This window comes from Streptomyces sp. NPDC012637 (assembly GCF_042954805.1).
In the GTDB taxonomy this organism is placed as follows: domain Bacteria; phylum Actinomycetota; class Actinomycetes; order Streptomycetales; family Streptomycetaceae; genus Streptomyces.
In genome coordinates, this window is the sequence record NZ_JBIBDS010000001.1 from 395,769 (window position 1) to 511,111 (window position 115,343).

91 protein-coding genes and 1 riboswitch (2 of these 92 cut by a window edge) are annotated in these 115,343 nt (G+C 72.9%); of the genes, 46 read left to right on the plus strand and 45 right to left on the minus strand.

The genetic code is table 11. From position 1 onward, the window contains the following. On the minus strand, positions 1-163 hold the beginning of the coding sequence (locus ACFY8W_RS01790) for a SpvB/TcaC N-terminal domain-containing protein (protein WP_391098901.1). The gene continues 8,492 nt to the left of window position 1, outside the view; the window shows 163 of its 8,655 coding nt (coding positions 1-163); its start codon is at positions 161-163; its stop codon lies off the left edge, out of view. 567 nt (positions 164-730) lie between these two features. Here ACFY8W_RS01790 and ACFY8W_RS01795 point away from each other — a divergent pair. Then, on the plus strand, positions 731-1,873 hold the full coding sequence (locus ACFY8W_RS01795; RefSeq protein ID WP_391098904.1) for a mechanosensitive ion channel domain-containing protein: 1,143 nt from the start codon (positions 731-733) through the stop codon (positions 1,871-1,873). A gap of 38 nt (positions 1,874-1,911) precedes the next feature. On the opposite strand, the gene ACFY8W_RS01800 is transcribed toward ACFY8W_RS01795, so the two are convergent. Next, positions 1,912-3,432, minus strand: coding sequence for a catalase (locus tag ACFY8W_RS01800; RefSeq protein WP_391098907.1), 1,521 nt, complete (start codon positions 3,430-3,432; stop codon positions 1,912-1,914). A 280-nt stretch (positions 3,433-3,712) separates the two neighbouring features. Then, positions 3,713-4,081: a PRC-barrel domain-containing protein gene (locus ACFY8W_RS01805; RefSeq protein ID WP_391098910.1), complete on the minus strand. Its 369-nt coding sequence runs from the start codon at positions 4,079-4,081 to the stop codon at positions 3,713-3,715. Positions 4,082-4,491: 410 nt separating this feature from the next. Between ACFY8W_RS01805 and ACFY8W_RS01810 the strand changes: the two genes are divergently transcribed. Both ACFY8W_RS01810 and ACFY8W_RS01815 read left to right on the plus strand, forming a co-directional pair. Further along, on the plus strand, positions 4,492-4,917 hold the full coding sequence (locus ACFY8W_RS01810; RefSeq protein WP_391098913.1) for a VOC family protein: 426 nt from the start codon (positions 4,492-4,494) through the stop codon (positions 4,915-4,917). Positions 4,918-5,082: 165 nt separating this feature from the next. Beyond that, positions 5,083-5,502, plus strand: a complete 420-nt coding sequence (locus tag ACFY8W_RS01815; RefSeq protein ID WP_391098915.1) for a TOBE domain-containing protein — start codon at positions 5,083-5,085, stop codon at positions 5,500-5,502. Between the two features lie 187 nt (positions 5,503-5,689). Here ACFY8W_RS01815 and ACFY8W_RS01820 read toward each other — a convergent pair whose 3' ends face one another. From ACFY8W_RS01820 to ACFY8W_RS01845, 6 genes are all read right to left on the minus strand, one after another. Beyond that, a complete protein-coding gene (locus ACFY8W_RS01820; protein ID WP_391098917.1) occupies positions 5,690-6,358 on the minus strand; it encodes a pyridoxal 5'-phosphate synthase in 669 nt (222 codons plus the stop codon). A 40-nt stretch (positions 6,359-6,398) separates the two neighbouring features. Further along, positions 6,399-8,342 carry an ABC transporter permease gene (locus tag ACFY8W_RS01825; protein WP_391098918.1) on the minus strand — a complete coding sequence of 648 codons (1,944 nt, stop codon included), beginning with the start codon at positions 8,340-8,342 and terminating at the stop codon, positions 6,399-6,401. 91 nt (positions 8,343-8,433) lie between these two features. Then, positions 8,434-9,246: a molybdate ABC transporter substrate-binding protein gene (gene modA / locus ACFY8W_RS01830; RefSeq protein WP_391098919.1), complete on the minus strand. Its 813-nt coding sequence runs from the start codon at positions 9,244-9,246 to the stop codon at positions 8,434-8,436. Positions 9,247-9,337: 91 nt separating this feature from the next. Next, positions 9,338-9,727, minus strand: coding sequence for a TOBE domain-containing protein (locus tag ACFY8W_RS01835; RefSeq protein ID WP_391098920.1), 390 nt, complete (start codon positions 9,725-9,727; stop codon positions 9,338-9,340). 296 nt (positions 9,728-10,023) lie between these two features. Continuing rightward, complete coding sequence (gene speB / locus ACFY8W_RS01840) at positions 10,024-10,977, minus strand: agmatinase (protein ID WP_391098922.1); 954 nt, start codon at positions 10,975-10,977, stop codon at positions 10,024-10,026. A 234-nt stretch (positions 10,978-11,211) separates the two neighbouring features. Next, positions 11,212-11,628 (minus strand): MarR family transcriptional regulator, encoded by a 417-nt coding sequence (locus tag ACFY8W_RS01845; RefSeq protein WP_391098924.1) that lies wholly within the window; start codon positions 11,626-11,628, stop codon positions 11,212-11,214. Between the two features lie 167 nt (positions 11,629-11,795). On the opposite strand from ACFY8W_RS01845, the gene ACFY8W_RS01850 reads away from it, so the two are divergent. Together ACFY8W_RS01850 and ACFY8W_RS01855 are read left to right on the plus strand one after the other, a co-directional pair. Next, a complete protein-coding gene (locus ACFY8W_RS01850) occupies positions 11,796-13,304 on the plus strand; it encodes an MFS transporter (RefSeq protein ID WP_391098925.1) in 1,509 nt (502 codons plus the stop codon). Positions 13,305-13,418: 114 nt separating this feature from the next. Further along, positions 13,419-14,516, plus strand: a complete 1,098-nt coding sequence (locus tag ACFY8W_RS01855) for a hypothetical protein (protein ID WP_391098927.1) — start codon at positions 13,419-13,421, stop codon at positions 14,514-14,516. Between the two features lie 152 nt (positions 14,517-14,668). Here ACFY8W_RS01855 and ACFY8W_RS01860 read toward each other — a convergent pair whose 3' ends face one another. After that, positions 14,669-15,121, minus strand: coding sequence for a YbhB/YbcL family Raf kinase inhibitor-like protein (locus ACFY8W_RS01860; protein ID WP_391098930.1), 453 nt, complete (start codon positions 15,119-15,121; stop codon positions 14,669-14,671). Between the two features lie 206 nt (positions 15,122-15,327). Between ACFY8W_RS01860 and ACFY8W_RS01865 the strand changes: the two genes are divergently transcribed. Next, the gene (locus tag ACFY8W_RS01865) at positions 15,328-15,735 is read left to right on the plus strand and encodes an FKBP-type peptidyl-prolyl cis-trans isomerase (RefSeq protein WP_391098933.1); all 408 of its coding nucleotides are present in this window, start codon (positions 15,328-15,330) and stop codon (positions 15,733-15,735) included. Positions 15,736-15,753: 18 nt separating this feature from the next. On the opposite strand, the gene ACFY8W_RS01870 is transcribed toward ACFY8W_RS01865, so the two are convergent. After that, the gene (locus ACFY8W_RS01870) at positions 15,754-16,461 is read right to left on the minus strand and encodes a response regulator (RefSeq protein WP_391098935.1); all 708 of its coding nucleotides are present in this window, start codon (positions 16,459-16,461) and stop codon (positions 15,754-15,756) included. Further along, positions 16,458-17,756 (minus strand): histidine kinase, encoded by a 1,299-nt coding sequence (locus ACFY8W_RS01875; RefSeq protein WP_391098938.1) that lies wholly within the window; start codon positions 17,754-17,756, stop codon positions 16,458-16,460. The genes ACFY8W_RS01870 and ACFY8W_RS01875 overlap by 4 nt, the downstream gene beginning before the upstream one ends. 200 nt (positions 17,757-17,956) lie before the next feature. Here ACFY8W_RS01875 and ACFY8W_RS01880 point away from each other — a divergent pair, with 200 nt between their 5' ends. Next, positions 17,957-18,685 (plus strand): ATP-binding cassette domain-containing protein, encoded by a 729-nt coding sequence (locus tag ACFY8W_RS01880; RefSeq protein WP_391098941.1) that lies wholly within the window; start codon positions 17,957-17,959, stop codon positions 18,683-18,685. Next, positions 18,682-21,030 (plus strand): FtsX-like permease family protein, encoded by a 2,349-nt coding sequence (locus tag ACFY8W_RS01885; protein WP_391098944.1) that lies wholly within the window; start codon positions 18,682-18,684, stop codon positions 21,028-21,030. The genes ACFY8W_RS01880 and ACFY8W_RS01885 overlap by 4 nt, the downstream gene beginning before the upstream one ends. Before the next feature lie 90 nt (positions 21,031-21,120). On the opposite strand, the gene ACFY8W_RS01890 is transcribed toward ACFY8W_RS01885, so the two are convergent. After that, on the minus strand, positions 21,121-22,608 hold the full coding sequence (locus tag ACFY8W_RS01890) for a long-chain-fatty-acid--CoA ligase (protein WP_391098947.1): 1,488 nt from the start codon (positions 22,606-22,608) through the stop codon (positions 21,121-21,123). 159 nt (positions 22,609-22,767) lie between these two features. Between ACFY8W_RS01890 and ACFY8W_RS01895 the strand changes: the two genes are divergently transcribed. From ACFY8W_RS01895 to ACFY8W_RS01910, 4 genes are all read left to right on the plus strand, one after another. Next, positions 22,768-23,952, plus strand: a complete 1,185-nt coding sequence (locus ACFY8W_RS01895) for a helix-turn-helix domain-containing protein (protein ID WP_391101660.1) — start codon at positions 22,768-22,770, stop codon at positions 23,950-23,952. A gap of 161 nt (positions 23,953-24,113) precedes the next feature. Then, a complete protein-coding gene (locus ACFY8W_RS01900) occupies positions 24,114-24,725 on the plus strand; it encodes a WHG domain-containing protein (protein ID WP_391098949.1) in 612 nt (203 codons plus the stop codon). A gap of 156 nt (positions 24,726-24,881) precedes the next feature. After that, on the plus strand, positions 24,882-25,433 hold the full coding sequence (locus tag ACFY8W_RS01905; RefSeq protein ID WP_391098952.1) for a hypothetical protein: 552 nt from the start codon (positions 24,882-24,884) through the stop codon (positions 25,431-25,433). 58 nt (positions 25,434-25,491) lie between these two features. Beyond that, on the plus strand, positions 25,492-26,490 hold the full coding sequence (locus tag ACFY8W_RS01910; RefSeq protein WP_391098954.1) for a pyridoxal-phosphate dependent enzyme: 999 nt from the start codon (positions 25,492-25,494) through the stop codon (positions 26,488-26,490). Between the two features lie 40 nt (positions 26,491-26,530). On the opposite strand, the gene ACFY8W_RS01915 is transcribed toward ACFY8W_RS01910, so the two are convergent. Further along, positions 26,531-28,159, minus strand: a complete 1,629-nt coding sequence (locus ACFY8W_RS01915) for an FAD-linked oxidase C-terminal domain-containing protein (RefSeq protein ID WP_391098957.1) — start codon at positions 28,157-28,159, stop codon at positions 26,531-26,533. Between the two features lie 68 nt (positions 28,160-28,227). On the opposite strand from ACFY8W_RS01915, the gene ACFY8W_RS01920 reads away from it, so the two are divergent. Together ACFY8W_RS01920 and ACFY8W_RS01925 are read left to right on the plus strand one after the other, a co-directional pair. Continuing rightward, on the plus strand, positions 28,228-28,866 hold the full coding sequence (locus tag ACFY8W_RS01920) for a TetR family transcriptional regulator (protein ID WP_391098959.1): 639 nt from the start codon (positions 28,228-28,230) through the stop codon (positions 28,864-28,866). A gap of 235 nt (positions 28,867-29,101) precedes the next feature. Beyond that, positions 29,102-30,853, plus strand: coding sequence for a beta-galactosidase (locus tag ACFY8W_RS01925; protein ID WP_391098962.1), 1,752 nt, complete (start codon positions 29,102-29,104; stop codon positions 30,851-30,853). Between the two features lie 88 nt (positions 30,854-30,941). Here ACFY8W_RS01925 and ACFY8W_RS01930 read toward each other — a convergent pair whose 3' ends face one another. Continuing rightward, positions 30,942-33,377: an RICIN domain-containing protein gene (locus ACFY8W_RS01930; RefSeq protein WP_391098964.1), complete on the minus strand. Its 2,436-nt coding sequence runs from the start codon at positions 33,375-33,377 to the stop codon at positions 30,942-30,944. 445 nt (positions 33,378-33,822) lie between these two features. On the opposite strand from ACFY8W_RS01930, the gene ACFY8W_RS01935 reads away from it, so the two are divergent. Continuing rightward, complete coding sequence (locus ACFY8W_RS01935; protein WP_391101663.1) at positions 33,823-34,818, plus strand: substrate-binding domain-containing protein; 996 nt, start codon at positions 33,823-33,825, stop codon at positions 34,816-34,818. Between the two features lie 345 nt (positions 34,819-35,163). Here the strand turns inward: ACFY8W_RS01935 and ACFY8W_RS01940 are convergent, their stop codons facing one another. Continuing rightward, a complete protein-coding gene (locus tag ACFY8W_RS01940; RefSeq protein ID WP_391098967.1) occupies positions 35,164-36,162 on the minus strand; it encodes a substrate-binding domain-containing protein in 999 nt (332 codons plus the stop codon). 275 nt (positions 36,163-36,437) lie between these two features. Between ACFY8W_RS01940 and ACFY8W_RS01945 the strand changes: the two genes are divergently transcribed. From ACFY8W_RS01945 to ACFY8W_RS01970, 6 genes are all read left to right on the plus strand, one after another. Beyond that, positions 36,438-37,364: an ABC transporter permease subunit gene (locus ACFY8W_RS01945; RefSeq protein ID WP_391098970.1), complete on the plus strand. Its 927-nt coding sequence runs from the start codon at positions 36,438-36,440 to the stop codon at positions 37,362-37,364. A gap of 3 nt (positions 37,365-37,367) precedes the next feature. Beyond that, on the plus strand, positions 37,368-38,315 hold the full coding sequence (locus ACFY8W_RS01950) for an ABC transporter permease subunit (RefSeq protein WP_391098972.1): 948 nt from the start codon (positions 37,368-37,370) through the stop codon (positions 38,313-38,315). A gap of 85 nt (positions 38,316-38,400) precedes the next feature. Then, positions 38,401-39,741, plus strand: coding sequence for an extracellular solute-binding protein (locus tag ACFY8W_RS01955; protein WP_391098975.1), 1,341 nt, complete (start codon positions 38,401-38,403; stop codon positions 39,739-39,741). Between the two features lie 113 nt (positions 39,742-39,854). After that, positions 39,855-40,244: a VOC family protein gene (locus tag ACFY8W_RS01960; protein ID WP_391098977.1), complete on the plus strand. Its 390-nt coding sequence runs from the start codon at positions 39,855-39,857 to the stop codon at positions 40,242-40,244. A 433-nt stretch (positions 40,245-40,677) separates the two neighbouring features. Continuing rightward, entirely contained in the window at positions 40,678-42,726 is a 2,049-nt protein-coding gene (locus tag ACFY8W_RS01965) for a SpoIIE family protein phosphatase (protein ID WP_391098980.1), read from the plus strand. 274 nt (positions 42,727-43,000) lie between these two features. Beyond that, complete coding sequence (locus tag ACFY8W_RS01970) at positions 43,001-44,509, plus strand: DUF4246 family protein (RefSeq protein ID WP_391098982.1); 1,509 nt, start codon at positions 43,001-43,003, stop codon at positions 44,507-44,509. Between the two features lie 138 nt (positions 44,510-44,647). Here the strand turns inward: ACFY8W_RS01970 and ACFY8W_RS01975 are convergent, their stop codons facing one another. The 5 genes from ACFY8W_RS01975 to ACFY8W_RS01995 form a co-directional block, all read right to left on the minus strand. Next, on the minus strand, positions 44,648-45,304 hold the full coding sequence (locus ACFY8W_RS01975; protein ID WP_391098985.1) for a hypothetical protein: 657 nt from the start codon (positions 45,302-45,304) through the stop codon (positions 44,648-44,650). A gap of 21 nt (positions 45,305-45,325) precedes the next feature. Continuing rightward, a complete protein-coding gene (locus tag ACFY8W_RS01980) occupies positions 45,326-45,979 on the minus strand; it encodes a hypothetical protein (RefSeq protein ID WP_391098987.1) in 654 nt (217 codons plus the stop codon). Positions 45,980-45,981: 2 nt separating this feature from the next. Further along, positions 45,982-46,293 carry a hypothetical protein gene (locus ACFY8W_RS01985; protein WP_391098989.1) on the minus strand — a complete coding sequence of 104 codons (312 nt, stop codon included), beginning with the start codon at positions 46,291-46,293 and terminating at the stop codon, positions 45,982-45,984. A gap of 204 nt (positions 46,294-46,497) precedes the next feature. Further along, entirely contained in the window at positions 46,498-48,396 is a 1,899-nt protein-coding gene (locus ACFY8W_RS01990) for an FHA domain-containing protein (RefSeq protein ID WP_391098991.1), read from the minus strand. 334 nt (positions 48,397-48,730) lie between these two features. Next, a complete protein-coding gene (locus ACFY8W_RS01995) occupies positions 48,731-50,506 on the minus strand; it encodes an FAD-dependent oxidoreductase (protein ID WP_391098994.1) in 1,776 nt (591 codons plus the stop codon). A gap of 312 nt (positions 50,507-50,818) precedes the next feature. Between ACFY8W_RS01995 and ACFY8W_RS02000 the strand changes: the two genes are divergently transcribed. The 4 genes from ACFY8W_RS02000 (at position 50,819) to ACFY8W_RS02015 (ending at position 55,626) form a co-directional block, all read left to right on the plus strand. Then, positions 50,819-51,214: a hypothetical protein gene (locus ACFY8W_RS02000; RefSeq protein ID WP_391098995.1), complete on the plus strand. Its 396-nt coding sequence runs from the start codon at positions 50,819-50,821 to the stop codon at positions 51,212-51,214. 52 nt (positions 51,215-51,266) lie between these two features. Continuing rightward, positions 51,267-52,001, plus strand: coding sequence for a DUF6333 family protein (locus tag ACFY8W_RS02005; protein WP_391098997.1), 735 nt, complete (start codon positions 51,267-51,269; stop codon positions 51,999-52,001). 177 nt (positions 52,002-52,178) lie between these two features. After that, positions 52,179-54,518 (plus strand): LPXTG cell wall anchor domain-containing protein, encoded by a 2,340-nt coding sequence (locus ACFY8W_RS02010; RefSeq protein ID WP_391098999.1) that lies wholly within the window; start codon positions 52,179-52,181, stop codon positions 54,516-54,518. Between the two features lie 274 nt (positions 54,519-54,792). Continuing rightward, positions 54,793-55,626 (plus strand): DUF4436 family protein, encoded by an 834-nt coding sequence (locus ACFY8W_RS02015; RefSeq protein ID WP_391099002.1) that lies wholly within the window; start codon positions 54,793-54,795, stop codon positions 55,624-55,626. A gap of 100 nt (positions 55,627-55,726) precedes the next feature. On the opposite strand, the gene ACFY8W_RS02020 is transcribed toward ACFY8W_RS02015, so the two are convergent. Both ACFY8W_RS02020 and ACFY8W_RS02025 read right to left on the minus strand, forming a co-directional pair. Beyond that, positions 55,727-57,409, minus strand: a complete 1,683-nt coding sequence (locus ACFY8W_RS02020) for an alpha/beta fold hydrolase (protein ID WP_391099004.1) — start codon at positions 57,407-57,409, stop codon at positions 55,727-55,729. After that, positions 57,406-58,662, minus strand: coding sequence for an alpha/beta fold hydrolase (locus tag ACFY8W_RS02025; protein WP_391101665.1), 1,257 nt, complete (start codon positions 58,660-58,662; stop codon positions 57,406-57,408). Before ACFY8W_RS02025 ends, ACFY8W_RS02020 begins: the two co-directional genes overlap by 4 nt. A gap of 1,095 nt (positions 58,663-59,757) precedes the next feature. On the opposite strand from ACFY8W_RS02025, the gene ACFY8W_RS02030 reads away from it, so the two are divergent. Together ACFY8W_RS02030 and ACFY8W_RS02035 are read left to right on the plus strand one after the other, a co-directional pair. Further along, complete coding sequence (locus ACFY8W_RS02030; protein ID WP_391099006.1) at positions 59,758-61,038, plus strand: extracellular solute-binding protein; 1,281 nt, start codon at positions 59,758-59,760, stop codon at positions 61,036-61,038. A gap of 101 nt (positions 61,039-61,139) precedes the next feature. Next, the gene (locus ACFY8W_RS02035; RefSeq protein WP_391099008.1) at positions 61,140-63,629 is read left to right on the plus strand and encodes a glycoside hydrolase family 9 protein; all 2,490 of its coding nucleotides are present in this window, start codon (positions 61,140-61,142) and stop codon (positions 63,627-63,629) included. 141 nt (positions 63,630-63,770) lie between these two features. Here ACFY8W_RS02035 and ACFY8W_RS02040 read toward each other — a convergent pair whose 3' ends face one another. Together ACFY8W_RS02040 and ACFY8W_RS02045 are read right to left on the minus strand one after the other, a co-directional pair. Then, a complete protein-coding gene (locus ACFY8W_RS02040; RefSeq protein WP_391099010.1) occupies positions 63,771-64,265 on the minus strand; it encodes a universal stress protein in 495 nt (164 codons plus the stop codon). Positions 64,266-64,268: 3 nt separating this feature from the next. Further along, complete coding sequence (locus tag ACFY8W_RS02045) at positions 64,269-65,528, minus strand: SLC13 family permease (RefSeq protein ID WP_391101668.1); 1,260 nt, start codon at positions 65,526-65,528, stop codon at positions 64,269-64,271. 198 nt (positions 65,529-65,726) lie between these two features. Between ACFY8W_RS02045 and ACFY8W_RS02050 the strand changes: the two genes are divergently transcribed. Then, positions 65,727-67,082, plus strand: coding sequence for a cytochrome P450 (locus ACFY8W_RS02050; RefSeq protein ID WP_391099013.1), 1,356 nt, complete (start codon positions 65,727-65,729; stop codon positions 67,080-67,082). Positions 67,083-67,102: 20 nt separating this feature from the next. Here the strand turns inward: ACFY8W_RS02050 and ACFY8W_RS02055 are convergent, their stop codons facing one another. The 4 genes from ACFY8W_RS02055 to ACFY8W_RS02070 all read right to left on the minus strand — a co-directional run bounded on the left by ACFY8W_RS02055 (position 67,103) and on the right by ACFY8W_RS02070 (position 71,184). After that, positions 67,103-68,113, minus strand: a complete 1,011-nt coding sequence (locus tag ACFY8W_RS02055; RefSeq protein ID WP_391101670.1) for a polyprenyl synthetase family protein — start codon at positions 68,111-68,113, stop codon at positions 67,103-67,105. A 149-nt stretch (positions 68,114-68,262) separates the two neighbouring features. After that, on the minus strand, positions 68,263-69,414 hold the full coding sequence (locus ACFY8W_RS02060) for a tetratricopeptide repeat protein (protein ID WP_391099015.1): 1,152 nt from the start codon (positions 69,412-69,414) through the stop codon (positions 68,263-68,265). Between the two features lie 261 nt (positions 69,415-69,675). Continuing rightward, complete coding sequence (locus tag ACFY8W_RS02065) at positions 69,676-70,746, minus strand: substrate-binding domain-containing protein (protein ID WP_391099018.1); 1,071 nt, start codon at positions 70,744-70,746, stop codon at positions 69,676-69,678. A 108-nt stretch (positions 70,747-70,854) separates the two neighbouring features. Continuing rightward, on the minus strand, positions 70,855-71,184 hold the full coding sequence (locus ACFY8W_RS02070; protein ID WP_391099020.1) for an L-rhamnose mutarotase: 330 nt from the start codon (positions 71,182-71,184) through the stop codon (positions 70,855-70,857). A 149-nt stretch (positions 71,185-71,333) separates the two neighbouring features. On the opposite strand from ACFY8W_RS02070, the gene rhaI reads away from it, so the two are divergent. The 9 genes from rhaI to ACFY8W_RS02115 all read left to right on the plus strand — a co-directional run bounded on the left by rhaI (position 71,334) and on the right by ACFY8W_RS02115 (position 81,979). After that, the gene (rhaI, locus tag ACFY8W_RS02075; protein ID WP_391099023.1) at positions 71,334-72,500 is read left to right on the plus strand and encodes an L-rhamnose isomerase; all 1,167 of its coding nucleotides are present in this window, start codon (positions 71,334-71,336) and stop codon (positions 72,498-72,500) included. 55 nt (positions 72,501-72,555) lie between these two features. Then, the gene (locus tag ACFY8W_RS02080) at positions 72,556-74,601 is read left to right on the plus strand and encodes a bifunctional aldolase/short-chain dehydrogenase (RefSeq protein ID WP_391099026.1); all 2,046 of its coding nucleotides are present in this window, start codon (positions 72,556-72,558) and stop codon (positions 74,599-74,601) included. Beyond that, positions 74,598-76,100: an FGGY-family carbohydrate kinase gene (locus ACFY8W_RS02085; RefSeq protein WP_391099029.1), complete on the plus strand. Its 1,503-nt coding sequence runs from the start codon at positions 74,598-74,600 to the stop codon at positions 76,098-76,100. Before ACFY8W_RS02080 ends, ACFY8W_RS02085 begins: the two co-directional genes overlap by 4 nt. Next, the gene (locus tag ACFY8W_RS02090; RefSeq protein WP_391099032.1) at positions 76,100-76,831 is read left to right on the plus strand and encodes a heterodisulfide reductase-related iron-sulfur binding cluster; all 732 of its coding nucleotides are present in this window, start codon (positions 76,100-76,102) and stop codon (positions 76,829-76,831) included. The genes ACFY8W_RS02085 and ACFY8W_RS02090 overlap by 1 nt, the downstream gene beginning before the upstream one ends. After that, on the plus strand, positions 76,828-78,246 hold the full coding sequence (locus ACFY8W_RS02095) for an LUD domain-containing protein (protein ID WP_391099035.1): 1,419 nt from the start codon (positions 76,828-76,830) through the stop codon (positions 78,244-78,246). Before ACFY8W_RS02090 ends, ACFY8W_RS02095 begins: the two co-directional genes overlap by 4 nt. Further along, positions 78,243-79,070 (plus strand): LUD domain-containing protein, encoded by an 828-nt coding sequence (locus tag ACFY8W_RS02100; protein ID WP_391099037.1) that lies wholly within the window; start codon positions 78,243-78,245, stop codon positions 79,068-79,070. Before ACFY8W_RS02095 ends, ACFY8W_RS02100 begins: the two co-directional genes overlap by 4 nt. Beyond that, on the plus strand, positions 79,067-80,245 hold the full coding sequence (locus tag ACFY8W_RS02105) for a Gfo/Idh/MocA family oxidoreductase (RefSeq protein WP_391099039.1): 1,179 nt from the start codon (positions 79,067-79,069) through the stop codon (positions 80,243-80,245). Before ACFY8W_RS02100 ends, ACFY8W_RS02105 begins: the two co-directional genes overlap by 4 nt. Continuing rightward, positions 80,242-81,135 carry a DUF6807 family protein gene (locus ACFY8W_RS02110; RefSeq protein WP_391099041.1) on the plus strand — a complete coding sequence of 298 codons (894 nt, stop codon included), beginning with the start codon at positions 80,242-80,244 and terminating at the stop codon, positions 81,133-81,135. Before ACFY8W_RS02105 ends, ACFY8W_RS02110 begins: the two co-directional genes overlap by 4 nt. 112 nt (positions 81,136-81,247) lie before the next feature. Next, positions 81,248-81,979: a GDSL-type esterase/lipase family protein gene (locus ACFY8W_RS02115; protein ID WP_391099043.1), complete on the plus strand. Its 732-nt coding sequence runs from the start codon at positions 81,248-81,250 to the stop codon at positions 81,977-81,979. A gap of 21 nt (positions 81,980-82,000) precedes the next feature. On the opposite strand, the gene ACFY8W_RS02120 is transcribed toward ACFY8W_RS02115, so the two are convergent. Continuing rightward, entirely contained in the window at positions 82,001-83,680 is a 1,680-nt protein-coding gene (locus ACFY8W_RS02120) for a rhamnogalacturonan lyase B N-terminal domain-containing protein (protein WP_391099045.1), read from the minus strand. A 260-nt stretch (positions 83,681-83,940) separates the two neighbouring features. On the opposite strand from ACFY8W_RS02120, the gene ACFY8W_RS02125 reads away from it, so the two are divergent. After that, entirely contained in the window at positions 83,941-86,835 is a 2,895-nt protein-coding gene (locus ACFY8W_RS02125) for a glycoside hydrolase family 2 TIM barrel-domain containing protein (protein ID WP_391099047.1), read from the plus strand. Positions 86,836-86,980: 145 nt separating this feature from the next. On the opposite strand, the gene ACFY8W_RS02130 is transcribed toward ACFY8W_RS02125, so the two are convergent. From ACFY8W_RS02130 to ACFY8W_RS02165, 8 genes are all read right to left on the minus strand, one after another. Continuing rightward, a complete protein-coding gene (locus ACFY8W_RS02130; RefSeq protein WP_391099049.1) occupies positions 86,981-88,033 on the minus strand; it encodes a GDSL-type esterase/lipase family protein in 1,053 nt (350 codons plus the stop codon). 32 nt (positions 88,034-88,065) lie between these two features. After that, positions 88,066-90,807, minus strand: a complete 2,742-nt coding sequence (locus ACFY8W_RS02135; protein ID WP_391099052.1) for a Tat pathway signal sequence domain protein — start codon at positions 90,805-90,807, stop codon at positions 88,066-88,068. A gap of 187 nt (positions 90,808-90,994) precedes the next feature. After that, a complete protein-coding gene (locus ACFY8W_RS02140) occupies positions 90,995-91,612 on the minus strand; it encodes a hypothetical protein (RefSeq protein ID WP_391099054.1) in 618 nt (205 codons plus the stop codon). After that, on the minus strand, positions 91,609-92,445 hold the full coding sequence (locus tag ACFY8W_RS02145) for an ABC transporter permease subunit (protein ID WP_391099056.1): 837 nt from the start codon (positions 92,443-92,445) through the stop codon (positions 91,609-91,611). Before ACFY8W_RS02145 ends, ACFY8W_RS02140 begins: the two co-directional genes overlap by 4 nt. After that, positions 92,442-93,452 carry an ABC transporter permease subunit gene (locus tag ACFY8W_RS02150; protein WP_391099059.1) on the minus strand — a complete coding sequence of 337 codons (1,011 nt, stop codon included), beginning with the start codon at positions 93,450-93,452 and terminating at the stop codon, positions 92,442-92,444. The genes ACFY8W_RS02145 and ACFY8W_RS02150 overlap by 4 nt, the downstream gene beginning before the upstream one ends. Continuing rightward, a complete protein-coding gene (locus tag ACFY8W_RS02155; RefSeq protein WP_391101672.1) occupies positions 93,452-94,678 on the minus strand; it encodes an extracellular solute-binding protein in 1,227 nt (408 codons plus the stop codon). Before ACFY8W_RS02155 ends, ACFY8W_RS02150 begins: the two co-directional genes overlap by 1 nt. Before the next feature lie 354 nt (positions 94,679-95,032). Further along, entirely contained in the window at positions 95,033-96,637 is a 1,605-nt protein-coding gene (locus ACFY8W_RS02160; protein ID WP_391099061.1) for an alpha-L-arabinofuranosidase C-terminal domain-containing protein, read from the minus strand. 193 nt (positions 96,638-96,830) lie between these two features. Further along, positions 96,831-98,210 carry a rhodanese-like domain-containing protein gene (locus ACFY8W_RS02165; protein ID WP_391099064.1) on the minus strand — a complete coding sequence of 460 codons (1,380 nt, stop codon included), beginning with the start codon at positions 98,208-98,210 and terminating at the stop codon, positions 96,831-96,833. 469 nt (positions 98,211-98,679) lie between these two features. Here ACFY8W_RS02165 and ACFY8W_RS02170 point away from each other — a divergent pair, with 469 nt between their 5' ends. Beyond that, positions 98,680-99,690, plus strand: coding sequence for a DUF5937 family protein (locus tag ACFY8W_RS02170; RefSeq protein ID WP_391099066.1), 1,011 nt, complete (start codon positions 98,680-98,682; stop codon positions 99,688-99,690). A gap of 100 nt (positions 99,691-99,790) precedes the next feature. On the opposite strand, the gene ACFY8W_RS02175 is transcribed toward ACFY8W_RS02170, so the two are convergent. Then, positions 99,791-100,744, minus strand: a complete 954-nt coding sequence (locus ACFY8W_RS02175; protein ID WP_391099068.1) for an FG-GAP-like repeat-containing protein — start codon at positions 100,742-100,744, stop codon at positions 99,791-99,793. A gap of 179 nt (positions 100,745-100,923) precedes the next feature. Next, on the minus strand, positions 100,924-102,039 hold the full coding sequence (locus ACFY8W_RS02180) for an ABC transporter substrate-binding protein (protein ID WP_391099071.1): 1,116 nt from the start codon (positions 102,037-102,039) through the stop codon (positions 100,924-100,926). A gap of 257 nt (positions 102,040-102,296) precedes the next feature. Between ACFY8W_RS02180 and ACFY8W_RS02185 the strand changes: the two genes are divergently transcribed. From ACFY8W_RS02185 to ACFY8W_RS02200, 4 genes are all read left to right on the plus strand, one after another. Beyond that, entirely contained in the window at positions 102,297-103,973 is a 1,677-nt protein-coding gene (locus tag ACFY8W_RS02185; protein ID WP_391099073.1) for an FAD-dependent oxidoreductase, read from the plus strand. After that, positions 103,970-105,505, plus strand: a complete 1,536-nt coding sequence (locus ACFY8W_RS02190) for an ATP-binding protein (RefSeq protein WP_391099076.1) — start codon at positions 103,970-103,972, stop codon at positions 105,503-105,505. Before ACFY8W_RS02185 ends, ACFY8W_RS02190 begins: the two co-directional genes overlap by 4 nt. 23 nt (positions 105,506-105,528) lie before the next feature. Continuing rightward, entirely contained in the window at positions 105,529-105,882 is a 354-nt protein-coding gene (locus tag ACFY8W_RS02195) for a UBP-type zinc finger domain-containing protein (RefSeq protein ID WP_391099078.1), read from the plus strand. A gap of 242 nt (positions 105,883-106,124) precedes the next feature. Beyond that, positions 106,125-106,772, plus strand: coding sequence for a carbonic anhydrase (locus tag ACFY8W_RS02200; protein WP_391099080.1), 648 nt, complete (start codon positions 106,125-106,127; stop codon positions 106,770-106,772). Positions 106,773-107,264: 492 nt separating this feature from the next. Here ACFY8W_RS02200 and ACFY8W_RS02205 read toward each other — a convergent pair whose 3' ends face one another. After that, the gene (locus tag ACFY8W_RS02205) at positions 107,265-108,188 is read right to left on the minus strand and encodes a zinc-binding dehydrogenase (RefSeq protein ID WP_391099082.1); all 924 of its coding nucleotides are present in this window, start codon (positions 108,186-108,188) and stop codon (positions 107,265-107,267) included. 127 nt (positions 108,189-108,315) lie between these two features. Here ACFY8W_RS02205 and ACFY8W_RS02210 point away from each other — a divergent pair, with 127 nt between their 5' ends. The 3 genes from ACFY8W_RS02210 to ACFY8W_RS02220 all read left to right on the plus strand — a co-directional run bounded on the left by ACFY8W_RS02210 (position 108,316) and on the right by ACFY8W_RS02220 (position 111,128). Beyond that, positions 108,316-109,446 (plus strand): helix-turn-helix domain-containing protein, encoded by a 1,131-nt coding sequence (locus ACFY8W_RS02210; RefSeq protein WP_391099084.1) that lies wholly within the window; start codon positions 108,316-108,318, stop codon positions 109,444-109,446. Between the two features lie 80 nt (positions 109,447-109,526). Continuing rightward, positions 109,527-110,513: a glutathione S-transferase C-terminal domain-containing protein gene (locus ACFY8W_RS02215; protein ID WP_391099086.1), complete on the plus strand. Its 987-nt coding sequence runs from the start codon at positions 109,527-109,529 to the stop codon at positions 110,511-110,513. 207 nt (positions 110,514-110,720) lie between these two features. Further along, a complete protein-coding gene (locus ACFY8W_RS02220; RefSeq protein WP_391099089.1) occupies positions 110,721-111,128 on the plus strand; it encodes a hypothetical protein in 408 nt (135 codons plus the stop codon). A gap of 85 nt (positions 111,129-111,213) precedes the next feature. On the opposite strand, the gene ACFY8W_RS02225 is transcribed toward ACFY8W_RS02220, so the two are convergent. The 4 genes from ACFY8W_RS02225 to ACFY8W_RS02240 all read right to left on the minus strand — a co-directional run. Then, entirely contained in the window at positions 111,214-112,014 is an 801-nt protein-coding gene (locus ACFY8W_RS02225) for a polysaccharide deacetylase family protein (RefSeq protein WP_391099091.1), read from the minus strand. 153 nt (positions 112,015-112,167) lie between these two features. Further along, a complete protein-coding gene (locus ACFY8W_RS02230) occupies positions 112,168-113,046 on the minus strand; it encodes a transglycosylase SLT domain-containing protein (RefSeq protein ID WP_391099093.1) in 879 nt (292 codons plus the stop codon). Between the two features lie 4 nt (positions 113,047-113,050). Continuing rightward, a riboswitch (cyclic di-AMP (ydaO/yuaA leader) is annotated at positions 113,051-113,206 on the minus strand. Between the two features lie 346 nt (positions 113,207-113,552). After that, a complete protein-coding gene (locus ACFY8W_RS02235) occupies positions 113,553-114,464 on the minus strand; it encodes an alpha/beta fold hydrolase (protein ID WP_391099095.1) in 912 nt (303 codons plus the stop codon). 326 nt (positions 114,465-114,790) lie between these two features. After that, positions 114,791-115,343, minus strand: the 3' portion of a protein-coding gene (locus ACFY8W_RS02240; protein ID WP_391099097.1) for a response regulator. The gene runs 167 nt beyond the window's last position; only the last 553 of its 720 coding nucleotides appear in the window; its start codon lies beyond the right edge, outside the window; it ends in the stop codon at positions 114,791-114,793.

Consider the following 115,343-nt stretch of genomic DNA (forward strand, 5'->3'; position numbering starts at 1 on the left):
CCCACGTCGTCGACGGCCGCGCGGCCGCGTTCTTGGTTCCGGCTTCCTTGCCCGGTACACAGCCCCCGAGCGCCGGCACGACGGCTGCCGACGGCACCGTGCGCGGCGAGTCGGTCAGCCCGCTGGCCGAGACCAGTGACACCGGCAGCGCCAGGGCCAGCAACAGCGCCGGCCCCCGGCTCCGGGCCCATGGGACCCGCCGAAGTCTGTACGCCCAGCGATCTCTCCGTACCCCACCGGTCATTCGGTCTCGCCCCCGACCCTTCACACGGCAAACGGCTTGCACCGCAACGGCCCACAAAGCAGCCACATCTTCCTCGCGACGCCGCACACGGCACAGCCACAAATGAGCCAGCATGTAAAGGAGTTGTGTGCGTCGGTGATTCACTCGTTCGCGTGGTTTGCGGGATCTCCAGGAGGGGAGCCGCTCGAGGGTGGAGTGATGCACCTGGCATGCACCTCGGTTCGGCGACTCGGGGCCCGCTCGCCGGCTGTCCGGAACGATCCGGTCTGCCCCGGGCCTACGCGTGCCCGTGCGCCTTCCGGACGGTCTCCTCGCGAAGCCTCGCGCGATCCGAGGTCACGACCCGGCCGTTCGGGCGGCTGCTGCCTGAGGACGCATCGGGAGATTCGGTCACGGGCCGGGTGTCGCAGGCACGGGATGTTTGACGTGCTCGCCGAGGGTGAGGCGTACGGGACGAAACCGTCCGACTCATCGACTGGGGAGCACATGGAGAGCCTTGTTCGGCTGGCGATCTGCGTCGGCGGCTCGGCGCTCGCGGCGTTCGTCGTCTGCCGCGCGGCGGACCTGCTGGCGCGGTTCGCCGACGCGCGGCACCCGGAGACCCCGCTGTGGGGCCTGCTGCGCCGCTGCCGCACGCCGCTGTACGTCGTCGTGCTGGCCGCACTGCTCAGATGGACCTACTCGGTGGCGGCGCCCGGACAGGAGCCGCTGGAAGAGCACGCGGAGGCGGTGAGCCACGTCCTGCTGCTGTGCCTGATCGGCGGCGGTGCCTGGCTGACGGTACGGACGGTCGCGGCCGTCGTCGAGTCCTCGTACGCGCGGTACGCCGGACGGTCACGCGACGCCGCTCGGCTCCGCCGCGTCCGTACCCAGGTCACGCTGATCATGCGCGTGGTGTCCGTCGCCGTCGGGGTGCTCGCCGCTGCCGCGGCCCTCGTCACCTTTCCCTCCTTCCGTACCCTCGGCACGTCGTTGCTCGCGTCGGCCGGCATCATCGGCATCGTGGCCGGCGTGGCGGCGCAGTCGACGCTGAGCAACCTCTTCGCCGGCTTCCAGATCGCGTTCGGCGACATGGTCCGCATCGGTGACACGGTCGTCGTGGACGGCGAATGGGGCGTCGTGGAGGAGGTGACCCTCACCTTCCTCACGGTCCGGACGTGGGACGAGCGACGCGTCACGCTGCCCGTCTCGTACTTCACCTCGCGGCCGTTCGAGAACTGGTCGCGCGGCGGCGCGGAGATGACGGGGTCGGTGTTCGTCCACTGCGACCACACGACACCGGTCGCGCTCGTACGGGCGCACCTGCGGGAGTTCCTCGCCACCTGCGACACATGGGACGGGCGGGGCTGGGACCTCGCCGTCACCGACACCTCGCCGACCGGCATCACCGTGCGGGCGATCGTGACCGCCAAGGACGCCGACGACCTGTGGACGACCCGTTGCGCGGTACGGGAGGAACTCGTCGGCTGGCTCGCGCGGGAGCACCCGGGTGCCCTTCCCAAGGTCGTCACCGCTCCCGCGGCCGACGCCTTCGACGAGCCGTGGGACCACGCCGGAGCGCCGCGCCCGCGACGCCCCCGGCGGCCTGCCCGGAACACCCCCCGGCCGCCGGAAACGCCTCCGGACTGAGGCGTTTTCCCCCCGCCGGCCGGGGGTCGGGGGTTCCGTCAGGCCTTCTGCTGCAGGGAACGGCGCGCGGGGTTCCCCTGTTCGGACGCCTTGGGATCCTTCTCGTCGGCCTTGGCCCGCACGCCCTCGGCGATGCGCTCGCCGACGGCCTTGTCGATGTTCTTCCAGTAGGCGAAGGCACGCTCCAGGACCGGTTCGGTGACGCCGTTCAGGAGGTGGCCCACGACGTTGTCGACGAGGCGGTCACGGGCCGCGTCGTCCAGGACCTCGCGCACGAGGGTGCCGGGCTGCCCCCAGTCGTCGTCCTCGGGATGCGAGACGTAGGCCGCCCGGGTGATCTCACCGTCCGCCGCCCAGCTGGGCGGCGTCCCGTAGCGGGCGGTGTCGGCGGCCGGGCCGCCCTTGGAGTTGGGGGCGTAGACCGGGTCGGTGGTCTTCCGGTAGGCCATCGCCCCGTCCTTCGAGTACGTGTGGACGTCGACGACGGGCGCGTTCACGGGGAGCTGCTGGTAGTTGGCTCCGATGCGGTGGCGGTGGGCGTCCGCGTACGAGAACAGGCGGGCCAGCAGCATCCGGTCGGGGCTCGGCCCGATGCCGGGAACGAGGTTGTTCGGCTGGAAGGCGGCCTGCTCGATCTCGGCGTGGTTGTCGGTGGGGTTGCGGTCGAGGGTCATGCGGCCGACCGGGATGAGCGGGTAGTCGCCGTGCGGCCACACCTTGGTGAGGTCGAAGGGGTTGAACCGGTAGCCGGCGGCCTGCTCGTACGGCATGACCTGCACGTACAGCGTCCAGCTCGGGAAGTCGCCGTCGCGGATGTGCTCGAAGAGGTCGCGCGTGTGGTAGTCCGTGTCGACGGCCGCCATCTGGTCGGCCTCGTGCTGGGTGAAGAACTCGATGCCCTGGTCGGTCTTGAAGTGGTACTTCACCCAGAACCGCTCACCGGAGGCGTTGATCCACATGTAGGTGTGGGACGTGTATCCGTTCATGTGGCGCCAGGAACGCGGGATGCCGCGGTCCCCCATCAGCCAGGTGACCTGATGGGCGGACTCCGGAGAGAGGGTCCAGAAGTCCCACTGCATGTCGTGGTCCCGCAGGTTGTTGTCCGCGCGCCGCTTCTGGGACCTGATGAAGTGCTGGAACTTCATGGGGTCCTTCACGAAGAACACCGGCGTGTTGTTGCCGACCATGTCGTAGTTGCCGTCGCTGGTGTAGAACTTCACCGCGAAACCGCGCGGGTCGCGCCAGGTGTCCGGGCTGCCCCGCTCGCCGGCGACGGTGGAGAAGCGCACGACCAGCTCGGTGCGGGTGCCCGGCTGGAACAGTGCCGCCTTGGTGTAGCCGCTGACGTCATGGGTGACCTCGAAGCGGCCGAACGCGCCGCTGCCCTTGGCATGCGGCTGCCGCTCGGGGATCCGTTCGCGGTTGAACTGCGCCATCTGCTCGATCAGGTAGGCGTCCTGCATCAGGACCGGGCCGCCCGGGCCGACGGTGAGCGAGTGTTCGTCGCTCTCCACCGGGGCACCGGAGTCGGTCGTGGTGGCGGGTCGGCTTTCGGTCATCGGTCGTGCTGCCTTTCCTCGGGCTGGACGGTGGTGCGGCCCTCGACCGGACGTGGCCTCGTACGACCGGCACGCAGCCTGTCCCAGCCTGGGCCCCCTCGGCCGAAGCCACCACCGGAGGCGGAACCGGACGCAGACGCGCGGAAGCCCGTGCCTCGATGTCCGGCGAGACCTTCCGGCGGCCGGACCGGGCACGAGGGGTGCCGGGGCGTGAGGAGGGCCGACGGAAAAGCGGGGAGGGCCCGGACTCGTCGAGTCCGGGCCCTCCCCGCATCGGCACTCAGATCATCGGACCGCCGAAGGGGCCGCCCAGTCCGTAGTAGGCACCCAGTTCGTGGCGGTAGGCGGGGTCGCCGAGGTGCTTCTCGCGGTGGAACTCGGGGGCGTCCTTGATCTGCTCCTTGGTGCGGTCGACGAAGACCTTCCGGTCGTCCACGTCGATCCGCACCACGGTGGCGGCCGGAAGGAGGACCTCCTTGCCGAAGATCCAGATCCCGGTGTCCACGACCAGATAGGCATCCCCGACCTCGTCGGAGTGCTTGTCCACCTTCCCGATGCGTCCGTCGATCGCCTCGACCTCATAGCCGGTCAGTTCGGTACCGGCCAGGTGACCCGCGGTCGACTTGTAGCTCCACACGTGCTCACTCACGCGAAAACAACTCCTCCGGTAGGCGAGGGCGGCCGGCGGATCGCCGCGGCCCTCCTTCTCCGTGTGTCTTTCGCGGCGGGGCGCGTTCCCCGCCTGGGCACCGCCTGCCCCGAGTCGAGCGAGCCAATCCCCGGCGTCCGGCGACCCGTGGGCCACGCACCGACGAGTCGGCGCGGAGGCCCAGCCGCCCCCGCGCCGCTGCTGGCCGCTCCGGCCCCGGCGGCGCCGGGCTCGGGCGCGGCGGCTCCGGGCTTGGTCGCGACAGCTCCCGGCTTGGCGTCGACGGCTTCGGGCTCGGGCGCGGCGGCTCCGGGCTTGGCGTCGGCGGCGCCGGGCTCGGTCGCGGCGGCGCCGGGCTCGGTGGCGGCGGAGCCGGGCTTGGCCGCCGAACCGCGGGGCAGACGGAACGCATGACTGTTCCCAAGACCAGCGTGCTGGTGCTCGACTCCACCGATCCGGATCCCCTGGCACGGTTCTACGCGACCCTGCTGGGCGCCACCATCGAGCCCGCGGGAGGCGACCACGACCTCCTGCTCGTCCGCGGCCCTTCCGGTGTGGTGCTCGGGATCCGTCGCGACCTCGGCCACGCGCCGCCGAGCTGGCCCCGCCCCGAGGACTCCCAGCAGGCACACCTCCAGATCCTCGTGGCCCCGAACGCCCTCGACGAGGCCGAGCGCGAGGCGGTCTCGCTCGGTGCCCGGCCGGTCGCGGCCGAGCGCGACGGGACCCGGACCGACCGCCGCACGGACCTTCGCCGCTACATGGACCCGGCCGGCCACTCCTTCGTCCTGACCACGATGCCCCCTGCCCAGGACACCGGCCTCCCCCGCACGTGACGACGCCCTCCTGGCCGGCGGCTCCGAGGCGGCGAGAGCGACCCCCTCCGTTCCGGGGCCGGCGCGTGAGTCGAGGCGCGCGCAGTCGCCTTCTGCCGGTAGCGTCGGAAGGGACGCAGGTCACACGGGTGACCCTGCTCTTTCCGACTTCGTGAGGCGCGTCCCATGACCCTGTCCATTCGCAACCAGCTCCCCGGCACGGTCACGGCCGTCACCGCCGGCGAGGCCATGGCCTCGGTGAAGGTGCGTCTGGCCGGCGGTCAGGACATCACCGCCGCGATCACCGTGGACGCCGTCAGGGACCTGGGCCTGGCGGAGGGCTCCGCCGTCAGGGCGCTGGTGAAGTCCACCGAAGTCGCCCTCGCCACAGGGCCGGTGGAGGGCCTGTCCATCCGCAACCGGCTCGCGGGCTCCGTCACCGAGGTCGCGACCGGTGCCGCCATGGGCTCGGTCAAGGTGTCCGTCGAGGGCGGCGAGCTGACGGCCGCGATCACGAAGGACGCCGTCGAGGACCTCGGCCTCGCCGAGGGCACGCCCGTCGTCGCCCTCATCAAGTCGACCGAGATCTCCCTCGCCTCCGCCTGAGCGTCCCCACGGGCGACCGACGGCCGTGTCGTCCGTCGCGGACGCGGCCCTCGTCGGCGTACGGGACGGGTACGCACCGCCGGCCCGCACGGGGGCCGGCCGCCGCCGAGCGACCGGTCCGCACCGGACCGACGGAAGTCCGGCACCCCTGCTGCTGCCCCGGACGTGAGGCCGCGGTCGCCGGGGCTCAGGACCAGAGCCGGCGCCGCTGCCATCCCGTGGTGTCCCGCTCGTAGCGCAGCCGGACGTGGACGCGGGTCGCGGCGGCCTGCCAGAACTCGATCACGTCCGGGACGACCGTGTAGAGCGTCCAGTCGGGATCGACGAGCCCCGGATCGGCCTTGACCCTCGCCAGGCTCGCTTCGAGGACACGTTCGCGTTCGTCCGGATCGGTGAGGTAGCGGCTCTGCCGGGCGAGCAGGGCCTCGGCACGGGCCGTCTCGCCGCGGGCGAGGAAGTCGGCCGCGCAACGGTCGGCGGGCTCCGGGCGGACCGCTCCCCGGACGCGGACCTGGCGGCCGAACTCCGGCCAGTAGAAGGTGAGCGCGGCACGCGGCGTTCCGGCGATCTGCATGCCCTTGGGGCTGGCGGCGTGCGCCGCGAACTGGAAGCCCGACGGGTCCGCGTTCTTGAGGATGAGGACGCGCGCGTCGGGGTCGCCGGACTCGTCGACGGTCGACAGGGTCATGGCGTGGGGGTCGGGGAGCCCGGCCTCGACGGCGGCGGTCAGCCACGCGAGGAACAGTTCGGAGGGCTCGGCGGGCGCCAGATCCGGCGCGAACTCGGGCAGGGGCCGGGCGAAGACCTCGATGCCGCGCAGCCAGTCGCGCACGGTGGACGTGTTCTTCTCCGTCATGGCGTTCTCACACTCTCCCCAAAGAGGGGTGTCGGGGCGGTCAGAGGTGCACGATCGTCGTCTCGGTCGCCTTCACGCTCGTCCAGACGGACACCCCGTCGGCGAGGCCGAGTTCGGCCGCGGCCTGCGGGGTGATCTCGGCGACGAGGTCGGGGGCCCGGTCGGGGGCGACCAGGACGCGGAGGCGGCTGCCGCTGGTGGTGATCTCCCGCACGGTGCCGTGCCAGACGTTGCGGGGGCTGCCTGCGGGTTTCTCCCGGTGCAGGGACACCGCCTCGGGGGCGACGATCGCGAGGGCCGGGGTGCCGGGCGGCGGCGGTTCGGCGGCGACGAGCGTGCCGCCTCCGTCGAGGGCGAGGCCTTCGGGGGTGGCGGTGCCGGGCCAGGCGTTGCGGCCGAGCATCCGGGCCACCCAGGGCGAGCGCGGGTGCCTGGTGACCTCGGCTGGCGTGTCGTCCTGGAGGGCGCGCCCGTCCTGGAGGACGAGGACCCGGTCGGCGAGCGAGACCGCTTCCACCGGGTCGTGGGTGACGATGAGGCAGACGCCGCCGAATCCGGCCAGGTGGGTGCGGAGGGTGTGGCGCACGTGGGCGCGGGTGGTCTGGTCGAGCGCGGCGAGCGGTTCGTCGAGGACCAGGAGCCGGGGCCGGGCGGCGAGCGCCCGGGCCAGCGCCACGCGCTGGGCCTGCCCGCCGGAGAGCTGCCCGGGACGGCGGTGGGCCAGGTGTCCGACGCCGAGGCGGTCGAGCCACGCCTTGGCCTCGCGCCGGGCCTCGGCGCGGCCGACGCCCTGGGCCCGGAGCCCGTACGCGGTGTTGGCGAGGGCCGTCAGATGGGGGAAGAGGGCGCCGTCCTGCGGGACCCAGGCGACGCGGCGGCGGTGCGGCGGCAGCGCGGTGACGTCGCTCTCGCCGAGGCGCAGTTCGGCGTGGGCGCGGGGGGTGAGTGCGAGGAGGGCGCGCAGGAGGGTGGTCTTTCCGGCGCCGTTGGGGCCGACGACGGCGATGGTGGTGCCGGGATCGGCGTCGAGGGTGAGCCGGGTGAAGCCGGTGACCTGGGCGTGCAGGGACCAGCGGTCGGCGGACGGGGCGGGTGGGGTGACATCGGCCGGCGGCTCCGCCGCAACCGGCTCCTCCGCCGGGGCGGTGTGCCGCTTCCGGTCGACCGGAGTGCCGGTCCAGCGACCGCGCAGGGCGACGAGCACGCCCATGGCGATGGCGAGCAGCAGGAGGGAGACGGAGGTGGCGGCCTCGGGTTCGTCCTGGAGCAGCAGGTAGACCTGGAGCGGCAGGGTCTGGGTGGTGCCGGGCAGGTTCCCCGCGAAGGTGATCGTGGCGCCGAACTCACCCAGGGCCCGCGCCCAGGTCAGTGCCGCCCCGGCGACGACGCCGGGCGCCACCATCGGCAGCGTGACGGTGAAGAACACCCGTACCGGCGAGGCGCCGAGCGAGGCCGCGGTCTCCTCGTAGCGCGGCCGGAGCCCGCCGAGCGCGCCCTCCAGACTGATGACGAGGAAGGGCATCGCGACGAACGTGGCCGCGAGGACGGCGCCGGAGGTGTGGAACGGCAGCGTGATGCCGAAGGTGTGCTCCAGCCAGGGGCCGAGCAGTCCGCGGCGGCCGAACGCGAGGAGCAGCGCGACACCGCCGACGGTCGGCGGCAGGACCATGGGCAGCAGCACCAGCGACCGGACGAACGCCTTGCCGGGGAAGGAGACCCGCGCCAGCAGCCAGGCCAGCGGGACGCCGAGCAGCAGCGACAGTCCGAGCGACCAGAAGGAGACCAGGAGCGACAGCTTCAGCGCCTCGACGGTCCCGGGCGAGCTCAGGTGGTCCATGAGCTCGCCCCACTCGGTCCGTACGAGGATGCCGATCAGGGGAAGCGCCAGGAAGGCCACGGCCGCCAGCGCGGGCACGGCCAGCGCGAGGGGCGGACGGAAGGTGCCGGAGCGGCTTGCGAAGACGCGTGCGCCTGCTCGTTTCATCGATGGTCCCGAGTGCGTGAGGGCATGAGGCGGAGGGGCTGTCCGGTCTTCGGTGCGGACAGCCCCTCACGAGGTGGACGGTCCCGGTCGGTTACGGCTTCTGGAAGCCGGCGTCCTGGAGGATCTTCTGGCCCTCGGCCGAGGACAGCCAGGCGACGAACGCGGCTGCGGCCTCGGCGTTCTCGGAGTCCTTGAGCGTGGCGGCCGGGTACGTGGCGATCGCGTTCTGGTCGTCGGGGATCTCGACGGCGTCGACCTTGTCCTTCGCGCTCTCGGCGTCGGTCTTGTAGACGAGGCCGGCGTCGGCCTCGCCCAGCTCGACCTTGCTGAGCACGGCACGCACGTTCGGCTCCTGCGAGACCGGCTTCACCGTGAGCTTCTGCTTGTCGAGGACCTGCTTGCTGTACTTGCCGGCGGGCACCTCGGGCGCGGCGAGGACGACCTTGAGCTTGGTGTCGGCCAGGTCCTTCAGTTCGTCGACCCTGAAGGGGTTGCCCTCGCCGGTGGCGATGACGAGCCGGTTCCTCGCGATGATCGCGGGAGTGCCGGTGTCGGCCTTCACCTTGTCCATGCTCTTGGTGTCGGCGGTCACCAGGACGTCGGCGGGCGAGCCCTGGGACACCTGGGCGACGAGCTCCTGCGAGCCGGCGAACGAGAAGGTGATCTTCGTGCCCGGGTGGGACTTCTCGTACGCGGCACCGGCGGTCTTGAACACGTCGGTCAGCGAGGCGGCGGCGAGCACCGTCAGGTCCGCCCGGGGCACGGCGCTCGCGGAACCGGAGGCCGGGGAACCGCCGGTGTCCTTCCTGCCGTCGTCGTCCGACGAGCAGGCCGCGAGCGGAACGAGCAGGGCGGCGGTGAGCACGGCGGCAGCGGTGCGACGTCTGGTGAGGGTGCGGGGCATGGGCGTCGGAACTCCTCGACGGGGAACGGAAGGTGCATGGTGCGGCCGGCCGCACCGACGGCCGAGGTGGTTCGTCACTGCGTGAGGGGTGTCAGGTGCGGTCGATGTGCACGCTGGTCGACTTCACGCGGGCGGTGGCCTGCATGCCGACTTCCAGTCCCAGCTCCTCCACGGCCTCCCGGGTGAGGAGGGAGACCAGCCGGTGCGGCCCGGCCTGGATGGTGACCTGGGCCGCGACGTCGCCGAGCTTGATCGCCGTGACGATCCCGGGGAACGCGTTCCGCGCCGACGTGTACGACGCGTCTTCGTCATCGCCCTGCGCGATCTCCACGGAGAACGCCGCGAGCGACTTCCCGTCGATCACGCGCCGCCCGCTCTCGTCGCGGTGGGTGGCGACCCGGCCCGCGTCCGCCCAGCGCCGTGCCGTGTCGGGGCTGACGCCCAGGAGACGCGCGGCCTGCCCGATGGTGTAGGACTGCATATGCGACACCGTAGGCCGCGTTCGATCTCATCTGCAACAAAGTCGTGGGACTCTCCATCGCGGATGAGAGGCGGCCCGTAGGAACCCACGATGAGCACCGCCCGACGGTCACGGCGAGCACCTCGGCCTGTCCCTGTTCCCGTCCCTTACGGAGGCCGGCGACGGTGAGCGTGACGGGGTGGGCCACGCCTCCCGAGAGGGTCTGTCCCGCCTCGACGACCGCGTGGACCTGCGCGCCGCGCTCCTCTGCCGCCGACGCGGGGCCGGACGGGGCGCAGCCTTCCCGGCCTTGCCGCCTACCGGTTCCCGCTGAGCGAGATGAGGGAGACGAGTTCCCACGCGGTGTGGGCGGCGGCGAGTCCGGTGATGCCGGCGTGGTCGTAGGCGGGGGCGACCTCCACGACGTCGCAGCCGACGATGTCCAGACCCCGCAGGCCGCGGAGCGTCCGGAAGAGCTCACGGGTCGTCAGCCCGGCGACCTCGGGAGTGCCGGTGGCCGGGGCGTGCGCCGGGTCGAGGACGTCGATGTCGACGGAGACGTAGACCGGGCGCGTGCCCAGCCTGCGCCGGATCTGCGCGACGATGTCGCCGACCTTCCGGTCCTCGAAGGCCTCGCTGTCGATGATCTCGAACCCGGCTGCCCGGTCGTCGTCCAGTTCGCTCGGATCGTAGATGCCGCCGCGCGTTCCGACGTGCTGGCAGTGGTCGAGGTCGATGACGCCTTCCTCGGCCGCGCGCCTGAAGGGCGACCCGTGCCACACGTCGGCACCGTGACAGGTGTCCCAGGTGTCCAGGTGGGCGTCGAAGTGCAGGACCGCCAGCGGGCCGTGGGCCGCGGCCGCCGCCCGCATGAGCGGCAGCGCGACGGTGTGGTCACCGCCGAGGGCGACGACGCGGGTGCCCTGTTCCACCAGACGCCGGGCCGCGCCTTCGATCGCCGCGACCGCACGCGGGATGTCGTACGGGCCGACCGGGACGTCGCCGGCGTCGACGACCTGCTGCGAGCCGAACGGAAAGACGTCGAGGAACTGGTGGTACGGGTGCAGCTGCCGCGAGTTCTCCCGTATGTGCGCAGGGCCGAACCGGGCTCCGGGCCGGAAGCTGGTCCCGCTGTCGAAGGGTATGCCGAGGACGGCTACGTCGGCGTGGGTGACCTCTTCGATCCGCGGGAGCAGAGCGAAGGTCGCTATGCCGCCGTAGCGAGGCATCTCGGGCTCGTTGCGCTGGCCGATCGGTGTGGCGTCTCCCATGCGGGTCGCACTCCTTTCACAGCGGGGCGGGCTCTCATCCGGCGATGCACACACGGGCCGCGGCCGGCGGAAGACCGCCGGAGCCGAGTCGGGTGACCCCGGCGACAGGGGCGGCTCACGCGTGCGGGAACAGCGTGGCCCACGGACATCGGCGGGGGAAGCCGGCCCGTCCGGTGCCGGGGGGCCGCATGGGGTGACACGCCCGGCACCGCCACGGGACCGCGCCCACGCGCATCAGCGCGGGAAGACGACCGTCAGCAGGCGGAAGAGTTCGGCGCGCTCGTCGTCGGAGAGCTTGTCCAGGCCGGTCTGCGTCTGCTCCATCCGCTCGCGGATCGTGTCGATCGCCTCCTGCCCCGTCTCCGTGAGGGCGACGTTCTTCACGCGGCGGTCGGTGGCGCTGACCTCGCGGTGGACCAGGTCGCGCTTCTCGAGCCGGTCGATGATCCCGGTCATGTTCGACGCGTCACAGGCGAGGGTGCCCGCCAGCGAGCGCATCGAGGCCGGCGCGCGTCGCAGCACCGTGAGGGTCTTCGCCTGGCTGGAGGTGAGCCCCATGTCGGTGGCGGCAGCCGTGAAGTCGGCGTAGTGCGTGCTGACCGAATGCGCGAGCAGCTCCATGAGCTGCGCCTTGGTCGGGATGGGTGCCATGCGTCAAGAGTACCCCAAAGCTTGAGTGCCTCAACCTTTGACATCTACCGACATCGCATTGTTTGATGCTCTCAAGCATCGAGCACTTCAATGGTTTACCTCCTCGATCTTCGGTGCTTTCGCCCTTCGGGCCACCACACCCCTCCCCCGGAAACCGGAAGAAGACCGTGAAGTCCTCCCTTGCCACCGCGCCGGAGCGCCCCGCCGGCAGCCTCAGCCTCGTCCTGGTGCTGGGCCTCGCCGCCATGGTCGTGTCGATGATGCAGACCCTGGTCATCCCGATCCTCGGCATCATCCAGAACGACCTCGGCGCCACCACGGCCCAGGTCAGCTGGGTCACCACCGCCACGCTGCTCTCGGCCGCGGTCTTCACGCCCCTCCTGGGCCGCCTCGGCGACCAGCACGGCACGAAGCCGACCCTGCTCGGCGTTCTGGTGGTGATGGTCGCCGGATCGGTGCTCGCCGCGACCACGAGTTCGCTGCTGTGGCTCGTCGTGGCCCGCGTGATGCAGGGCGCCGCCACCGCGATCTTCCCGCTCGCCCTCTCCGTGCTGCGCCAGGAGGTCGCCCCCGCGCGGCTGCCCGGCGCCATGGCCCTGGTCAGCGGGACCCTCGGGTTCGGCAGCGGCCTCGCCCTGGTGAGCGCCGGGCTGCTGACCCAGGGCGCCGCCCCCGACTACCACCTGGTCTTCTGGCTGGCCGCCGCACTCGCCGTCGCCGCCCTGATCGCGGTCGCGGTCGTCGTCCCCGCCCCCCGGGCCCGGACGGGCGGGCGCACCGACTGGCTCGGTGCCGCCGGTCTCGCCCTGCTGCTCGTGCTGATCCTGCTGCCCATCTCGCAGGGCCACACCTGGGGCTGGACCTCGGCCCGCACGCTCGCCCTGTTCGCCGGCGCCGCCGTCACGGCGGCCCTGTGGGTCGTCGTCGAACGCAAGGTCCGCAACCCCTTGGTCGACATGAAGATGTTCGTCCACCGGCCGGTGCTGTTCACCAACGTCGCCGGACTGCTCGTCGGATTCGCCATGTTCGCGCAGTTCATCGGCGTCTCCTTCCTGGTCCAGACGCCCGCCGAGATCGCCGGCTACGGCTTCGGCGCCTCCGTCCTGCGCGCCTCCGTCCTCTACCTGCTGCCCTCCGCCCTCGTCTCGCTCGTGGCCGCCCAGTTCGGAGGCGTGCTGGTGCGCCGCATCGGTGCGCGCCTCACCCTCGCCGCGGGTGCCGTCTTCGGCGTCGTCGGGTTCGCCTGGCTGACCTTCGCCCACGACACCACCGCGTCGGTGATCCTGGCCGGCATGGTCGTCGGTGTCGCCGTCAGCTTCGGCTACGCCGCGATGCCCGCCCTGATCGTGGCCGGTGTTCCGCACCACCAGACCGGCATCGCCAATGGCATCAACTCCATCTCCCGCTCCACCGGCAGTGCCATCGGCAGCGCGGTCGTCACCTCGCTGCTCGCCTCCCACACGCTCGACAACCTGCCCGCCGGGGTTCCCGCACTGCCCGCCGAGAGCCAGTACACCCTGAGCTTCGCCCTGGCCGGCATGGCGTTCGTCCTGGTCATCGGCGTGGCCATGGTCGGCCTGGCCATCCGCCGCGGGTCGCCCTCCCCGGCCACCTCGAAGCCCGCCCCGTCGACCGACGGCGAACCGTCGCCCGCCCGCACGGCCGCCACGGTCTGACCGCACCACCTGCGCGGCGTACCCGGCCGGTCCGCGCCGTCGGGCTCCGTCGCCCTCCGGGGCGTGCATCATCGAAGGTGGGGGGACCATCGGCACCATCGACGAGGAGTGGCGATGAGGCTGTCGTTCCTTGAGCCCCTGTACGCGGAGCCCGGCCCGTACGTCTCCGTGTACCTGGACACCTCCCGGAACACGGAGCATCCCGAGCGGGCGATCGCGCTGCGCTGGCGGCGGCTGCGCGAGAGCCTGTCCCGTCAGGGCGCGGACCGGGGGCTGCTGACCGTACTGGAGGAAGCGGTCGGCAGCGACACCGAGGTGCCCGGCGTCCACGGGCAGACCCTCTTCGCCGCTCACGGCACGCTCGTCCTGAACGGGGAGCTGCCCTGGCCGCCCGAGCACGACTCGGCGCGTTACAGCACCCTGCCGGAAGCGATGCCCCTCGTCACCCAGCACGTTCCGGAGATCCCGTACATGGCCGTCGTCGTCCACTACGGCGGCCTGCCCACCGCCGAAACCCACGGCTGGGTGACGCTGGAGGCGGAGACCGGCACCTGGCCCGCGTCCACGGTCACGCCGGGTGAGCGGCTGCACCGCAGGGTCCCGGTGGCGACCTGGCACCGCACCGCCCTCGGCCTCGGCCACCGGCTGGACGAGCGGGCGCGGCGCGCGCATGCCGACGCCGTCGTGGTCGGCGGCGACGAGTGGGCGTGCAACGTGCTGGTCCGCCGCCTGCCGCACGCCCTTCGGGACAAGGTCGTGCGGGTGGGCGGCCCGACTCCCACCGACACCGGACGTGCCCTGCTGGAGCCCCAGCTCGACGGTGTCTTCCGCGGCCGCATGGCCGTGCACGACCGGGAGCTCGTGAACGTCTTCATCGGCCGGCGTGCCCTGGCCGGACCCGTGGCGGAGGGGCTGGCCGCCACGGTGGCGGCCCTCCAGCGCGGGCAGGTGGCGGCACTGCTGCTGAACCGCCCGCCCGAGTCCTCGCTCCGGCTCTGGGTGGGCTCGCGGCCCACCCAGCTCGCCCTCAGCGAGGCGGAGCTGACGTCCTTCGGCGTGCCGGCCCCGCGGGAGGAGCGCGCGGACGAGGCCCTCGTCAGGGCCCTCGTCGGCACTGGTGCGGAACTGGTCGTCGTACCGGAGGGCGAGCTGATGCTGGAGGAGGGCGTGGGCGCTCTGCTGCGCTACGCCGACGCCGGGACCGCGTCCTGACGCCAGGTCGCTGCGCCGGCCCTTCCTTCCCTTCCCTCTCTTCTTTTCCCTCCCCTGCTCCCCCGGCCCCGCATCCCTTCCCTGCCTCTCCGGCCCTGTCCTGCCCGACGTGCCGACGGCGGACGGAGACGCCGTCGCCGGCCGTGACGCGCTCAGCGCTGATAGGTGCCGACCAGGGTGCCCGAGGCCAGCTCCCTGCCTTCCAGGGCGCGGTGCACCTCCTCGACGCCCGGGCGTTCGCGCAGCGGCAGCGGCTCGGACAGGGCGTACAGGCGGAAGAAGTAGCGGTGCTCCCCGTGCCCCGGAGGGGGCATCGGCCCTCCCCAGCCGACGCGCCCGAATCCGTTGGGCCACTCCCGTCCGCCCTGGGGCGTCCGGCCCTCCCCGACCCCCCTGCTCGCCGGGTCGATGCCGGTCACCAGCCAGTGCAGGAAGGTCGTCCCCGGCGCGTCCGGGTCCTCGCACAGGAGGACCAGCTCCGTGGCCTCGCGGGGCACCCCGGACCAGGCCAGGGGCGGCGAGGTGTCCTCGCCTTCCCCGCTGTGGCGGCGGGGGATCGCCGTTCCGTCGTGGAACGCGGTGCTGCTGAGTTCGATTCCGCTCATGCGCGCCGCCATACCCGCGGGCGACGGCGCCGGCACCGGTCCGGGCCCCGAACCCCTCGTACGGCCGAGCCGAGCCGGCCCGGCCCGCCCCGGGGAGCGTGCTGCGCGGATCGGCGTGCTCGATAGCGTGGTCGTCTGCTGCATGGAGGGTCCATGCGTCCGGGCGGCCCGTGCGAGGGCTCCCGGTGGAGAGTGGCGAGGCTGCAATGAGCGAACGGACGAAGCCCGAGGTCGTCGTGCCGGAGGGGGACGCTCCGACCGAGCTGACCGTCCGGGACCTCGTCGTCGGGGACGGCGCCGAGGCGAAGCCGGGCATGGTGCTGAGGGTTCACTACGTCGGGGTGACCTTCGAGTCCGGCAGGGAGTTCGACGCCTCCTGGGACCGGGGCGAGCCGTTCAAGTTCGCCCTGGGCGGTGGCAGGGTCATCAAGGGCTGGGACCGCGGGGTGAAGGGGATGAGGGTCGGCGGCCGGCGCGAGATCATCGTTCCCCCGCGCCTCGGGTACGGGAAGCAGTCGCCGTCGCCGTTGATCCCGCCGGGTTCGACCCTGGTCTTCGTCGTGGACCTGCTCGACTCGTACTCCGGCACGGCCGGGTGGAGCAACGCACGGTGACGCCGGCGTCCGTGCGGCTCAGGACCGCCCGACGGGCCGTGGTTCGCCCCCCTGTCCCCCGGCCGTGACCAGTCCGGTCTCGTAGGCCGTCACCACGGCCTGGACGCGGTCGCGGAGCCCGAGTTTGGCGAGGATGCGACCGACGTGGGTCTTCACGGTCGTCTCCGACAGGTGGAGACGCCCGGCGAGTTCGGCGTTGCTGAGTCCCCGGGCCAGCAGCCGCAGGACCTCGAGTTCGCGGGCCGTCAGCACGGCCAGGTCCCGATGTGTGCCGGCGGCTTCGGCGGGCGGGGCGGTCCGGGCGTGGCGCTCGACGAGGCGGCGGGTGATGGTGGGGGCGAGGAGCGCGTCGCCGGTGCGGACCAGCCGGACGGCGGCCACGAGGTGCTCGGGGGTGACGTCTTTGAGGAGGAAGCCGCTGGCCCCGGCGGACAGGGCCTCGTAGACCAGTTCGTCGAGGTCGAACGTGGTCAGGATGAGCACGCGCGGCGGGTCCCCCTCGGCATCGGCGAAGATGCGCCGGGTTGCCTCCAGGCCGTCCGTCTCGGGCATGCGGATGTCCATCAGGACCACGTCGGGCCGGGTGCGCCGGACGGCGTCGACCGCCTCGGCGCCGTCGGCCGCCTCGGCGACCACGTCGATGCCGTTGGCCGTGAGGATCATCCGGAAGCCGGCGCGGACGAGCGCCTGATCGTCCGCGATCACGGCGCGCAGAGGGTCGGTCATGCCGGCTCCAGGGGTACGAGTGCGGTGACACGGTAGCCGCCGGTGAGGCGTCGCCCGGTGTGCAGGGTGCCGTCGTAGACCGCGAGCCGCTCCCGCAGCCCGATCAGTCCGCGCCCGTTCCCGGTCGCCGCGGCGGCGGCGGGGCTGCCTCCGGTGTCGGTGACCTCCACGCGCAGGCGGTCGGCACCGTAGTCGACGGTCACGACGGCGCTCGCACCGCTCGCGTGTTTCACGGTGTTCGTCAGCGCTTCCTGTACGACGCGGTAGGCGGCGAGCCCGATGCCGGAGGGCACGTCGCGCGGGGTGCCGGTCGTGGTCAGGGCGACGGGAGTACCGGTCTGCCGCACGCGGGCGACCAGGGCTTCCAGTCGGTCGAGGCCGGGCTGCGGGGTCAGGTCCGCGGTGGCCGGGGCCGCGTCGCCCTCGGCGTTCATGGTGAGCAGGCCCATCGTGTGCCGCAGTTCGGACATCGCCGTCCGGCCGCTCGCCTCGATGGCGAGGAGGGCCTCGCGGGTCTGCTCGGGGGCGACGTCCAGGACCGTGCGTGCGGCACCGGCCTGGATCACCATCATGCTGACGTTGTGGGTCACGACGTCATGCAGTTCACGGGCGATGCGGGCCCGCTCCCGCTCGGCGGCGCGGCGGAGTTCCTCGGCCTGCTCGCGTTCGAGTGCGGCGGCCTGTTCCTGGCTCTCGGCCGTACGCACTTTCCACGTGCGCATCCCGTTCGCCGCCAGCACGAGCGGCACCAGGACCATGAGCGGAACGTACTTGGTGGGGACCGAGGACGAGACCGTCAGCACCTCCAGGCTGGTGATCGAGCCGTTCGCCAGCAGCAACGCCGGAAGGCTCATCAGCGTGGCCGCCCGGTAGGGGCTGTAGGCGGCCGCGGTGTAGGCCGCGATGACGCTGGCGTAAAAGGTGATCCGCTGCGTGTCGTACGGCGTCATCGCGGTCGCCGCCGTCACGGTCCACAGCACGGCCAGGGGATATCTCCGGCGCAGTACCAGGGGCGCCCAGGCAAGGGCCGTCAGGGCGACCACGGTCGCCGCGATCCCCGTCTCCGAACCGAGCGCCTCCGAACCGAGCACGAGCGGGGCGATCCCGTCCCGGGCGCCGCGCACCCGCCCCGGCCCCTGCTCGAGGGCGTAGGGCAGCACGACGGCGAACAGTCCCAGCGCGAGGACCGCGTCGAACACGAGGCTGTGCCGGGTGGGGCGCGGCAGCGGGCCGGTCGGGCGTTTCAGCAGCCCTGTGCCGTCGCGCAGCCGGTCTGCCACTGACGTGCTCTTCATCGCGCCATTGTCACCGACGCCGTCCGCCGGCACACCCGTCTCGGGTGGCACCCGGTGTACGCCTCTCGTCTACGCCCCGAGGAGGACCCGGGGCGGCGTCGTCACGACGGGGGACGGGAAATGGCCCGGCCCGACGACGCGCGCGGACCGGGCGGGCGCCTAACTTCCGACGGGCCAGACGTACGGACCGAAGGAGAGCCATGTCCACCCCGGTGATCGAACTGCGTGATGTGCACCGCAGGTACGACGGTTCGTCCGAGGGCCCGCCGGCCCTGCAGGACGTGTCGCTGACCGTGCGCCCCGGGGAGGCCGTCGCCGTCCTGGGGCCCTCCGGCAGCGGCAAGTCCACTCTTCTCAATCTGATCGCGGGGCTCGACCGGCCCGATGCCGGCACGGTCACGGTGGACGGCGTACGCGTCGACGAGCTGGGCGAGGCGGCCTCGGCGCGCTACCGGCGGTCCAAGGTCGGCATGGTGTTCCAGTTCTTCCACCTGCTGGACGACCTGACGGTCACCGACAACGTCCTCCTTCCCGCGCAACTGGCCGGAACGGCACGCGGCGAGGCCGCTCGGCGCGCGGCGGAGCTGCTCGAGGCACTCGGCATCGACCGGCACGCCCGCGCCTACCCGGGCCGGCTGTCCGGCGGCGAGCGCCAGCGCGTCGCGGTGGCACGGGCGCTGATGAACCGACCGCCGCTCCTCCTCGCCGACGAACCGACCGGTGCCCTGGACACGGCCGCGGGCGAGGACGTCAGCCGTCTGCTCGCCGATCTGAACGCCGACGGCCAGACCATCGTCGTCGTCACCCACGACATCGCCCTGGCCCGGTCCTGCACGAGTCGCACGGTCGAGCTCCTCGACGGGCGGATCGTCGACGACCGCGTCACCGGTGGCATCGGGGGCGGCCTGGCCGCGGAGGGTGTCCGATGAGCGCGCTGAGCCGGGTCGTGCGCTCGGGAACGGGACGCCGCCGTGTGCAGACGTGGGCGGTCGGCCTGGCCGTGATGATGGCGGTGACCTCGTCCGTCCTCGGGGGTTCCCTGCTGGCGGTCTCCGGCGCGCCGTTCGACGACGCCTTCGCACGGCAGCGCGGCGCGCATCTGTCCGTGCACTTCGACGCGGGCACGGCGACGGCCGCCCAGGTGCGGGCGACCGCCGACGGCGACGGGATCACCGCGGCGTCGGGTCCGTTCCCGACCGTCACCGTCACCCCCGGCACCGACGAGGGCGACGAGCTACCGCCGCTGACGCTCGCCGGGCGCTCCGGGCCCGAGGGCGCGGTCGACGAACTCACGTTGCTGGGCGGCCGGTGGGCCGCCCGGCCCGGCGAGATCGTGCTGTCGGTCGACAGCCGGGTCATGCCGATCATGGGCCTGCGCCTCCACGTGCCCGGTTCCCCCGGCGACCAGGAGCTCGAGGTGGTCGGCCTGGCCCGGTCGGTCACCAGCAGTGCCGACGCCTGGGTGGCCCCCGCCCAGATCGACGCGCTCAGGCCGGCCGGAAGCTCCGCGGGGTACGAGATGCTCTACCGTCTCGACCGTGCGGCGACCGCCGGCGAGGTCGCGGCCGGGCGCGACACCGTGACGGCGGCGGTACCTCCGGCGGCGGTCACCGGGACGCGGTCCTGGCTCACCGTCAAGGACACGGCCGACCGGGAGACCGCGCTGTTCGTGCCCTTCCTCGTCGCTTTCGGTGTGCTCGGTCTCGTCATGTCGGTCCTCGTCGTCGGCCACGTGGTCGCCGGCACGGTCGGCTCCGCGGTGCGGCGGATCGGCATCCTCAAGGCCGTCGGCTTCACCCCGGCCCAGGTCGTACGGGCGTACGTGGGCCAGGCGCTGATCCCGGCCGTGACCGGTACGGCGGTGGGCGTCGCGACGGGCCACCTCCTCGCCGTGCCGGTGCTGTCGGAGGCGGCGGACGCGTACGGCACGAGCGGTCTGGCCGTGCCCCTCTGGCTCGACGCCGCGGTGGTCGGCGGTGTCCTGGCCCTCGTGACGCTCACCGCGGCAGCGGCTGCCTGGCGGGGCGGCCGGCTGCGAACCGTCGACGCGCTGGCCGTCGGTCGTGTCCCGTCCCCCGGTCGCGGCCGGCGGGCCGCCCGGCTCGGCGCCCGGCTGCCGCTGCCGCGGCCGGTGAGCCTCGGCCTCGCCTTCCCCTTCGCCCGCCCCGCACGCGCGGCAGCCATGTGCGTGGCCGTGGCGTTCGGCGCGACCGCCGTCACCTTCGCCGTCGGCCTCGGTTCCTCGCTCGGCGAGGTGCTGACCGCGCGGGAACACAACGCCGCGGACGTCACCGTCGGCGTCCCCGCGCCCGACGCCCCGCCCGTTCAGGAGGAGGAGCGGCCGGGCGCGGCGGAGGCCGGCAGGATCGCCGCCGCTATCGGCGCCCAGCCCGGCACGCGTGCGCACTACGCCATCTCCGAGACGCGGGCGACGGTCCCCGGCACGGCCGGGCCGATCGACGTCTTCGCCTTCACCGGCGACGCTTCCTGGGGCGGGTACGAGATGGTCTCGGGCCGCTGGATCGCGAGGCCGGGCGAGGCGGTGGTGCCGACGCCCTTCCTGGCCGCGACCGGAACACGGGTCGGGGACACCGTCAGGCTGAACCACCACGGCGCTTCGGTGACCGTACGGATCGTGGGCGAGGTCTTCGACACCCGCAACGAGGGCAGGCGGATCTTCACGGACCGGGCGACGCTCGGCACCGCGGGGCCGGACCTGCCGGCCGCGTCGCACCACATCGCGGTAAAGCCCGGCACGGACGTGTCGGCGTACGTGGAGAAGCTGAACGCCGAACTGCGGCCGGTGGGCGTGTCCGCCGCGCCCGGCCGGGCGGACGGCGACAGCGACCAGGTGGTCGTGCTGAACTCGCTGACGGCGGTCCTCACACTGATGCTGGTCGCCGTCGCCGCCCTGGGCGTGCTCAATGGCGTCGTCCTGGACACCCGCGAACGGGTCCGTGACCTCGGCATCCACAAGGCCGTGGGCATGGTCCCCCGGCAGACCGTCGTCATGGTCGTCACCTCGGTCGTCGCGACCGGGCTCGTCGGGGGTGCCCTCGGCGTTCCGCTCGGGGTGGCCCTGCACTCCCGGATCACGCCCGCCATGGGCGAAGGAGCCGGCCTGCGCCTTCCCGACGCCGTCCTCGGCGTCTACAGCACACCCGAACTGCTCCTGCTCGGCCTCGGCGGGCTGCTCATCGCCGTCCTCGGCGCCCTCGCGCCCGCCGGCTGGGCCGCCCGGGCCAGAACCGCGACGGCCCTGCGCACCGAGTGACGCCCCTTGCGGCGCCATCCACGCCTCCCGGTGGCAGAGCCGCCCCTCCGGCCCCGGCCCGACGCAGTCACGCCGTCGGCACGGTGGCCGTCACGCCGTCGGCACGGTGATCTCCCGCTTGAGGATCTTGCCGCTGGGGCCCAGCGGGAGCTTGTCCACCAGCCACACCTGACGCGGGTACTTGTAGGCCGCCACCCGGTCCTTGACGTGCTGCCGCAGCTCGTCGGTGGTGGCCTGCGCGGTGGGGCGGAGGACGACCACGGCCGCGACCTCCTCGCCGAGGTCGGCGTGCGGGACGCCCACCACGGCGGCGAGGGCGACGGCCGGGTGCTCATGGAGGACCTCCTCGATCTCGCGCGGGTAGACGTTGTAGCCGCCGCGGATGATCATGTCCTTCTTGCGGTCGACGATGTAGAGGTAGCCGTCCTCGTCCGCCCGGGCGAGGTCGCCGCTGCGGAGCCAGCCGTCGGGAATGGCGGCCGCCGTGTCCTCCGGGCGGTTCCAGTACCCCTTCATCACGTTCGGCCCCCGGACGGCCAGTTCGCCGATCTCGCCGGGGGCCACGTCCTTCCCGTCGCCGTCCAGGAGACGTACCTCCACGTCGCGGATGGGAGTGCCGATCGAGCCGGCCTTGCGCGGCCGGTCGGGGTGGTTGAAGGTGACCACCGGGCTGGTCTCGGACATGCCGAAGCCCTCCAGCACCGGACAGCCGAAGCGCCGCTCGAAGCCGTGCAGGATCTCGACCGGCAGCGAGGCGCCGCCGGAGATGCACATCCGCAGCGTCGACACGTCCGCCTCCGAGGGGTGCTGGAGCAGCGCCGCGTACATGGTCGGTACGCCCTCGAAGAAGGTGGCGCGCTCACGGGCGATGGCGTCGAGGACGGCTCCCGGGTCGAAACGGGGGATCATCACGAGCGAGGCGCCGCTGCGGACGGCCGCGCTCATGGTGCAGATCTGCCCGAAGATGTGGAACAGCGGCAGGCAGCCCACCACCACGTCCTCCGGCGTCATCCCCTGGATCCGGACGCTGTTGACCTCGGTGTTGTGCCGCAGGCCGGCGTGGGAGAGGACGGCGCCCTTGGGGCGGCCGGTCGTGCCGGAGGTGTACAGCAGGACGGCCATGTCCTCGCCGTCGGTGTCGGCGACCTCGCGGAGCGGTTCGTACCCGGCGAGGGTCTCGGCGAACGCGGCGGGTTCGACGGCCGTGTGCGCCACACCCGCGGCGGCGGCCCCCTGGGCGCCCTCGCCCGGCGCCTGGTGCCACTCGAAGAGCCGCACCGCGCCGGAGTCGGTGAGGTGGAACTCCGTCTCCCTGGTCTTCAGGAGCGGGTTCATCGGGACCACGACCGCGCCGGCGCGCAGGATTCCGTAGTACAGGACGACGAACTCGGGCACGTTCGGCAGCATCAGGGCGACCCGGTCGCCCGGTCGCACGCCTTCGGACCGGAGCAGGGCCGCGGCGCGTGCGGAGCGTTCGTCCAGCTCCGCGTACGTGATGACCTGCTCTCCCAGGCGCAGCGCGGGGCGCTCGGGCTGTCGCCCGGCCGTTTCCACGAGGAACCCTGCCAGATTGGCCATGACCCGCCTCCGTTACACGGAACGTCGAATGTTTACATCGCCGACATCTTGCAGCCGTCCGTGGCCGTTACCTATGGGCGGCAGGACAGCGCGTGCGGTCCTGGATTGTTCCTGGGGACAATCCAGTGGCGCTAGGCTGCGGAAATGGACCTCTCGGGTGTGGCGGCAGCGCTCCAGGCCAGACTTCCGGAGCTGGGCGAGCGGATGGCGCTGCGCATCCGCTCGGACGTCGCGGCCTACCAGGACGAGTCGCTGATCCCTCTGGACTCGCTGCGCCGCTCCTGCGCCGCCAACGCGGGCCTCATCCTCGCCCACGTCCGCCACGGGGGCACGCCGGACGCGAGTTCGGCCCGCGAGACCGGGCGGCTCCGCGCCGAACAGGGAGTCCCGCTGGCGGACACGCTGCACGCGTACCGGATCGGCTCGGAACTGCTGTGGTCGGAGATCCTCGCCGAGGCACGCACGCGCCCCGAGGTCACCGACGATCTGCTGGTGTCGCAGTCCACGAAGTTCTGGGCGTTGTCCGGGCTGTACGCCGAGTCCGTGGCGGTGGCCTACCGGGAGACGGCGGCAGAGCTGACCTCGCGGGGGCAGGCACGGCGCTCGGCCCTGGTGGAGGCGCTGTTCACCGGCATCGTCACCGACCGCACGCTGTGGGAGGCCGCCCGCGAACTGGGACTGCCGGAGCACGGCCCGTACGCGGTCGCCGTCGCGGAGGCGGGCTCCCCGGGCGAGGACCCGTTGGCGGGGACCGAGGGGGCGCTGCTTCAGGCGAAGCTGCCTTCCGCCTGGCGGCTCTTGCCGGACCAGCAGCTCGCTCTGATCGCCCTGCCCACCGAGACGGCGGAGCGGGCGTGCCTGCGCGTCCTGCGCGGGACCCGCGCGCGCGTGGGTTTCAGTCCGAGCTTCCGGTCCCTGCGGGACACCCCGCGGGCGCTGCGCTTCGCGCGGCTGGCCCTGGCCGGGCTGGCGGGCACCGGTCCGGGCGTGGCCCGCTTCGACGACGACCCGCTGGCCATGGTCGTGTCGGCGGCTCCGGCCGAGGCCGCCCACCTGGCGGAGGTGGTGCTCCGGCCGGTGCTCGATCTGCCGGCCGCGGAACGGTCCCGCCTGGTCCGGACCCTCGAGCACTGGTTCGCCGCGGCCGGCTCGGCCGCCGCCGCGGCCCAGAGCCTCTTCGTCCACCCCAACACCGTCCGCTACCGCCTGCGGCGCGTCGAGGAACTGACGGGCCGGTCCCTCTCCGATCCGCGGGCGACGGCGGACATCGGGGCGGCGCTCCTGGCCGTCCGGCACCCGGGGGCGGGGGCCGCCCCCGAGGAGCAGGTCGGCCGGTCGCTCTGAAGGGCGCTCACCCCGGGAGCGGCGGCGAGAGGCCCGCCGGCCACCCCGGAACCCGCTCCCGCACCCGTCGCTTACGATGTATGCACCATTCACATAGGGCACGATGCAAGCGCTGCGAACGCGGCACGAGGCAAGCGCTGCGAACGCGAGGGAGTGCGACTGTGTCGCAGACCGGCAGGTACCACCACGGCGACCTGCGGGCCGCCTGCCTGCGCGCCGCACGAGAGCTGCTCGAGGAGGACGGCAGCGCCGGTCTCTCGCTGCGCGCGGTCGCCCGCCGGGCCGGCGTGTCGGCGACGGCCCCGTACCGTCACTACGCGGACCGCGACGCCCTGGTCTCGGCGGTCGCCGCCGAGGGGTACCGCGAGCTCGCCGAGCAGCTGACCGTGGTCCGCCCCGCACCCTCGACCCCCGACGACCTGGCCGCGGTCGCGGTCGTCTACGTGCGGTTCGCGCTCGACCACCCGGCCCTGTTCCGGGCGATGTTCGCCGAGCCCTGCGACCCGACCAGCGAGGAACGGGTCGCCGCGGCCGCCGTCATCACCGAGTACGTGCACGGCATCGTCCGCGACGCCTTCCCGGAGGCGGACGACGCGGGCGCGCTGGCGACCACCGTCTGGGCCCTCGTCCACGGTCTCGCGTTCCTGCACCTGGACGGCAAGCTGGACAGTTCCACCCCCGAGGCGGTCGCACAGCAGGTCGGCGCCTCCGTGCACGCGCTCTTCGGCATGTCCCCCGCGCAGCCCCGGGCGGCGGCACCGACGGACGGGTGACCGTCCGGACCAGCGGCACGCGGGCCGGCCGTCCCGCCCCGGGACCTGCCGACCGCCCCCCTACATCGCGTACTGGCGGCACTCGCCGGTGAAGACGACCGCGAGTTCGGCCTCGAGTGATCGGCGCATGAGCTGGAACCTCCGCTCGACACCGCGGTGTGGCACACCGGCGCCACACCCGGCTACTCCGCCGTGCTCTTCCTCCTGCCGGAGAGCAACCTCGCCCTGGTCCTCCAGCAGAACCTCCACGGCCTCCTCCACGACGGGGCCGTGACGCAGGCCGGATTCGGCGCCGCCCGGATACTCGCCGGCGGCACCGCCCCCACCGACGCGCCCTCCGCGGCGGTCTACCACGCCACCATCTGGGGGCTCACCGTCCTGGCCCTCGGCCTCCTGCTCCAGGCCTTCCACTCCGTCCGGCTGCTGCGCCGCCCCGCGCCGCTCCGGACCACCCCGACCGCCCTGTGGTCCCTGGCCGGCACCCTGCCCGCCGTCCTCCTGACCACGGCCCTCGCCCTCGTCGGCCCCAGGGCCCTGTGGATGTGGACGCCCGACGCGTTCGCCGCCCTCTGCGGGGCGACCGTCGCCGGCGCCGCCGTCACCGCACTCCGGGTCGCCCTCGCGTGCACCCGCGGGCAGCGGAACGCCCCGGACGGAGGCCGCCGGGGCGAGCCCGGCCCGGCAGGCGGGGCCCACCACCGTCCATGACGGCCGGCGTGGTCCGCGACCGGTCCGATCCGCGGCCGGGTGCCCTACCTTCTCCTCCATGTCACCTCCGCTGCTGCACCGGCGCTGCCCCGAACTGGCCGACTCGCTGCCCTTCCTCCGGCTGGGCGGGGCCCCCACGCCGGTGCGGCGGCTGCCGGGACTGGCCGAGCGCGCCGAGCTGTGGGTCAAGGACGAGAGCGGATACGGCGACGGCGGCTGGGGCGGCAACAAGGTCCGCAAGCTGGAGTGGCTGCTGCCGGAGGCCCGTCGGCGCGGCGCCAGGACCATCCTCACGGTCGGCGGCCTCGGCACCAACTGGGGCCTCGCCGCCGCCCGGTACGCGCGCGAGGCGGGGCTCGCGGTGGCCGTCGGCCTGATCGACCACCCGGTCGACGAGCACGTGCGGGCCCAGTTGGACCGGCTCCGCGCCTCCGGCGCGACCCTGCACTTCCTGCACAGCAAGACGAGGCTGGTCCTGGCCGCACCCTGGCTCTTCGTCCGGCACGCCCACGGCCGCACCCTCCCGTACTACCTCCCGGCGGGCGGCTCTTCGCCGCTCGGCACGCTCGGCGCCGTCGAGATCGCCCTGGAGCTGGGCGCCCAGGTCGCGGCCGGGGAGCTACCGGAGCCGACGTGGCTGGTCACCGCCGTGGGCTCCGGCGGTACCGCCGCAGGACTGGCCCTCGGACTGGGGCTCGCCGGGCTGCGCACCCGCGTCCTCGGCATCGTGGTCAACGACACCCTGCGGCTGGACTCCGCCGCCGTCCTCGGACTGGCCCGCCGCTCCACGGCCCTGCTCCGGAGCCGGGGCGCCGATCCGGACCTCACCGGGCCCGCCCCCGACGCGATCCGCACCGAGACGGCCTGGCTGGGGGACGGTTACGCGCGCCCCACCACCGCCGGCGACCGGGCCCTCGCCCGCGCCCGGGCCCGGTCCGGCCTGATCCTGGAGCGCACCTACACCGCCAAGGCGCTCGCGGCCCTCCTCGACCTGGACGCGGCGGGCCGCCTCGACGACGGCCCGGTGGTCTTCCTCCAGACCCACGGACCGCGATGACGCGGCAGCTGACCGAGGAGGGGCGTGGTTGCGCCCGCCGTCAGCCGAGGAGGACTCCCGGGTTGAGGACGTGGTGCGGGTCGAGGGCGTGCTTGGCGGCTCGCAGCGCCAGCGCGAAGGGCTCCGGGCGTTGGCGGTCGTACGCGGGGCGGTGGTCGCGGCCGACCGCGTGGTGATGGGTGACGGTGGCGCGGTGGCGGTGCAGGACGTCGCTCGCGGCGGCCTTGATGTCGTCCCAGACCTGGACCTCGTCGCCGGGGCGGCCGGCCACGGCCACGGTGAAGTAGGGGGCGGCGCCGTCGGGGTACACGTGGGTCAGGCGGCAGTTGACGGTCGCCGGGTGCCCGGTGGCCTTCAGGGCGGCGGCGCCGACCTCGGCGCGTACGGCGTCGATGAGCGCGGGGATCCGGTCCCAGGTGGCGGCGGTCTCGAAGGTGTCGACGACCGCACCCATGCGGGCCAGACCGTCACGTAGGTAGGGCATGCGGAGGAACGCCGAGCGCCATGAGCCGACGGCCGCGTCGGCTCCCGCGCCGCGGTCGGCCGTCGGCGCCTCGCCGCGGTCGGCCGTCGGCGCCTCGCCGCGGCCGCCGTGCGCGCGGGCCAGGTCAAGGGCGGTCTCCAGGCGGGCGTCCACGCGGGTCGTGGCGGATTCGAAGCCCAGGACGAGGACCGTCGAGCCGTCGTGCGAGGCACCGGACAACAGTGCCTCGCCGGGGTCGAGCAGCCGGCAGTTGGCCGGGGCGAGGTCGGACTGGGCGATGGCCCGCACCGCGTCCAGTGCGCGGTGGAAGTCGGCGAAGGCCACGGATGCCGCGGCTTTGTGCCGGGGACGTTCCTGCAGGCGCATCCATGCCTCGGTGATGACGCCGAGCGAGCCTTCGGAGCCGAGGAACAGCCGGTCGGGCGACGGCCCCGCGCCGGACGCCGGGAGCCGCCACGAGGCGCCGGTCCCGGCGGGGGTGACCACGCGCAGGGACTGCACGAAGTCGTCGATGTGCGTGTGGACGGTGGCGTAGTGGCCGCCGGCGCGGGTGGCGAGCCAGCCGCCGAGGGTGGAGAACTCGAAGCTCTGCGGGAAGTGACGCAGGGTCAGCCCGCGCGGCCGAAGCTGCCCTTCCAGTACGGGTCCGAGGGCGCCGGCCTGGATCAGGGCGGAGCGGCCGGTGGTGTCGATCTCCAGAACCCGGTCCATCGCGGTCAGGTCGAGGGACAGCACGGCGCGGTGGGCGTCGCCGCGGTACTCCACTCCGCCGACGACGGAGGAACCGCCGCCGAAGGGGATGACGGCCACGGCGTTCTCGCCCGCCCAGTCGAGCAGGTCGGCCACGTCCTGGTCGCCGCCCGGCCGGGCGACCAGGTCGGGGATGCGGCCGGGCCGGCCCCGCAGCGCGCGGATGACGTCGCGGTAGGCCTTTCCCATGGCGTGGGCGGCACGCTCTTCGGGATCGGCCGTGACCAGGTGCGCCAGGGAGGCCGGAGGCGTCGCGGCCGGGCCGCCGATGGAGAGGTCGGCGACCCGGGGCAGCGGCAGCGGACGGGCCAGGGTGCCCGGCAGGAGCGCGCCCAGCGCCACGCACTCGGCGTCGTCGGGGTGGGCGTCGGCGTATCCCCAGCCCCACCAGGAGCGGGGCCGGGCGGTGCGAGGGTCGGTCGCGGTGGCAGGCATACGGATGCTCCCGGCGGGATCCAGTGAATTTACCCAACGGTAAATTACCCTAGGGTAAGATGGTGGGCATGACAACGCCTCCCGGCAGGGCGGGCACCAAGGGTGTCCCGAGGGCCGAACGCGAACGACAGATCCTGGCCGCCGCCACCGAGGAGTTCGGCCGGAACGGCTACGAGGCGACCACAGTGGCGGCCGTCGCCGCGCGCGTCGGTGTCACCAAGCCGCTGCTGCACCAGTACTTCGGCGGGAAGCCGGACCTCTACCTCGCCTGCCTGGACCCCGTCGGCGAACGGCTGCTGGGGGCCGTCCGCTCGGCGATGGCCGAACGCTCCACCGGGGCACCCCCGGCCCCCCTGCGGGTGATGGACGCCCTGTTCCACGCGCTGGACGGACAGCGCGAGGCCTGGTTCGTCCTCTACGATCCGACCCTGCCGCCGGACAGCGACGTCGCCCACCGCGCGGCGCACTACCGCGAAGCCATCGACGACCTCGCGGCGACGGGCGCCGCCGGCCTCCTGCACACGGCCGGATCCGGCGACCCGCTCGACGCCGACGCCCTGAAGTACGCGTGGCGCGGCCTCTGCACGGCCCTGGTCCGCTGGTGGATCGGCCACCCCGACCAGTCCCCCGACGCCATGACACGACGCTGCGCACGGATCTTCGCCGCCGCTCGCTCCCTGGGCACCGTCGACGGCGGGGAGATCTGAGGGACGGCCGGCCCCGACTTCAGCGGAACCCGCCGCCCGCTCACCGGGGGCACGGCACTCGACCGCAACAGCATGACCGCCGGACGCCGGTAAGGACGCGCGGCCGGATCCCCGCGGAGGCCTCGCCCGGGATCCGGCAGGGCGAGGCTTGCCAGGACGGATATGTTTACGTAAACATGTGCGTCGAGACCACGCCTCGCCCCCGTCCCCTCCCGAGCACAGGAGCACCACGCTCATGCCCGTTCTCCAGACAGACCAGGCCGGATTCCTGCTCGACGGCCAACCCTTCCGGCTCCTGTCCGGCGGGCTGCACTACTTCCGCGTCCACCCCGGGCAGTGGGCCGACCGGCTGCGCAAGGCCCGGCTCATGGGCCTCAACACCGTGGAGACGTACGTCCCGTGGAACCTCCACCAGCCGCGCCCCGACCGCTTCGTCATGGACGGGGGCCTCGACCTGCCGCGGTTCGTCGAACTGGCCGCCGCCGAGGGGCTGCACGTGCTACTGCGCCCCGGCCCGTACATCTGCGCCGAGTGGGAGGGCGGCGGTCTGCCCTCCTGGCTGCTCGCCGAGCCCGGCATCCGGCTGCGCTCCCGCGACCCGCGCTTCCTCGCGGCCGTGGACGACTACTTCGACCGCCTGCTCACCCCGCTCCTGCCCCACCTCGCCCCGCGCGGCGGGCCGGTCCTGGCCTTGCAGGTGGAGAACGAGTACGGCGCGTTCGGCGACGACACCGCGTACATGGAGCACATCGCCGACTCCCTGCGGCGCTGTGGCGTCGACGTCCCCCTCTTCACCTGCGACCAGCCCGTCGACCTGGAGCGCGGCGCCCTCCCCGGCGTCCTCGCCACCGCCAACTTCGGCAGCCGCTCCGCCGAACACCTCGCCGAGCTGCGCGCGAAGCGCCCGGAAGGGCCGCTGATGACCTCGGAGTTCTGGATCGGCTGGTTCGACCGCTGGGGTGCCCGCCACGTGGTCCGCGATCCCGACGAGGCGGCGCGCGAGCTCGACGAACTGCTCGCGACCGGCGCCTCGGTCAACTTCTACATGTTCCACGGCGGCACCAACTTCGGCTTCACCAACGGCGCCAACGACAAGCACACCTACCGGCCCACCGTCACCTCGTACGACTACGACTCGCCGCTCGACGAGGCCGGCGACCCGACCGCGAAGTACACCGCCTTCCGCGAGGTCATCGCCAAGTACGCGCCGGTGCCGGACGAGCCCGTGCCGGCGCCCGGCCCCAAGCTGGCCGTGCCGGCCGTCCGGCTCACCGAGAGCGCGGCGCTGCTCGACCATGCCGCGGGGCTCGCACCCGGCACCGAGTCCCTCCGCCCCCTCACCATGGAGGAACTGGAGCAGGACTTCGGGTTCGTCCTCTACGAGACCGTGCTCCCCGTGGTGGGTCCGGCGCTCCTCGAGGTCGAGCGCGTGCGCGACCGTGCGCAGGTCTTCGTCGACGGGCAGCCCGTGGGCGTCCTGGAGCGGGAGAACCACGAGCACGCGCTGGCCTTCCAGGCGCCCCGGGCCGGCGCGACGCTGCGGATCCTGGTCGAGAACCAGGGCCGGGTGAACTACGGGCAGGGCATCCACGACCGCAAGGGACTGCTGGGGAAGGTTCTTCTGGACGGCTCCGAGCTCGTCGGCTGGACCAGCCGTCCGCTCCCGCTCACCGCACTGGACGGCATCCCCTTCACCACCACCGCGCGGTCCCCTCTCGGACCGACCTTCCACCGCGGCACGTTCGAGCTCGCCGGGCCGGCCGACACCTTCCTGCACCTCGACGGCTGGACCAAGGGCAACGCGTGGGTCAACGGCTTCCCGCTCGGCCGCTACTGGTCCCGGGGCCCGCAGCAGTCGCTGTACGTACCGGCACCGGTGCTGCGCGCCGGGACGAACGAGGTCGTGGTGCTCGAACTCCATGCCGCGCACCGGGCCCACACCGTCGACTTCCGCGAGGCGGCCGACCTCGGTCCCACGGAGGAGTGAGGGACACCTCCTGACGGATCAGGTGACGCCTCGGGGGCCGGGCAGCGACCACGTGGTCGCTGCCCGGCCCCTACGCGCCCGCCGCTCGTCAGCCGAAGCGCAGCTGCTGGTTGGCGCCTCCGTTGCAGGCGTACTGCCGGACGAGCACGCCGTCCGCGCTCGAACCGCCCTCCACGTCCAGGCACTTGCCGCTGTGCCGGGCCATCAGCGTGACGTGTCCGCCGTCGGTGGGCAGCACCGCCCACTCCTGGTTCCGGCCGCCGTTGCAGGCGTACTGGAAGACCTGGGCGCCGTCGGCGGCCGAGGCCCCGCTGACGTCGAGGCACTTGCCGCTGTGCCGCGCGACCACGTTCACGTATCCGGTGGCCGTCGGCCGGAGCGCCCACTGCTGGTTGGCGCCGCCGTTGCAGGCGTACTGCACGACGGTCGCGCCGTCGGCGGCCGACACGCCGGTCACGTCGAGGCACTTGCCGCTGTGCCGGAAGACCGGGGACTTCCAGGCGTCGGGCGCGGTGTTCCGGAAGGTCCAGGACTGGTTGGTCCCGGCGGTCGGCCGGTAGACGCCCACGGCGGCGCCGTCGGCCGTCGACTCGCCGGCGACGTCCAGGAGGAGGCCGGAAGCGCTGTTGACCAGGGTCGCGTGCCCGTCGCCGCCGGTCGAGCGCATCCACTGCTGGTCGGTACCGGTGCCGGGGGCGGCGAAGCCGAGGGCGCCGGCCGTGACGGTGAGGGCCTTTCCGGTCTTGACGCTGGTCACGCGATAGGCGGCCGTGCTGCGCCAGTCGCTTGCGTCGGCCTTGGTGAAGGTCCACTGCTGCGCGGGGTCGGCGGGGTTGGAGGTCCGCTGCACCAGAGTCTCCTTGCCGCCCGCGGTCGCGACGGCGAAGGCCTTGCCACTGTTGTCGTTGAGCAGCTGCCGGGGCGCTCCAGTGGGTGCTCCGGTGGCATCGGGGTTCACCCCCGTGACGCCCGGCAGCACGAAGGTCGTGACGGAACCGGCGCCGACGGTGGCCCGCAGGGTCTTCCCGGACACGGCGAGGTCCGTGCCGCGCGCGACGTTCCGCGTGGCGTCGGTCGTGTAGCGCTCGACGGTGCCGCCGGCGACCTGGAAGCCGCCCAGGTCGAGGGTGAGGTCGCGGGCGGTGCCGGCACGGTTGACGTGTACGAGGACGAGACCCTGGCCGCCGGGGCGGATCGCCGCGAGGGTGTCGGGGTCGTCCGTGGCGATCACGTGGGCGCCGGGCCGCACGAACCGCGAGTACTGGGCCATGGTCCAGTACTTCTTGTTCTTGCGCAGGGGTTCGGTGGCGGCGTCCGCCGGGGTGAAGTCGGTCTGGATCAGGCCCCAGTTGGAGTTCTCGTGCGCCGGGGTCATGTTCTCGTAGTCCTCGACCGCCTGCCAGAGCACCCAGGCGCTGGGCTCCAGCTGCCGGATGTCGGTGGTGATCCTGTCCGCGAGGTCGAGACCCGGCCGCATGTCGGTGAAGCTCTGGCCGACGCTGCCGCCGACGTCGTTCTCCGACATCCAGAGGGGCGTGTTCTCCCCCTTGGCGACGTCCCGGACGCCGGTGCGCCCGTCCGTGTTGTACGTGTGGACGTTGATCCGCCCGACGGCGTCCCGGACGGCCGACGGGAACTGCTGCCACTGCCGGCGCGCGGCGTCCGGGCCGAAGTCGTCCATGGCGGAGATCCTGGTGGACCTGCCGTCGGCGTCCAGGGCGGCACGCAGCGCGCTGACGATCCTGGCCGTGGAGGCGGGGTCCCAGTGGGAGCCCTCCTGTCGCCCGCCGGCCTTCCAGTAGGTCGCGGTGGGCTCGTTGACCGGGGAGAGCGAGGTGAAGGTGACGCCGGAGCCCTGCTCGGCCCGGCGCAGGGAGCCGGCGAGGTAGGCGGCGAAGCGCTCGTACTGGTCGGAGCGGAGGTTGTCCGAGGAGCCGTCGACGGAGCCGGAGACCAGACCGCTGTTGGTCATGAAGTACGGGGCCGAGTTCGAGAACGCCTCGAAGGTGGTCGCACCGCGCGCCTTGGCGGCCGTCAGCCACCAGCGCTGGTTGGCATCGGCCTGGTCGTTCCAGTGGGCCGGGTTGCCGGGGTCCCACCAGTCGGGGCTCTCCGCGCCGGGCCGGTTCCAGTAGCCGGGCACGGCGCCGCCGGGTCGCATGTACGGCGTGGTCTCGGGGCTGTCGCCGCCGCCGATGTTGTAACGGGCGATGGTGAAGCCCAGGCCGTCGGAGCCGTAGAGGGCGTCGGCGAGTGCGGTGCGCTGGGCGTCGGGCCAGCCGCCGGTCACGTTGGCGAACCAGACGAGGGCGGTGCCCCAGCCCTCGAAGGCCGGCTGCTGGTAGCCCGGGTCGGGGCGGACGGTGCGCGCCTCGGGCGAGGCCGTCGTCACCGCGGCGGCCGGGGCGGCCGGGGCCAGGGCGACCGCGGGGAGGGCGGGGACGAGCAGCGCGGCGGCGGCGAGGTCGCGCAGCCGCCCGCGGCGGCGCGGCCCGGAGGGTGTCCGGGCGGGTGGGGTCGACACGTACTGCTCCCTGGTGGGTGCGGGTGGAGGCACGGGCCCTGGGACGGAGGACCCGAGCCGGTCGGAGGTCGTACCGTGCGACGCCGGAAGCCGTCCACGCGCCGCGGCCGAAGGCGGCCGCCGTGTTCCCGCCGAGGTGTCGTGTGACGCTGCCACCCCGCCATGTTCGCGTTAACACGGGCGGTTCGGAGGAGAGTCTGGAAGGGGTGAATCAAGCATGTCAAGCCGCCGGGCGAGACTCGGGCACCGTTTGACCCCGTTTCATGTTTGCGTCAACATTCACCGAGTACGGTTGCCCGCACGCGCGGTCGGCCCTTGTTCCCGAGGACTCGTTCTCCTGAGGACCCGTCTCCGAGGACGGGTTCTCCCGACGAAAGGCGCGTGGATGGCGACGCAGAAACGCACACGGTCGCCCCGCTCCCGAGCGGTCCGGCAGTGGCCCTCCATGGCCGAGGTCGCCACCCTGGCCGGCGTCTCCTCGCAGACCGTGTCCCGGGTGGCGAACAACAAGGACAACGTGGACTCCGCCACCCGCGCCAAAGTGCTCTCCGCCATGCAGGAGCTGGGCTACCGCCCCAACACGGCGGCACGTGCCCTGGTCACCGGCCGGTTCGGTGCCCTCGGCGTCGTCAGCTTCGACGTGGGCTGGCACGGCAACGCCCGTACGCTCGCCGCCATCGCCGACGCGGCCCGCGAGGCCGACTTCTCCGTGAACTTCATGGGTGTGCGCGCCCAGACCGAGGCCGCCGTCCGACGCGCCTTCCGGCATCTGATGCTGCAGTCCGTGGACGGCATCGTCCTCATCGAGTCGCAGATGCTGGACACGCCCTCGCTCCAGCTGCCGCCCGCCATGCCCGTCGTCGTCGCCGACGGCGACACCGGCCACCGCTACCCCCACGTCGACTTCGACCAGGCCCACGGCGCGCACAGCGTGGTCGCCCACCTGCTCGGCCTCGGCCACCGCACCGTCTGGCATCTTGCGGGACCACCGGACTCGTTCGCGGCCGGGCGCAGGGCGGAGGCCTGGCGCCGTACGCTCACCGACGCCGGCGCGCCCGTGCCGCCGCTGGTCCACGGGGACTGGTCGGCCGAGTCGGGCTACCGGGCCGGTCTCGGCCTCGCCCGCCGCCCCGAGGTCACCGCCGTCTTCGCGGCCAACGACCAGATGGCACTCGGTCTCATGCGCGCCCTGCACGAGTCCGGCCGGGACATCCCGGGCGACATCAGCGTGGCGGGCTTCGACGACATCGCCGAGGCCGCGTACCTCCATCCCCCGCTCACCACGGTCCACCAGGACTTCGAAGTGGTCGGCCGGCACTGCGTCGCCCTGCTGCTCGACCAGATCGAGGGGCGCACGGGCGGGCCGACGACGAGGGCGGTGGAACCCGTCCTCGTCGTCCGCTCCAGCACGGCACCACCGCGCCCGGGCGCCGCTTCCTGAGACCGGCGCGACCGCGCGCCGTTCACTGGGGCCGGCGCGCCCCGGCGCCGCTCACCGGTACGGGGCAACCTGGCGGGCTTCCCGTGCCCGGGCGGCCCGGCGCCACTCACTGATACGGGGCGACCCGGCGCCGCCCACTGGTACGGGGCAACCCGGCGCGACTCACCGGTACGGCGCGCCCCGGCGCCGCCCACCGGTACGGGGCAACCTGGCGGGCTTCCCGGGCCCGGGCGGCCCGGCGCCGCCCACTGTGCCCGGCGCGCCCCGGCGCCCGGGCACCTCCGCCCGCCCCTCACCGGTACCGGGGCGGCGCAGGGCCGGCGCTCGCGACGACGGGCTCCGTCCTCAGCGGGGCTGACCGTCCTCGCGCGGCGCCGCCGTGCTGGCCCGCTCCACCAGGCTCGTCGGCACCAGCCGCACGCCCGTCACCGTCTCGCCGCGCAGCTCCCTGAGGGCGGCGTCGACGCAGAGCTCCCCGACCTGGCCGAAGTCCTGACGGACCGTCGTCAGGGGCGGGATGAAGGACGACGCCTCGGCGATGTCGTCGAAGCCGACGACGCTGACGTCCTGGGGAACCCGGACGCCCCGCTCGTGGAAGGCCCGCAGCACGCCGAGGGCCATCTGGTCGTTGGCGACGAAGACCGCGGTGCAGCCGTCCTCCTCCGCGAGCGCCAGCCCCGCCTCGTACCCGGACTCGGGCGTCCAGTCGCCCCGCAGCAGCGCGGGCACCCTCCGCCCCTCCTCGCGCAGCGCCGCCTCCCAGGCCTCGGCACGGCGCCCCGCGGCGAAGGACTCCTCGGGACCTGCCAGGTGCCACACCGTCTCGTGCCCGAGGTCGAGCAGGTACCGCACGGCACTGCGCGCGCCCTGCCGCTGGTCGGTGTCGACGACGGGGAAGCGCCCGGTCGCGTCGGAGTCCACCACGACCACCTTGACGTGCGGCGGAAGCCTCAGCGCGGCCGTGTCGAGGAGGCGCACCTCCATGATGAGGACCACGGCGTCCACGGCGAGTTCGTCGAGCCGTGTGAAGGCCCCGCGCACGTTGTCCTGGGTCGGGGCGTCGAGCGGGATGAGGGTGACCGCGTACCCGGCGCGGGAGGCGGACCCCGCGATGGCCTCCAGGGTGCGCACGTTGCCGGTGCTCGACAGCCCCATCGTGATGACGCCGATGGCGCGGAACTCACCGCGCTTGAGGGCCCGGGCGGCGCTGTTGGGCCGGTAGCCGAGCTCCTTCATGGCGTCGAGGACCTTCTGGCGGGTGCCCTCGACGACGGCCGGGTCGCCGTTGGAGACACGGGAGACGGTCTGCGAGGAGACCCCCGCGAGCTGCGCCACGTCCGCCATGGAGACGCGCCGTGGCCGTCCTCTCACTCCTCGTCGGCCTCCGGACCGGTCCGCCGCCTGCCGACCGGTCGCGTCCTGCTCCGCCACCCGAATCCCTCTCATGTGACTGCCGTTCCGTGCTTGACGCTCCCGGACGGGAGTGCCACCATCACGCTACCGATGATTACGTAAACATTTCTTGTCGGCCAGCCCCTGCCGGGCCGTTCTCCGGCCCTCGGGCTCTCGTTTCTCGCTCGCCTCCGGACCGCTCGGTCACCGACGCTAGGACCCACTCCATGACGACCCTGTCGACGCGCGCCGCGGCCGCACCGCCGCCCCGGTCACGACCACGCCTCCGGCTGCGCAAGGAGGGCCTCGTGGGCTGGGGCTTCGCCGGCCCGTTCGTCGCGGTCTTCGGTCTCGTCTTCCTCGCTCCGATCGGGTACGCGCTGTACCTGAGCCTGTTCAAGGACCGGCTCATCGGCGGCACCTCCTTCGTGGGTCTCGACAACTACGGCGAGGCGCTGACCGACGCCCGCTTCTGGGAGGGGCTGACCCGGGTCGGCCTCTTCCTCCTGGTCCAGGTGCCCATCATGCTGGGCATCGCGCTCCTCGTCGCGCTCGCCGTCGACAGCGGCCGGCTCTACGGCAGGTCCTTCTTCCGGGTGTCGGTCTTCCTCCCGTACGCGGTGCCCGCCGTCGTCGCCAGCCTCATCTGGGGCTTCATGTACGGCACGCGGTTCGGCCTGGTCGGCAACATCGACGACGCTTTCGGCATCACCCTGCCCGACCCGCTCTCTCCCTCCCTGGTCCTCGCCTCCATCGGCAACATCGTGACCTGGGAGTTCGTCGGCTACAACATGCTGATCTTCTACTCGGCGCTCAAGGTCGTGCCCCGCTCGCTCTACGAGGCCGCCGCCATCGACGGTGCCGGCGAGTGGCGCGTCGTGGCCTCGATCAAGCTGCCGGCGATCCGCAGCTCACTGGTCATCGCCACGATCTTCTCGATCATCGGCAGCTTCCAGCTCTTCAACGAGCCCAGCATCCTGCAGAAGCTCGCACCCAACGCGATCACCAGCGACTTCACCCCCAACGTCTACACCTACTCGCTGTCCTTCTCGGGACAGCAGCACAACTACGCGGCGACCGTCGCCATCCTGATGGGCGTCGTCACCGCGATCATCGCCTACGCGGTCCAGCTGCGCGGCATGCGGAAGGGCTGAGCCATGACCACCTCCCTCACCGAGCCGACGTCCGGATCCACCGCGCGGTCCGCCGCCCCGGCGCCCGCCGCCGCGGCGAAGCGCCGCCGGCGCCCCCACACCCCGCTCAACCCCCGCCCGAGCATCCCGCTGACCCTCGTCACCGGACTCGTCCTCGTCTACACCCTGCTCCCCCTGGCCTGGCTGGTCGTCAACGCCACCAAGGACCAGAAGGGACTGCTCGACTCCTTCGGACTCTGGTTCGCCGACGACTTCAACCTGTGGGACAACGTCTCCCGCACACTCACCTACGACGACGGCGTCTTCGTCCGCTGGCTGCTCAACACCCTGCTGTACGTGGCCGTCGGCGCGGGCGGCGCCACGGTCCTGGCCGTCCTGGGCGGCTACGCCCTCGCCACGTACGACTTCCCCGGCCGCAAGGCCGTCTTCGCGGTCGTCATCGGAGCGGTGGCCGTCCCCGGCACGGCGCTCGCCGTGCCCACCTTCCTGATGTTCAGCAAGATGGGCCTGACGAACACCCCCTGGGCCGTCATCGTCCCGTCGCTCATCTCCCCCTTCGGGCTCTACCTGATGTGGGTGTTCGCCGCCGAAGCGGTGCCGAGGGAACTCCTGGAGGCCGCGCGCATCGACGGCTCCGGCGAGCTGCGCACCTTCCGCACCATCGCGCTGCCGCTGCTGACGCCCGGCGCGGTCACGGTGCTGCTCTTCTCGATGGTCGCGACCTGGAACAACTACTTCCTGCCGCTGATCATGATCAAGGACCCCGACTGGTACCCGCTCACCCTCGGGCTCGACGCCTGGAACGCCCAGGCCCAGACCGCCGGCGGCGAGGCCGTCTTCGACCTCATCATCACCGGCTCCCTGCTCACGATCGTCCCGATCGTGGCGGTCTTCCTGCTGCTCCAGCGGTACTGGCAGTCCGGCCTGGCCGCGGGGAGCGTCAAGGAATGACCGCACCCGTCCGACCCTCCTGAACCCTCCTCCTCACGGTTCGTCCCACGCACGTCACCCTCATCACCCTCCAGGAGCACATCCCATGCGAAGCCACACCACCCGCAGACTCCTCGGCGCGCTCGCCGCGGTCTCCGCCCTCACGCTGACGGCCACCGCCTGCGGTTCCGACGCCGCGGACGGCGGCTCCGGCGCGACCGGCCCGAAGGACGTCGCGGCCGCGCTGGAGAAGGGCGGCAAGGTGACCGTGTGGGCGTGGGAGCCCACGCTCGAGAAGGTGGTGGAGGACTTCGAGAAGAAGTACCCCGAGGTCGACGTCGAGCTGGTGAACGCGGGCACCAGCGACAAGCAGTACACCGCCCTGCAGAACGCGATAGCGGCCGGCTCGGGCGCCCCCGACGTGGCCCAGGTCGAGTACTACGCCCTCGGCCAGTTCACCATCGGCAAGTCCGTCGAGGACCTCGCTCCGTACGGTGCGCAGAAGCACGCCACCAGCTTCACGCCCGGCCCCTGGAACGCCGTCCACCAGGACACGTCCGTCTACGCCCTGCCGATGGACTCCGGCCCGATGGCGTTCTTCTACAACAAGAAGGTCTTCGACAAGCACGGCGTCAAGGTCCCCACGACCTGGGACGAGTACGTGGAGGCCGCCCGCACCCTCCACAAGGCCGACCCGAAGGTCTTCATCACCAACGACACCGGCGACGCCGGTGCCACCACCAGCCTGATCTGGCAGGCCGGCGGCCACCCGTACAAGACCGACGGCACGAACGTCACCATCGACTTCGGCGACGAGGGCACCAGGACCTACACCGCCACCTGGCAGAAGCTCCTCGACGAGAAGCTGGTCGCGCCCATCAGCTCCTGGAGCGACGCCTGGTACAAGGGCCTCGCCGACGGCTCCATCGCCACGCTGTCCACCGGCGCCTGGATGCCGGCCAACTTCACCTCCGGCGTCGCGACCGCCTCCGGCGACTGGCGCGTCGCCCCGCTGCCGCAGTGGAAGGCCGGCGCCAAGGCCGGCGCCGAGAACGGCGGCAGCTCGCTCGCCGTCCCGAAGGCCGCCAAGAACAAGGAACTCGCCTACGCCTTCGCCGAGTTCGCCACGACCGGCGCGGGCGCGAGCTCCCGTGTGGCGGCCGGCGCCTTCCCCGCGACCCGCGCCGACCTGGAGTCCAAGGCCTTCCTCGACACCGAGTTCCCCTACTTCGGTGGCCAGAAGGCCAACCGGATCTTCGCCGAGGCCGCGCAGAACGTCGGCGCCGACTGGTCCTACCTGCCGTACCAGGTGTACGCCAACTCGATCTTCAACGACACCGTCGGCAAGGCCTACGTCTCCCCGACCACGCTCTCCGACGGCCTCAAGGCCTGGCAGGAGGCGAGCGTGAAGTACGGCAACGACCAGGGCTTCACCGTCAACAAGTAGCGCGGACGGCCCCGTTCGTGGACGACAGCGGATAGGATCCACCGTGACATCGCGTGCCGGTCACCGGCTGGGTGAGGCATGGAGGTGTCAGGAGATGCCTTCGGAGGCATTCCTTGTCAGTCGAGTTGAACCACACCATCATCCATGCCCGGGACAACCGGGAGTCCGCCCGGTTCTTCGCGGACCTGCTGGATCTCGAGATCACCGCGGAGTGGGGCCCGTTCGTCGCGGTCGCCCTCGGCAACGGCGTCACGCTGGACTTCGCCACCATCCCCGCGGAGCACATCGCCATGCAGCACTACGCCTTCCTCGTCTCCGAGGAGGAGTTCGACGCGGCGTACGCGAGGATCACGGAGCGCGGCATCGAGCACTACGCCGACCCGCACCGGCAACAGCCCGGCGCGATCAACCACAACGACGGCGGCCGCGGAGTGTACTTCATGGACCCGGCGGGCCATGCCATGGAACTGATCACCGTGCCGTACGGCGGCTGGACCTCGTAGCCACGGGCACCGAGGGCCGCACCCCACTGCGGGGTGCGGCCCTCGGTCGCGGTCGCTGCCGGCATCCCTTCCGGCGGGCCGCCCCGGGACCGGCGAGTGCGGGCGGACCGACGTCCCCGTCCTGGAGTCACCGGCCCGGCGGACACCGGAGCCCTGGCGGCGACGGTCGCCGCCCAGCCGGCCCGGGCACGTCGCCGCACGGTAGGACGTCGCCCCTGGCAGCGGCCCCGGGAGCGCGGAACGCGGCAGCGCCACCGCTTCCTGCGATGCGCGGAGGCGGACGCAGCGTAACGTCATAGGTGTGGATGTCACCGCGGCCAGCCTCGTGACCCGCGCGGCAAGCGAGCTCTGCCTGAGAACGGACCGGCTGGCTCACGAAGTGGAGCAGCGTCTGCGCCGGGACGTTCCCGAACTCTGGGCACATCCGGACGTCATGACCTCGGAGAACGTCGCCGAGCACGTGTCCACGGCACTCCGCGCCCTGCGGCGGGGCGTCGAAGCGGGTGAGATCCCGCCGCCGACCGCCGATCTCGAGCGCGCCCGGCGGCTCGCCCGCCTCGGGGCGCCCGTCAGCGCGATGCTGCGGGCCTTCCGGCTCGGGCACGGGGTCGTCCTCGACCGGATGCTCGAGGAGATGCCCCGGCTGACGAGCGATGCCGAGCTGATCGCGGCCGCGTCCCGCGAGCTGATCGCGATGGCGACGACGTACGTGGACCGCGCGTCGGAGCTGGGCGTCACGGCCTTCCAGGAGGAACGCGACCGTCGCACGCAGTGGCGGCTGTCCATGGTGAGCGAATCGAGCGTGCGCATCGGGACCACGCTGGACATCGCGCGCACCGCCCAGGAACTGGCGGAGGTGGCCGGCGGGCAGTTCGCCGACACCGTCACCGTGGACCTCCTCGAGGCCGCGCTCCACGGAGACGGCGACCGGCCGCCCGGCCCGCTCGAGCTGCGCCGGGTCGCCCGGCACGCGGCAGAGGGCGACCGAGGGGAGTCGACGATCCGGCCGGACGAGCTCCACGCCTATCGGGACGGCTCGCCGCCGACGGATGCCCTCACCACCGGGCAGCCGTCCCGGCACCACCTTTCCGGCTCCGGGTCCTCGGCCGGTCCGACGGCACCGGGCGGTTCCGCCTCGGCTGCCGGTGAAGTGCGGAACCACTCCCTGCTGGTGATACCGCTCCGTGCCCGGGGGACGACCCTGGGTGTCGCCCAGTTCTTCCGTGACCGCACCCCCGAGCCGTACGACGACGAGGACCTGCTCCTCGCGCAGGAGATCGCCGCCAGGGCGGCGGTGGCCATCGACAACGCCCGCCGCTACACGCACGCCCGCGCCACGGCACTCACCCTGCAGCACAGCCTGCTCCCGCGGCGGGCGGCGCGGCAGTCCGCCGTGGAGGTCGCCTCCCGATACCTCCCGGCCGGGGCCGCGGTCGGCGTGGGAGGCGACTGGTACGACGTGATCCCGCTGTCCGGAGCCCGGGTGGCCCTCGTCGTGGGCGACGTGGTCGGCCACGGGATCCATGCCGCCGCCACCATGGGGCGGCTGCGGACCGCGGTGCGCACGCTGGCCGACATCGACCTGCCGCCCGACGAACTCCTCACGCACCTGGACGACGTCGTCGTCCGTCTGTCCGCCGAGGCCTCCACCGACCTGGACACCGGCGCCGGCGCCGGCCCCGGCGACGACATCGGCGCGACCTGCCTGTACGCGGTGTACGACCCCGTCTCGGGCAGCTGCGCCATGGCGCGCGCGGGACACGTCCTGCCCTGCGTCGTGACCCCGGACGGGACCGTCGACCTGCTCGACCTGCCGTTCGGCCCGCCGCTGGGCCTGGGCGGCCTGCCGTTCGAGGCCGCGGACTTCGACCTGCCCGAAGGAAGCGTGGTCGCCCTCTACACCGACGGCCTGGTCGAAGCCCGGAACCACGAGATCGACACGGGCCTCACCCTGCTGAGGCAGGCCCTCGGCCGGCCCTCCCCCTCTCTGGAGGACACCTGCGACAGGGTGCTGGAAACCCTGCTGCCCGACCGCCCGGACGACGACGTCGCGCTGCTCCTGGCCCGCACGCGCACCCTCGGGGCCTCGCAGGTCGCCACCTGGGACGTGGAAGCGGATCCCGCGTCGGTCTCCGGCGCCCGGTCGAACGTCTCCCGGCAGCTGGGCAGATGGGGCCTGGAGCAGCTCGAGTTCACCGCCGAACTGGTGGTCAGCGAGCTGGTCACCAACGCCATCCGCTACGGCCGGCCCCCCATCCGGTTGCGCCTGATCCACGACCACGGCCTCAGCTGCGAGGTGTCCGACGGCAGCAGCACCACCCCGCACCTGCGCCGGGCCCGCGCCTTCGAGGAAGGCGGCCGCGGCCTGCTCCTCGTGGCCCAGCTCGCCGAACGGTGGGGCACGCGGCACGCCCGGAACGGCAAGACGGTCTGGGCCGAGCTCAGCGAATCCGCCGACGTCCCGGACTTCGTCTCCCTCTAGGTTCTGTCGTCAAACTCCCGTCGTCGCCCGGAGGGCAGGCGGGAGTCCGACGACAGGGACTAGGCCTTTGCCGCCGCGGACCCGGCCGAGGTCCGGAAGAGGCGGCCTGGCGGCCCCCGGTCCACCGGTCCCGCCGTCGCCGCGCCGGCGGCACCATCGCCCGCCTGCCCGCGGCCGTTCGCGTACCGGCGCCGGCCGGGGGACCGCGGCGGCGGTGTCAGTGCGCCGAAGTATTCTTCCCGGCACCGCACACCGACGGGGAGGACCCACAGAAGTGACCGGCACGTCAGCGTTCCCGCTGCCCTTCCAAGCATCCCGTTCCGCATCGTTCGCGACGCCCCGCACGCTGCGGGAGCTCGAGATGATGCAGTGCAGCGCCCAGCTGCGGGCTAAGCCGCAGTGGTTCGACAAGAGGAACGACGCGGCCGTCGTCGCCAAGTGGACGCGGGAGGCGCTCGCCCAGGGCCTCACGGAAGCGCAGGTGCGCTACGTGCTGGACGAGCTCGCGCACTACGCGGCCCTGCGTGACGCGCGCACCGGCATCGAGGTGTCCGCGGTCGACGGCGTGTGGCATTCGGACACCCTGATCGACGACGAGCTGACCTCGCGGCTGCGCGAAGCCGTTCAGGTTCTGGAGGACGTTCCCGAAGCGGACAAGGACTGGCATCCCGGGTCCGACGGTCAGGTCCTGGACCTGGTGCATCCCTCGCTGTTCTGCCTGGTGCGCGAGGCGAGCGGGGCCCCGGAGCGGGCGTGGGAGAACCCGACGGGCCCCTACTCGCGGCACGAGTTCTCGGAGCGGTTCCAGTGGTTGCCCACGGACGTCGAGGTGGGTGACGACGGTGCCGTCTCCTTCCTCTCGTACGTCAACAACGTCCACCCCGAGACGCACGGTGAACTGGCCGCCGTCCTGCCGGAGTTGTTCGCGCGCATGCTCCCGCTGTGGGAGAACGTGCTCACCGATCTGCGTCATCCGCGGCCGCTGCGGATCGAGGCCGATCCCTACGGGTGGTACGACTCGGAGCCCGAGTATCCGGACAAGGCGTCCTTCAGCGACTACGCGGCCTACCAGGAAGCCCGCAGTGCCTACGACGAAGCCCTGGACGAATGGTGGGAGACCCGCCGCCCGGTCGTCCCCGACGCCCCGGCCTTCACGGCTCCCTCGGTGCCCGGCGCCCGCGACCGGGTCGACCTGCACGGCCGCCGCCTGCAGGTCATCGTCAAGCTCGCCACGATCCACCTGACCCCGGACAAGCCCGAGTACGCGGGCGGCTCCTGGCACGTGGAGGGGATGCTGAACGAGCGGATCGTCTCGACCGGCATCTACTACTGGGACAGCGAGAACATCACGGAGAGCCGGCTGAGCTTCCGGGCGGCCCTCGACGACCCGCACTACGAGCAGAACGACGACACCGGGCTGCGTGAGGTGTACGGGCTGGAGGACGCGGACGCCCTGAACCAGGTGCTCGGCTCGGCGTCGACCCCGGCGGGCCGCTGCCTGGCGTTCCCCAACGTCCTGCAGCACCGCGTCGGCTCGTTCCGCCTCGCGGACCCGAGCCGCCCGGGGCACCGCAAGATCCTCGCGTTCTTCCTGGTCGACCCGTCGGAACGGATCGTCTCGACCTCCGATGTGGCACCGCAGCAGCCCTGGTCCGACACCTCGACGATGACGCTCGAAGAGGCCAGGGACTATCGCGAACAGCTCATGAAGGAACGCAAGTTCTTCGTCGACGAGCACAACGAGCAGCTCTACGAACGCGAGTTCTCCCTCTGCGAGCACTGATCCCTGTTCGCCCCTGGGATCCGCCGGGCCGGGCCACCAGGCCTGGCCCGGCGGTCGGCCTCATACAGGGCCGACGCCGGCCGATGATGCAGCACGCCATCGGGGCCGGCGCACGGCAGCGCTCGTGACCCGGCCAGGTCAGAAGAGCGCGCGGTAGCAGAGGGCGGCAACGGCGCTCGGCTCGGTGATGGGCCGGCCCGGTCGGTTGTGGGGCACGGTGTTGCCGGCCAGGGCCGTGAGACCGAGGCGGGGGTAGTCGACCTGGACCCCGCCGTGGCGGTCCCACGTCACGTCGTCCTCGAGCCGCCCCAGTTCGGCCATGGCGCGGCCGCGTAGCTCGGGCCGCAGGTGCAGCGGCCCGACCCGGCCCAGCGCCGTGGTCAGCAGGGTGACGTCGCAGTCCGCCGTGTCCAGGTGGAGCAACACCTCGTCGTCACCCTCGTAGTAGCCGTAGGACGAGAACGAAGGGACGAGGAGCCGGCCGGACAGGGTGCGGGCGACGCCCGTCATCGAGACGTGGAGCCGGGACAGGAGCGGGCCCGTGGCGGCCGGGGTCGGCTTGCGGACCCGGCGGCGCCCTTCCACGGGAGTGCGGGGCCCGGCGTCCGGGACGCGGGCGTGCGTGCGACGTTCGCGCGCCTCGTCGGCGAGCCTGTCGCGGAAGCCCGTGTCCCACAGGTCGTCCAGATGCGCGTGGCCGAGCGTCCGGAAGGACCGCCGATCGGCAGCTGTCGGTACGAAGGGCAGGAGGTCCGTGGCATCGAGCGGGACGATCTCGGGTGCTAGCTGGGACATCGGCCGTCCTCTCGGGGCTGGCTACAGCAACGACGTGAAGTGCAGGGCAGCGACCGCACCCAGGGTCGTCAGCGGGCGCCCCGGCCGGTGGTGGGGTACAGACCGCCCGCGCAGGGCGAGGACGCCACGCCGCGGGTAGGCCGTACGGCATCCGCTGTCGGCGTCCCAGGAGGGACCGGTCTGCAGCCGGTCCAGTTCCGCCTGGGTCCGGCCGGCCAGCTCGGGGTGGATGTGGAGGGGGCCGACACCACCCGACACGGTGCCCAGGATCGCCAGGTCGGACTTCTCGACGTCGACGTGCAGCCAGATCGCGTCGTCGCTCGGGTAGAAGTTGTACCAGCCGTAAGACGGTACGAGCAGCCGGCCGGTCAGGGCCCTTGCCAGGGGCACCAGGGCGAAGTGCAGCCTCGTCAGCAGCGGCGCGTCGGACGCGGTCGCCTGGATCAGTCCGCCGGCCCGGCGCGCGGTCGCTTCCGCGGCCGGGAAGAGCGCCGCCGCTTCCCCGGCGAGCGCCTCAGCGGTCGCACTGTCCCAGAGTCCGCCGAACGTCGCGCATCCCTGCCGCGCGAGGCTGTCCCGATGGCGGTGTTCCACGGTCGGCAGGCCGACGGTGAACTCGTGCGGGACCGGCGGGGTCCCTCCGCGCCCGCCGGCCGCGGCCGGGCCGAGGAGCATGCCTACTCTGCTCCGGCGGCGCGGATGACCGGCTTGTCCATCATCACCATCTGGTTCGGGTGCGGCCGCGCAGCCACGTTCGGCCATGCCACGTTCGGCGTGAAGTGCGTCCACTCGCTGTCGGCGGGCAGCGTGATGGCGCCGCGGAAGGAAAACCGCTCGGACCCGCCGGAGGCGCCGGAGGCCAGCAGTTGGTCGACGCGGTCGTGTGCCGCCTTCTCGATCCGCGACACCTCGATGACCTCTCTGGGCAGGACGTAGTAGTAACCGTCGGTGTCGGTCAGGACCACGGCGTCGCCCTTGGTCTCGCTCATCAGCTCACCACTCTCCGGTCGGAACGTCTCGGGCTTCCCAGCATCACACACCGTGAGAATCGCACTACGTTCCGACGTTACGCCCGGACGGCTGACGTGTTCCGGCTCCACCGGTCGCCGGCGTGCTGCCCGGGGTCCCGGCGCCGGCGTGGCCGCCGCCGGCCGGGATCCGGGATCCGTCGGCAACCACATCGGCCGCCGGGGTCACTTCGCGGCGGGAGCCCTCGTGGGATCCGTCGCGGCCGGTGAGTCCTGCCGGTAGAAGATGTCGATGTCGACCTCCTCGCCCCCGACGATCAGGGTGTCCCACGCCCCGCTCTCCAGCAGGGTGCGCAGGGTGGAGGACGCGAGTGTCTCCAGGTGGTTCCGGAGGGTCGCGTCGTCGGGCATGCCCGGAAGGCGTGGTGCCAGACGGTCCCGGATCCCGCGCAGCCGGTCCATGAGCGCGTCGGTGTCCGCCTTCCGGTCCAGGTCCTTTCCTTCCGACTCCTCGATGCTCTGGGCGATCTTCTCCTTGATCGCGCGGCTGACGCCGTTCTCGTCGGTGGTGATCATCGTGTTCCAGGCCCGGCTCTTGTGCCGGTACTGGAGCATGGACATGGCCGCCTCGTGGCGCGCGAAGTCGGCGTCGCGGAACGCCCTGCCGGTCCACGCTCCGTTCAGGGACCGGGCCAGCGAAATCGCCGAGCCGAGTCCGCTGTTGAGACCGCGGCCGGGCCAGAAGTGGATGGCGTTGGCCGCGTCGCCGAGCAGGAAGCCGTACGTCCCCGGACCGGTCGACGTGGCCGGGCGCAGCCGTGTGGTGAACCTGGGCCGCTGCACCATGTCGAGCCGGAAGGCCGTGACGGCGCTCAGGTCCCTCTCGGCGACGCCGAACAGGGCGAGCCCCTCCAGCACCCGCTTCCACAGGGCCGAGCCCCTGACCATGGCGGGCAGGAAGAGGGTGCTGTGCGTCGAGCACTGGAAGTCGCCGTGGTCGTCCCGCCCCATGACGCACGGGCGGGAGGCGATGCATTCCTCGAAGACGTGGCGGACGGGATCGATGCCGACGACTTCCGCGGCTTCCGCGTCGGTGAGCCTCATGTTCAGGAATCCCTGACCACGAAGGGCGTTGAGGAGGAAGCGGTTCTGGGCCACGGTCAGCAGAACCGTCATGGGGTCCGTCAGGGTCGACTTGACCCGCAGGCCCAGAACGACGTCCTGAACGTGCTGACCGCGCAGCGAGTAGATGGACTTGTCGGCGTTCCCGAACCTGTCGATGAAATGCTCGCGCGTTCGGGAGCGGCCGCCCTCGCAGACGGCGAGCACGTGGTCGCGGACGTCTCCCTTTTCGTACTCGGCGGGGTCGAACACGGCGGGAACCAGCCGGATCCGCTCCGGCTTCTCGTTGGCCAGTTCGAGGAGGGTGTCCTCGATGTAGGCGATCCGGAGGTTCCTCGGCTTGTGACCGCGGAGGGAGTCGGGGCCGACCGGCCACATTTCGGTGTACGCGTCGCCGCGGAAGAGCCGCGCCTGCACCTCGTCGGGCAGGTTCAGGTACTGGCGGCTCTGTACGGTGACGACCTGCTGCCGCCGGACGTTGCCCTGTCCTTCGCTCTTCCAGACGACCTTCGACCCGTCCTGGACCCACCGGCCGTCGTAGACGGTGACGGCCACGCGCGGCCCCATGAGGTGTTCGAGGAGCAGCGCGAAACTCAGGCCGACGGGGCCGCCGCCCGTCACGGTCACGTTCAGCACGGACCCCTCTGCCAGGGTCGCCGCGGAGGGAGTGAGCGGAGCCAGCACGGAGAGGTCGAGGATGGTCTCCATCGTGTCGGCGGCCTCGAAGCGGAACGTCTCGGTGCCGATCTCGATGAGGTCTCCGGGCTGCAGTTCGTGTGAGGTCACACGGCTCCCGTTGACACGCGTTCCATTACTGCTGCCGCTGTCGTAGAGCACGAATCCGTGGCCTTCGCGGCGCACTTCGGCGTGAAATCGTGAGACGTTTCCCACGGTTATCACCACGCTGTTGTCGCCGTTGCGGCCCAGGGTTAGCGGTGTGGCGCCGATCGGGAACTGCTGTCCTGCCAGTGAACCTTGATGGCCGACGAGCCGAGGAGGCATGGGTCACCCAATTCCATGAGTCACGGATCCGATGACGACGATGCGGAACCGGTCGCCAGGCAACAGCCCCCTTGCCTCACACACCGCGAGTCGACCGGCACGCAGGGCAATCTTATGGCGGCCGCGAGTCCGCTGAGAAGCCATCCGGACTGACCGATCATCACTCGGTGGCCATTCCGTGAAGATGTAACAGCGGAGGTCAGACCGGGGCTGCCGGGGTCGAACGCGGCAGTTGTGGATCGTGGTCCGGATGGTGTGGCGGGCGGCCGCGGGTGCCGTGCCCGTGAGCGCCTCGCTCCGGCCGCCTTCTCCCTCCTCGGCCCGCCGTGCGGGCTCAGCCCGCGTCGAGCGCGTTGGGCAGGCCGAGTCGGTAGCGCAGCCGGTCGTGACGCTTGAGCCCCTCCGTCTCGGGGGCCCTGAAGAGCGTGTGCACCGTGCAGCGCGCGGCGGTCGAGCCGGTCCGGTCGAGCAGTGCGTTCACGGCCTGGCGGGCGGAGGCGTTGGCACCCTCCATCGTCGCCAGGTCGATGTCGACGGCCACGTAGTCGCCGGCCAGGAACAGGTTGGGGATCCTGGTGGCGGCCTGCGGCCGGTTGTGGAAGGTGCCGACCGGATGGACGAGGAGCCGGTCCTCGTTGGTCGGATTCGGGGTGCCGAGGCCGTCGACGCCCGGGTCGAGGAACCAGGAATGCAGCGTGCTGTCCTTCAGCACCGTGCGGCCGGTGTCGTTGAACGCGGCCTTCAGCTGCGCCCACACCTCGCGGGCGACTTCCGTGCGCGTGCACTGCTTGGCCGTCTTGCCGTAGAGGATGCCGGGCTGGTCCCACTCCGAGATGTCCACCGAGAGGCAGTCGACGGCCGCCCCGTCGCCGTAGTCGGCGGGGAAGTCGCGGGACGGCCAGTGCCGCGCCTGCTGGATCGCCGTCAACGACCACGGCGAGTCGATGCAGTTGGCGTGGCCGGCGAGCAGTGGCGCGTGCTCGGTCAGATAGAACTGGATGCCCGTCATCCAGTCCGTCTCCAGCCTGTCGCACCGCGCCAGCTGCGGATCCGCCGCCCGCAGCGCCGCGCCCCAGGTCCGCCGGGCGTGCTCCACCGGGATCGCGGAGAGGTAGTGGTCGGCGGTCACCTGGCGGCGGACGCCCTGCGGGTCCTCGACGGCAGCCGCCCCGACCCGGCCGGTTCCGGAGTCGTAGGACAGCTCGCGCAGGGTCCAGCCGATGCGGAACTCCACGCCGAGGCCGGTCAGGTGGGCCACCCAGGGGTCGATCCAGGCCTCGTTGGTGGGCAGGTTCAGGATCCGGTCGAGGGGTCCGTCCGCGCCGCGTCCCAGGGCGTTGAACACGAAGGCCTCCAGGAGGGTGGCGACCGTGCGGGTGCTGGCCTCCTCGGCCTTCGTCGCGACGATGTTGCGGGTCAGCCCGACGGCCAGGATGCGCTGGTAGTCGTAGCTCATCCGCGCGGCCCGCAGGAACTCCCACCAGGGCGTCCGCTCCCACTCCTCGTTGCGCCGCTCGTCGCAGCTGGTCAGGAAGACGAGGAAGCGGTTGACGAAGTACGCCGTCTCGTGGAGCGGGATGGAGCGGGCGGTGTCGAGGAGGGCGGTCAGGGCGCGGCGTATCTCGTCGAGGGTGAGCTCGGCGGGCCGGTGGCCCGGCCAGGGCAGCGGGATGCGCAGGTCTTCGCGGCCGGTGCGGGCGAAGGACATCTCCGCCGGGGCGACGAGGTTGTCCCAGACGCCGTTGGCGTTCCCGGGGAAGGGAATGCGCCGCATGGTGTCGGGGAGGTTGTGGTAGATGCCGGGGATGAACCGGAAGCCGTGCTCGGCGGGGAGCGGGCGCCGGCTGCCGCGCGCGCTGTCCGGTACGTCCATGGAGCGGGCCTTGCCGCCCAGCGCCCGGCGCTCGTAGACGGTCACGCGGAAGCCGCGCTCGGCCAGTTCGTGGGCGGCGGTCAGGCCCGCGACGCCACCGCCGAACACGGCCGCGGTCTGTGCCCCGGCCGGCTCCGCGGCGACGGCCGGTGCGGTGCCGAGGGCGACTCCCCCGGCGGCGACCGCTCCGGTCACGGCGGCCGCGCCCGCGACGAAGGTGCGTCGTGAGTTGCCCATGCGGTTCATTGCCCCAACCCCTTTACCGGCGGTAACCCGACGTCCGGCGCAGGAGCATAGGGCCGCCACCCGAGTCCCGGAAGGCACGCGCGGGCCCCAATCGCACATGGCGCGATCCCGCCCCTCCCGGCTCGCCCACGGGACCCGCGGGGGGGCGCCGCCGCGCCCGGACTCGCCGGCCCTTCCGCGTCGCGCGGCGTCCGCCACCCCCTCCGGACGCCGGCGCGGCCGTGCGCCCCCGGGTCCGGATAATGGCTCGCGGCAGGGTGCCGCGGTGGCCGCGGCACGACCCGACCGAGGGACGAAGGATCGATGGTGCTCGAAGACGGCCGACGGGTGAAGCTGGTGACGGACCTCAGGCTGGCCGGGTCGGTGGAACCGACCGGAGGATCACCGGAGACGGCAGGTCCGGCCGCCGGCTTCCTGTCGCTGGCAGCCGGCACGGAGGGCACGGTCGAGCGGGTGGACGAGCACGCGCGGGAAGAGGGTCCGGACGTCCGCGAGTACGTGCGGCTCACGTCCCTCCTCGACGATTTCGGCTCCCAGATGCCTCCGGAGAGCAGGAAGCGGCTCGAAGGGCAGATCGCCTCCCTGGAGCCCGCGTGGCTCGCCCACCGGAAGGCCCGGCGGCGGGTGACGGTCCGGGTCCGCCTCGACAACGGATTCGTCCTCGACGGAGCGGACGCGGCGTTCTTCACCACCTGCTGAGCTCGGCGGTCTCGCTACCGTGGCGCCCAGCCGCTCTCCTCCGGAGGTAACGATGACCGACCACCACCACGACTACTGGGACTACCCGGCGGACCAGGACATCGCCCGGTACGGGGAGTTCCGGCTCACCCTCGTCCAGCCGCCCTTCCCCGCGGCGGCGGAGGCGCTGCCCGCCCACGACGCCCTGCGCGCCCGGGAGTTCGCGGGCACGCTGCTCGCCGTCGAGGACGTGCTCGCCGAGGTCGAGCGGATCGACGCCGTCGACCGTCCGGACTTCGCCACGCGCGCCGACCTCGACCTGGTCTCGGTCGGCTGCTGGGGCACCGTGACCGAGGTCAACGACCCCGCGATCGCGTGCACCGAGGGGGACTACGTCCTCCTGGAGCAGGCCGACGCGCTCGCCGCGCGCTTTCCCGGGGCCGTGATCGTCGGGTCCGCGACCGTCGACCACCCCACCACGTACGGGACCCATGTCATCCACCACCCCAGTGGCGTACGGCTGTTCGGGGCCGGGTGGAGCGGGGAAGGGGACTGGCTGCAGGACGGCAGCCCGCACGCGGTCGCCGAGGCCTTCGGCATCGGGGCCGACGCGCTCGCACGCGAGGGAGTCGACCTCGACGCCGGGCCCGGATCCCTCTTCTGGCAGGGACTCGCCCGCCTCGCGCTCCTCGGCGTCACCCCGATGCACCGCGAGGGCCGCGTCCTGTCCGTGTTCCGGGTGCGGCACACGGAGAAGGCCACCGGGGACCTCGAGGACACCTGGCTCGGCGGGCTCGACGATTTCTGACCGTTACGGTCGCAAAACCCTCACGCCTCGTCACGAACATGCCCGCGCAACCCCGGGACCCCGGAAGCCACCGCCCCTAGAGTGGCCAACGAGCGGCCAACCCAGACCAGTTGACCTCGGAGCCCGTGACGCCGCCCATCTCTCCTGCACACCACGGGGTCCCAGGGGGAGAAGTCAGTGAGCCTTCACATACAGCAACCCGCGCGCCGTCGGCGTGCGTGGGGGCGACTCGCGGCGGCCTTCGCCGCCGCGGCGGCCCTCACCCTGACCGGCCTGCCGGGCCTCGAGCAGGCGCATGCCGCGAAGCCGCCGAACGTCAAGCCGGTCCGGTGCGACGAGAAGTACCTCGGGAGGAAGTTCCCGACGACGCCGCCCGATTCCGGGCCGCCGGCCGATCTGACGTACGACGCCTGGCCGAACGACGAGAACTACACGTACGACAACCCCGCCAAGGCGTTTGACGGGGTCCTGCCGCCCACCGACGCGCAGCGCGACAAGGCCGGCAAGGACTACCGCAAGTGGCAGCGCGCGTACGCGAAGTCGCAGAACCCGGCCGACAAGGTCATGGAGATCTACGCCCGCTACAACGCGCAGTACGACAAGGGCTACAAGGACTTCACACGCTTCCTCGACGTGAAGTACGTGGGCAACCACGGCAACCCGCGCAGGGGCGAGGCGTTCGAGGCCCGCATGGTCCGGAAGTACAACATGGTCGGGCCCGACTGGTGGTGCCAGGACGTCATCTCGTACATCGACGAGAACGGCGAGAAGCGCTGGCGCGTCGTCGACGTCCACAACCGCCGTACCGAGTTCAAGATCGAGACCAAGTCCAACGGCAGGGCCGAGCCCGACCAGGTCAAGGCCGACCGTCAGATCGCCAAGCAGTACCCGAAGTCGACGTTCCGGTACATCACCGGAGCCGCGACCGAGAAGTCGACGAAGGACGGCATCAAGCAGTTCGACGACGACCTGAAGAAGGAGCGCGGCACCAACCGCACCCAGGCCGGGGTCACCGAGCGGCGCTCGAACGCCATCGAGCGCACGCAGAAGCCGACCGTCTACACGAAGTACGACAAGCGCTTCAACCCCGACCCGCTCAAGGGCGGCCGGGGTCCGATCATCGACCAGGCCCTGCGGTCCGGGAAGACCGTCGAGGAGGCCCGCCGCCTCCAGGCGATGTACAACCAGAACAACGGCGGCGGCTACTTCAACCGCGGACCCGGCGGCATCGACTTCTCCACCCTGGAGATCAACTACGTCGGAACACCGGTCAAGGGCAAGGGCCTCGACTACTCGATGAAGGCCGACTACGTCCAGGACCCGGACACCAACCCCGGCTACGGCGGTGACGCCAAGCTCCAGCTCGCCTCGGACGCCTTCTTCACCTGGCTGGCCCTCACGCCGGACAGGTTCTGGGTCAACCTCAACCCGATCCGTCCCGACGTGATCATGGACAAGGAGTTCGCCAAGACCGACGCCGGGCGCATCCTCCTGGAAGCCGACCTGACCCTCAAGCACGACTACGCGGACGCGATGAACCCCGACAAGTACGAGCGCGGGGAACGCTTCTGGCGCGCGGCACCGCGGACGCCGGAGGGCATGCCGTGCCTCCCGGTCATCCGGCAGTGGATCACGCCGAAGCCGGCGAAGGTCCGCGAGCAGGACGGCGGCATCTACATCCTCGACGCGCCGCTCAAGGTCAACATGGAGGTCCCCACCGGGCCCGACGTGCCGGCCGGCGGCTGCAAGCTCACCGAGGCGCAGACCAGGCAGGCCGAGGCGCTGATCCTCTCGGTGATCCAGCCGGAGCTGGAGCGCCGGGTCAACGACGAGCCGTCCTACGCCGACCTGCGCCGCGTGTACTCCTCGCGGGTGGCCGCCGAGTACATCCGCCGCCAGGACGCCGCCGGTCCGACCGACTTCCGGAAGATCATCAACAGCAACGACGTGTCGCGCTGGCCCCTCCGGGACGAGAACAGGGACTGGGACAAGAAGACCGTCTACGACAAGTACGTCCACTCCTTCAGGAACGGGGACTACAAGTTCGAGCGGGTCTACGACGGCAAGGTGTGGATCCTGTCGATGGGCGGCGTCGACTTCTCCAAGGCGCCGAAGCGGAACATCTCCCGCACCCAGTTCGACACCGAGCACCGCGGACTCGACAGGACGACCAGGTCGTCCGTCCAGACCGAGGTGACCTACCAGGGCGGCAACGCCGCCTTCCTCGGCGGGTCCACGGCCGACCGGCCCACCATCCCGCAGGACCCCGGGCCGACGCCGACCCCGACCGGCCCGGACGACCCGAAGCCCACCGGCACCCCGTCGACCCCGGCGCCCGGGCCGTCCACCACCGGCGGTGATCAGACCCCGCCGGCCCATGACCCGGACGGCGACCTCGCCGACACCGGCTCCGGCACGCCGCTGGGGCTGATCGCCGGCGTCGCCGCGGCGGTGCTCGCCGCGGGCGGTGCGCTGGTGTGGTGGATGCGCAGGCGCGGGGCGCGACCGGGTCGGTAGTCGGGAGGCCGTGAACCGTCCCGTTCCGGGCCCGGCTCCCACCCGCGTCAATCGGGTGGGAGCCGGGCCCGCACCCGTGCGGGGGTGGCGCGGCCCGTCGAGCCGCGGCCTCCGCGGAGACGGGCCGAGGAGCACCTACAGTACTTCTCGGTGACCGAAGAGTGACCACACGTGCGGACGCCGCCCTTCTCACCTCGCCGGAGTCACCATGGTCCCGCCCACGCACTCGTCCCGACCGCGTCGCCCCCGTCGTTTCGGGGCGTCGCTGCTTCCGGTGCTGGTTCCTCTCGCGGTCCTGATCGTGGTGGCGGTGGCCGTGGGGTCGTGGCTGCAGTTCACCGAGCGGGAGGCGAACGACACGGTCCACACGGTCGGTTCCCGGGCCGCGGACCGGGTGGACGTGGAGGCAACCGTCCAGAGCGTCGACGCCGCGTCCAGAGAGCTCGTCCTGCGGGTCCACGTCGTGCCGCGCGGGGCCCTCGGCGAGGAGGAGGGCACCTCCCCGGTGGCCGATCTCAGCCTCCAGACCTCCGTGGCGACCCTCAGCGACCTGGCGTTCCCGGCGCACGAGCGGATCGCGCCCAAGGACGTGCAGGTCGCGATGACGGGTGGGTCGATCGGCGACTACCCGTTCGACGCCTACAGGACCGACCTCGAGTTCTGGGCGGTGCTGGGCGGCGAGGAGGTGCCGGTGCGGATGCTCTTCTCCAACAACGCCACGCTCTTCTCGGTCTCCGCGACACGGCCGGTCCCGGGGCAGGAGGCCGTCCTGGAACTGGAGCTGGCGCGGTCGGGCAGTCTGCTCGTCTTCGCGGTGTTCATGATGGCCGCGATGTGGGCGCTGGCGGCGTCCGTGCTCATCGGGACCTGGTTCCTGACGACCCGTGGCGAGGCCCTGGTGTGGCCCGCCCTCGCCTGGATGGCCGCCACGTTGTTCGCTCTCGCGGCGTTCCGCAACACCGCCCCCGGCACACCTCCGATCGGCTGTGTCCTCGACTGGTTCGCCTTCCTGTGGGCCGAGGCCGTCATCGCCCTGTGCCTGATCACCGTGGTCGTCACCGGCGCCCGCAACGCCCTGCGTTCGGAGGCCGCCGACCTCGCCCGTTAGCGGCGCCGGGGACGTACGCGGCCGGCCGCACGGGGCCCGGCCCGCGCCTCCGGGTGGAGGACGCGGGCCGGGCCGGGACGGTGCCGGAGCAGGTCGGCTCCTACGGTGCGATCTCGAACTGCGGCGGTCGGAGGCCGGCGAGGCATCCGGTGTCCGGCGCGGTCGGGCTGGCGAAGAAGGAGCGGGTGATCGACTGCGCGCACGGCGAGTCGGCGAACACCACGTGAGCCACGTAGGGGACCGTGACGGCGGTGGACCGGCTCAGCGTACGGGCGGCGTACGGCCCGCTGCTCGGGGCGGTCTGGGCGTCGAAGCCACCGGACAGGACGAGCGTCGGGATGTCGCTGCGCGTCACGTCGCGGATCGAGCGCGGCGCCGGGGGGATGTCCCAGGCGCGGCAGTCCGCGTGCATCCAGCTGAGCAGCGGAGCGTTGGCCAGCACCGAGCGGGGGAACGTCGGGAACAGCCGCCGTCCCGCCCGGATCACGTCGGCCTCGCTCTCGAAGGGTGTCCACTCGCTGCAGAAGATGCCGAAGACGAGACCGTGGGAGACCCGTCCGATGGCCTGCGGGCTGAGCTTCCCGCCCGCGTACTGCTCGGCGATCCGCTGCGGGTTGCCGTGGGCCAGTTCGTCGATGGAGCGGGGCACTCCCGCCGCGAGATGGCTGGCGAAGGTCAGCCAGTTCACCAGGAGTCCGCCGTCCAGCACGACCTTCACCGGCTCGGGGTGGCCCGGCACCGTGACGGTGGTGGTGACCGGTCGGGCCTCGAGCTCGACCACGAGGCGCTCGAAGGTGTCCTTGAGGTTCGGGTAGCGGGTGTTGCAGGCGGGCTGCTGCGCACAGGCCTCGAAGATGCCGTCGAAGCCCTCTCGTGCGGCCTTCCAGGTGACGGCCCCTCCGGCCAGGGACGGTGGCAGGACGCCGTCGATGCCGACCGACCGGATGCCCTCCGGGTGCAGGCGCATGTACTGCAGTGCCAGGTCGGTGCCGTAGGAGATGCCGAACACGTTCCACTGCCGGATGCCGAGCGCCTTGCGCAGGGCGTCGTAGTCGGCGGAGCTCTCGGTGCCGTTGTAGGCCGTGAGGTCGACCCCGCGGCTCGCCAGCCGGTCGTGGCACTTCTTCGTCTCCGCGACGTGGAGGCGGCCGGTGGACTGCGCGCCGAAGACGAGGCCTAGGGAGTCCGCGGCGAACTCGTCGACGTTCCGGCAGGTGAGCTCCGGGTCGGCCGAGTACGTCCCGCGCTGGGACATGAAGATCACGTCGCGGTCGCGGTTCAGACCGCCGGCGAGGGCCATCGGGATCTCGGAGACCGCGTCGTCGCCGGGTCCGCCGGCGAGCCACACGATCGGGTCGGGCGCCGGACGGCTGGTGGCCGCGGGGACGATCGCGACCGCGAGGGTGATCTTGCGCTTCGGGTGCCCGTTCCGCTCCTTCTGATCCCTCTGATCCCTCTGATCCCTCAGCTCCTGCTGCCCCTGGTGATCCTTGTGGTCCTTGTGATCCTTGTGCCGGTGCCGCTTCTCGGGCACGGTGAGCGTTCCGCAGCGGGCGCTCTCCAGGGCGGGGATCGGGTCCGCCGTCCTCGGGCAGGGACCCGGCTCGAAGCGGGCGCCGCCCGCCGTCCGGGCGACCGTGCCGATCGGCGCTCCGGCGCCGGACTCGGCCTGTGCGGGCGTCGCGCCGAGGCCGGCGACGAGGACACCGGCCGTGGCCCCGGCCAGGGTGGCCGCGAGCCGGCGCGACGCGCGCCGGTGGCGGGGTGGGCAGTGGGACGTCATGTTCCCTCCGGGTCAGGGGTGATGGTGAACGGTGCCGGTGCGAGTCCTGCCACGCAGCCGGTGTCGGGCGCGGTCGGTCGCGCCAGGAACGAGCCGAGGACGCTCTGCGCGCAGGCCGACTGGGGGACGACGAAGTGGCCGATCCCGGGGATCTGCACGGCGGTCGACCGGGGCAGGGTGCGTCCCGCGTACGGTCCCCAGCTCGCTCCCGTCTTCGCGTCGAACGTTCCGGTGATGATCAGCGTCGGGACCTCGCTGTGGGTGGCCACCCGCTGGACCGGGGTGCGGTCCGGGACGTTCCAGACGCGGCACAGGTCGTGCTCGAAGGGAAGCTGCGGTGCGTGGGCCAGGACCGTGTCCGGCCACCCCGGGAACGCCCGGCGCCCCGCCTCCAGGACGTCGGACTTCGAGAAGCCCGGCGTCCACTCGCTGCACACCACCGAATGGGTCAGCCCGTAGGCCTGGGCGACGACGGGCGTCGCCGCGCCGGCGGCCTGTGCCCGCGCGAAGCGCTCCGGGTTGCCCCGGGCTAGTTCGTCGATGGCCGCGGGGACCTCGACGGCCGGCAGGGCGCCACCGTTGGTGACCAGCAGGTTCACCAGCGCGCCACCGTCGAGGACGACCTTGACGGCGTTGCCTCCGCCCGGCGGCCGCACCGTCACTGTGAGGGGGTTCGCCTCGAGGCGGTGGACCTGCTCCGACAGCTTGCGCGAGAGGTCCGGGTAGCGGTTCTCGCAGGCGGGCTGCGCCTCGCACGCCGCGAAGATCGTGTTGATCCCCTCCTGGGCGCTGTCCCAGGCCCATGGCAGGCTCACGGTCTGCGGAGGCACGACCGAGTCGATCGTCACCGAGCGGATCCCGTGGGGGTGCCGGCGCAGATGGGTGAGGGCCAGGTCGGTGCCATAGGAGTAGCCGTAGACGTTCCACTTCCTGATGCCCAGCGCCTTGCGCAGGGCGGCGAAGTCGGCGGCGTTCTCCGTGGTGTTGTAGGCACGCAGGTCGATGCCCTCGGCGGTGAGACGGTCCCGGCACTCCTTCGCGGCCCGCACCAGGAGCCGTCCGGTCGAGGGCGCGTCGTAGCGCAGCCCGACGGCCTTCGCGTTGAACCGGTCGATCTCCGGGCAGGCGAGGTAGGGCTGCGAATAGGGCCCGCCGCGCTGGGTCATGACGATCAGGTCGCGTTCCTGGTTCACGCGGGAGGCGATCAGGAAGGGAATGGCGCCGATCGCGTCGCCTCCGGGGCCTCCTTCCATGAACACCACCGGCTCCTTGGCCGGCTTCTTCGACGCGGCCGGGATGACGGCGACGGCCAGCCGGATGGTCCGCCCGCCGCGGTGGGTGCGGTTCTCCGGCACCTCCAGGACCCCGCACCGCCCGGGGATCGGCTCGGGCGCGTCCGGGCAGGGGCCGGGCACGAACCGCCCCGCGAGCCCCGGACGCGGCCCGGCGACGGGCGGTGACGCCGCGCTCGGCGTCGGGGCGACGGCCCCGAGGAGAGCGAGGCCTGCCGCGGCGAGCGCCGCCTTGCTGCGCACGCGTCGGCGCCCGGCGTACCGGTGCTCCCCCCGTTTCCGTACGAACCTGCCGCTCCCCCGAACGGACGACAGACAGCCCGTTCTGATGCCCTGTTCCGTCATGTGATCCCGTCTCTCGCTCTCTCGCACGAGGTTGGCCTTCCCGGCCGTCCCGGCCGGGAAGGTGCCGTCCTGCTCCGCGCCGCATGGTTTCGGGCGGGCGGGGGGCAAGCGTCAGCCTGCGTGCGTGGCGGGAGGGCCACCACCGGTGAGCTCCACTCGGAGCAGCCCGTCGCTCCGCGCTCGGTACGTGCCGGGGGGCCGCCGTGGGGGGACGGTGGCGCGGGGACCGCCGCGTTCGATCCGGAGGTGCTGCCCGAGGGTCCCGGCGGGCGGTGCGCGGACTTCGGCGGGCCGGAGGTGCTCACGCTCGGCGAGGCCGTCGCGTCGTGGGGGCGGATCCGCGGCACGCGGCGCGGCCGCTGCGTGTCCCCGTACCGTCCTCGGTCGAGCGGACGGCCCCGGGACCTCACGTGCCCCGACGGCGAGCGGGGCACCCTCACCTGGGCCGAGTCCCTGCGCACCCGTCCGCCGGGGTGAGGTCCGGTTCCGTCCCGGGGTCCTCCAATCCGTCAATGTTCCTTTCCGAAGTCGTTTTGGACACCGTGGAGGGTTCTACGCGCGTCGGAATCCGTCGCCGCATATCGGAAAACACCAAAAGGAAAAGCCCCTGTTGGAGCTACGACCACAAAAGCCCGGCAGGGGGCGCAATTACGGCCACCGCCAGTGGAGAATTTCGGACGCACTGTCCAAAAAGATCAAGAGGAAAGATCCGTGCGACCGAGACTCTTCGGCATGACCGCCTCCGTGGCCGCGTTCGGACTGCTGGGCTCCCTCGTCACCGCCTGCGGCTCGCTGTCCGGGAGCGACGGGACGACGCTGCGCCTGGTGGCCCCCGAGTACGGCGACAGCCCGGCGACCAGCTCCAAGGCCTACTGGGACAAGCTGACCGCCGCCTACACCGCCGCCCACCCCGGCAGGAGGGTCCAGGTGACCCTCTACCCGTGGGCCGACGTCGACCGCGAAGTGACCCGCATGGTCGAGGAGGACGACGCCCCCGACGTGGCCCTGATGGGCGCGTACTCCGACTTCGCCGCGCAGGGCCGGCTCTACCCCGCCGGCGAGGTGCTGTCGATCAGGACGGAGGCGAACTTCCTTCCGCCGCTCGCGGAGGCGGGCTCGGTGGACAACACCCTCTACGGCCTGCCCTTCGTCGCCAGCAGCCGGCTGCTCTTCTACAACCAGGAACTCTTCGACGAGGCCGGCGCGGAGCCGCCCAAGACCTGGTCGGACCTGAAGGACGCGGCCGAGGCGCTGAAGGCGGAGGACGTGCTCTACCCGTACGCCCTGCCGCTCGGCCCCGAGGAGGCACACGCCGAGGCCCTGATCTGGGAGCTGAGCAACGGCGGCGGATACACCGACAGCAACGGCCGGTACAACATCGCCTCCGAGCGGAACACGCAGACGTTCCACTGGATCAGGGAGAACCTCGTCGCACCCGGCCTGACCGGCCCGGTCCCGCCGGCCGAGCTCAACCGGCAGGACGCCTTCGCCGCCTTCCTGAGCGGCGACGTCGGCATGGTCAACGGCTATCCGTCGCTCCTCCACCAGGCGAGGGCGAAGGGCATGAAGGTGGGCACGCTGCGGATGCCGGTGTCGGACACCCTGCCCGAGGGGAAGACCCCGCCGGCGGCGGGCGTCGCCGACTGGATGATGGCCTTCAGGCACGAGGGCAACCGCGAACTGGTGGGCTCCTTCCTGAACTTCGTCTACGAGGACAAGAACCTCAACGAGTTCGCCAGGCGCTACCAGCTGCTGCCCTCGACGGTGACCGCGACCCAGGCCTCCCAGGGCACGGCCGCGGACCCCGGCACCGAGCAGTTCCTGACCGCGTTGCGCACCGCCGAGCTCTACCCGGTCAACGAACCCTCGTGGCTGCAGGTCAGCAACACCATCAAGCGGAACATCGGCAAGGCCGTCGAGCCGTCCGCCGACCCGAAGGCCGTGCTGGAACACATCGCCCAGCAGGCCCGGGACGCCGCCCAGGAGAGGTAGCGTTTTTCCTTCCCGCATCTTGACGGGACCGCCCTGAGGTGCGCCATGGTGGTGGGAGCGCTCCCAACCTCTGCCCCCCACCCGAGGAAGGCCCCCTTCACGTGCCTCCTGTCGTCGCCATCCGCCGGCTGTCACGCCGTGCGGCCGCCGTGCTCACCGGATTCGCCCTGGCCGCCGGCAGCCTGACCGTCGGCGCGTTCACCGCGGACCCCGCCCGCGCCGCGAGTTCGGGCGCCCTCGCGGCGCCCGCCGACTTTCCCGTCCGGGTCAACCAGCTCGGCTACCTGCCCGACGGCCCGAAGCGGGCCACCGTGGTCAGCTCCGCGACCACGCCGCTCGCCTGGCAGCTGCTCGACGCCTCCGGCGCGCAGGTCGCGTCGGGCAGCACCGCCGTGCGCGGCGCCGATCGGGCGTCCGGACAGTCCACGCACCTGGTGGACTTCGGCTCCTACACCGGCACGGGCACGGGTTTCACCCTGGTGGCCGGCGGTCGCTCGAGTCACCCCTTCGACATCTCCGCCTCGTTGTACGACGGCCTGCGGGCCGACAGCATGTCGTTCTTCCACCAGCAGCGCAGCGGCATCGCGATCGACGCGGCCCTGACGGGCAGCGCGTACGCCCGCCCCGCCGGGCACCTGGGCGTGGCGCCGAACAAGGGCGACACCAGCGTGCCCTGCCAGGCCGGGGTGTGCGACTACCGGGCGGACGTCCGCGGCGGCTGGTACGACGCGGGCGACCAGGGCAAGTACGTGGTCAACGGCGGCATCGCGACCTGGCAGGTCGTCAACTCCTTCGAGAGGGCCCGGCGTTCCGGCGGTGAGGCCGCGCTCGGCGATTCGACGCTGCGGGTTCCGGAACGCGGCAACGGGATGCCGGACGTGCTCGACGAGGCCCGCTGGGAGCTGGAGTTCCTGATGCGGATGCAGGTGCCGGCGGGCCGGCCGTCGGCCGGCATGGCCTTCCACAAGGTGCACGACTCCGCGTGGACGGCGCTGCCGACGCGGCCCGAGCTCGACGACGAGCAGCGGGAGCTGCACCGCCCCTCCACCGCCGCCACGCTGAACCTGGCGGCAACGGCCGCGCAGTGCGCCCGGGTGTACGCCCCGTACGACGCGGCCTTCGCGGCCCGTTGCCTGGAAGCGGCCCGCACCGCCTGGACGGCCGCCCAGGCCAACCCGGGCGTGCTCGCCCCGGCGACCGACAACACCGGCGGCGGCGCGTACGAGGACGCCGACGTCTCGGACGAGTTCTACTGGGCGGCGGCCGAACTCCTCGCCACCACCGGCGAGGCCCGGTACCGGGACGCCGTGACCTCCTCCCCCCATCACGGCAGGCCCGCCGACGGGTTCTGGTGGGGCGGCACGGCGACGCTCGGCCGGATCACCCTCGCCACGGTCCCCGGCGTGGCCCTGCCCGCCGAGGACCGGGCCCGGATGCGCGGCCTGCTGACCGCCGCGGCCGACGACCACCTCTCCACCATGGCCGGCCAGGGCTACGCGGTGCCGATCCCGGCCACCGGCTACGGGTGGGGCTCCAACAGCGCCGTCGCCAACAACGCGATCATGCTGGCCGTCGCGTACGAGCTGACGGGCGCGCAGCGCTACCGGGCGGGCGCCCTGGAGTCCCTGGACTATCTGCTGGGCCGCAACGCCCTGGACCACTCGTACGTCACCGGCTACGGCGAGCGGGCCGCCCAGAACCAGCACCACCGGTTCTGGGCGCACCAGAACGACGCCTCGCTGCCGCACCCGCCGGCCGGTTCCTTCGCCGGCGGGCCGAACGCGGGTCTCGAGGACCCGGTGGCCAAGGAACAGCTCCCGGGCTGCGCGCCGGCGGCCTGCTACGTGGACGACATCGGCTCGTACTCCACGAACGAGGTGGCGATCAACTGGAACGCCCCGCTGGCGTGGCTGGCGGCCTTCGCGGCGGAGCGGCGCGGCGCGTCGGCCGCGCCCGCCGTGCAGGTGGCTCCGACTGCCGTGACGGTCGCGGAGGGCGGCTCGGCGACGGTGGGCGTGCGGCTCTCGGCCGCGCCGTCGCAGAGCGTCACGGTGACGGTGGCCCGGGCCTCCGGCGACCCCGACCTGTCCGTCACGGCGGGCGCGACGCTGGTGTTCACACCGTCCGACTGGGCGACGGCCCGGCAGGTGTCGGTGGCCTCGGCGCAGGACGCGGACGCGGTGGCGGGCAGCGCCGCCTTCACCGTCGGCGGGACCGGTGTGCAGCCGGGGACGTTCACGGCGACCGAGGCGGACGACGACGCGGAGCCGCCGTCGGCGTCCTGCGCGGTCGTGTACCGGGTGGACGATTCCTGGGGCAACGGCTTCACGGCGACGGTCACCGTGAAGAACACCGGGACCTCGGCGATCTCGGGCTGGACGCTCGGCTGGGGTTTCGCGGGCGATCAGCGGATCGGCAACGCCTGGAACGCGACGGTGAGCCAGTCGGGCGGCACGGTGTCCGCCCGGGACGCCGGCTGGAACGGCACCCTGGCGCCCGGCGCCGGGGCGAGCTTCGGGTTCCAGGCGACGTACTCGGGGACGAACGCGACACCGGCGCGGTTCACGCTGAACGGCGCGGTGTGCAGCTGAGTCCCGCGAACGGCGCGCCCTGAGACCACGGGCCCGCCCGCACCGCCGGCCACGGGCCCGCCCTCGGTGCGAGGGCGGGCCCGTGGAGGCATGGAATTCGCCCCCAGCCGCCCCAGGAAGCCCGGCGAGCCGGGGCCGTCCTCATGGCCGGCCCGCCTTCGGCGGCGGCGGGAGGGTGTCGAGTCCGGGGGACGGTTCCGGCCAGACCAGGAGGACCGGGCAGGGCGCGTGGTCGACGACGAAGCGGGCGGCCGGGCCGAGACTGTGGGGGCCGAGGTGGGTGCGATCGCCGTCGCGGGCGAGGACGAGCAGGTCGGCGTCCTCGGTGGCGGCGACGACCTCGCGTTCGACGCGTCCGGTCCGTTCGACGGTGGTGCCGGGGCGTCCGAGGCGTTCCGCGGCGGACCGCAGGAGCCGTTCGGCCGACGCCGTGGCGAGGCTCTCCACGCGGGTGCCGGGGTCGCGCTCCGGGTGGCCGCGCCCGAGCAGTCCGGCGAACGCGCCGTGTGCCGCGCCCGGTACTTCGGTCGGTGTGACGTGGAGCAGGACGATCTCGGCGTCCTCCGGCGTGTGGGCGCGAGCGGCGTCCACACAGGCGGGCCAGGTGCCCTCCACGATCCAGACGACCACGGCCATGGGTCAGCCTCCTCCGATGACGGCCAGCGAGGCCCACAGCGCGACCACCGCGACACCGAGGCTCGCCGGTACGGTGTAGACCCCGAGCCGGGTGAACTCCTTCAGATCCACCTCGGTGTCGTGTGAGTGCACGATACGCCGCCAGAGCAGGGTGGCCAGGGAACCGGCGTAGGTGAGGTTGGGGCCGATGTTGACGCCCAGCAGCACCGCGAGGACGGCGCCCGGGCCGGAGGGCACGGCCAGCGGCAGGAGCACCAGCACCGCGGGCAGGTTGTTGATGAGGTTGGCCAGGAGCGCGGCGAGCGCGGCGAGCGCGAGCAGCACCGGCAGGGAGTCACCGGCCGGGACCACGTGCCCCAGGGCCTCGTCGAGGCCGTTGTCCACCACGGCCCTGACGACGATGCCCAGGGACAGGACGAAGGCGAGGAACGGGACCGACGCCGACCGCAGCAGGGCCACGGGAGTCACGCGGCGCCGGAGCAGGGCGCGTACGGCGAGCACGAGCGCCCCCGCGAAGGCGATCCAGGCCGGGTCGATGCCGACCGCGGAGGACACGGCGAAACCCACCAGGGTGCAGCCGACCGTGACCAGCGCGAACAGCGGCAGCTCGGGCGCCTCGGTGGTCGGCGGGGCGTACGACCCGGCGTCCAGGTCGGTGGCGAAGAAGCGGCGGAAGACGAGGTACTCGACCGCGATCGCGGCCAGCCACGGCAGCGCCATCAGGGCCGCGAACCGTGGGAAGGTCAGCCCGCTGACCGTGAAGGCCAGCAGGTTGGTCAGGTTGGACACCGGCAGCAGCAGGGACGCGGTGTTGGACAGGTGCGTGCAGGCGTACACGTGGGGCTTGGGGCGCACGCCGAGCCGCGCGGCGGTGGCGAACACCACCGGGGTGAGCAGCACGACCGTGGCGTCCAGGCTCAGTACGGCCGTGATCGCGGACGCCGCCAGGAACACCTGGGTGAGCAGCCGGCGCGGGCGGCCCGCGGCCCGGCGTGCCATCCACGCGCCGCAGGCCCGGAACAGGCCCTCGTCGTCGCACAGCTGAGCCAGGACCAGCACGGCGGCCAGGAAGCCGACCACGGGGCCGAGCCGTTCGGCCTCGGCCAGCGCGTCGTCCGTGGAGACCGCGCCGGTGACCATCACCAGGCCTGCCGCCGGGACCGCGACGACGGCCTCCGACCAGCCGAAGGGTCTGACGACCGCACAGGCCAGCACCAGTGCGAGCAGCACTACGGACAACGCCTCGGCGAGCGGGGTGTTCAGGGCGGGTCCTTCCACGTGACGACCGATTTGCGGCTTGTGAAACCCGGCAGACCCTATCCCAGATGCCTCGCCCTCATCGGACAGGCCTCGCCGGTCCGACGGCGAGGGGGCGGGCACCGTCCGCGGCCACGTGACCGCGGGTGATCCCCCGCACACACCGGCCGGTACGTGCGCGTCCGCGTGCTAGCGTCCGCCCGCGTGACCTCCGCCCTCGACGCCACCGCCTCCCGTCCGGACGCGGCAGCCTCCTGCCCGTACGCACGGCCGGCTCCCCCGGTCCCCTCGTCGGTACCGGGGGCGGACCGGCCGGACCCGCTCGGGCTGCTCGACCTGTTCGACGAGGGTTTCGTCCGCGATCCCCATCCGTGGCTGGACCGCCTGCGGTCCGAAGCGCCGGTCCACCGCGACGACGCCACGGGGCTGTGGCTGGTCAGCCGGTACGAGGACATCCGCCGGGTGCTGCTCGATCCGGACGCCTTCCGGCCGGACAACGCCCAGCACGCGGTGACGCCCCTGGGCGTTCCGGTGCTCCGGCTGCTCGCGCGCGCGGGCTTCAGGCTGCGCCCCGCACTCGCCAACAACGCGTCCGGGAGCCACGCGGGCCTGCGGCGCGTCGTCATGCGCTTCTTCAACGCCCAGCGGGTGGCGGCGGCGGTCCCGGTGATCGAGCGGATCGCCGACGAGCTGCTCGACACGGTGCGGGCGGAGCTCGACGCCGCGGGCGGGAGCGACCTCTTCTCCGCGTTCGCGCACACGCTGCCCTGCCGGGTGATGATGGAACTCCTCGGCATCGAGGGGCTCGACACCGCCACCCTGGTGCGGTGGAGCGACGCCTCGCTCGAGCTGTTCTGGGGACGGCCCTCCGTGGAGCGTCAGCTCGAACTGGCGGTGCTCGTCGGGGAGTTCCACCAGTGGCTGACGGAACTCGTGACCGACCCGGCGGCCCCCGCGGACAGCTTCGTCGGGGCGCTCGCCCGCCACCGGCTGCCCGACGGCACCCTGCTGGACCCGAAGACGGCGGTCGGCGCGTGCTTCTTCGTCTTCATCGCCGGGCAGTCCACGACGGGACAGCTCATCTCCACCGTCCTGCGCCGTGCGCTCGCCGAGCCCGGGGTGTGGCCCCGCCCCGCCCACGACGAGGGCTTCGCCGGGGCGTGGGTCGAGGAAGTGCTGCGGCGCGAGCCGCCGGTCACCTCGTGGCGCCGGGTCACCGCCCGGCCGCTGGAGCTGGGGGGCGTGGAACTCCCCGCCGGTGCCGAGCTGCTGCTGATGCTCATGGGCAGCGGCTCGGACCCGGACGTCTTCGAGGCCCCCGGGGAGATGATTCCCGGCCGCGCGAACATCCGCCACCACCTCGCCTTCGGCGTGGGGCGCCACCGCTGCCCGGGCGCGGCCCTGGCGCGTACGGAGGCGGCGGTGGCGCTCCGCGCGGCCGCCCGCCGCCTGCCCGCCGTCCGGCTCGCACCCGATGCGGCGGAGGCACCCACGCTCGGTCTGCTGTCCTTCCGCGCCCCGCTGCGGGTCCCGGTCGTCGAGCGGGCACCGGTGGGGTGATCAGCGGGGCGGAACGGCGATCACCGCGTCCGGTCGAGCACGTACGTGAAGAGCCCGTCCAGTTGCCGTGCGGCCGTAGGCGTGAGTGAGGCGTCGCGCAGCGCGCGGCGGGCGGTGTCGAGGTGCCGGCACGCCTCGTCGAGGGCCGCGGCCCGTCCGCCCGCGTCCTCGACGAGCGCCGCGACGTGGGCGGCGGCCTCGCGGTCGAGGGGCCGGGGCGAGTCCAGCACTGCCGCGAGTTCGTGTGCGGCCCTGCCTCCGCGGGCCAGTGCGGCGAGCACCGGGTAGGTCTTCTTGCCCCTGCGCAGGTCGGCGTGGACGGGTTTGCCGGTCACGGCGGGGTCGCCCCAGATGCCGAGGACGTCGTCCACCGCCTGGAAGGCGAGGCCCAGGTGCCGGCCTGCCCGGTCGAGCGTGGTCACGGTGTGGTCGAGGGCGCCACCGAGGACCGCGCCGAGCGCGAGGGCGCAGCCCAGGAGGGCGCCCGTCTTGTGTTCGGCCATGGACCGGTACTGCTCCGGACCGACGGCGCCGGGGCCGTGCCAGGGACGGTCCTCGAAGCGCAGGTCCTGCGCCTGGCCGGCCACGAGGGCGTTCAGCGTCCGGCAGAGGCACCGCACCGCGGCCGCCGAGTGCCGGCCCGGGGTCTCGGCCAGCGTGGTCACGGCCTGGGCGAGGAGCGCGTCGCCGGCGAGGACCGCCGGGCCCGTCCCGTAGGCCTTCCACACCGCCGGGCGCTGCCGGCGCAGGGCGTCGCCGTCCATGATGTCGTCGTGGAGGAGCGAGAAGGTGTGCACGAGTTCGACGGCCACGGCGCCGGGGACGGCGTCCGCGCCGTCCGCCCCGACGCCCTCGGCCCCGAGCACGGCGAGCGCCTGGCGCACTCCCTTGCCCTCGGACGCGCCGGGATCCGGTGTGCCGGCCGGGCCGGTCCAGCCCAGTGCGTACGCCGCCATCTCACCGGTCCACGGGTGCAGGAGGCCCACCGCCTCCACCAGCGCGGGCCGTACCAGGGTGCGGCAGCGCTCCAGGGCGCGGTGCGGCGTGCCGTCGTGACCACGACCGTGCTCTAAGCCGTGGTCACGGCCGTGTTCGTGACCGTGGTCGTGGGCGGGACGCGCCGTGGCCACCACCGCGGCGCCCGGCGGGCACGTCGGCGTGAGGGGTGTCGGAACGGCGCTCACCGCAGGCCCTCCACGTCGGCGGCCCGAAGGGCCTCCGCACCGACCGACGGCAGCACCGGCCTCGTCTCGCCCGGGTCGTGGCCGCCGTGGTCCGGCAGTGGTCCGACCCCGAGTTCGGCCGCGGCCTTGTCCACCATGTCCCGGGCGTGGCGCAGCCCGATGCGGTCCAGCGTGGAGCGCAGTTCGGCGAGTTCCGCGGCGGTGTGCGCGGCGTCGCCGCCGAGGTGGGCGGAGGCCTTGACGAGGCCCAGTCGCGACAGGGCCGTCCCGCGCGGCTCGTCCATCTCGCGGAACTCCTCGAGCGCCCGCGCGTACAGCTCACGGGCCTGCTCGTACCGGCCCGCCCGGTACAGCACGTTGCCGCGCATCTTGTGGTTGTAGGCGAGCGCGCTGGACAGCCGTATCTCCCGGCAGGCCACCTCGGCCTGGGACAGCAGGGACAGGGCGCGCTCGACGTCCCCGTCACGCACGGAGACCACGTCCGCGATGCCGCGCAGCGCCCAGGCCCACCCGCGCCGGTCCTCGGCGCGGGACGCCGTCTCGGCCGCCTCCTCGAACAGGGCCAGGGCCTGGTCGTACTCGCCCGTGTTGCGGTGCATCTGCGCGATGCCCTCCAGCGCCCACACCGTGTGCCGGGCCTCGCCGCGGCGGCGGGCCTCGGCGAGGAGCTGCTCGTGCAGCCTCCGCACCGCCGCGTAGTCGCCCTGGATGCGCCCGGTCTCGGCGAGTCCGGCCAGCGAGTAGCCGCGCACGACGACGTCACCGCCCCGCTCGCCCGTCTCGGCCGCCAGCCGCAGCAGCCGGTACGCCAGCCGGAACGCACCGCGCTGCCGGGCCAGCGTGCCGCCGCTCCACAGGGCCCACGCCATGGCCCCCTCGTGACCGGCCGAACGCGCCGCCCGGTAGCTCGACTTCCACGCCCGGTCGGCCTCTTCCGTGCGGCCGAGCCTGCGGCACGCCTCCGCCACGGCCAGGCCGCAGCGCGCCTCCTCGCGCCGGTCACCGGCCCGCTCCGCCGCCCGGAGTTCCTCGATGCCCCGGGCCAGCACCTCGGGCAGGGAGGCGTTCACCGACAGCGACTCGAGAGCCCCCTGGTACTCCGGCGCCGACGCCTTCACCCGACTCGTTTCCCGCACCTGACCTGCCATCACACTCCTCCTCGGGTCGACTCGTCGATCGAGTCGACACGCGGAGCAAGACGGCACCCGAGGGCCGGGGTTCCCTCCGGGCCGAGAAGTCCGTCTCCGTATGGGCACAGGGTCATCCTCAAGTGCTACGCGGCCGTCGGCGTCTCCTCAGCGGGATGTACGCCGGGTCCCCGGCCCGGCTGGTCCGGTCCGGCGCGCCACGTCACGCCGGCTCGGCGCGTCAGGCTCGGCGCGTCCGGCTCGGCGGGAAGCCGCGCGGGCTCAGCGGGGCGTGAGGCTCGAACGGCGGACGACCAGTTCCGGCTGGAGCACGAGGTGCTCGTGGCGGTGGTCCTCGGCCTGGTCGCCGGTCTCCTCCAGGAGCAGTTCGGCGGCCCGCGCGCCCAGGGTGACGGCCGGCTGTCGCACGGACGTCAGGGGCACGGTGGCGGCCGCCGCGAACTCGATGTCGTCGTAACCGACGATCGCCATGTCGTCCGGAACCCGCACGCCGGCCGTGTAGAGGGCCTGGAGGACGCCGAGGGCCAGCAGGTCGTTGGCGCAGAAGACGGCGGTGGGGCGGTCGGGGAGGCCGAGCAGGCGGGAGCCCGCGTCACGTCCGGAGGCGACGTCGAGGCGCTCGACCGAGATCTCCCGGAGGGCCGAGGCGGGCAGTCCGGCCTCGGCGAGCGCGAGCAGGGCTCCCTCGCGCCGGTCGCGCACCTGCTGGAGGTGGGAGGGCCCGCTGACGTACGCGAAGGTGCGGTGGCCCGTCGCGGTCAGGTGACGGATCGCCAGGGAGCCGCCCACGACGTCGTCCACGGAGACCGAACAGCCGGCGCCCGTGCCCGCGCCGTCGCCGGCCCCGTCGCCCTCCGGCCCGTCCTCTCCGGCGACGCGGTCCACGAGGACGTACGGGATGCCGTGGCGGCGGAACTCGCGCAGGTTCGCCCCGCTCGGGTCGGCGGGGGTGACGAGGACGCCGCGGACGCGCTGCTCGGCGAAGAGCGCGAGGTAGTCGGCCTCGTCCTCGGCGTTCTGGTCGCTGTTGCAGACCATGACGCCCAGACCGGCCGCCCGCGCCGTGCGTTCGGCTCCCCGTGCGATGTCCACGAAGAACGGGTTGCCCATGTCGAGGACGAGCAGCGCCATGATCCGGCTGCGGCCGGCCCGCAGCTGCCGGGCGGACTCGCTGCGCACGTAGCCGAGGCGCTCGATGACCCCGCGCACGTGCTGGAGCGTCGCGGGCGAGACCCGGTCCGGCTGGTTGATCACGTTGGAGACGGTGCCGACCGAGACTCCCGCCTCGCGTGCCACGTCCTTGATGCCGACCGTCCGCGCGGTGCCCGCCATCCGTCCCACCTGGTCCGTCCCTGCCCGTCCCGCCCCGTCCGTACGAGGTCCCGGCGGCGATTTCATCCTATGCGGCGGCCCGCTCCGGGCGCCGTCCGCCCGTCGCCGTCAGTCGAGGTGGAAGACCTCGGCGAGCGGACGCATGGCGGCGTCGGGCGCCCGCCCGTCGAGTTCCTCGAAGAACTCCGCCATCTCGGCCTGCCAGCGTGCGTTGACCTCGGTGGACTCCATCGCGGCGCGCGAGCGCTCGAAGTCCTCGGTCTCCAGGTAGCCGACGAGGAGGCCGTCCTCCCGCAGGAAGAGGGAGTAGTTCCGCCAGCCGGCCTCCGCGAGGGCCGCGCGCATGTCGTCCCAGACGTGCTCGTGGCGCTCCCGGTACTCCTCGGCCCGGTCGGCCCGCACCTTCAGCAGGAAGCAGACCCGCCGTGTGTCCACCATCCGACCTCCTTGGCTGAAATGTTTCATTTCTTGGACACGACGCTAGGGCGCGGGCGTTTTCAAGGTCAAGAGTCTTGACGCCACCCTGGGCGCTGGCTAGCTTCCCCCCGTGCAGTGAATCGATTCATTCGACGAGCTCCGAGGTGGAGATGCCCGATATCACCGCGGTGAAGGCCGCGCTCGCCGCCCAGCGGATCGAAACGCCCTCCTGGGGCTACGGGAACTCCGGCACCCGGTTCAAGGTGTTCGCACAGCCGGGCGTGCCGCGCGACCCGTACGAGAAGCTGGACGACGCGGCCGAGGTGCACGCGTACACGGGCATCGCGCCGCGGGTCGCGCTGCACATCCCGTGGGACCGCGTCGACGACTACGCCGCCCTCTCCTCGTACGCCCGGGAGCGCGGTCTGGAGCTCGGCGCGATCAACTCCAACACCTTCCAGGACGACGCCTACCGGCTCGGCAGCGTCTGCCACCCGGATCCGGCGGTGCGGCGCCGGGCCGTGGACCATCTCCTCGACTGCGTCGACATCATGGACGCCACCGGCTCGGCGGACCTGAAGCTGTGGTTCGCCGACGGCACCAACTATCCCGGCCAGGACGACGTCGTGGCCCGCCAGGAGCGGCTGGCGGAGAGCCTGGCCGAGGTGTACGGGCGCCTCGGCCGGGGGCAGCGGATGCTCCTGGAGTACAAGCTCTTCGAACCCTCCTTCTACACGACCGACGTGCCCGACTGGGGCACCGCGTACGCGCACTGCCTCAGGCTCGGCCCCCGGGCCGGGGTGGTCGTGGACACCGGTCACCACGCGCCCGGCACCAACGTCGAGTTCATCGTCGCCCTGCTCCTGCGCGAACGGCGGCTCGGCGGCTTCGACTTCAACTCGCGCTTCTACGCCGACGACGACCTGATGGCCGGCGCCGCCGACCCGTTCCAGCTCTTCCGGATCATGTACGAGGTGGTCCGGGGCGGCGGCCTCGCGGACTCCGCGGGCATCGCCTTCATGCTCGACCAGTGCCACAACATCGAGGCGAAGGTCCCGGCCGTGATCCGCTCGGTGCTCAACGTGCAGGAAGCCACCGCCAAGGCCCTGCTCGTCGACCGCGGGGCGCTCGCGGCCGCTCAGCGGGACGGAGACGTCCTCGCCGCCAACGCGGTGCTCATGGACGCCTTCCACACCGACGTGCGCCCGATGCTGCGCGAACTGCGCGAGGAGCAGGGCCTCGATCCCGACCCGGTCGCCGCCTACCTCCGCTCCGGACGGCAGGAGCGGATCGCCGCCGAGCGGGTGGGCGGCGCGCAGGCCGGCTGGGGCGCGTAGCCCTCCCCGAACCCTCCGCCCCCTGACCCTCCGCCTCGTACCCCGAAGGAACGTCATGGCCTCCGCCACCCCTCCCGAAGTCGCCGCCCTCCTGGAACGCGCCCACCGCCTCGGCGCCGATCCCCGCACGACCAACTACGCGGGCGGCAACGCCTCCGCCAAGGGGGTCGTCACCGACCCCGTGACGGGCGAGGAGACGGCGCTCATGTGGGTCAAGGGTTCCGGCGGCGACCTGGGCACCCTCACCGAGGAAGGGCTCGCGGTCCTGCGCATCGACCGGCTGCGCGCGCTCGCCGCGGTCTACCCGGGCGTGGAGCGCGAGGACGAGATGGTCGCCGCCTTCGACCACTGTCTGTACGGCAGGGGCGGCGCCGCGCCCTCCATCGACACCGCGATGCACGGCCTGGTGGACGCCGCGCACGTCGACCACCTCCACCCGGACGCCGGCATCGCCCTGGCCTGCGCCGCCGACGGCGAGAAGCTGACGGCCGACTGCTTCGGCGACACCGTCGTGTGGGTGCCGTGGCGCCGCCCCGGCTTCCAGCTCGGCCTGGACGTCGCCGCCGTGCGGGCGGCGAACCCGGAGGCGATCGGGTGCGTCCTCGGCGGCCACGGGATCACCGCCTGGGGTCGGACCTCCGAGGAGTGCGAGCACAACGCGCTGCACATCATCCGCACCGCCGAGGCCTTCCTCGCCGAACGCGGCCGGCCGGAGCCCTTCGGACCGGTCGTCGCGGGGTACGAGCCGCTGCCGCCCGCCGACCGCCGGGAGCGCGCCGCCGCCCTCGCCCCGTACGTGAGGGCACTGGCCTCCCAGGACCACCCGCAGGTCGGGCACTTCACCGACACCGGCGTCGTCCTGGACTTCGTCTCCCGGGCCGAGCACCCGAGGCTCGCGGCGCTCGGCACCTCCTGCCCCGACCACTTCCTGCGGACCAAGGTGCGGCCGCTCGTCCTGGACGTGCCGGCGGACGCGCCCCTGCCGGAGGCCGTCGCCCGGCTGCGGGAGCTGCACGCCGCCTACCGGGAGGAGTACGCGGCCTACTACGCGCGGCACGCGACGCCCGGCTCGCCGCCGATGCGCGGCGCGGACCCGGCGATCGTGCTGGTGCCCGGGGTGGGCATGTTCTCCTTCGGCCGGGACAAGCAGACCGCTCGGGTCGCGGGCGAGTTCTACGTCAACGCGATCAACGTGATGCGCGGGGCGGAGGCGGTCTCCTCGTACGCGCCGATCGAGGAGGCGGAGAAGTTCCGGATCGAGTACTGGGACCTGGAGGAGGCGAAGCTCCGGCGGATGCCCGCGCCGAAGCCGCTCGCCACCCGCACCGCGCTGGTGACGGGCGCGGGCAGCGGGATCGGGCGGGCGATCGCGCACCGGCTGGCGGCCGAGGGCGCCTGCGTGGTCGTCGCCGATCTGGACGGCGGGAAGGCGGCCGCGGTGGCCGAGGAACTCGGGGGCCCCGACCGGGCGGTGGCGGTCACCGTGGACGTCACGTCGGAGGAGGCGATCGTCGCGGCGTTCCGGGACGCGCTGCTCGCCTTCGGCGGGGTGGACCTGGTCGTCAACAACGCGGGCATCTCGATCTCCAAGCCCCTCCTGGAGACCACGGCACGGGACTGGGACCTCCAGCACGACGTCATGGCGCGCGGTTCCTTCCTGGTCTCCCGTGAGGCGGCACGCGTGATGACCGCGCAGGACCTCGGCGGCGACATCGTGTACATCGCCTCGAAGAACGCGGTCTTCGCCGGTCCGGACAACATCGCCTACTCCGCGACGAAGGCCGACCAGGCCCACCAGGTCCGGCTGCTCGCCGCCGAACTGGGCGAGCACGGGATCCGGGTCAACGGCGTCAACCCGGACGGCGTGGTGCGCGGCTCGGGCATCTTCGCGGGCGGCTGGGGCGCGCAGCGGGCGGCCACGTACGGGGTCGCGGAGGAGGATCTGGGGGCGTTCTACGCGGGGCGGACCCTGCTCGGGCGGGAGGTGCTGCCGGAGCACGTGGCGGCCGCCGTGTTCGCCCTGACCGGCGGGGACCTCACGCACACCACCGGGCTGCTCGTGCCGGTCGACGCCGGCGTCGCGGCCGCGTTCCTGCGATGAGCGGGGCCGCGACCGCCCGCCGCGGGGGCGTGTTCGCCGCCGCCGACCTCGGCGCCACCACCGGGCGGGTGATGCTCGGCCGGGTCGGTCGCGGCGTGCTCGGTCTCGACGAGGTCCACCGCTTCCCCAACTCGCCGGTCCGGCTGCCGGACGGCGGTCTGCGCTGGAACGCCCTCGCCCTCTTCCAGGGGATCCTGGACGGGCTGCGGTCGGCGGCGCGGACGGGGGCGGTCGACTCGGTGGGCGTGGACGGCTGGGCGGTGGACTACGGACTCCTGGACGCGGACGGCGAGCTGCTCGGCGCCCCGTACCACTACCGCGACGGGCGGACCGACGGCGTCGCCGCAGGAGTGTGGGAGCGGGTCGGGGGCCCGGGCGAGCTGTTCCGGACCACGGGCCTCCAGCACCTGCCCTTCAACACCGTCTTCCAGCTGGCCGCGGCCGCCGGCTCCGCGCAATTCGCCGCCGCCCACCGCCTGCTGCTCATGCCGGATCTGATGGTCCGCTGGCTGACCGGTTCGGTCGGCGCCGAGGAGACGAACGCGTCCACGACGGGGCTCTTCGACGCCCGCGCGGGGACCTGGTCGCCGGACCTCCTCCGGCGGCTCGGGCTCGATCCGGGGCTGCTGCCGCCGTTGCGCGCGCCCGGCGACCCGGCGGGCCGGATCCTGCCGTACGTCTCCGCGTACACGGGCCTGGACGCCGCGACGCCGGTGACGACGGTCGCCTCCCACGACACCGCCTCGGCCGTCGCGGCCGTACCCGCCACGGCGCCGGACTTCGCGTACATCTCGTGCGGCACCTGGTCGCTGGCCGGTCTCGAGCTGTCCGCCCCGGTGCTGACGGAGGAGGCCAGGGCCGCCGGCTTCACCAACGAGCGGGGCGTCGACGGCACGATCCGGTTCCTGCGGAACACCATGGGCCTGTGGTTGTGGGAGGAGTGCCGCAGGACCTGGGCGGCCCAAGGGCGGCCGGCCGGGCACGAGGAACTGGTGGCCGAGGCCGCACGGGCCGAGCCGTTCGTCTCGTTCGTGGACACGGACGCGCCGGAGTTCCTCCCGCCCGGCGACGTGCCGGGCCGGATCCGGGCGTACTGCCGCCGCACCGGCCAGCCCGTGCCGGAGGACCGCGGCGCGGTGCTCCGGTGCGTCCTGCAGAGCCTGGCCCTCGCCCACCGTCGCACGCTGCGCGAGGCCGCCGCCCTGGCGGGCCGGGAGATCGGACGGATCCATCTGGTGGGCGGCGGGGCCCGGAACGGGCTGCTGTGCCAGCTCACGGCGGACGCGACCGGTCTGCCCGTCGTGGCGGGGCCCGTGGAGGCAGCCGCCCTGGGCAACGTCCTGGTCCAGGCCCGGGCGGCGCGGCTGATCGGCGGCCTGCCGTCGATGCGGGCACTCGTCGCGCGCACGCAGCCCCTGGAACACTACGCACCGGAAGGCGACGGCGCGGTCTGGGACCGGGCCGCCGCCCGGCTCGAACCGTCTCCGAGGAAGCACTGATGCGTGTCGCTCTTTTCGTCACCTGCCTCAACGACGCCGTCTTCCCGGCGACGGCGGTGGCCACCGTCCGGCTGCTCGAACGCCTGGGCGTACAAGTGGACTTCCCGGCAGCCCAGACCTGTTGCGGGCAACCGCAGTTCAACACCGGATACCGGGCGCTGACCGCTCCCCTCGTGCGGCGCACGGTGGGCGCCTTCGAGGGGTACGAGCACGTCGTCACACCGTCCGGTTCGTGCGCGGCCATGGTGCGGGCGCACTACGGGCGGTTCGGCCCGGACGCCGCGGAGCTGGGGCCGCGGACCCACGAGCTGACGGAGTTCCTGGTCGACGTGCTGGGCGTGACCGACGTCGGCGCGTACTTCCCGCACAAGGTCACCTACCACCCGTCCTGTCACGGACTGCGGCTGCTCGGGCTCGGTGACCGGCCGCGCCGGCTGCTCCGGGCGGTGAAGGGCCTGGAGCTCGTCGAACTGCCCGGAGCGGAGGAGTGCTGCGGCTTCGGAGGGACCTTCGCGGTCAAGAACCCGGACGTGTCGGCGGCGATGGGCGCCGACAAGGTGCGCAGCGCCGTATCGACCGGCGCCGAGGTGCTGTGCGGGGCCGACAGCTCCTGCCTGATGCACCTGGGCGGGATGCTGCGGCGGCAGGCTGTGCCCCTGCGGGAGCTGCACCTGGCGGAGATCCTCGCCAGCACGGAAGAAGAGCCCTGGCGAGAGGAGTCGGGACGATGAGCGGGGTCTTCGTCGGCATGCCGGCGTTCCCGGAGGCGGCGCGGTCGGCGGTGGGCGACGCGACCCTGCGGTCGAACCTGCGGCACGCGACCCACACGATCCGCGACAAGCGGGCGCGGGCCGTCGCCGAACTCGACGACTGGGCCGAACTGCGCGAGGCCGGACGGCGGATCAAGGACCACACCCTGCGCCACCTCGACCGCCACCTGCTGCGGCTGGAGGAGGCCGTGACGGCGGCAGGCGGCACGGTGCACTGGGCGGCGGACGCCGCCGAGGCCAACCGGATCGTCGCCGGCCTCGTCAAGGCGACCGGCGAGACGGAGGTCGTCAAGGTCAAGTCGATGGCCACCCAGGAGATCGGCCTCAACGAGGCCCTGGCGGCCGAGGGCGTCCACGCCTACGAGACCGACCTCGCCGAACTCATCGTGCAGCTCGGGGACGACCGGCCCTCGCACATCCTGGTGCCGGCGATCCACCGCAACCGGGGCGAGATCCGCGACATCTTCCGCTCGCGGATGGCGGCATGGGGCCGCCCCGCCCCGGACGACCTCACCGACGCGCCGGCCGAGCTCGCCGAGGCCGCCCGCCTCCACCTCCGCGAGAAGTTCCTGCGCGCCAAGGTCGGCATCTCGGGCGCCAACTTCATGGTCGCCGAGACCGGCACGCTCGTCGTCGTCGAGTCCGAGGGCAACGGGCGGATGTGCCTCACCCTCCCCGAGACGCTGATCTCGGTCGTCGGCATCGAGAAGGTCGTGCCCACCTGGCGGGACCTGGAGGTCTTCCTGCAGACCCTGCCCCGCTCCTCGACCGCCGAGCGGATGAACCCGTACACCTCCATGTGGACCGGCACGACCGACGACGACGGTCCGCGGACCTTCCACCTCGTCCTGCTCGACGCCGGCCGCACCGACGTCCTCGCCGACGAGGTCGGCCGCCAGGCGCTGCGCTGCATCCGCTGCTCCGCCTGCCTCAACGTCTGCCCCGTCTACGAGCGGGCCGGCGGCCACGCCTACGGCTCCGTGTACCCGGGACCGATCGGCGCGATCCTCACGCCCCAACTGCGCGGAACCGCGAGCGGGATCGACGCCTCGCTCCCCTATGCCTCCTCGCTCTGCGGAGCCTGTTACGAGGTCTGTCCCGTCGCCATCGACATCCCCGAGGTCCTCGTCCACCTCCGGGAACGGGTCGCCGAGCAGGGCGGACCCGGCCACCGTGTGGAACGGGCGGCGATGAAGGCGGCCGGCTGGGTCCTCGACCACCCGTCGGTGCTCGCCGCCGGCGAACGGCTCGCCGCCCGCACCCGTGCCGTCCACCCGAAGAACCCGCCGGGCGCACGCGCCTGGACCGAGACCCGCGACCTGCCCGAACTCCCCGCGGAACCGTTCCGCGACTGGTGGAGGAAGAACCGCACATGACCACCCCGTCCCCGTCGTCCCCGTCGTCCCCGTCGTCCCCGTCGTCCCCGTCGTCCCCGTCGTCCCCGTCGTCCCCGTCGTCCTCCTCGTCCCCGTCGTCCCCGTCGTCCTCCTCGTCCCCGTCGTCCCCGTCGTCGCCGTCGTCCTCCTCCCTCTCGTCGTCCCCTTCCCGCGAACGCGTCCTCGCCCGCATCCGTGCCGCCGTCGCCGGCGCCGGCTCCGAGGAGGCACCGGACGTTCCCCGCGACTACCTCGCGCGCCATGTGCCGGACGACCCCGCGGCCCTCCTCGACCTCCTCCACGAGAACCTCGCCGACTACCGCGCCCAGGTGCACCGGAGCACGGAAGACGGGCTCCCGGAGCTGATCGGCCGGGTGCTCGACCGGCACGGGGCCCGCAGCATCGCCGTACCCCCCGGTCTGCCCGAGCGGTGGCTGGCCGCCGCGGCGGGCGAGCGGCGCAGCGACGAGCCACGGCTCGGCCCGTACGAACTCGACGCCACCGACGCCGTCGTCACGGGCTGCGCGCTGGCGATCGCCGAGACGGGCACGATCGTCCTCGACGGCGGCCCCGGGCAGGGGCGACGGGCGCTCACCCTCGTGCCGGACCTCCACGTGTGCGTCGTACGGGCGCCGGAACAGGTGGTGGCCTCGGTGCCGCTCGCGCTGCCCCGCCTCGACCCGGCGCGGCCGCTCACCTGGATCTCGGGGCCCTCGGCGACGAGCGACATCGAACTGGACCGGGTCGAGGGCGTCCACGGCCCCCGCACCCTCGAAGTGATCCTCGTGACGGAACGGGCGTCCGACGACGAGGGAGAGGGATGAAGTCCTTGCATCCGATACGCACCCACGAACCCCTGCCCGTCGTCCTCGCGGGCGCGCGCGGCCACGGCCGCGGTCACCTCCTCAACATCCACCGGCTCGAAGGGCTCGGGCTCGTCCGCCTCGCCGGGGTGTGCGAACTGCGTCCGCTCGACGCGGCCGAGCTGGACGGCCTCGGAAGCCCCGTCCAGTCCGAGGACTTCGACGCGCTGCTGGCCGCCACCGGCGCCCGGATCGCCGTGCTCAGCACCCCGATCCAGACCCACGCCGACATGGCCCTGACCGCGGCCCGGCACGGCGCGCACGTCCTCCTGGAGAAGCCGCCCGTACCTTCGTACGCCGAGTTCCGCAGGCTGGTCGACGGGCTCGGCGCGGCCGGCGCGGCGTGCCAGATCGGTTTCCAGTCGCTCGGCTCGCACGCCGTGCCGGCGATCCGCCGGATGGTCGAGGAGGGCGTGATCGGCGAGCTCGTCGGGGTCGGCGCGGCCGGGGCGTGGGTCCGCGACGAGGCGTACTTCCGGCGCGCCCCGTGGGCGGGCCGCCGTCGGCTGAACGGCGCCGACGTCGTCGACGGGGCGCTCACCAACCCCCTCGCCCACGCGGTGGCGACCGCGCTCGCCCTCGCGGGCGCCGACCGCGGCGAGGACGTCGAGCACGTGGAGACGGAACTCCTGCGGGCGAACGCCGTCGAGTCCGACGACACCTCGGCCGTACGCGTCACGACCACGGCCGGCCCTCGGGTCACCGTGGCGGCGACGCTCTGCGCAGAGAGGCCGGCGGAGCCGTACGTCGTCGTGCACGGCACCCGCGGCCGCATCACCTTCTGGTACCTGCGGGACCGGGTCCTCGTGCGACGGGACGGGCAGGACCCGGTGGAGACCTCGTACGGGCGCACCGACCTGCTGGAGAACCTGGTCGCGCACGTCACCCGGGGCGAGCCGCTGTGGGTGCCGCCGGCCGCGACCGGAGCCTTCATGCGGGTCGTCGAGGCGGTGCGGACCGCCCCGGAGCCGCGCGGCCTTCCGGCGTCGCACTGGCACTTCGAGCCCGGGGAGAGCGCGCGGCGCAGGGTCGTGGACGGGATCGACGCCCTGGTCGACGCGAGCGCCGACACCCTGCGGCTGTACTCCGAACTCGGCGCCCCCTGGGCGCCGTCGCCCCGGGCGGAGGGCCGGTGACGTCCTCGGGCGGCGTCGCCGTCCTGCGCTGCGCCGGGCGGAGCGTCGCCCGCTACGTCACGCGCCCCGCGCTCGCCCCCGAGCAGGCGCCCCGCCCGTATCTGCACCCGGTGACCACCCTGGCCGGGCGGACCGTCACCGAGGCGCTGCCGGAGGACCACCCGCACCACCTCGGGGCCGGTGTCGCCGTGCCCGACGTCGCCGTGGCCGGTGCCGCCATGACCGGGGCCGCCGGTGACGGTCCGGCCGGGCACGACTTCTGGGGCGGGCCGTCCTTCGTCCGCGGCCGGGGTTACGTCGAGCTCGGCCGCCACGGCGTCCAGCGGCACGACGGCTTCAAGCTGTGCGACCCGGACGGCTTCGTGGCGGAGCTGAGCTGGACGGCGGACGGCGGGCGCTGGCTCCGCGAGTACCGGACGGTGGCGGTCACGTGCCTCTCCGGCTCGGCGTGGGCGCTCGACCTCACCTTCTCGCTCACCAACGTCTCGGGGCGCGGGCTGTCGATCGGCAGCCCCGCCACCAACGGCCGCCCGGGTGCCGCGTACGGCGGCTTCTTCTGGCGGGCGCCCAGGGAGGCGTCGGCCCCGGTGGCGTTCGGTCCGGCGGGCGAGGGCGAGGAGGCGCTCCACGGGGTCCGCGCCGACTGGGTGGCCCTCGGGGGCGCGGGCTGGACGCTGGTGTTCGCCGGGGCGACCGAGGAGACCCGGCGCGACCCGTGGTTCGTGCGGGCCGCCGAGTACCCGGCCGTCGGCTCGTCCCTCGCCCATGACGCCAGGCTTCCGGTGGCTGCCGGCGAGGGCGTCGTACGGCGGGTGGTCACCGTCGTCGCCGACGGCCGGCTCGGCCGGGACGAGGCGGCGGACCTCGTCCGCAGGGCCGTGACCGCGTGACGCCGGGCCTGCGGATTCCCGCGTCCCTTCCCGCGCACGACCGCACGACCGCACGACCTCCCGATCACACGACCGCACGGCCCCTTTTCCATCCCGAACGAGGAGAGTGACGATGCCCGTCCCTGAAGCCGGAGTCCCCCGGCCGCGCACCCTGTTCATCGCCGGGGACTCCACCGCCTCGCAGAAGTACGCCGACGCGGCCCCGGAGACCGGCTGGGGCATGGCGCTGCCCTTCTTCCTGGGCGGCGGCACGGAGGTCGCCAACCACGCGGTCAACGGACGCAGCACGAGGACCTTCCTCGACGAGGGCCGGTTCGACGCGATCCTGTCGGTGATCCGCCCCGGCGACCTGCTGCTCGTCCAGTTCGGCCACAACGACCAGTCCGACGACCCGAACCGGCAGACGGACCCCTGGAGCGTGTACCAGGACAACCTGCGGGTCTACGTGGAGGGCGCGAGGTCCCGGGGCGCCGTCCCGGTCCTCGCCACCTCCGTGGAGCGGCGCCAGTTCGACGCGTCCGGCACCGCGCTGCGCACGCTCGGCGCCTACCCGGAGGCGATGCGCGAGGTGGCGGAGGAGACGGGCGCGCCGCTGCTCGACATCGAGGCCGCGTCGCTGGCCCTGTGGCAGGAGCTCGGCCCGGAGACAACCAAGGAATACTTCCACTGGACCGCGACGGCGCGGGACAACACGCACTTCAACCCGCCGGGGGCGATCGCCGTGGCGCGGCTCGTCGCGAAGGCGCTGGCGGGCGCGGAGCTGCTCGCACCCGGCGAGGTGCGCCGTCTGGACGACGAGTTCCCCGCCGACCGGATCACCTGGCCGGAGGCCGGGGAAATCTGACACGGACGGCGGGTCACCGCGTCACACGAGCAGGTCGACGCAGTCGATCGAGGTGCCGGGGCTGAGGAAGCCGGTCCCGGCCGAGCCGCTGACGACGTTCAGCCGCAGCACGTTGTACTGGCTCGGGTCGGTCTTCCAGGCGCTCGCCGGGACGACGTAGGTGAAGGTGTGGTTGTTGCCGCGGTAGGAGCCGGTGGTGAGGGAGCGGGTCGACGGCTGGGCGGGCGGTGACGGGATCGCCGAGACCCAGTCGTTGACCGTGACCCGCGGCCGTCCGTTGAGGAAGGCCGTGGTGACCCCGATGCGCAGGGTGTGCGCGGCGGCGGCCTGGGCGGCGGTCAGCCTGAAGTAGACGAGGACGCCGTCGTTGACGTCCTTCCAGAGGTAGCAGGGGAAGGACGAGCGCACGTCCGTGCCGTCGAGGACGACGTTGCCGGTCCAGGGGGCCGCGCGGACGTCGGCGGGGTGGGCGTACGTCATGAGGGCGGCGTTCTTGGTTCCGGCCGGCGTGCCGTTCCAGTCGCCGATCCGCCAGATCGCGGGGGCGGTGCTCGGGTCGCCGGTCAGGGTGATCGTGTGGAGCGCGGTCGCCGTGCCCGCGGTGACCGTCACCGTGCCCGTGTGGACGGCGAGTTCGCCCTTGTGGACGGTGAGGGTGTACGTGCCGGGGAGCATGCCCCGGCAGGAGAAGGCTCCGGTGCCGGCGGCCGCGCGGGTCCAGTACTGGGCGTCGGCGTTGGCGAAGCCGACCGTGTACGGGTGGGCCGGGTCCATGCCGGCGAGTCCGACGCCCGCGACCCGGCCGCGACCCGCGGCTCCGACCCATCCCGCGATGCCCAGGCCGTCCACCCAGGAGGTGTCGTGGACGGCGGGGAACAGCGCGGGGTCCGGTGTGCCGCCGTCGGTGAACGCGAGGACGTACGGGCCCTGGAGGCCGAGGCGCATCGCCTCCGTCTGGGACTGGTTGTAGTGGAGGATCTCGTAGAGCCCGACGCCGAGTTCGTTGGAGTGGCGCAGCAGGGACCGGTAGAAGGGGCCGCCGGAGGCCTTCTCGTGGTTGGAGCGCACCATCCAGAGGCCGATGGTTCCGGTGGTGTACCCGATGTGGTCGTAGTCCATGACGCGCAGCCCCGAGTAGTGCTTGGAGCGGGTCCGGCCGTCGGCCCGCCGCCAGACGTCGCCGGCCTCGATGACGGTGTCCGCGCCCTCGACCCAGGAGTCGGGGCCCTCGTTGGGGAAGATGCCGGGCTTGAGGCGGACGATGTAGCGGGTGGCGGTGAAGGACGTGTCGGCCTTGTCGGTCCACAGGTACACGTTGTTCAGTCCGGCGCGGGCGGCGTAGTAGTGGCGGAGCGTGCCGTGGACGACGGTGACGAGGACGGTGGAGCCGGCCTGCCGCAGGGTGACGGTGGACGGGCCGAGGCCGGACTCGACGTGCGAGTGCTTGCCGCCGTACCCCTCGTACTCCTTGCCCTTGTAGAGGAGGGAGGTGAGGTCGCCGGTGGACTTGGAGACCTTGAAGACGAGACCGGCGCCGGTGTCGACGACGTACTGGGTGCCGTCGTCGCTCCAGCCGAAGGCGGCTGCCGCGGCGCGCGCGGGGCGGGGGCCGCCGGTGGCGGCCAGGGCGGTGCCGGCCGCTGCCGCGCCGAGCAGGGTGCGACGGCGGAGCGGGTGTGAGGGGGTGTCGTACGGGTTCACGGTGCGGCTCCTTCGAGGCTGTGGGGGTCGGTGTGCCCGTAGGTCGCCGCCGAGCGGCCAGGGGTTGCCGCCCGGATCGAAACGATTCAAGAACTGTCCACGCGGGACGAGAAGAGTCCAAGGGTCCACTGGCCGGCCGGGGTTGTGCGGGGACGGACGGCGCGATGGGATGGGAGCCGCCCGGAAGCGCTTGCCGCGAGCCGCCGGCGCCCCGCCCTCCACACAGAACCCCGCCCCTTCCCGTGCCCCACAGGAGGACCATGTCCACGCTGCCCTGGTACGAAGACGTCTCCCCCGGCCGCGGCACGCTTCCGCCCCGTGCCTGGTACGCCCGCTCCGACGCCGCCTCCCTCTCCCTGAACGGCGAGTGGGCGTTCCGCCTCTCGCCCGCCGCCGATGGCCACGACGACTCCTTCGCCGCCGCGGACTTCGACGCGAGCGGCTGGGACGGGATCACCGTGCCGGGCCACTGGGTCCTCCAGGGCAAGGACGGCGCGTACGGAGCACCGGCGTACACCAACGTCGTCTACCCCTTCCCCGTCGACCCGCCGCGCGTCCCCTCCGAGAACCCCACCGGCGACCATCTGCGCCGCTTCGACCTGCCCGGGGACTGGCCCGCGACGGGCGGAGCCGTCCTCCGCTTCGACGGCGTGGAGTCCTGCGCCCGGGTCTGGCTCAACGGAACGGAGCTCGGAGAGTTCAAGGGCTCCCGCCTGGCCCACGAGTTCGCCGTGGGCCGGCTGCTGCGCGCACGGGACAACGTGCTCGCGGTCCGCGTCCACCAGTGGTCCTCCGGCTCCTACCTGGAGGACCAGGACCAGTGGTGGCTGCCGGGGATCTTCCGGGACGTCACGCTCCTGCACCGGCCGGAGGGTGCGCCCGCCGACTTCTTCGTCCACGCCTCGTACGACCACGCCGGGGGCACGGGCGGCCTGCGCGTCGACTGCGACGTCCCCGGCCGGGTGACCGTGCCCGAGCTGGGTCTCGACCTCGCGACCGGCGGGACGGCGACGGTCCCGGTCGAGCCGTGGAGCGCCGAGGTCCCCCGTCTGTACGAGGGCGAGCTGACGGCCGGCGGGGAGCGGATCGCGCTGCGGATCGGGTTCCGCTCGGTGTACGTCGAGGACGGGGTCCTGAAGGCCAACGGCCGGCGCGTCCTCTTCCGGGGCGTCAACCGGCACGAGTTCCACCCGGAGCGCGGGCGGAGCCTGGACCTCGCGACGATGCGCGAGGACGTGGAACTGATGAAGCGTCACAACATCAACGCCGTCCGTACCTCGCACTATCCGCCGCATCCCGCCTTCCTCGACCTGTGCGACGAGTACGGCCTGTGGGTGGTCGACGAGGGCGACCTGGAGACCCACGGCTTCGAGGAACTGGCGTGGCGGGGCAACCCGGTGGACGACGCGCGCTGGACGCCGGCGCTGCACGACCGGGCGGCCCGGCTCGTCGAGCGGGACAAGAACCATCCCTCGGTGGTCCTGTGGTCGCTGGGCAACGAGTGCGGCACCGGTGCCGGACTGACCGCGATGGCACGGTGGATCCGCGAGCGGGACCCGTCCCGGCCCGTGCACTACGAGGGCGACCGCTCGTGCGCCGACACCGACGTCTACTCACGGATGTACCCGACGCACGCCGAGGTCGACGAGATCGGCCGGCGCGCCGACGAGGGCCCGGAGGCGCGCCGCGGACTGCCACTCGTCCTCTGCGAGTACGCGCACGCGATGGGCAACGGTCCGGGCGGACTCTCCGAGTACCAGCGGCTGTTCGAGACCCACGAGCGGTGTCAGGGCGGCTTCGTGTGGGAGTGGATCGACCATGGCCTGGTGCACCCGGAGTACGGGTACGGCTACGGCGGCGACTTCGGCGAGGAGCTCCACGACGGGAACTTCGTCTGTGACGGGCTGCTCTTCCCGGACCGTACGCCGTCCCCGGGCCTGCTGGAGTACAAGAAGGTGATCGAGCCGGTGCGGATCGCGGCCGGGGAGGAGCCGGGCACGGTCTCGGTCACCAACGGCCACGACGTCGCCGATCTCGCGCACCTCGCCTTCACCTGGTCGTTCCGGGCCGACGGCGAGGACCTCGCCGAGGGCCTCCTGGAGGTCCCCGCGCTGCCCGCCGGGCGGAGCGCGGCGGTCCGGCTGCCCGAGCCGCCCGCGCACCCGGCCGGGGCGGAGACCGTGTGGACCGTACGGGCGGTGCTCGCCCGCGCCACCGCGTGGGCGCCCGCCGGGCACGAGATCGCCTGGGGCCAGATCACGGCCGCGGCACCGGCGGCGGCGCCGCGGACGCCGGCCGGCGCGCGGCCGGCCAGGGCGGCGGACCGGATCACCCTCGGCCCCGGCGTGTTCGACGCCCGCACCGGCGAACCGCTGGCCTTCGGCGCCGTGGCCGTCACGGGCCTCCGGCTCGACGTGTGGCGCGCGCCGACGGACAACGACGAGGGCGCGCCCTGGCAGCCGGACGTCCGCTACGGCACGCTGTGGCGGACGCTGGGCCTGCACCGGATGCGGCACCGCACCGACGAGGTGCGCGTCGGGCCGGACTCCCTCACGGTGCGGTCGCGCGTCGCGCCCGCGGGCCGGGACCTCGGGCTCGCCGCCACGTACCGCTGGACCTCGGACGGCACCGCGCTCGGCCTCGACGTCGACGTCGTTCCGGAAGGCGAGTGGACGGTGCCGCTCCCCCGGCTCGGCGTCCGGCTCGGCCTGCCGGGCACCCTCGACCGGGTGGCCTGGTACGGGGGCGGGCCCGGGGAGGCCTACCCGGACACGCGGGCGGCCGCCCGGCTCGGGCGCTGGGAGTCGACGGTGGCCGGCCTCCAGACCCCGTACGTGCGTCCGCAGGAGAACGGGGCTCGGATCGACACCCGGTGGCTGGAACTGTCCGGCGGGACCGACGGCGTACGCGTCGCCGGCGACCCGGCGTTCTGGTTCACGGCCCGCCGCTGGACGACCGAACAGCTGGACGCGGCCGCCCACGGCACCGACCTCGTGCCGGGCGACGTCCTCTGGCTGCACCTGGACCACGCGCAGCACGGCATCGGCTCCCAGTCCTGCGGCCCGGGCGTGCTCCCGGTGCACCGGCTGTCCGCCGCTCCCGCCTCCTTCTCGTTCACGTTCACGTTCACGGCGAGCGGCGGGCAGAGCGCGTGACGGTCTCGGCCGGCCGTCCCGCCGCCGTCCGGCTCTTCGGCCGGCCGTTCCCGAGTCCACACCAGAATCCCCGGCCCCACGCACCGGGCGCCCGAACGGGTACGCGGCCGGGCGTCCGCCGCCGCCTGGCCGGCCCGTCCGCCCTTCAGCGGAACAGGGGTTCCGGGACGGTGCCCCGGGCCCGCAGCTCACCGGCGACGAGGGCCGCGTACTCCGTGGCGCCGCGCACCGAGGTGTGGGTGTTGTCCCGCTTCTCCGCCGTCAGGTAGAGCGCCTTGGAGGCCTCGGGCCCCAGCTCCTCGACCCGCGCCTTGGTGAGGGCGGTGAGGTCGACGAGCGGGGTCACGAGCTCGGCAGCGAGGGCGCGGATCTCGGCCGGGTGGTCGACGCCGAGGCCGTTGACGAGCAGGGCGACGCCGTTGTTCAGGGTGCCGTCGGTGTTGAACCAGCGCCGGACGACCGGGGTGACGAGGACCGGTTCGCCGCCCCGGGCCCGTACCCGCCCGACCAGGGTGGTGAGGTTGGCCCGGTAGGTGGCGGCGTCGGTCTGCTTGTCGTTGTGGGCGAGCTGGATCAGGACGAGGTCGCCGGGGCGGATCGCGGCCTCGACCCGGTCGAAGAGCGCCGGGTCGGCGAGGAAGGTGGTGGTGCTCTCGCCGGAGTCGGCGTGGTTGGCGACGGCGATCCCGCGCCGCAGGAGGGCGGGGAGCATCTGGCCCCAGCCGGTGTACGGCTCGCCGGGCTGGTCGCAGACGGTCGAGTCGCCGACGAGGAAAAGCTTCCGGGCGGCCGGCGCGGGGGTGATCCGCAGCGAGGCCACGCGCGGCGCGGTCCCGCCGAGCACCAGGTCGAGCCCGGGGCTTCCGACGGCCCCGGTGGGCTCGCCCTCGGGGTCGCGGACGTCGACGGTGAACGAGCGCCTGACCCGCTCCCCCGCCCCGGTGGCGGTCTCGGCGAGCAGGGCCCGCCGGGTCTCGCCGGAGACCGCGGTCGCCCCGGCGGTGTCGCCGCCGAGGGTCACGGTGACGTCGTACGTTCCGGGGGCGACGTCGAAGTGGCAGGCGAGCCCCTGGGCTGCCCTGGGGGCGCAGTGGTCGAGCCCCTGGCCGTAGGGCCCGTCGGCGGGGACGGCGGGTGCGGCGGCGAGCGCGGCGACCAGAGTCGCCGACGCGAGGACGAGAACGGTCCTTCTCATCATCTTCCTCCCGGTTCTCATCATCCTCCCGGAGGTCACTTCGGGAGCTGGTCGCCGACGAGGGCGAGGTTCTGGATGGCGGCGAGGCCGTACAGGGCGGTGGTGTTGGTGCTGATCCACAGGTGCTCGTAGCCGGGTTCGAGCGAGTCGGAGCCCTGGACGGGCGTCTTGTCCCAGACCATGGCGGCGGTGTAGCCGTCGCTCTTGTCGAACTTGGCCCAGGCACGCTGGGCGAGCCTGACGTCGTTCAACTGGGCGGCCGCGTAGGCGTCCTGGCGGGAGTGGCCCTGGAAGAGCAGGAGCGTGCCGAAGTTCTGGCCGTACCGGGCGGCCTGTTCGGCCTTGGTGGCGTTGAAGTAGCGGCAGTAGTCGAGCCAGGCCTCCTTGAACGCGGGCATGTCGACGAGGTCGATGAGCTCGGCGCACATCTCGACGAGCCCGAACATCGCGGAGAGGTGGGAGACACCGACGACGGCCTTGTCGGCGACGGCGAAGCGGCCGGTGTCCAGGTCGTACAGACCGGTGCCCTGGACGAAGCCGTTGGGCTGGGCGGCGATGGTCTCCATGGTGGACCGCAGCCGGGCCTCGGCCTTGGCGGCCTTGGGGCCGCCGCGCTCCCACTCGGTGAGCCAGGCGGCGGCGAGGCCGCTCCAGTCGGTGCCGAAGCCGACGGAGAGGGCGTGGCGGTCGGGGGTGTAGGGCTCGGTGCGGATCTTGCGGATGGGATCGAGCACGAGGAAGGTCTCGTCGGAGTCGACCAAGTCGTGCATGAGGTCGCCGACGCGCTCGTCGGCGGTGAGGAAGTAGTAGGGACGGCGGTAGACGGCCGTGGAGATGCGCTGCTGCTTCGCGCTGTCGGCGAAGTGCTGGACGCCGTGCCGGGTGCCGAGGCCCGCCCACGTGCCGAGGTGGTACACGTCGACCTCACCCGTGTGCCGGGTCATGGCCTCGGCGAACCGGAAGATGTCGGCCCGGCCGGAGCGCAGATAGGCGTACCAGAGCCAGAGATCGGGCGAGAGCTCGGAGTTGTCCCAGGCGTAGCCACCGACGTCGTACCGCCACTGGTGCCGGTCCTCGTCGTAGGTGTGCATGATGTCGCCGTAGTCCCAGAAGCCGTACCAGCGGCGCTGTTCGGCCTGGTCCCTGTAGTAGGCGAAGAGGTAGTCGAGGCGGTCCTCGATCTTCGCCCTGGCCGCGGTGGAACGGTCGACGGGGGCGAACAGCCCGCCGAACACCCGGGCACGGGCGAGGTCTTCCGGACTCGCGGCGAGCTGCGGCGGAGTCCGTACGGCGGCGGCCTGGGCGACGAGGACGCCGGCACCGGGCGTGCCCGCGTTGGCCCAGAACATCAGCTCGCTGGTACGGGCGATGCCGTACGGGGTGCCGAACCCGGGTTCGTGGTCCTCGTAGGTGATGTTCAGGCCTTCGAGCTGCTCGGCGTAGGTGTCCTGGCCCATGCCGTCGTGGTAGAAGCGCAGGTCCATGGGCTGCGCTTCGGGTGACCAGAGCCAGAGGGTGACCTCGGCCTCGTCACCGGCGGCGCCGCGGACGTCCAGCTGGGCGGGGTGCTTCTGCCAGAAGTCCCGCAGCCCGAACGAGAGTCCGCCGCTGACGCCCCCGACGTATCCGAAGCCGCTCGCGCGCCGGCCCCCGCCGGCGGGGATCCAGCCGTGGCCGGCCTTGGTGCGCTTGCGGATCGCGAACCCGTCCGCGGAGAGCTGGGCGAGGCTGTAGTCGCCCCAGGTGGGGACGTACTGCATCCGGCTGGTGACCCGCTGGTCCCAGGTGGCGGGGTCGGGCAGCTTCTCCCCTCTGACCTGGGCCTTGCGGACGGCGGCGCCGGGGTCACGGCGCAGCCCGGTGACGCCCTGCACGGCCTCGGTGAGGAACCCCGCGCCCTCACCCGCGAGACGAACGTGACGGTCGTAAGGGGCGTCGCGCATCGGCACGCCGAAGCGAACGCCGAGCCCGCGGATGAAGTCCTTGTTCTGGTCACCGTCGAAGGTGATGGTGTGGACCATGCGGAAGGACTCGGATCCAGCGTGGAAGTAGAGCCGCACGCAGAACGGCAGCCAGCTGCGGCTCCCCTTCCGGTGCTTCCCGTCGATCCGGACAACGGCCCGCACAGGACCGTCCTGTTCCACCACGGCACCCGAGATCTCGCCGTCGAACCGCTCCCACTTGGCGTTGCCCTGGTCGCCGTCGTCGATGTCGCTCTGCCGCAGCAGCACGAGCCGCCCGTCGGTGGCGATCTTCACACCACCACGGGTGACGGACTCGACGAGCTTCCCACCGTCCCGGGAGACCACCACGCGGACGACACCGGTATCGACGGTGATCCGCCGGTCGTTCGCGGAGACGGTGACGGACTCCGCAGCCGTGGCGGGGGTTCCGGGTGCGAGGCTGAAGCGCTCGATGCCGCCCGCGCCGGGCCCGACGGCGTGCGCGGTCCACTTGAGCGAACCGTCGGGCCAGCGCGCGGTCGTCCACGTCTGTACGGGCACGGGGTCGCCGTCGGCGGAGGTCAGGGTGAAGGCGGTGTCACCCGCGTGGACGCCCTTGGGCCAGGCGACGCCGAAGGTGGAGCCGGCGGCAGCCCCGAGCCCGCCGGGCTCCAGCCAGCCGATGGTGGCGGGCCGGCCCTCGGGAACGGCCTCGGGAACGGCCTCGGCGGCGGGAGCGGCCTGGGCATCGCGCCCGAGCACCCGGCTGAACTGCGCGGCGGCTCCGGCGACGGCGGCCGCCTTGAGAAGGGAACGACGAGGTAGGGCGGACATGAGCGAACCTTTCGACGAAAGACGAACGGAAGCGGGGGCCGCGTCGGGGACGTGAAGCGTGATTCGTGGCGCGGGAGAAGGGCGTTCGGCACGCGACGAGCCGGACCGCGCCGTGCGTCATGCGGTCCCGAACGCGGACCACGGAGCGACCCACGCGCCACCACGACGGGTCGAACCGGCGGCAGCCCTACACGGCGGCGGGCGGGGCCGTGCGCCGCTCGACCGCCAGAACGGCAGCGACGCATACACCAAGCGCCGGCACGGCCAACGGCGCCGAGAACCAGGCCGAGGCGCCGACGACGGCGAACCCGCAGACGACCAGGAGGGACCCGGCCGTATCCCGCAGGGTCCGGCGGCCGCCGGCCGCGAGCAGCCCGCCCCAGCGGGCTCCCGCCCGCCAGGCGCCACAGGCCCGCAGCAGGGCGACGGCGGCCCACAGCCCCGCGAGGACCCCGACGGCCCCGACGCCCCGCCCACCGGGCAGCCCCCCGCCCCGAACGACGGCGAGATCGGCCGCCAGCAGCCCGAGCCCGGCCCAGAGCCCGAGCCCCGCCGCCCAGCCGCCCGCGCGCAGCGCGGCCCGCAGGTCACCGGCGAAGAACCGGAGTCCCGCGGCCTCGCCGTCCGTCCAGCGCCTCAGGTGGCTCGCCCCGGCGGCCAGCGCCGCCGGCACGGTGACCAGCGGGAGCGCGGCGACCGCGATCCACACGCCCACGAGGAGGCACTCCGCGAAGATCCCGAAGCGCTCCAGGAATCGCCCCCACGCCGCGTCCGGGACGCGCGCCTGCTGACGCGAGGCGCTCATCCCTTGAGCCCCGAGGTGGCCATGCCGTCGATGAGGTAGCGCTGGAAGGCGAGGAAGAAGGCGACGACGGGCAGCAGCGCCACCAGGGACATGGCGATCATGCCGCCGTAGTTGGCGACGCCGTCCTGGTCGACGAACATCTTCAGCCCCAGCGAGACGGTGTACTTCTCGGGCTCGTTGAGGTAGATGAGGGGGCCGAGGAAGTCGTTCCACGCGTTGATGAACGTGAAGATCGCGCTGGTGATGAGCGCCGGCCGGCACAGCGGCAGCACGATCGACCAGTAGATCCGCGGATGGCCGCAGCCGTCGAGCCGGGCCGCCTCGTCCAGCTCCTTCGGCAGTCCGCGCATGAACTGGAGCATCAGGAAGACGAAGAAGGCGTCGGCGGCCAGGTACTTGCCGAGCAGCAACGGCGTGTAGGTGTTGATGAGTTCGAGCTTCTGGAACAGCACGTACTGCGGGATGAGGAGCACGTGGTACGGGAGCAGCAGCGTGCCGATCATCAGCGTGAAGAACAGACCGCGCCCGGCGAACCCGACCTTGGCGAAGGCGTAGGCGGCGAGCGAGCTGGAGGCGAGCACGCCGACCACCGAACCGACGGCGAGGAAAAGGGAGTTGCCGAAGAACGTCGAGACGGGGATGTCCGCGATCCCGTCCGCGAGCCGCCGGTAGTTGTCGGTGATGGGGTCGGCGGGGAACAGCTCCGGGCTGCCGACGATCTCGTCGTTGGGCTTGAAGGAGCCGCCCACGACCCACACCACGGGGTAGAGGACGACGGCGAGGACGGCGAGCGCCCCGGCGTGCCAGGCCGCGGAAGCCGCCTTGGGACTCATCGGGCGTCCTCCTCGTAGTGCACCCAGCGCCGCTGGGACCAGAACAGCACCGCCGTGACCAGTCCGACGGCGAGCAGCAGCATCCAGGCCATCGCCGAGGCCAGGCCCATGCGGCTGTTCTCGAAGCCCTGGATGTAGAGGTAGCAGGTGTAGACGAGGGTGCCGTCGGCCGGGCCGCAGGCGTTGCCCTGGCTGCCGATGATGTAGGCGGAGCCGAAGATCTGGAAGGAGTGGATGGTCTCCAGGAGCACGTTGAAGAAGAGCACCGGGGAGATCATCGGCAGGGTGATGTTCCAGAACCGCCGCCACGGTCCCGCGCCGTCGACCTGGGCGGCCTCGTACAGCTCCCGCGGCACCTGCTTGAGCCCGGCCAGGAAGATGACCATCGGGGCGCCGAACTGCCAGACGGTCAGCGCCACCAGGGCGTAGATGATGCGGCCGGGGTCGCCGATCCAGCCGCCGGGCGCGAGGCCGAGGGCCTGCTGCGCGCGGTCGACGGCGGCGCCGTCGGAGAACAGCGCCCGCCACACGATGGCGACGGAGACGCTGGCGCCGATGAGCGAGGGGGCGTAGAACGCGGCCCGGTAGAAGCCCTGGCCGCGCCGGCTCTGGTTGAGCAGCAGTGCCACGCCGAGGGCCGCGGCCAGCTTGAGCGGGGTGCCGACGACCACGTACCAGCTGGTCACCTTCACGGAGGTGCGCCAGCGGGGGTCGCCGAACATCTCGGTGAAGTTGTCGAGGCCGATCCACTTCGGGGCGTCGAAGAGGTTGTAGTCGGTGAAGGCGAAGTAGAGCGAGGCGACCATGGGTCCCGCGGTGAGCAGCAGGAAGCCCGTGATCCACGGGGAGAGGAACAGGTAGCCGGCGAGGTTCTCGCGGCGGGGCCGGGCCGCGCGGCGCGGCGCCGCCCGTCCGGGGGTGGGCGACGGCGCGGGTGCGGGGCCCGGCGGGCCCGGCGGGGACCCGGGTGCCGGGCCTGTCCGTACGGAGGTCACGGCGGCGTCCATCAGGCGGCGAGGGCCGTCTTCGCCTCGGTGAAGAACTGCTCCACCGCGTCCGCGACCGGCCGGGTGCCGAGGGACATCTCCTCGGAGAGCCGCAGGAAGGCGGCCTCGACGACGTCGGCGCCGGCCGGGTGCGGGGTGATCGGCTCCAGGACCCGCGACTCGACCAGCTGCTTCTCGTAGGCGGCGATCTGCCTGCCGACCGGGTCGGAGGGCACGTACGCCTCGTACTGGGCGACGGTCGAGGGGACTCCGCGGTCGTAGCCCATGATCTTCGCGACCTCGGGGTCGTGGACCATGAAGTCGATGAACCGGGCGACCTCCTTGGGGTGCTTGGTGCGCCTGGAGCCGCTGAGCATGAGGGAGCCGAGGTACTGGCCGGTCTTGTGGCCGTCGGTGGTGGGTATGGGGGCGAGCCCGTACTGGCTCTTCCCCTCGGAGCTGTAGCGGACGGAGAAGTTGTCCCAGGTGAACTCGCAGCCGGCGAGTCCGGCGGTGACGGCCGACTTGGGCTTGGCCTGGATGGTCTTCTTCGGGTCGGCGTAGAGGCCGGACCTGACGCGCTCGAACGCCTTGGTCCACCAGTCCGTCAGGTCGGTCTCGGTGAAGCCGAGTGCGGAGGTCGTGAAGAAGGCCTTGCCGTGCTGGCGGAGGTAGAGGTCGTAGAGGTACATGATCCCGTACGGGCCCGCGTCGCCGGCCCGGCCCTGACCGTCCTGGATCCTGGCGAGGGCCGCGTGGTACTCGTCCCAGGTCCAGCCGGGCTTCGGGTGCACGCCGGCCCGGGTGAACACGGTCTGGTCGACGACGAGGGCCATGGAGTTGCTGCCGACGGGGATGCCGAGCAGCTTGCCGTCGACCTCGCCGAACCTCTCGAGTCCGGCGCGGAACCCGTCGAGTCGGAGGTTCCCGGCCTCGACCTGCCCGCGCAGGTCGAGGAGGACGTTCTTCTTGTCGTACTTGCGCAGGAAGCCGATGGCGTTCTGGAAGACGTCCGGTGGGTTCCCGCCCGAGGCCTGGGTGTTGAACTTCTTCCAGAAGTCGGCGTAGGGCTGGAAGTCGGTCTTGATTTTGATCTTCGGGTACTTCTTCTCGAAGAGCGCGATCGACCGGTTGATCCGCTTGGCCCGGTCGTCGGAGCCCCACCAGGCGTACCGGAGGGTGACGGTGCCGCCCTCCGAGCCGGATCCGGTGCCGCAGCCCGCCGCGGTCAGGCCGAGGGCCGCCATGGATCCGCCCGCGACCTTCAGCAGACCCCGACGGTCAACAGTGCCTTGCGTACGCACAGTTCGTCCTCCCGCGCGTGATTAGAACGTTTCAGGAAAGCGCTTGCTGGGACAAAGTAGGGTCGTCGGCCAGCTCCGTCAACGCTTCGGACAGGATCTCCGGGATCTCTCGAAGCGCTGGACGAGGTCGCGGACGCCTAGCCACATGAAAGGATTCAACGACCTCCCGACGAGACGCCGGACGGTCTCGCCGGTCGGGCCGGTCGGGCGGGCGGCCGGTCAGGCCGGTCGGTCCAGCGGTCGGTCGGCCGGCCGGTCAGGCCTGTCGGTCAGGCGGCCGGTCGGGCGGCCGGTCGGTCACGCCAGCCGGATGACGTTCCAGGACATCGGCTCCAGTACGGCCCGCAGTCGGCCGTCGGCGACGCCCGCACCCTCGACCGCGTGCGGCACCACCCGGTCCGGTGCGTCGAGGGTGTTGCGGGCCTCGGGGTCCGCGTCGGCGAGCGCGGTGTGCTCCACCACGCGGCTCACGTCGAGCCCCCGCAGCGCGACTTCCAGGGGCAGTTCGGCGCGCTGGTCGCGGTTCACGGCGAAGACGGTCACGGTCCCGTCCTCGCCGCGCACGGCCGTGGCGTGCAGCAGCGGCACGTCCCCGTACTTCGGCGTCGGGTACGTCGGCGCGTCGACGCGCACGTCGAGGACCGTGCCGTGCCCGTGGCGCGCGGCCTGGGCGAAGGGATGGAAGACGGTCTGACGCCAGGCGGGACCGCCGGGCTCGGTCATGATCGGTGCGATCACGTTGACGAGCTGGGCGAGGCAGGCCACGGCGATCCGGTCGGCGTGGCGGAGCAGGGTGATCAGAAGGGTGCCGAGGACGACGGCGTCGGTCACCGTGTAGACGTCCTCCAGGAGGCGGGGCGCCTCCTGCCAGTCCTCCACCGGGTGCGGGTTGGGGCGGCGCTGGTACCAGACGTTCCACTCGTCGAAGGAAAGGGTGAGCCGCTTCGGGGACTTGAGCCGGGCCCCGACGTGGTCGCAGGTGGCGATCACCTCCCGGATGAAGGCCTCCATGTGGACGGCGGAGGCGAGGAAGGAGTCGCGGTCGCCGTCCTGTTCCTCGTAGTAGGCGTGCAGGGACACGTGGTCGACGACCTCGTACGTCTCCTCCAGGACGGTCGCCTCCCAGGCGGCGAACGTGGGCAGGTCGCGCGCCGAGCTGCCGCAGACGACGAGTTCGAGGCCGGGGTCGATCTGACGCAGGGCGCGGGCGGCCTGGGCGGCGAGCCGGCCGTACTCCGCCGCCGTCTTCTGACCCGTCTGCCAGGTGCCGTCCATCTCGTTGCCGAGGCACCAGAGGCGGATGCCGAAGGGGTTCGCGTCGCCGTGCGCGATGCGGCGGTCGGACAGTTCGGTGCCGCCCGGGTGGTTGGCGTACTCGACGAGGTCCATGGCCTCCTCGATGCCGCGGGTGCCGAGGTTGAGCGCCATCACCGGCTCGGCCCGCGGGCCGATCTTGCGCAGGAAGGCCATGAACTCGCTCAGGCCGAAGCGGTTGGTCTCGGTGGAGCGCCAGGCCGCGTCGAGCCGGCGCGGCCGCTGCTCGACCGGCCCGACGCCGTCCTCCCAGCGGTAGCCGGAGACGAAGTTGCCGCCGGGATAGCGCACGGCGGTGACGCCGAGTTCGCGGACCAGCTCCAGGACGTCGGTGCGCAGTCCGTCCTCGTCGGCGGCGGGATGGCCGGGCTCGTGGATGCCGGTGTAGACGCAGCGCCCGAGGTGCTCGACGAAGGAGCCGAAGAGGCGCGGATCGACGGGACCGACGGTGAAGTCGGGATCGAGGGTGAATCGGGCGGTGCGAGTGGCGCGTTCGGTGCGCTGAAGGCGCTCGGGGCGCTCAGTGGGCTCAGTGGGCCCGGTGCGCTCGGTGCGCTCGGCGGGCTCGGTGGGCTCGGCGTGGGGCACGCGACTCCCTTTCGTTCGAAATATCGACCAACAGCCGTATGTCCGAACGAAAACGTAGGAGTGGACTCTCGGGACGTCAATGGATCAACGGAAGTTGGTCCTGATCCGTCGGGTTCCGCAGGAGGCCGGAGGCTCCGGTGGCGGATGGCCGCGGCTGCGGGCCGATGCGGGGCCTGAGGCCGGGGCCGCGGCCTCAGGAGCCGGCGTTCCGCGGGCCCGGGGAGAGGGACAGGCCGTGGGCGGCGGCGTAGTCGGCGGGTCCGCCGCGGAGCACCACGAGACGGGTGTGACCGGCGCGTTCGAGGAGACTGGCGGCGGTCATGGCGCGCACGCCCCGGCTGCAGGCCACGACGACCCCGTCGGGGACGTCGGCGGCGACACGGCGGAGCCCGCCGAGTTCGACGTGGAGCGCCCCGGGGACGTGTCCGGCGGTGAACTCCGAGGCCTGGCGGACGTCGAGGTACGGGCGGCTGCCCGTCCGGTCGGCGGTGACGAAGGCGGTGGTGGTCTGCCCGTTGCCGTCGGCGAGCCAGGCCGGCATGCCTCCCGCCAGACGTCCGGCCAGCCGCTCGTACCCGATCTTGTACGCCTGCCAGACGAGCTCGCCCAAATCCTGGCCCTCGCCCGTGACGAAGGCGAGCGGCGCGGTGTCGGGCAGGAGCCACCCGAGCCACGTGGCGAACTGGCCGCGCAGCGGGTTGGAAAGGGAGCCGTGGACGTGGCCGGCGGCGTACTCGGCGGTGGGACGTACGTCGACGACGTGGCCGCCGTCGGCCATGAGGGCGCGGACCTGTTCGGCGGACAGCTCCGCCAGGAGCGGGGTCCCGGTCAGCACGGCGGGGCCGCGCCGGTTGACCTCGGCGAGCCGGTCGAAGTAGGCGGGGTACGTGCCGAGGCTCGCGAGCAGCTGCCGTACGAAGGTGTCCTCGTCGCGGGCGGCGAGCAGGGGGTTCGCCCGCCTCTCGGCGCCGATGGTGGAGGTGCGCTCGTCGCCGGGCGGGGCCGAGCAGAAGGAGCCGGCGCCGTGCGTGGGCCACACCGCGGTCCCGTCCGGCAGCTCGGCCAGTCTGCGGAGGGAGCGGTACTGGGCGCGGGCGAGTTCCTCGGTGCGGTCGGCGCCGAGGAGGTCGGTACGGGCGGCGGAGTTCACGATCAGCGAGCCGCCGGTGAAGACGCCGAGCTCCCGGCGGCCGTCGAGGAGCAGGAAGGACAGGTGCTCGTCGGTGTGCCCGGGCGTGGCGAGGGCGCGCAGCGTCAGCCCGCCGAGGTCGACCTCGTCGCCGTCGTCGAGCCCTCGGTGGGCGAAGGCGCGGCGACCGGCGGCGGAGGCGAGCACCGTGGCGCCGTGCTCGTGGCCGAGCTGGACGGCGCCGGACAGGAAGTCGGCGTGCAGGTGGGTGTCGGCGGCGTACGCGACGGCCAGTCCGCGCCGTTCGGCGGCGGCGTGGAGGGCGCGCAGGTCACGCGCGGCGTCGACGGCCAGCGCGCGTCCGTCGCCCAGGTCCAGGAGGTAGGCGCTGTTGCCGAGGCCTTGGTCGACCAGCGGGACCAGATGATCGTCGGCGAAGCCCATGGTGCCCTCCTTTCCGGGGCCGTGGAGGCCGCGGGGGCTTCAGTTCCAGCAATCCACAGATGCCGGGAGGAAGCAATCGGGGACGCTGCGAAGAGCGGGACCAGGACCGGCGCCGGGGCCGGGACCAAGGCCGCGCTCCACGACGCGTTCGCGGCGCGCGGCAAGGCGCCGGCCGGCGGTGGGCGCCCGGGAACCGCTCGACCCGCCCGCCCGGGGCGAGCGCGCCGTCGGCGCGCACACGAAGGCCGCAGGGCTCGACCTGGCCGGCGCCTCGGTCCCCTCCGGACACTGGCGCGGACCGGCTTCGTCGTCGCCCGGCGCGAGGGCGTCCGCATCCGCTTGCGGCTCGCCGCAGCGTGCTGGAAAGACGCCTCGCCGGCCTCCCCTGCGCACCGGAGGGTGCGCGTGTGGACCCCGCGACCGCTCGCACCCGCCTCCGGCCGATCGCACGTTCGGTACGCTCCGACGCGTGATCGACATCATCTTCGGGCCCGACGATCTGACGCGGATACGCTTCGCGCGCTCACCGCTCGAGGAGCTGGTGCACAGCGTGCCCGTGCTCGCCGGGACGCGCCGGCCGCTGGTGCACCGGCCGTGGCTGGAGTTCGCGGCGCCGCGGGTGACCGGGCTCGATCTGCGGGTGTTGCTGGCGCTGGCGCGGGGTCCGCGGATCGTGCCGGACTTCCTCGCTCCGCCGCCGGAGGCGCTGACCGGGAACTTCGGACACGAGCTGGCGGCGATCGCCGCCACGCCCGGCGAGGTCGTGCGCACCTCGCTCGACGAGCTGCGCACCGACGGCGAGCTGCCGGCCGTGCTCCGCCCCCTGTACGAGGATCCCGACCACGAACTGCCCCGTGTCGTCGACACCATGGCCGTCTACTGGCGGGCCGCCGTCGAGCCGGTCTGGCCCCGGCTGCGGGCCCTCGACGACGCCGACATCGCCCACCGGGCACAGCAGCTGACGACCGGCGGTCTCGCCAAGGTCTTCGACGACCTCCACCCCGAGGCGCGCTACGAGGTGGACCGGCTCCGCATCGACAAGCCGCTCCACTCCGCCCGGCGCGAGGCCGCCGGTGCGGGACTGCTGCTCGTGCCCTGTGTGTTCGCCTGGCCCCGCCTGCTCGTCCTGCACAACGAGCCGTACCAGCCGACGCTCACGTACTCGCCGCGCGGGATCGGCCGGCTGTGGACGGAGCAGTCGTCCGACGCGTCCGCCGAGCCGCTCGGCGACCTGATGGGGCGCAGCCGGGCCGCCCTGCTCACCCACCTCGACCTGCCGCTGTCGACCACCCAGCTCGCGGCCTACCTCGATCTCAGCGCGGCGGCGGTCTCGCAGCACCTCGCGGTGCTGCGCCGCTGCCGGCTGGTGACCTCGCGCCGCTCGGGCCGCTGGGTGCTGCACCAACGGACCAGTCTGGCCGAGGAGTTGCTGGGCACGGGCGTGGCGGGGACGGCGGTGACGGCGTCCCCGGAGCCGTAGACCGACTCCGGGGACGCCGTCACCCGTTCCCCCGTGCTCCCCCGTTTCCCCGTTCCCCCGTGCTCCCCCGTTCCCCCCGGCCTCTCCCCCGTGGGCTCGGTCAGGCGAAGTAGATGCCCTTGGGGTCGAAGGCCGACCAGCCGGAGCCGGCGTGGACCGCGCCGCCCCAGCTCGTGCCGCCGGTGCCCGAGCCGGTGTTCGGGTAGTACCTCAGGGCGTCGCCGTTCTTCTGCACGAGGTCGGCGCGGTTGTCGCCGGTGATGTCGGCGAACCAGATGCTCGACGGGTCGTGGCCCGACCACCCGCTGCCGGTGTAGTAGCTGGTGGCGCCCCACGGCCAACCGCCCGTGTGGCCGTTGGTGTTGGGGGCGACGAGGAAGGAGCCCTGGGACAGTTCGATGCGTTCGGCCCGCTGGTCGCCGTTGAGGTCGGCGAACCAGATGGAGCGCGGGTCGCGCCCGGAGTAGCCGTAGCCCATGGTCACCGCACCGGCCCAGCTCGCACCGTCGCCGAGGTTCCGGTAGTAGCGGAGCGCGTCGCCGGACTTCTGGACGAGGTCGGCCTGACCGTCACCCGTGATGTCGGCGAACCAGATGCTCGACGGGTCGTACCCGGACCACCCGCTGCCGGTCCGGAAGTCTCCGGTCCACGGGTTCGAGCCGAACGCGGCCCCGTTGTGGTACCAGACGCGGAAGCTGTCGCCGGACAGGTTGATCAGGTCCTTGCGGCCGTCGCCGTCGAGGTCGGCGAAGTACACGCTGCGGGCGTCGGCGCCGCTCCACCCGCTGCCGTTGACCGTGTTCTCGCCCCAGGGCCATCCCAGGTTCTGGCCACCGGTGTTCTTCCAGATCCGGAAGCCGTCCTCCTTCTTGATCAGTTCGGCGCGCTCGTCGCCGGTGAAGGAGGACCCGGTGAGGACCAGTGGCGCGGCAGCGGCCGGCGCGGTCGTCGCGGCGGTCCCCGTGAGGCCGAGCGCGAGCGCGGTGAGGCCGAGCACGAGACCCTTGAGGCGCCGGCCGGCGCGGCCGCGGGCGGTCCTCGCTCCGGTCCTCACGTCGGGCCCCGCTTCGGTCCGCACTGCGCAGGCGGTGTTCGTACGAGTCATGGCCGTCCCGTCGTCGGAAGGAATGATGTGGTCGGCTTCCCCGGCCGGGTGCCGTGAAGAGCTTCCGCCGCGCACGGCTCCGCCCACCACATTTTCGTCACCGCTTAAACGGAGGGCCGCCCGCTCCCTCAGCCGGAGTGGAGGACGCGGAACCGCTCGGGGCCGGCCGGGTCCCGGTCCACGACCTGGACCGGTGGCCACACCCACTGCCACACGCCGGTGCCGGGCGTACGGGAGAACCGGATCCGGCCGCGCGTCCCCTCGACCTCGGCCTGCGGCCAGGACTCCGCGAGGCGCGCCCGGTCCGGACCGTGGGAACGCAGCAGGTCGGCCAGGACCACGACGGTGTCGTAACCCTCGAACGCGACGAAGGACGGCGCCCCGGCCAGTCGCTCGCGCAGGGCCGTCTCGACTCGTGCGCCCAGCGGGCCGAGGCGCTCGGGCAGGTAGCGCAGGAACGGGACCGCGGCACCGTCGCCGCCCAGCGCGGCCGCCCAGTCGGCGAACTCCGGCTGTCCCGCCGGAGCGCCGATCAGCACCCCGGCGAGGCGCTCGTCGTGGCGGACGGACTTGACGATGGACACCGCCGGCTCCGGGAACCCGACCAGCAGCAGGAGGGCCGTCGCGCCGGCGGCGACGAGTTCGTCGCACAGGGCGGCCGGGTCGAGCGCGACCGCGTCGAGCTCGGTCACGGTGCCACCGCGTGCGGAGAGGTGGTCCCGGAGGATGCGGATGCCGGAAGCCCAGTAGACGCTGGGCTGGGTGGCGACGGCGATGCGCCGGTGGCCGGCGCCGAGGAGGAAGTCCGCGTAGAGCCGCCAGCCGTGCGACTGCGCCGGGGCGAGGCGGGCGACCCGGTCCGTCGGCTCCTCGGTGAGACCGTCGAGGACCGCCGACGAGCAGAGGAAGGGCAGGCCGAGCGCGTCGGCCCTCGCGGCAGCGGCGCGGGCGACGACGCTGTGGTACTCCCCCGCCACAGCCACGACGCCCAGACCGGCGAGTTCGTCCACGGCTGCCGCGGCCTTCCGCGGATCGGCCGCGGTGTCACGGACGACCAGCTCGATCGGCCGCCCGTCCATCCCGCCGGCCTCGTTGACCTCGCCGACGGCCAGCTCGAGACCCGCGAGCAGATGCCTGCCGGCCTCGACCCACCCCGGCGGCGACAGCGGGACGAGAGCACCGATCCGTACGGCTGGTTCCTCGGGGCGGTGTCCCGCTCCCGTTCGCGATACCGGCGTGTTCATGCGTGTGCGTCTCCCTGTGTCGACGATTCGGCTCCGGTCAGTCTCTCCTCCCATGGCGGCGGGACGTCGGGGCTTCTGACGAAGGCCGGGGCAGGCCGGCACGGGCGGGCACGGCGGACAGGCGGGCCGGGTGCGAACGGACACGGGCGGGCAGGCCGGGGCACGGGCGGGCACGGGCGATCGAACATACGATGGGCGGGAACCGGCGCGGGCGGCTCGCCGTGGCCGGGCGTCCGGAGCACGCAGGGCGGAGATACATGGCAGAGGGCACCGACGCGGCACGGACCGTCATCCTGACCGTGGACGACGATCCCGGAGTCTCCCGCGCCATCGCCCGTGACCTGCGGCGCCGCTACGGCGGCGGGTACCGGATCGTACGCGCCGAGTCCGGCGGGTCCGCGCTGGAGGCGCTGCGCGAGCTGAAGCTGCGGGGCGACCTGGTGGCCGTGATCCTCGCCGACTACCGCATGCCGCAGATGAACGGCGTCGAGTTCCTCGAACAGGCGCTCGGCGTGTACCCGGGTGCGCGGCGCGTGCTGCTGACCGCGTACGCCGACACCAACGCGGCCATCGACGCGATCAACGTCGTCGACCTCGACCACTACCTGCTCAAGCCGTGGGACCCGCCGGAGGAGAAGCTCTACCCGGTCGTGGACGACCTCCTCAGCGCCTGGCGGTCCAGCGACTACCGGCCGGTGCCCGCCACCAAGGTCGTCGGGCACCGCTGGTCGGCGCCCTCCTCGCGGGTGCGCGAGTTCCTGGCCCGCAACCAGGTGCCGTACCGCTGGTACTCCTCGGACGAGCCCGAGGGACGGCGGCTCCTTGCCGCGGCCGGGGCCGACGGCCGTCGGCTGCCGCTGGTGGTGACGCCGGACGGCACCGCGCTGACCGCGCCGGAACCGCCCGAACTGGCCGCGCGGGTGGGGCTCGCGACCACGCCGACGGCCGAGTTCTACGACCTGGTGGTGATCGGCGGCGGGCCGGCGGGTCTCGGCTCGGCGGTGTACGGGGCCTCGGAGGGGCTGCGCACCGTACTGGTCGAAAGGTCGGCGACCGGAGGACAGGCCGGCCAGAGCTCCCGGATCGAGAACTACCTCGGCTTCCCGGACGGCGTGTCCGGTGCGCAGCTCACCGAGCGCGCCCGCCGCCAGGCGACGCGTTTCGGCGCCGAGATCCTCACCGCACGCGAGGTCACGGGTCTCGAGGTGCAGGGGCCGGCACGCGTGGTGCGCTTCTCGGACGGCTCGGCCGTCGCGGCGCACAGCGTCATCCTCGCGACCGGTGTGTCGTACCGGCAGCTGGGAGCGCCGGGCTGCGAGGACCTGACCGGGCGCGGGGTGTACTACGGCTCCTCCCTCACCGAGGCCTCGTCCTGCGAGGGCCAGGACGTGTACGTCGTCGGCGGCGCGAACTCCGCCGGCCAGGCCGCGGTGTTCCTGGCGCGGGGCGCGAAGTCGGTGACGCTGCTGGTGCGCGGCGAGTCTCTGACGGCGTCGATGTCGCACTACCTGATCCAGCAGATCGAGGAGGCGCCGAACATCACCGTGCGGCCCCGGACCGTCGTCGAGGAGGCGCACGGTGCGGACCACCTGGAGCGGCTGACCCTCCGGGACGCGGTGACCGGTGCCTCCGAGGACGTCGACGCCCAGTGGCTGTTCGTCTTCATCGGCGCGGCCCCGCTGACCGACTGGCTGGAGGGAACGATCCTGCGGGACGAGGACGGCTTCATCCTGGCCGGTCCCGACCTGACACCGGACGGCGGGCCGCCGCCCGAGTGGGAGCTCGACCGGCCGCCGTACCACCTGGAGACCAGCGTTCCCGGCGTGTTCGTGGCGGGCGACGCGCGCGCCGAGTCGGCGAAGCGCGTGGCGTCCGCCGTAGGAGAGGGAGCCATGGCCGTGATGCTCGTCCACCGCTATCTGGAGCAGTCATGAGCGCCCAGCCGATGCCCTGCGACCCGCACGAGATCGGTTCGCTGTTCCTCTTCGAGAAGCTCTCCCCCGAGCAGCTGGGACGGCTGTGCGCCGAAGGACGCATGGAGCGCTTCGAACCCGGCCCGGTGTACACCGAGGGCGATCCGGCCACCTGCTTCTACGTGATGGTGGAGGGCACCGTCGTCCTGTACCGGCGGGTGGGCGGCGACGACGTGGAGGTCAGCCGGACCTCGCAGCGCGGTGTGTACGCGGGTGCCATGCAGGCGTATCTGGGCGACCGGGTCCCCCAGACGTACGTCAACACCATGCGGGTGACCGAGCCGACGCGGTTCTTCGTGCTGCCCGCGGAGTCGTTCGCGGACATCATGCGGGAGTGGTTCCCGATGGCGGCGCACCTGCTGGAGGGGCTCTTCTTCGGCTCCAAGAACACCCAGCGGGCCATCGGTCAGCGGGAACGCCTGCTCGCGCTGGGATCGCTGTCGGCCGGACTCACGCACGAGCTCAACAACCCGGCCGCGGCCGCCGTCCGCGCCACGGCGGCACTGCGGGAGCGAGTCGGCAAGATGCGGCACAAGCTCGCGTTCATCGCCCGCGGCCCGTACTCGCGGGAGGCGCTCGCCGAGCTCATCGAGATCCAGGAGCGAACCGCCGAGCGGGTCGCCAAGGCGCCGGTGCTGACGCCGTTGGAGGCGTCCGACCGGGAGGACGAGGTCGCCGACTGGCTGGAGGACCACGGGATCCCGGAGGGCTGGCGGCTCGCGCCCACGTTCGTCCAGGCCGGCCTCGACACGGACTGGCTGGAACACGTCGCGGCGACGGTGGCGGAGGACGTCCTGCCGGGGGCGATCGGCTGGCTCAACTACACCGTCGAGACAGAGCTGCTGATGGACGAGATCGACGACTCCACGACGCGGATCTCCCACCTGGTGGACGCGGCGAAGCAGTACGCGCAGCTCGACCGCGCCCCGCACCGTGACGTCGACGTGCACGAACTCCTCGACAGCACCCTGCTGATGCTGTCCGGGAAGATCGGTCCCCGGATCCGGGTGGTCAAGGACTACGACCGCTCGCTCCCGAACGTGCCCGCCTATCCCGCGGAGCTCAACCAGGTGTGGACCAACCTCATCGACAACGCGGTGGCCGCCATCGCCAGCACCGGCGACGAGGGCACCCTGACCGTCCGCACGGCCCGGGAGGGCGACCGGCTGCTCGTGGAGTTCCGCGACACGGGCCCCGGCGTGCCCGACGACATCCGGAGCCGCATCTTCGACCCGTTCTTCACGACGAAGCCGGTCGGTGAGGGCACGGGGCTCGGTCTCGACATCTCCTGGCGGATCGTGGTCAACAAGCACCACGGCAGCCTCCACGTCGAGTCCGTACCGGGTGACACCCGCTTCCAGGTGCTGCTGCCGCTCACTGCCCCGGAGGCGGAGGCCGGGACGGAGGCCGGGACGGAGACCGAGGAGGCCGGGACGGAGGCCGGGACGGAGGCCGGGAGAGCGGTCACGACCGCCGCCGAGGAACGCGTGTGAGGCAGTCAGTACGAGGAGCCGGTATGAGCAGGATCGAAGGCATCGACCCGGACGTGGCGCCCGGCGGCACCGGCTGCGCGGAGTGCGACGAGGTGGGCGGCTGGTGGTTCCACCTGCGGCGCTGCGCCCAGTGCGGCCACATCGGCTGCTGCGACTCGTCACCGGCGCAGCACGCCACCGCCCACTGGAGGGCCTCCGGGCATCCCCTGGTCCAGAGCTTCGAGCCGGGCGAGGAGTGGTTCTGGGACTACGCCACCGAAGTGATGTACGAGTCCGGCCCCGCGCTGGCCCCGCCGACCGGCCACCCGGCCGAGCAGCCGGCCCCGGGACCGGCCGGCCGCGTCCCGTACGACTGGCCGGACCTGCTCCACCGCTGACGGCCCCGGGCCTCGGAGACCTCCGGTCGCCGCCGCGGGTCGTTCCGGCCGGTGGGGTGCGGTCGCGCGAGTCGCGGGGGCCGGGTCCGTCTGAGACCGTTCTTACGGGGCAGTCGCCTCCATGGACCGGCGGCGAGAATACGGCCGAGGAGGCGGGTACCGCGCCCGGTGGCCCCGCTCGATGTCACGAGCGCCGGACGCGTGGTGCGCCCGGCTTGTCACTTGCACCCCAGGGTGGAGACATGCCCAGAAGCTCGCCCGTGGTCGCCCTCGACACACTGCTCTCCGGCAACAAGCGCTTCGTGTGCGGCGCCCCCGAACATCCCAACCAGGACGCCGCCCGGCGCTCCCAGCTCGGTCCCGGGCAGGCTCCGTTCGCCGTCATCCTCGGCTGCTCCGATTCACGGCTCGCCGCCGAGATCATCTTCGACCAGGGGCTCGGCGACCTGTTCGTCGTACGGACCGCCGGCCACGTCCTGGGCACGGAGGTGCTGGGCAGCGTCGAGTACGCGACCAGCGTGCTCGGGACGCGTCTGGTCGTCGTGCTCGGGCACGACTCCTGCGGCGCGATCGCCGCGGCCCGCGAGTCCGTCGACTACGGCCACTCGGCCGGAGGCTTCGTCCGCGACGTCGTGGAGCGGGTCACGTCGAGCCTGCTGTCCGCGCGTGCCGCGGGTCTCACCACCGACAACGACGTCCGGGACGAACACATCCGCCACACCGTCGACCTGCTGCTCGACCGGTCCCGGCTGCTGTCGCAGCAGGTCGATTCGGGCCGGATCGCCGTCGTCGGCCTCGGTTACGCCCTGGTGAGAGGCAGCACCCGGGTCGTGACCGCCCGGGGCATCGCGCCGGAGGTGCTCAACATGGACGACCAGGCCGACGACTGACGAGCCGAGAGAACGGGCCCGCCGACGCGGACTGCGGACGCGGCGCAGGCCAAGGGCAGAAGCAGGAGCCCGAGGCCAGGAGCCCGAGACCGGAAGCCGGAGGCCGGAAGCCGGAGGCCGGAAGCCGGAGGACAGGAGCCAAGGCCGGAAGCCGGAGGCCAGGAGTCTCAGGCCCAAGGCAGGTCCGAGGGTCGACGGACAGACGGCCGCCGGTCCAAGGGTCGACGGACGACCGGCCGCCGGTCCAGGGGTCGACGGACGACCGGCCGCCGGTCCAGGGGTCGACGGACGACCGGCCGCCGGTCCAGGGGTCGACGGGCGCCCGGCCGCCGGTCCGAGGGTCGACGGGCGCCCGGCCGCCGGCCCGAGGGTCGACGGACGACCGGCCGCCGGCCCGAGGGTCGACGGACGACCGGCCGCCGGTCCGAGGGTCGACGGGCGGCCGGCCGCCGGCCCGTCGGGTCCGGCGGGCGGCCACCGGTCTCGGTTCGGTCAGGCGACCGTCAGGACGATCTTGCCCGTGGTCCGGCCACGCTCGCCGATCTCGTGCGCCTTGGACGCCTCCGCGAGCGGCAGCACGGTCTCGACGACCGGCCTCAGCTCACCGCGTTCCACCAGGGCCGCCAGTTCGCGCAGGCCCAGGTGGTCGGGCTCGACCAGGACCCAGGCGGCCCGTACCCCGTCCCGGGCCTCGGGGACGTCGTCCGGGCCGGGCAGGGTGATGAGCCGGCCCCCGTCGCGGAGCACCTGCAGGGAACGCTCGGCCGTCTCCCCGCCCAGGCCGTCGAGGACGACGTCCACGTCCGACACGGCCTCCTCGAAGCGGGCCTCTCGGTAGTCGATCACCTCGTCCGCGCCGAGATCCCGTACCAGGTCGTGCTTGGCGGCGCTCGCCGTGCCGATGACGTACGCGCCGCGGGCCTTGGCGACCTGTACGGCGAAGTGGCCCACGCCTCCGGCCGCGGCGTGCACCAGCACCCGCTCACCGGGGCGGACGTCCGCGGCGTCGACGAGCGCCTGCCACGCGGTCAGGGCGGCGAGCGGCAGCGCCGCCGCCTCCACGTGCGTCAGGGACGCCGGCTTCGGGGCGAAGTGGCGGGCCGGTGCCACCACGTACTCGGCGTACCCGCCCGCCTGGCGCGGGAAGTGCGGCATCCCGAAGACCTCGTCGCCGGGGCGGAAGACCCCGACCCCGGGCCCCACGGCCTTCACGGTGCCGGACACGTCCCAGCCGACCACGGGAACCTCGCCCCACGTGATGAGCGCCCCGCTCGCGCGGGTCTTCCAGTCCACCGGGTTCACCCCGGCGGCGTGGACCCGGACCAGGACCTCGTTCAGTCCCGGCTCGGGGCGCTCCACCTCGCGCTCGACCAGGGTCTCCGGTCCGCCCCAGCGCTCCACGACCATCGCACGCATGCCGTCCGCCTCGTTTCCGTCTCTCGTGTCCGCGTGTCCGTCGTCGTTCGACCGGACCGCTCCACCATCGGGCACCCGTCCACGGCACGGTATTGGCCAGCTGGCCATGATGTGTCAGGATCTGGCCATGAGCGACACCGCGGACACGGCCGTACGGGACGAGCAGGACCAGCGGGACCAGTCAGACGAGCAGGACCAGCCGGCACAGCGGGTCGAGGAGGTGGAGCGGGCGGGCGGCCTCCGCAGCACACCGCACCGCGTCGCCGTGCTCGCGCTTCCCGGTGTGCCCCCCTTCGAGCTCGGCATCCCCTCGCGGGTCTTCGGCAGCGCCCTGGACGCCGAGGGCCGGCCGTTCTACGAGGTCACCGTCTGCACGGCCGACGGCGCGCCCGTCCTCAGCGACGCCGGTTTCACCGTGCAGCCCGCGGCCGGCCCGGAGGCGCTCGCCACGGCCGACACGGTGATCGTGCCGCCCACCCACGCCATGCCCGAGCTGGGCCGGGGAGGCCCGCTGCCGCCCGAGGTCCGCGCGGCCATCGCCGGGATCCGGCCGGGCACCCGGCTCGTGTCGATCTGCACCGGCTCGTACGTGCTTGCCGCCGCCGGGCTGCTCGACGGCCGGCCGGCCACCACGCACTGGAACCTGGCACCGGAGTTCCGCCGTGCCTTCCCCCGGGTCAAGGTCGACGAGGACGTGCTCTTCGTCGACGACGGTGACGTCCTGACCTCCGCGGGCGTGGCCGCGGGCGTCGACCTGTGCCTGCACATGATCCGGCGCGACCACGGTGCCGCGACCGCGAACCGCGCCGCCCGCATGTGCGTCGTACCGCCCTGGCGTGACGGGGGCCAGGCCCAGTTCATCGACCGGCCTGTACCGGAGCCCACCCTGGCCGGCACCGCCGCCACCCGCGCCTGGGCCCTCGAACACCTCACGGAACCGCTCACCCTCGCCCGGCTCGCCGAGCACGCCCGGATGAGCCTGCGCTCCTTCACCCGCCGGTTCCGCGACGAGGTCGGGATGACGCCCGTGCAGTGGCTCACCGCCCAGCGGCTCGAGCTCGCGAAGCAGCTGCTGGAGACGACCGACCTGTCGATCGACCTGGTGGCGCACCGGGCCGGGCTCGGCTCCGGGAACTCGCTGCGCGCCCACATGAGGACGGCGTTCGGCGTCTCCCCCGCCGCCTACCGCCGCGCCTTCGGCACCTCCGCCCCGCCGCCGCGTCCGACGGCCGCCGTCACAGGCGTGCGGGGGGCGTAGGGCGGGCCGGCGCGGGTAGCCGCCGGGGCGTGGCCGATCGATCGGCCCCCGTGCAGACGGTACGAGGAGGGCTCGGCACCATGGCCGGTGACGGTGAGTTCGAGCGCGACCGGAGCTACATCACGACGCGCGTCACGGCGGACGGGCGGGACGGCCGGCCCGTGGAGCCGGGGCGCTACCGGCTGGTCATCGCACGGGCCTGCCCGTGGGCGAACCGGGCCGCGATCGTGCGGCGGCTCATGGGCCTGGAGGACGTCCTGTCGATGGGCGTCGCCGGGCCGGTGCACGACGAGCGCAGCTGGTCCTTCCACCTGGACCCCGGCGGCAAGGACCCCGTCCTCGGCATCGAACGGCTCCAGGAGGCCTACTTCCGGCGCGAGCCCGGCTATCCGAAGGGCATCACCGTGCCCGCGATCGTCGACGTCCCCACCGGGGAGGTGGTGACCAACGACTTCGAGCGGATCACGCTCGACCTGGGCAGCCAGTGGACGGCCCACCAGCGGGAGGGCGCGCCGGACCTCTACCCGGAGGGGCGGCGCGAGGAGATCGACGAGATCGCCGACCAGGTGTACGAGGACGTCAACAACGGCGTGTACAAGTGCGGTTTCGCGAGCGGCCAGGCGGCGTACGACACGGCGTACCGGAGGCTGTGGGAGCGGCTCGACCGGCTGGAGGAGCGCCTCTCGGGGCGGCGCTATCTGGTCGGCGACACCATCACCGAGGCCGACGTCCGCCTCTTCCCGACCCTCGTGCGCTTCGACGCCGTCTACCACGGCCACTTCAAGTGCAACCGGCAGAAGCTGACCGAGCTGCCCGCCCTGTGGGGTTACGCGCGGGACCTCTTCCAGACGCCCGGCTTCGGCGACACGATCGACTTCGAGCAGATCAAGCAGCACTACTACGTCGTCCACCACGACATCAACCCGACCGGGATCGTGCCCCGCGGCCCCGCCACCGGGGAGTGGCTCTCGCCCCACGGCCGGGAGGCGCTGGGCGGACGCCCCTTCGGCGACGGCACGCCGCCCGGGCCACCGCCGCCGTCGGAGCGAGTGCCCCCGCCCGGCTGACCCGCCCTCCGCCCGGCCGCCCTCCGCCGGCCGGCTGCCCTCACCGACGACCGCTGGCGCGAGCTCCGCTCCCGGGAGGGGGCGGCGGCCTTTCGTGCCGCGGCGGAGGACCGCGAGCGGGCGGCACGCCTCCATACGGGCGTCGGAGCGCCGCGTTCGGCGTGTCGCCACGGTGATCGCGGGGCGCGGAAACGTATCTGTGCCTTCATGACCCACTGCATGGAACACCCGCTGTACGCACACCTGCGCGAGCGCTTCGGTGACGAAGCCGAGTGGCCGGAGGCGACCGGTCTGATCGCTCCCTACCTCCGGATCGTCGTCGAGGCCCTGGGACCCAGGGACGCCGTGACGTTCCTGACGGCGGTACGTGAGGCCCTCGACGAGGAGGCGGCCCGGGAAGGAACGATTCATCTCGGGTTCGGCGCGCACCTCTGGGCGAGACTCGAGGCCGTCTCCTGGGGCGGTTCACCGGCGAAGACCTCGGCGTGGGAGGCGGCCCTGACCATGCACCGCCTCGCCCGGCTCGCGCCGGAGCCGGGCCGGCCGGTGCTCCCGGCCCTCGTCGACACCGCCTTGTACGCCTGTGGCGGACTGCGCCTCGCGGCCGCGCGCTAGGAACGGCAGGCCGCGCGCCAGGAGCGGCGGGCCGGGGCCCGTCCGGCTCTGATCGGCCGACAGGTCCCGGGCTGCGCCCGGTGGTTCAGGGCGTGGTCCGCACCGGGAAGCTGGTCGGGTGTCCCTGCTCCTTCAGCCACGGCAGCACCTGCTTGAGCGCCGCGACGGTCTGGCTGCGGTCGCCGCCGCCGTCGTGGAAGAGGATGGTCGGTCCGTTGGGCAGCTCCTGCTTCACCGTGTTGACGATGGCGTTCGTCCCCGGCAGCTCGAAGTCCTTCGTGTCCACGTTCCAGCCGAGCGGCCGCATCCCGGCCTCCGCGGCGATGCGCCGGCTGTTCGGGGTGAACGCGCCGCCGGGGGCCCGGTAGTACTCCACCTTCGCTCCCCCGGCCGCGTCCTCGATCATCCGCTTCGCGTCGAGGATCTGCTGCTTCTGGTAACCGACGGGCTTCTTGTCCATGGTGGTGTCGTGGGACACGGTGTGGTCGCAGAGCCGGTGGCCCTCCGCCACGACCCGCTTGACCAGCTCGGGGAACTCCTTCGCCCGCGGACCGACCATGCAGAACACGGCCTTGACGTCGTTCTCCTTGAGGATGTCGAGCACCTTGGGCGTCCACCGGGGGTCGGGGCCGTCGTCGATGGTGATGTTCACCGACCTGCCGCCGGCCTCCGCTCCGTGCGCGATGCTCTGGGGCACCTTCACCGGCGGCACCTGTGCCGGCCCCTTGGCGTCCTCGCCCGGCACCCGCTGCTCCTGCCGCTTCCCCGCCGCCTGGGCCTCGGCCTCGGTGTCCGTCAGCGCGGCGGCCCCCCACGAGGCAAGACCGATCGCGACCGCCGACGCCACCACGGCTATGTGTGCGGTGTACTTGCCCTTCAGCCCCATGCGGTGCCCACTCCCAGCGTCTTCGTCCCGAACGGCTCCCGCAGGGGAGGACGGCAGAGACGGCGGGAAGGTTTCATCGATTTCCGGGAGAACGACACGGCCGGGCGCCCCGTGAGGGGTGCCCGGCCGTGTCGGCGGCGGCGAACCGGTCGGTCAGTAGGCGCCGAAGACGTTGTCGATGGAGCCGTAGCGGTCGGCGGCGTAGTTGCAGGCGGCCGTGATGTTGGCGACGGGGTCGTACGGGTCGTTGGCGGTGCCGGCGACGTGGTAGGCCCGGAACGTGGGGTCGATCACCTGGAGCAGGCCCTTGGACGGGGTGCCGGCGAGGGCGTTGGAGTCCCAGTTGTTGATGGCGCGGGGGTTGCCGGACGACTCGCGCATGATGTTGCGGTAGATGCCGTCGAAGCTACCGGGGATGCCCTCGCGGGCCATGATGTCGAGGGACTCGCGGATCCAGCCCTCGAGGTTGTCCGCGTACGTGTAGCCGGTGGAGCCCGCGGCCGCGGCCTTGGTGGCGGCGCTGGCGACGGCCTTGACCGCCGGGGCCGGGGCGGAGGCGGCCGAGCCCGTGGTGACGGAGGCGCGGGTGACGGAGGACCGGGTGGCGGTGGACGGGGCCGCCGGGCGGGGCGCGGTCCGGGTGGCGGCGACGGAGAGCTTCTGGCCGGGCCGGATGAGAGCCGGGTCCTTGCCGACGACCTTCCGGTTGTCCCGGTAGAGCTTCTTCCAGCCGCCCTTCACGCCGTACTTCCGGGCGATCTTCGAGAGCGAGTCCCCGGTGACGACGGAATACTTCACCGGAGCGGCCTTGGATGCCGCCTTCGGAGCCTTATCCGCGACCGCCTGGACGGCCGCGGAGAGCGCCGGCTTTGCCACTGTGACGGAGTTCGCGCCGTGTGGGGCGACGGCGGCCGCACCGGTGGCTCCGGCCAGCGGGAGCGCGAGCGCGGCGCTGCCGGTGAGGCTCACGGCGGCGATGCCGCGGGCGAGCGGGGCGTTCTTGGGGCGGCGGTGCTTGCCGTGTCCACGCATGGCGGGTTCCTCTCCTCCGCCTGCGAGGTGAGCTGTCGGGTTCGGGCAGGAGATGCCCGGCCGCGGCATGCGCGGCTTCACCCCGAGCCGTCCCCGGAGACCGGGACCGGCGGCAAACCTGGGTCCCCCGCTCCTGCCGGAAGTGTGGTGAGTGCGGTCGCCCGGACGGCGGCAGGATTCGGCGTTTCCGTCCGGTTGCGGGGTGACGCTATGCGAAAACAAATCCGGAAAACAAGGCAGGAATTCATCCCGGCAAATCGATCTACCCGGAATTCCCAAAGGATCATTCAGGCCGGCCACCGCCCTCGCGCCAACCCTTTTCCGGCATGCCGGATCTGACGCCACGGCAGCAGCGACGGGGACAGGCCGGGCGTGATTCAGATCACGCGCCCCGGCCGGGTCCTTTATGCGGGAGCGAAATACCCTGTTGCGGAATCGGATCAGCATTCCGGTATTGCAGTGGAATAACCGGACATCGTCCGGTTTGCCCTGCAATGCGGATCGGATCAGCCGCGGCCGTGCGGCGGCACCAGCCGCTCCGCGACCATGGAGGCCGGGTCGCCCATGAGGATCGTGTAGTGGTTGCAGTCCGGCACGAACTCGGCGGTCAGGCTCGGCGCCTGCGCGGTCCAGTGGTCGACGAGCGCGGGCGGCAGCATGGCGGGCGCCTCGCCGAGCAGCCCGAGCGGCGCGTGCAGCAGCAGCGTGGGCACCTTCAGACCGGCCAGGTCCGTGCCGAACGACGCGGCGCTGGTGAGGAGTTCCCGCCCGTCCTGCCGCACCGCCGCCTCCTGGGCGCGCGAGCGGCGGGCGCCCTCGGGGCCGGTGAGGTCGTAGCGGACGTACGCCTCGATGTCCTCGTTCCAGTGCGGCCCGAGCGCCGGGTGCGCGCGGAAGAAGTCGACGTAGGCCTCGTCGCTGTCGTACGTCATCGAGAGCCGGGCGAGCGCCGGGCCCAGACTGGCGCCGAGCACCGCGTCGGGGTCGGCGTCGGCGGGCAGCGGGAGCGGCAGGCCGCCGTCGACCAGCAGGAGGCGTGCGAAGAGGCCGGGCTCCCGGGCGGCGGCACGCAGCGCCACGTAGGCGCCCATGGACTGCCCTGTCAGGGCCACGGGTCCGCCGTCGCCCCAGGTCCGGGCCGCCGTCACGAGATCGGCGGCGTGCCGGTCGATGCCGTACGGGCCGGGGGCGGTCGAGCTGCCGCCGCGGCCTCGCAGGTCGACCGCGTACAGCGACCAGTCCGCCGGCAGGTGCCGGGCGACGGCCGCGAAGGACATCCCCGAGGCCGATATGCCGTGGGCGGCGACGGCGGTCCGCGGTCCGGTGCCGAAGCGCAGCACGCGGAGCGTCGCCCCGTCCACGGGGAGGTCGAGCGGTATCGGTTCGGGTGCCGGCCGCGGTCCGTCCGGACGGGTCATGGTCGCGTCTCCTCGTCTGCCTGGTGCTCGGTGTGTCCCGGCGTGAATCTGCTCGGTGTGGTGCCGCTCGGCGTGGCGCTGCTCGGCGTGGTGCTGCTCGGGTGCGTCGCTGCTCGGCCCGCCTGCGCAGGGCTTGCCCGTTCAGGGCTTGCCTACGTCGGGCTTGCCCGTTCAGGGCTTGCCTACGTCGGGCTTGCCCGTTCAGGGCTTGCCCGTACTCGTCCCGCTCTCGCACCCCGCCCGTTCGCCATGACGAACTCGGCTCCCACGGGCGGCTGTTGGGGCAGGTCGACCGTACCCCAACGGGGCGACGGGCCTCGGGCCGGTCAGAGCGCCGGTCCGCCCGGGACGACGAGCCCGCTCTCGTAGGCGACGACGACCGCCTGGGCACGGCTGTCGACGTTCAGCTTGCTCATCGTGCGGTTGAGGTGGGTCTTGACCGTCGCCTCGCCGATGTAGAGCTGCTCGGCGATCTCCGTGTTCGACAGGCCCCGGGCCGTGAGCCGCAGCACCTCGCACTCCCGGGCGGTGAGGACGTCCAGGTCCGCGACGGCGCCGGTGGCCGGCTCCGCCTGGTTCACGTACGCCTCGATCAGCCGGCGGGTCACGCTCGGCGCGAAGAGCATCTCGCCGCCCGCCACGGCGGTAACGGCCTCGATCAGCCGCTGGGGCCCGGTGTCCTTCAGCAGGAATCCGGAGGCTCCGGCGCGCAGTGCCGCGTACACGTACTCGTCGAGGTCGAAGGTGGTCAGGACGAGGATCCGCGGGGTGGGACCGTCGGAGCGGGCCAGGATGCGTTCGGTGGCCGTGGTGCCGTCCATGCCCGGCATGCGGATGTCCATGAGGACCACGTCGGGCCGCACGCGGGCCGCCTGGAGC

Bases quoted from the DNA above. Each gene is read 5' to 3' on its own strand.
- ACFY8W_RS01890 (WP_391098947.1), bottom strand. From the start codon at position 22,608: ATGGCCAATCTGGCAGGGTTCCTCGTGGAAACGGCCGGGCGACAGCCC.
- ACFY8W_RS01875 (WP_391098938.1), bottom strand. From the start codon at position 17,756: ATGAAGAGCACGTCAGTGGCAGACCGGCTGCGCGACGGCACAGGGCTG.
- ACFY8W_RS02005 (WP_391098997.1), top strand. From the start codon at position 51,267: ATGACCGACCACCACCACGACTACTGGGACTACCCGGCGGACCAGGAC.
- ACFY8W_RS02025 (WP_391101665.1), bottom strand. From the start codon at position 58,662: ATGGAAGGAGGCCCCGGAGGCGACGCGATCGGCGCCATTCCCTTCCTG.
- ACFY8W_RS01860 (WP_391098930.1), bottom strand. From the start codon at position 15,121: ATGAGCGGAATCGAACTCAGCAGCACCGCGTTCCACGACGGAACGGCG.
- ACFY8W_RS02185 (WP_391099073.1), top strand. From the start codon at position 102,297: ATGGCAGAGGGCACCGACGCGGCACGGACCGTCATCCTGACCGTGGAC.
- ACFY8W_RS01870 (WP_391098935.1), bottom strand. From the start codon at position 16,461: ATGACCGACCCTCTGCGCGCCGTGATCGCGGACGATCAGGCGCTCGTC.
- ACFY8W_RS02190 (WP_391099076.1), top strand. From the start codon at position 103,970: ATGAGCGCCCAGCCGATGCCCTGCGACCCGCACGAGATCGGTTCGCTG.
- ACFY8W_RS02020 (WP_391099004.1), bottom strand. From the start codon at position 57,409: ATGACGTCCCACTGCCCACCCCGCCACCGGCGCGCGTCGCGCCGGCTC.
- ACFY8W_RS02155 (WP_391101672.1), bottom strand. From the start codon at position 94,678: ATGGCGGCCCTCGGCCTGACCGCGGCGGGCTGCGGCACCGGATCCGGC.
- ACFY8W_RS01980 (WP_391098987.1), bottom strand. From the start codon at position 45,979: ATGCTCCTCGGCCCGGCCGCGGCCGGCGGGCGCGGAGGGACCCCGCCG.
- ACFY8W_RS01990 (WP_391098991.1), bottom strand. From the start codon at position 48,396: ATGCCTCCTCGGCTCGTCGGCCATCAAGGTTCACTGGCAGGACAGCAG.
- ACFY8W_RS01945 (WP_391098970.1), top strand. From the start codon at position 36,438: ATGACGACCCTGTCGACGCGCGCCGCGGCCGCACCGCCGCCCCGGTCA.
- ACFY8W_RS01810 (WP_391098913.1), top strand. From the start codon at position 4,492: ATGACTGTTCCCAAGACCAGCGTGCTGGTGCTCGACTCCACCGATCCG.
- ACFY8W_RS01855 (WP_391098927.1), top strand. From the start codon at position 13,419: ATGAGGCTGTCGTTCCTTGAGCCCCTGTACGCGGAGCCCGGCCCGTAC.
- ACFY8W_RS01825 (WP_391098918.1), bottom strand. From the start codon at position 8,342: ATGAAACGAGCAGGCGCACGCGTCTTCGCAAGCCGCTCCGGCACCTTC.
- ACFY8W_RS02230 (WP_391099093.1), bottom strand. From the start codon at position 113,046: ATGCGTGGACACGGCAAGCACCGCCGCCCCAAGAACGCCCCGCTCGCC.
- rhaI (WP_391099023.1), top strand. From the start codon at position 71,334: ATGCCCGATATCACCGCGGTGAAGGCCGCGCTCGCCGCCCAGCGGATC.
- ACFY8W_RS02145 (WP_391099056.1), bottom strand. From the start codon at position 92,445: ATGAGTCCCAAGGCGGCTTCCGCGGCCTGGCACGCCGGGGCGCTCGCC.
- ACFY8W_RS02215 (WP_391099086.1), top strand. From the start codon at position 109,527: ATGGCCGGTGACGGTGAGTTCGAGCGCGACCGGAGCTACATCACGACG.
- ACFY8W_RS01965 (WP_391098980.1), top strand. From the start codon at position 40,678: ATGACCTCGGAGAACGTCGCCGAGCACGTGTCCACGGCACTCCGCGCC.
- ACFY8W_RS01800 (WP_391098907.1), bottom strand. From the start codon at position 3,432: ATGACCGAAAGCCGACCCGCCACCACGACCGACTCCGGTGCCCCGGTG.
- ACFY8W_RS02080 (WP_391099026.1), top strand. From the start codon at position 72,556: ATGGCCTCCGCCACCCCTCCCGAAGTCGCCGCCCTCCTGGAACGCGCC.
- ACFY8W_RS01920 (WP_391098959.1), top strand. From the start codon at position 28,228: ATGACAACGCCTCCCGGCAGGGCGGGCACCAAGGGTGTCCCGAGGGCC.
- ACFY8W_RS01885 (WP_391098944.1), top strand. From the start codon at position 18,682: ATGAGCGCGCTGAGCCGGGTCGTGCGCTCGGGAACGGGACGCCGCCGT.
- ACFY8W_RS01940 (WP_391098967.1), bottom strand. From the start codon at position 36,162: ATGGCGGACGTGGCGCAGCTCGCGGGGGTCTCCTCGCAGACCGTCTCC.
- ACFY8W_RS01820 (WP_391098917.1), bottom strand. From the start codon at position 6,358: ATGACGGAGAAGAACACGTCCACCGTGCGCGACTGGCTGCGCGGCATC.
- ACFY8W_RS02105 (WP_391099039.1), top strand. From the start codon at position 79,067: ATGAAGTCCTTGCATCCGATACGCACCCACGAACCCCTGCCCGTCGTC.
- ACFY8W_RS02065 (WP_391099018.1), bottom strand. From the start codon at position 70,746: ATGGCGGGCACCGCGCGGACGGTCGGCATCAAGGACGTGGCACGCGAG.
- ACFY8W_RS02070 (WP_391099020.1), bottom strand. From the start codon at position 71,184: ATGGTGGACACACGGCGGGTCTGCTTCCTGCTGAAGGTGCGGGCCGAC.
- ACFY8W_RS02220 (WP_391099089.1), top strand. From the start codon at position 110,721: ATGACCCACTGCATGGAACACCCGCTGTACGCACACCTGCGCGAGCGC.
- ACFY8W_RS01915 (WP_391098957.1), bottom strand. From the start codon at position 28,159: ATGCCTGCCACCGCGACCGACCCTCGCACCGCCCGGCCCCGCTCCTGG.
- ACFY8W_RS01795 (WP_391098904.1), top strand. From the start codon at position 731: ATGGAGAGCCTTGTTCGGCTGGCGATCTGCGTCGGCGGCTCGGCGCTC.
- ACFY8W_RS02115 (WP_391099043.1), top strand. From the start codon at position 81,248: ATGCCCGTCCCTGAAGCCGGAGTCCCCCGGCCGCGCACCCTGTTCATC.
- ACFY8W_RS02135 (WP_391099052.1), bottom strand. From the start codon at position 90,807: ATGTCCGCCCTACCTCGTCGTTCCCTTCTCAAGGCGGCCGCCGTCGCC.
- ACFY8W_RS02085 (WP_391099029.1), top strand. From the start codon at position 74,598: ATGAGCGGGGCCGCGACCGCCCGCCGCGGGGGCGTGTTCGCCGCCGCC.
- ACFY8W_RS01910 (WP_391098954.1), top strand. From the start codon at position 25,492: ATGTCACCTCCGCTGCTGCACCGGCGCTGCCCCGAACTGGCCGACTCG.
- ACFY8W_RS02150 (WP_391099059.1), bottom strand. From the start codon at position 93,452: ATGGACGCCGCCGTGACCTCCGTACGGACAGGCCCGGCACCCGGGTCC.
- ACFY8W_RS02100 (WP_391099037.1), top strand. From the start codon at position 78,243: ATGACCACCCCGTCCCCGTCGTCCCCGTCGTCCCCGTCGTCCCCGTCG.
- ACFY8W_RS02060 (WP_391099015.1), bottom strand. From the start codon at position 69,414: ATGGCAGGTCAGGTGCGGGAAACGAGTCGGGTGAAGGCGTCGGCGCCG.
- ACFY8W_RS02205 (WP_391099082.1), bottom strand. From the start codon at position 108,188: ATGCGTGCGATGGTCGTGGAGCGCTGGGGCGGACCGGAGACCCTGGTC.
- ACFY8W_RS02140 (WP_391099054.1), bottom strand. From the start codon at position 91,612: ATGAGCGCCTCGCGTCAGCAGGCGCGCGTCCCGGACGCGGCGTGGGGG.
- ACFY8W_RS02095 (WP_391099035.1), top strand. From the start codon at position 76,828: ATGAGCGGGGTCTTCGTCGGCATGCCGGCGTTCCCGGAGGCGGCGCGG.
- ACFY8W_RS01935 (WP_391101663.1), top strand. From the start codon at position 33,823: ATGGCCGAGGTCGCCACCCTGGCCGGCGTCTCCTCGCAGACCGTGTCC.
- ACFY8W_RS02225 (WP_391099091.1), bottom strand. From the start codon at position 112,014: ATGGGGCTGAAGGGCAAGTACACCGCACACATAGCCGTGGTGGCGTCG.
- ACFY8W_RS01845 (WP_391098924.1), bottom strand. From the start codon at position 11,628: ATGGCACCCATCCCGACCAAGGCGCAGCTCATGGAGCTGCTCGCGCAT.
- ACFY8W_RS01925 (WP_391098962.1), top strand. From the start codon at position 29,102: ATGCCCGTTCTCCAGACAGACCAGGCCGGATTCCTGCTCGACGGCCAA.
- modA (WP_391098919.1), bottom strand. From the start codon at position 9,246: ATGCCCCGCACCCTCACCAGACGTCGCACCGCTGCCGCCGTGCTCACC.
- ACFY8W_RS02130 (WP_391099049.1), bottom strand. From the start codon at position 88,033: ATGATGAGAAGGACCGTTCTCGTCCTCGCGTCGGCGACTCTGGTCGCC.
- ACFY8W_RS02180 (WP_391099071.1), bottom strand. From the start codon at position 102,039: ATGAACACGCCGGTATCGCGAACGGGAGCGGGACACCGCCCCGAGGAA.
- ACFY8W_RS01880 (WP_391098941.1), top strand. From the start codon at position 17,957: ATGTCCACCCCGGTGATCGAACTGCGTGATGTGCACCGCAGGTACGAC.
- ACFY8W_RS02200 (WP_391099080.1), top strand. From the start codon at position 106,125: ATGCCCAGAAGCTCGCCCGTGGTCGCCCTCGACACACTGCTCTCCGGC.
- ACFY8W_RS01995 (WP_391098994.1), bottom strand. From the start codon at position 50,506: ATGGGCAACTCACGACGCACCTTCGTCGCGGGCGCGGCCGCCGTGACC.
- ACFY8W_RS02090 (WP_391099032.1), top strand. From the start codon at position 76,100: ATGCGTGTCGCTCTTTTCGTCACCTGCCTCAACGACGCCGTCTTCCCG.
- ACFY8W_RS01955 (WP_391098975.1), top strand. From the start codon at position 38,401: ATGCGAAGCCACACCACCCGCAGACTCCTCGGCGCGCTCGCCGCGGTC.
- ACFY8W_RS02040 (WP_391099010.1), bottom strand. From the start codon at position 64,265: ATGGCCGTGGTCGTCTGGATCGTGGAGGGCACCTGGCCCGCCTGTGTG.
- ACFY8W_RS02235 (WP_391099095.1), bottom strand. From the start codon at position 114,464: ATGACCCGTCCGGACGGACCGCGGCCGGCACCCGAACCGATACCGCTC.
- ACFY8W_RS01815 (WP_391098915.1), top strand. From the start codon at position 5,083: ATGACCCTGTCCATTCGCAACCAGCTCCCCGGCACGGTCACGGCCGTC.
- speB (WP_391098922.1), bottom strand. From the start codon at position 10,977: ATGGGAGACGCCACACCGATCGGCCAGCGCAACGAGCCCGAGATGCCT.
- ACFY8W_RS02210 (WP_391099084.1), top strand. From the start codon at position 108,316: ATGAGCGACACCGCGGACACGGCCGTACGGGACGAGCAGGACCAGCGG.
- ACFY8W_RS01985 (WP_391098989.1), bottom strand. From the start codon at position 46,293: ATGAGCGAGACCAAGGGCGACGCCGTGGTCCTGACCGACACCGACGGT.
- ACFY8W_RS02195 (WP_391099078.1), top strand. From the start codon at position 105,529: ATGAGCAGGATCGAAGGCATCGACCCGGACGTGGCGCCCGGCGGCACC.
- ACFY8W_RS01975 (WP_391098985.1), bottom strand. From the start codon at position 45,304: ATGTCCCAGCTAGCACCCGAGATCGTCCCGCTCGATGCCACGGACCTC.
- ACFY8W_RS02125 (WP_391099047.1), top strand. From the start codon at position 83,941: ATGTCCACGCTGCCCTGGTACGAAGACGTCTCCCCCGGCCGCGGCACG.
- ACFY8W_RS01865 (WP_391098933.1), top strand. From the start codon at position 15,328: ATGAGCGAACGGACGAAGCCCGAGGTCGTCGTGCCGGAGGGGGACGCT.
- ACFY8W_RS01835 (WP_391098920.1), bottom strand. From the start codon at position 9,727: ATGCAGTCCTACACCATCGGGCAGGCCGCGCGTCTCCTGGGCGTCAGC.
- ACFY8W_RS02000 (WP_391098995.1), top strand. From the start codon at position 50,819: ATGGTGCTCGAAGACGGCCGACGGGTGAAGCTGGTGACGGACCTCAGG.
- ACFY8W_RS01950 (WP_391098972.1), top strand. From the start codon at position 37,368: ATGACCACCTCCCTCACCGAGCCGACGTCCGGATCCACCGCGCGGTCC.
- ACFY8W_RS02165 (WP_391099064.1), bottom strand. From the start codon at position 98,210: ATGGGCTTCGCCGACGATCATCTGGTCCCGCTGGTCGACCAAGGCCTC.